Origin of the sequence: Yersinia enterocolitica subsp. enterocolitica (assembly GCF_901472495.1) — a bacterium.
Lineage (GTDB): Bacteria > Pseudomonadota > Gammaproteobacteria > Enterobacterales > Enterobacteriaceae > Yersinia > Yersinia enterocolitica.
The window spans coordinates 1,841,257-1,956,599 of sequence record NZ_LR590469.1; the positions used below are offsets into that span (position 1 = coordinate 1,841,257).

Sequence of the window (115,343 nt, forward strand, 5' to 3'; positions counted from 1 at the left end):
TGGTTCGCAAGTCACCTGCTGGTCGACATTAGATGACCAACATGACCTCAATAATTTTGATGCGGTTATCAATCTGGCGGGCGAGCCTATTGCGGAAAAGCGCTGGACGCCGCAACAGAAAGAGATCTTATGCCAAAGTCGCTGGCAAATAACGGAAAGACTGACAACATTAATTAGGGCCAGTAGTCAGCCGCCAGCCGTCTTTATTTCAGGATCAGCCGTCGGGTTTTATGGTGACCAAGGACAAGCCGTGGTCACCGAAGATGAAGCCCCTCATGATGAGTTTACTCATATGTTATGTGAACGCTGGGAGAGCCTCGCCAGAGCTGCTGAAAGTCAGCATACTCGGGTTTGCCTTCTACGCACTGGCATCGTATTGGCTCCGCATGGTGGAGCATTAGCTAAAATGGTACCACTGTTGCGCCTTGGGTTAGGTGGTCCAATCGGGGATGGTCGCCAATACCTGCCGTGGATACATATAGATGATATGGTTCATGGTATTCATTATTTACTGACCACCAACGGCCTTAGCGGCCCATTCAATATGGTTTCCCCTTATCCGGTCCATAATGAGCAATTTATTGCCACTCTGGCCGAGGTATTAGATCGCCCAGCGGTGATACGTACCCCTGCTGCTGCAATACGTTTATTACTGGGGGAATCTGCCGCATTGGTATTAGGTGGACAGCGGGCAATTCCAAAACGGTTGGAAGAAGCCGGTTTTGCATTCCGTTACTTCGAACTGGAAGAAGCACTGCGTAATGTGCTTAACAAGCCAGTTGCATAAATTCAGGGCATTGACCATTTATATGGTTATGTTACTAAGCGGATCATTCATTCTTTATAAAGGGTCTAAACTAGCCCACGGTTGACTCTAATTTCACAATGGATGACCGCATAGGATCTGCATACCAATTATTTGAAGAATTCAACAGAGGTTGTACAGGTTCCCATCGTAAATCGGACGTTGAAGACATAGAGTCTATCAGCAAACTGAGATTATCGCCCGCAAGTTGGTACTCATCTGTTTTAAAGGTAAATAAACGTCCTCTTTGCTCAGACCCAACAACAAAATAATTTTCTATTGTCACAGTTTTATTTGAATTATTAATATTAATAGTTAAATTACTATCTTGTTTTTTAAACTGTAATACACGGTAGTCAATGCCTTTAAAGATAATGCTGTTCCTACCTTTATTATCAAAAATAATGTTATCGCCATGCCCCGGCTCGAAAACGTAACTATCATCGCCCTCGCCGCCAGCAAAAACATTAATCCCATCCCCACTATTTAGAATATCGTCGCCCTGACCACCATATAATAAATCATTGCCATTACCACCGAAAAGCTCATCATGACCATCACCACCTGAAAGCATATTATCACCACCTTTAGCATAAATAATATCATTCCCAACATCACCGTAAATTTTATGTCCACGGCCACTTAAGTCTGAAATAACATCGTCTCCATGCTTTGCATAAAGTCGATTATCCGCCAGCCTATAACTGTCGGGGATAACAATGTGATCGTTGTCCTCCGTGGTAGCATAAAGAGTTGGTTGCATTTCTAAAAGTTCAAAAATTTCAGCCGAGGAATCAATATAAAATAATTTTTCATTTTTATCAATTAATGTAATTAACTGTTTACCATCAACTAAAGTGAGTTTATGAGAATTGCTAATTTCAATGGATACAAAAGCATCTGGATTATCTTTATGTTTAATAACAATATCACCCAAGAGATTTTTATCAACATTAAGATCATAACCAGACACATCATCTAAAACCAAGTGCATCGTGTTATTGCTGTGAGGCCCGCCAGCTAAAACCCTGCAATCCAAACGCAATGTATTATTTTCATTACCAACAGTAAGTAACAAATTTGGTATATGGTATATATTATCACCCCCATTAGCTGTAATAAAATCTCCGCCACCTAAATTTTCAAAGGTACTCCCCAATCCATTGCCGAAAATTGTGTCAATTGTCGCCTTATGTCCATTAAGAGAAGCTTTTATAAATGGTGGAAAATTTATTTCCTCATCATTTATTTTAATTAAATCACCTTTATATAAGTATTTTGTTATAGTGACTCTAGTTCTCTCTACTGATTGAACATCTTCATTTAAATTTTGCTCAATCAATGGATTATAAAATGCAAGCATTTCAAGAGAAGAGTCTAAATTAATGATGTCTTTATCGAGCACCGCAGGCCAATTTGGAACTAAAATCATATTGTCTGATGTATTTAAAATATAGCTGTGGGTTAACTCTTTTTTATCACCATAACTATTTAATTTAAAAGCGCCCTCAAGCACAACCGTGCTATTATAATTATAATCGTCAATGAATTTTATAATCACATCATTATTTTTCAATTCGATTGATTCTATTTTGTCAGATTTTGCTTGTAATTGAATAGTGCTGACTTCATCTAGATCATCTTCATAAATAACAACATGAGCAGCTGAATATGGTGCTGAAGATATAATATAAGTATCAATTCCCTCCCCACCAACAGCTGTTCCTCTTAACAATGTTAGAATATCATTCCCACCACCGCCCTCCAACCGATCTTCTGTATAACCTCCACCACCATTTAAAACATTTACATTATCATCTCCAATTAATAGATCCTTCTTGTTCTTTTGACCATAGGCATTCTCGATACTCAAAAGTGTTGCGAGTCTAAGTTCATTATTTATATATTTTACGTAGCCACGAGCTAAATTTAGCTCATACCCTTCATTGCCAAACCTTAATCCCATTACGATTAAGGTATCACTTCCATCCTGACCGTCCAAAACACTGGCGGGGGAATTAATAGAGGCTTCGACATTATCCATTAAATAGAAAACATCTTCTTTATCTCCACCAATAAAAATTTTCGTCCCCTGTCCGACATCAAAACTGTTTTTGTAATCTTTATAACCAATAGCAAGGTCATCTCCCCAGCCCAGATTAAAATGCGTACTAAAGTCTTCAACATTATCACCCTTAATAGAAAGAACGGAGGTTTCAGTATCCTTATTACGATCATGCCAATAAGATCGCATGCTATTAAGTGCAGGATGTATGTTAAACATATCCATATTTTTAATAATTGCATTATTCTGTGCATTTCTATTGTGCAAATCTATAACATCTTTTTCTATAATGTGAAAATCATCTACATTAACTGTTTTTTCCCAATGGTTCAGTTCGTTTTCAGAGAGTGGTGATCTTGCATCACGCATTAAGGCATATCGGTACACATGTGGAACTTTATAATTACGTTTTCCTGAAAAAACATCTGAAAACTCATAATTATCATCATGCATATATCCTGTTAGATTTTTCTCTCTAATTATGTTGTTTATATCATATTCAGAATAATTTTCGGCATGATCAATTTTGTAGACAAACACATATTTTTTCACTGGCGATAAATCTATTCCCTCATTTACATATAGGTAGTTATTATATCCCATGGGTTTTATTCGTTGCTCAAAAGCATTTTCAAGAAGATCTTTAATATGTTTTTCTAATTTTTCCTTATCTTTATCTTTTAATCTTTGCACAATATATTTTTCTGGTTCTGCACCAAAAGCCAAACGAATGCCTGTTTTGAAGATTTCCCACCCACTGAGATCTATTTCACGCTTAATATACTCAACCTGACGTATCGCATTGTATGTCATCCCCCCCAACATTATAGCGGCCCCAGTTAATATCCCAATAGGGCCGGCCGTACTTATCCCAATAGCTAATGCTACCGCAGTTGCTATACTGACTGCTGCACCAATGGTTGAAAAGCTGCTATTAATAAAATAATCATTTCGTAATTCAGGGTTGGTTTCTTTAATTGCTTTAGACAAATTATCAATAGCATCATAAATATCAAAAGCAGCAGAAGCCATATTTAATGATGAACCTGCATATTTAGCTGATTTAGCACCCGCCTGATAGCCAAGACGAGCAGCACCATATCGAGAACCTGATGATAATTTTTTGTTAAAATAGTAATGTAATTTATTAAATGTCGGCTGCATAACATCAGTGCCGAAATCAACTACAGTAGAACTCCAGCCCAGAGCCAACTGTTTAATTATTTCCTGACGTTCTTCATCGCTGATATTAGGGTCTTGTAACCTTTTAGACATACTGACACTAGAAACAGACAATCTGGCAATACTGAACAACTGAGTTGCCTTTCCTGTGTAAGCACCAATAGATTGTAAGCGACTGGATGTCGCAGTAACTGTAGCGAACCCCCGCCATAAATAAGGACTAATTTTTCCGTCGGTATTGACGAAATGCTTTATGGTATCAAGTCGCTTTTGTGCTTCGTTGACGACTACCGGGTCATGATGCGGTAGTAATAGGCTACTGGCACTATCATCATTAATAAATAATTTTCTCACAACTTTCAAAGAGAGCTGGAGCTCAGGATTAGTCGGGTCAGTAGCAGTATAAAAATCATTTAATTTTGAAGGATCGAAATGCAAATGATTGCGCCAATTAGCGTTAGCTGAAATAGCAGCAGTAGTAATAATTTTGCCATCAATTGCCATTCCCATATCATATAATGTACTGTAAGAAATGGTGTCGCCATTAAGGTATGTTATGCCCAACTTGACTAATTTATCTCTCTCACTGACTATGTTTTGTTGATATAAATTCCCCAGGGGAACCTGTGCGTAAAAATCCGAGGAAACGGGAAATTCTAAGTGATATAAGTGATATTCAATTTGGAGTAATTCGCGACCATCATTCAAATCAGAGAGATAATTATTCAATATTAAGGAAAGTTTTTTATTGGCGTTCTCTTGATTATTAGCGCTAAAAGAATATTCCCATCCTTCGGTATTATAAACAGAGTAAATATACCCACCCCTACTTTTGTGACAAAATAAATTAAACACCTTTTTATTGACCATTAATTGATACCCACCGGAATCGTCAATTTTTATACCGTTCTCTATTTTTTCAGTTAATACTTTCTTATGAATATCAATGTATTTTATTTCATCTAAAGCGTAAAAGTTCTGTCTGAACTTATCTAATTGTTCTAATTCATCTTTACTGGCAAAGCCTGAAGCGCTAACATAGTTCAATTCGTTATACTTATTGATCTTGTCTTTAAATTTATTTTTTTTCCCTTTATTTGCATAATAAAGATACAGCACACCTAAATTAATTTGTCTTTTTATAGATAAATTTAAATCCAATGCTAGCGTTAAATTCTGACTACTATGAGAGGCATTATCAATATTATATTTAATTGAATTATTCATTAACCATAATTTATTTTCTACCTTATTTACATACCATTTCTTACTAAATTCCAATGCTTGGTGGGGTTTAATTGTTGTAAATTCAGGATTATTAGCGCTCACATATTGTAGAGTTAATAATTCCTGCCTACTTTTAAGATAATATTTACTATCTGCAATGTTTTTTAATATTTCCCTATTGGTGAGTTCATCACTGCCAGAGTCAAAGAACGTTGTTAATGAGGCCTTAGGATCTGAGCTAATTTCTACAGGTGAAACCCGACCTTGTGATAATAAATCCAATGTTTGGATTGCATTTTTAGCTCGTGCGTTTAATGATTCTAATTCAGGATTGTAGCATGGTATATCTTTATATTTTTCCGGTGGTGTACCTTTCAATAGAGAAAGTGGTGCCCCCTTAAATGGACTAATATAACCCCTATAACTTAGATCTTTAATTACCCCATGTTCAACTTGATATTTTAATATTCTATTAATATCCTTTTTTAACTCTCTAAATACACTATCGATACTATAGTTTTCAATGTGAACATTGAAAACTATAGTATCGGAATTTATTTCCACAACTATGTTTTTCACCTTATTTGAGTTATCATCTAAAGCAAAATCAATAATTCTAGCCGTATTTTTTGAATTATCTATATCAAATATTATTTGATTTTCCTTCATAGATTTTAAGACATAGGCCTCTTCACCATCACGCGCAACTTTCCAGACGCTATCATCATTTTTATGATTTGGATTCTCTTCGAATTTGATATGATCGACCGAAAAGTCAAAATTTGCCACGAGGGTGTCTTTAACTGATTGATTAAAGTAGCCTTCCTTAGTTAATAATTTGTCTACATGGCGCTTAAATTCAGCGTAATTATCATAAACTTTAGCACCATTATTAGGATCAAAAAAAGTCCAATAAGTAGAAGTTCTATCTTTAATAACAGAAATTGCCATAGCATGTGTAGGTGATAAAAGTGACACATAAACACTTTTATCTATATTAGCTAAATTTGACATCAGTACGTTATATTCAGCCTCTCTCTCTGTTAAAGAATTAGTCATTACTTGCTGTTTATAATCCTCATTTCCAATACCAAATGGATATAAGCCTCTTTTTAATAAAAAAGCACCATAATTATCATGATATCTTTTCTTTTCAGCCAGAATAGCCTCTCCTAATAATAATGCAAAATCTTTTGATGTTATCATGAAGTTTTCATTTTCCCCCTCATCTCTCCCATCCAATTTTTTATAAAACCCCATCAAAATATTATCTGCTAATGAATCTATTTTATAACTATTTCCTTTTCCATTTATTTTAGTGGAGTTTATTATTTTTTCAAACTCCTCACTATTGTCAGCAACATATTTATTTATAATGCCAACTAATTTTTTACATTTTACTTTCCCATATACCGCACCTTCTTTTATCTCAGAATAAAATTTCAATACATCAACATTTGTTACCATTGATTTTTCTGAATGAAGAAAATTAATTATATTTTTAAAATCAACTCTGAGCTTGACATGATTACCAAGTATATTTTGGCTATATTGCATTTTCTGCAACAATTCCAGCTCGGTGTAAAGAAATTGCCGATGATATTGCATTAATAACTTACGCTTAATATCAGTTGGATCTCTATTCGATATTGCCGCATTTTTTTTATAACTATCTATTGCCTGTTGCAGCCAGTTGAAATATCTCTTTCCACCGCCTACACCATAATTTCTTTCCTCCATAAGAAATTTTGCTGATAAAGCATAGCATATTCCATTGTGAAACTGTTTAGCCGCTTTTTCGTCACCCTGACTAATTGTGTAATATCCTATTTCGAAAATTGACTTTTTTAATTTCACAAGTAAATCATTAGCCTGATTAAAATAGAATGACTCCTCTTTTATATATCCCACATCCACCTCAAATTAATAAATTACCTTATATTAAGCATACATTAGCGCAGATTCTAAAATAAAAATAATTTTATTATAGAATCTATTTAACTTAAATCATAACGCAGGCGTGATATATTACTTAAAATAATAATTAATAATTATTTTAAAAAGCAACATATTATCAATTTAGATATAATTTTATGTTATCTTTAACGTGGCTTATAACCACTATTGGAGAAACAACAAATTATCCAATAAGTGGTTATCGACGATATTACTTCAATGCACCGGAAAGGAACTGCTGCAAGCGAGGGCTTTTAGGATTACCAAATAGCTCGGCGGGCGGGCCTTCTTCTTCGATTAATCCTTTGTGCAAGAAAATAACATGACTGGAAACATGGCGGGCGAACTCCATTTCGTGGGTCACCACTACCATGGTTTTCCCCTCTTCTGCCAGTTTCTGCATAATTCGTAGAACTTCCCCGACCAATTCTGGATCCAGCGCAGAAGTCGGCTCATCAAATAGTAATACATCCGGCTCCATCGCCAATGCTCGCGCAATAGAGACACGTTGCTGTTGACCACCGGAAAGATGTACTGGATATTTGGCTCGCGCACGCTCATCAATACCGACTTTATCCAGATAACGGATAGCACGCTCTTTGGCTACTGATTTACTCAGCCCTAATACCTGCACCGGCGCTTCCATCACATTTTCTAATACTGTCATATGGCTCCATAAATTAAAATGCTGGAATACCATCGTCAGCCGAGTGCGTAGTAATTGCAGCTCTTTTTTATCAAAAACCTTTAATTGTCCGTCTTTATCGCGCACCAGTCGAATATCTTGATTATTGACACTGATCGACCCTTCGCTGGGTTTTTCCAGGAAGTTGATACAACGTAAAAAGGTACTTTTCCCCGATCCAGACGAACCAATAATAGAAATAACGTCCCCCGCTTTGGCTGAGAGTGAAACGCCTTTTAACACCTCATGTTCCCCATAATGCTTATGCAATTCGGTCACCGACAGTTTGGTTTCAGCTATTTTAGGTTTTAGTGTGTCAGTCATAGTTTTTAATGTGTCAGTCATAAGGTTCTCCGTACTTAATGCGATGCCTGAGGTTTTATATGTGCCAGCCAACGTTTCTCTGCCTGGCGGAATAGGCTAATTAGTGTAAAGGAGATAATCAGATAAAGTACGGCAGCAATACCAAAAGCATAAAACGGCTGATATGTCGCAGCGTTAATATCACGCGCTATTTTCAGTATATCTGGCACAGTGGCGGTAAAAGCCAACGCGGTAGAATGCAGCATTAAAATAACTTCATTACTATAGGCGGGTAAAGCAATACGCAATGCGGAAGGTAAAATAATGCAGCGATACATTTTAAAGCGCGAGAAACCATAGGCTCTTGCTGCTTCAATTTCACCGTGTGGTACTGATCGAATAGCACCGGCGAATATCTCGGTGGTGTAAGCACAGGTATTTAGCGTCAATGCCAAAATAGTACAATTCAATCCACTGCGGAAGAAAGCATTAAGTAGATCGTTGCCTCGGACTATCTCCAGGCTGTACATACCGGAATAGAATACCAACAATTGCACGTATAACGGCGTACCGCGAAAGATATAAGTAAATATCCACACTGGTAAGCGAATCCAGCGCCGCTCGGCGACACGCGCTACCGCCAACGGAATAGCAAGCAACCCGCCCATCACAACTGAGGAGATTAATAGCCATAGTGTTACGGCCATGCCGGTAAATCGATAACCGTCACTCCAAAGCAGGGCTTGCCAATATTGATGTAGGATTTCAATCATAGTTCGGCCCTCTTCACTCCGTGGGAATAGCGCCGTTCCAGCCACAGTAAAATACCATTGGATAAGGTGGTAAAAATGAGATAAACCACGCCAGCCACCAATGCGAAGAAAAATGGTTGATAAGTCCCCTTTCCAGCCAACTGAGTTGCTTTAACGACATCATTCAATCCCAAAATAGAGACTAAAGCTGTCGCCTTGAGAATAACTTGCCAATTATTACCAATGCCTGGCAACGCATAACGCATCATGGCAGGAAACATAATTCTGCGGAAAATCTGGCTGGAAGAGAAACCAAATGCTCTGGCGGCTTCAATCTGGCCGGTTGGAACCGCCATATAAGCGCCACGGAATGTTTCAGTGAAATAAGCACCATAGATAAAACCGAGGGTGATAATCCCAGCTGAAAGGGGATCAATATTGATTTGTTCAAAACCAAGGGATTCAGTAATGCTATTTAGGGCTATCTGCAAACCATAAAAGATAAGCAACATCAAAACTAAATCAGGGACACCACGTATCAACGTGGTGTAGCACTCAAATAAGCCAGATAACAGCCGATTTGACGATAATTTCCCACCGGCACCTATTAAGCCGATAATCACTGATAGCAGCACTGAGCACAGTGCTAGCTCCAGTGTCACCAGCGCACCTTCAAATATCAGTTTGGAATATCCATCCAGCATCTGGGTTATCCTATTCTACTGAGTAAGGAGTCTGGTTAATTACTTTGGCTAGTCGCTATAACGGCCCCTGCCTATTTAGGCAGAGGCTGTTACAACAAGCGGGATTAACCGCCGTAAACATCAAAGTCGAAATATTTTTTCGCGAGCTTGTCGTAGGTACCATCTTGGCGCATTTCTGCAAAGGCTTTATCCAGCGCCGCTTTCAGTTCTGCGTCATCTTTACGCAGGCCCATACCCGTACCTACACCAAAGAATTCATCATTTTTAACTGATGGGCCAGCGAAGGCATAACCCTTCCCTGCTTCTTGTTTCAGGAAACCCTCACTGCCAGCGACTTCATCCTGGAAAGCAGCATCAATGCGGCCAGAGCTTAAGTCGGAATAAATCAAATCCTGATTCTGATAGGCGACAACATCAATGCCTTTTGGCTGCCACTCAGCATTAGCAAATGCTTCCTGAGTCGAGCCTTGTAATACACCAACACGTTTGCCTTTCAATGCCACCAATGTTGGCTCAATTTTGCTGTCTTTTGGCGCGATCAAACGAGCATTAGCTGCATAAAGTTTGTCGGTGAAGGCGATTTCTTTTTGGCGTTTTTCAGTAATTGAAAGTGAAGAGATAATGGCATCGATCTTTTTAGCTTTCAGCGATGGAATAAGTGCATCGAAATCACTTTCAACAAAAGTACATTTAGTATCAATACGATTACATAACTCTTTGGCGATATCGATATCAAAACCTACCAACTCACCACTGGCATTTTTTGATTCGAAAGGAGCATAAGTTGGATCTGTACCAATTTTGATATCTTTAGGAATAGCAGCAAAAGCAGTGCTGGCAGCAGCCAATGCTAATACGAGAGGCAGAACCAAAATTTTCTTATTCATACATAACCCTCAAATTGATTTTCGATGCCACAAAGCGCGTTAGTTTTCTGTACAACCCTTAGCGTCCATAAATCTACGTTTCCATAAATCGATGTGCAGTAATCGTGCCAGTAATCATTGGCGGAAAAAGCAAATTCCATTACCGCTTACCTGGCACCACAACCACTAAAAGTGGGCATAGGGTCGTAGGGAGAAGCTGAATACGAAATCTATGCAACAGTACGCAGTCTGAAACAGCATCATTGTGGTGCATAATACGCCCCATTTCAGTGCGATGTTGCACAAATGTATCAATTGAGGGAGAAATGTTAACTAGTGCCTTGCCAACGAATAAATAGATCTTCGGGCAACTCAATATCGAATTGATCGATAACCCGATTAACCGTTTGATCGACCAGGTCTTGGATAGTCTGTGGGCGGTGATAAAACGCTGGCATCGGCGGCATAATGACCGCGCCCAACTCAGCAGCTTGTACCATTAGCCGTAAATGGCCTAAATGCAGCGGCGTTTCACGCACGCACAGCACCAGTGGGCGACGCTCTTTCAATATCACATCAGCGGCGCGAGTCAATAAACCATCGGTATAGCTATGGACAATGCCAGATAGTGTTTTGATTGAACAAGGTAAAATGACCATCCCACAGGTTTTGAATGACCCCGAGGAAACACAAGCTGCAATATCGCGCGAATCGTGCACCACATCCGCTAGCGCCTGCACATCCTTGACGCTGAAATCTGTTTCAAGTGCTAACGTCTGGCGTGCCGCATTACTGAGAATCAAATGGGTTTCTATGCCCTCGACCTGCTTTAGCACCTGTAACAAGCGAACACCATAAATGGCACCGCTGGCACCGCTAATGCCAATAATAAGTCGTTTCATGGGAAAGTCCCTCAAGCTAGCTTTATGCCTTATAAATTAAGCATAACATAAAGAAATATGGCGAGACTTTGCCGTATCCGAGATCAATTAGCAAATATCGCCCGCCAATTTAGCCCTAACATCCTGAGTTCTGTTGGCAACAAAAAAGGTGCACCGCGCCTGCACGCTGGTTGCACCTTTTTGATTCACACTCGCCTTTTCACTAAGTATCCCCAATAGATTTCAAGACACAGGAAGGCGGCAAGCGAAAAAATCCCGATAAGCTTACATAAGTAAGTGATTCGGATGACAAATCGGTCAGGAACCGATTTGAACGCTGCTTGCAGCGGCCTCGCAGAGGTGAGGCCCATGGACGGGCCGAGTAACGAATGTAGCCAACACACCTGCGACTTGAAAGATGATGGGGATTACCCTTCGTTATGCATCTCCAGGTTTTCCGCTTCGTTATGACTACGTAATGCTTGCGCATCGTCGTTACGTAACGATTCCAGATACTCCAGATAGCTTTGATCCACATCTTTAGTCACGTAAACGCCGTTAAAGACTGAGCACTCGAACTGAGTAATATCTGGGTTATCTTCGCGTACCGCCTCGATAAGGTCACTAAGATCCTGGAAAATCAGTGCATCCGCACCAATCAACTGACGAATCTCATCCACTTCACGCCCATGTGCAATTAATTCATTAGCACTTGGCATATCGATGCCATACACATTCGGGAAACGAATTTCAGGAGCGGCAGAGGCGAAATATACTTTCTTCGCTCCAGCTTCACGTGCCATTTCAACGATCTGTTCTGACGTGGTACCGCGCACAATAGAGTCATCCACCAATAACACGTTCTTATCGCGGAATTCTGCACGGTTGGCATTTAGCTTACGGCGCACAGATTTACGGCGTTCCTGCTGGCCCGGCATGATAAAGGTACGGCCAACATAGCGGTTTTTCACAAACCCCTGGCGGTAGGGCTTATCCAGAATACGAGCGATCTCCAGCGCGATATCACAGGAAGTTTCCGGGATAGGAATAACAACATCGATATCCAGGTCTTCCCACTGTTTGGCAATTTTTGCGCCTAACTTCTGGCCCATACGCACACGCGCACTGTAAACAGAAATTTTATCCATAAAGGAGTCGGGGCGAGCAAAATAAACATACTCAAACAAGCATGGATTGTATTTCGGATTTTCAGCACATTGGCGAGTGAATAATTGGCCTTTCTCGGTGATATACACCGCTTCACCCGGTGCAACATCACGCAGGAATTCGAAACCAAGGGTATCTAACGCCACACTTTCAGAAGCGACCATGTATTCATTACGACCATCAGCGAGGGTGCGTTTCCCCATAACCAGCGGACGAATACCGTTAGGGTCACGGAAAGCAACCATACCATGACCTATGATCATCGCGACGCAAGCATAGGCACCACGAATCAATTGATGTGTGGCGGCAACAGCGGCAAAAATGTTGTCAGATTCCAACGGATAATGCTGGAAACGGTCCAATTCGCTGGCAAAAATATTCAGCAGAATTTCTGAGTCAGAAGTGGTGTTCACATGACGGCGAGAAACTTCGAATAATTCCTTTCTCAGCTGGTGAGCGTTAGTCAGATTACCGTTATGGGCCAAAGTGATGCCAAACGGTGAGTTAACGTAGAAAGGTTGAGCCTCGGAAGCACTGGAGCTGCCTGCTGTTGGGTAACGAACATGGCCAATACCCATATTCCCCTGTAAGCGCAGCATATGCCGGGTTTCAAATACATCCTTCACCAAGCCGTTTGCTTTACGCAGCCGGAACCCATTATGGGCATCAATGGTAACGATGCCCGCAGCATCTTGGCCTCGGTGCTGAAGCACCGTCAACGCATCATAAATCGACTGGTTTACCGGTGCAAAACCGGCGATACCGACAATACCGCACATGTTGTCTTTTCCTCATAAGCCGCTCCGAATCGGTAATTGATTCGGTAAGAAACTCGACGTGCTCTGTAGGTAGTCAAAGAACCACCTGATGATATAACTGAACTGCGGGATTAATTGTGACTGCTTCCAGTCAACACTTTGCGAGAAGCCGGTAAACGTATCCAGAAAGAACAACATGGCCGAGACAATCAGAACGCCTCGCAGCGCACCAAAACAGATGCCCAGCACCCTGTCAGTTCCTGATAGCCCCGTACGTTCAACCAGCGAACCTATCACATAGTTAACAATAGCCCCGACGATCAATGTCGCGATGAACAAAATGCCGATGGCAATTCCGTTACGAACCACTTCATCCTCAAAACGGGTGAAGTAGATAGCAAGGTAACTGTAAAAATGGCTGGCAACAAAAAACGCACATCCCCATGTTACAAGTGACAATGCTTCACGGACAAAACCCCGGATTAAGCTGACTAAAGCAGAAAATCCGATAATCCCTATAATGACGTAATCAATCCAGACCATAGCTATTCCAATGACGAAATCGCCGCTGCATCCTGTTCGCGGCGAATTCTAACAGAAAAAGAAAACGTTTGCGTAGAGGAATTATTACCGGCGACAAATTAAAGTGCGGCGATTTTAAAAATAACAATCGCCGCACAAACTTAGTGTTAAAACCCCTATAAACTCTGATGTCTTAACCCTTATTCAAACATTAACGCCCCGTGCCATAGGGCTTAACCTGCCCATTCAGACCACTTAATGAGTTAAGCTCCTGCAAGGCCGATTGCAGTTTCTGTTTTGACGCATCAGGCCCGACATACACACGGGTAATCTGCCCCTGAACCGGCGTCGCAGGCACGGTAAATGCGCGATGACCTGATAAACGCAGCGTCGCAACAATTTCATTCACTTTGGCCGCATTTTTCAGCGCCCCCAGTTGGACGACATAGGCCTGCCCCACTGGCGCTTTTTCTTCAGCGACCGGTTTACTTTCTGGTTGTACTTGCGGTTTAACCTCAGGTTTTGGCTTAACTTCCTGCGGCTTTTTCTCGACTGGTACTGGCTTAACCTCGGCTGGCTTTTTCTCGACAGGTTTCACTTCAACCGGCTTACTTTGTACCGGTGGCGGTGCCACGATAGTCGGTTCAGACGGCAGGTTACCGGCATCATTAGCGGCCTGAGAGGCGGAATCATCTTTAGGGACTGCCACGGCTTGCGCTGCACCTTCCGGCGGCGCAATAGGCAGGGGCTGGCTGACCGGTGGAACCGCATCAATCTCCTGACTATCACCGGGTTTTGGCACTAATGGGATGGCAGCAAACTCATCCTCATAATGCTTCTTTTTACCATCCAGCAGCCCCGGCAGTACAATCACGCCCAACGCCACCAGAATTATGGTCCCGACTAAACGGTTCTGGAACTTACTTGCCACTCGCACTCCCCATTTCAATGTCTTGATAAACTCAAGCTGTTACAAATCCATTGCTGCCATCACATGAGCAACCGTATGGAAAGAGCCACAGACAATGACCACATCCTGTGGTTCTGCATCCTGCATGGCCTGACGCCAGGCAGTTTCGACATCACTAAACTGACGTGATTGCGCCAAATGCTCGGCTAATTGCTCCGCGCTGGCCCCGCGCGGCCCTTCCAGCGGCGCACAGTACCATTCATCGACTTGCTCAGATAAACACGCCAGCGTACCACCAATATCTTTATCCGATAACATTCCAACCACCGCGCGCACTTTTCCCTGTTTTGGCAGTTGAGCCAGTTTATCAGTCAAATAACGCGCTGCATGCGGATTGTGAGCAACATCCAAAATCAACAACGGCTGCTCACTGATTATCTGAAAACGCCCCGGTAAACTGGCGGCCTGTAGCCCCTGCCGAATCACGTCTTCGCTCAATGACAATCCAGAATAATGCAATACTGCCAGAGCCGTCGCAGCATTAGCCAGTGGCACATTCGGTAATGGCAAATCGTTCAGTTGGCGATCACCGCATAGCCAGTTCCAGCCGTTTTTAGGTTGATCAAAGGAGCCATGTTGGCTGAACTGCCAGGCAATATCGCGTTGATACAGGTGCGCACCGAGTGTTGCCGCAACATCTGTAATCGACTGCGGCATATCAGGTTCCCCAACGACTGCCGGTTTACCCGCACGGAAGACACCGGCTTTCTCGCGGCCAATGCTTTCTCTGTCGAAGCCCAACCAGTCAGTATGGTCTATGGCAATACTGGTAATAGCCGCAACATCAGAATCGACTATATTGGTCGCATCCAAACGCCCACCCAACCCCACTTCCAGAATCACCACATCAAGCTTAGCCTGCTTAAATAGTTGCAGGGCAGATAAGGTGCCAAACTCGAAGTAAGTCAGTGAGATATCTTCGCGCCCAGCTTCAATTTTAGCAAAAGAATGGCTGTGCTCCGCTTCAGGCAATTCTTGCCCCTGAATACGAACGCGCTCGGTGTAACGCAAAAGATGAGGTGAGCTGTAAACCCCGACCCGTAGACCCGCCGCCAGTAAAATTGATTCCAGGGTACAACAGGTGGTGCCCTTGCCATTCGTACCGGCAACGGTAAAAACTTTAGGAGCAGGCTTAAGCAAATCCAAACGCTCAGCAACCTGTTTAACACGTTCCAATCCCAGCTCGATTGGCTGAGAATGCAAGCGCTCAAGATAGTAAAGCCACGCGGCCAAAGGCGACGTGGCTTGGGGAGTTTGATGGTTTTTCATAAGTCCCGTCACTGACCTTTATATCCTTCGTACTTGAAGCCGCAGGGTTGTTAGCTACGTTCGTTACTCGGCTCGTCCATGGGACTCGCCTCTGCGAGGCCGCTGCAAGCAGCGTTCAAATCGGTTCCTGACCGATTTGTCACCCGAATCATTGACTAGCGTCAACTCATCGAGATTATGAGCCTCTAATGAGACTCACCCTACGGGCCAGCGCAAGCGATGTTCAACATGGTTTACAACCAAGTTGTCACTCAATTGTCGCCTTCCTGCAACTCGAATTATTTTGGGTAAATATTTTCTTTTTTAAAGCTATAAAGCTTAAGTTGCGACAATACACGATAACCGGGCACCACCCTATCCGGGTGATGCCCGTTAAGATAATCAGGCATCACCCAGATTATCTGCCACAGCCGCATCAGCCTTAACCCCATCCACGCTTGGTTGCGGTTGATGAGTCAGTTTCGACAAAATGCTGGCCAACGTCTGACGCATAACCGGACGGCGAACTATCATGTCGATAGCGCCTTTTTCAATCAAGAATTCGCTGCGCTGGAAGCCCGGCGGCAGTTTTTCACGCACAGTTTGCTCGATAACCCGAGGGCCAGCAAAACCAATCAATGCTTTCGGTTCCGCGATATTGATATCACCCAACATTGCCAGACTGGCGGAAACACCGCCCATAGTCGGGTCAGTCAGCACTGATATATACGGCAAACCACGCTCTTGCATTTTAGCCAGAGCAGCACTGGTTTTTGCCATCTGCATCAGAGACATCAATGCTTCCTGCATACGGGCACCACCACTGGAAGAGAAGCACACCAGTGGACAATTGTCTTCCAGTGCCTGTTCTACCGCGCGAACAAAGCGAGCACCGACCACTGACGCCATTGAACCGCCCATAAAAGCAAATTCAAATGAAGCCGCCACAATAGGCATACCTTGTAAGGTTCCTTTCATGGCAACCAAAGCATCTTTCTCGCCCGTCTCTTTTTGTGCAGCTGAAAGGCGGTCTTTATACTTTTTGGAATCCTTAAATTTCAGGATATCCTTTGGCTCCAGTTCGCTACCCAGTTCAACTTCACTACCTGCATCCAGCAGCATATGTAACCGCGCGCGGGCTGACATACGCATATGGTGATCACACTTAGGACACACTTCCAGATTGCGCTCTAACTCGGCACGATAAAGTACCTGACCGCAGCTGTCGCACTTCGTCCACACCCCTTCAGGAATACTCGCTTTACGGGTTTGTGTGATATTGCTTTTGTTGAGAATTCGTTCAATCCAGCTCATCGATGACCTTTCTGTTTGAACCTGGCTGTTGCCAGTTCGCTGTTCATGCTTTAACCATCTCCCTGAAAACCCCCCAATAAAAAATGCCTAAGATATACGCCAATGCGGCGTAACTAAGGCACTTAACTCGGATTGTCCGCAGGAACAGACCACAAATGTGACTCATTAAACCATATTGGTTCGACAGTGTAGATAAAAAACTGGTCGAACCCACGGCTTAGGTAACATTTTTACTGATTTTTCTGACGCGCTGCTGCCCGCCGATGCCGCCAAACCTCGAATACGCCCGGCAAAATTGACACCACGATAATGGCAACAATCAGCAATTTCAGATTATCCTGAACAAAAGGCATATTACCAAACCAGTAGCCAGCATAAGTGAATAACAGCACCCATACTAACACCCCAATCACGTTATAAGCGGCAAAATGGCGATAGGACATTTTGCCCATACCCGCAACAAACGGCGCAAAAGTACGAATAATCGGAACAAATCGCGCCAAAATAATCGCTTTACCACCATGTTTTTCGTAAAACTGATGGGTTTTATCCAGATAACTACGACGGAAAATTTTGGAATCCGGGTTACTGAATAACTTTTCACCGAATACCCGACCAATGGTGTAGTTAATCGCATCACCCAAAATCGCGGCCGTGACCATCAGAGCAACCATAATGTGCACATTGATGTCATTGGAGGGCAATGAGGCTAATGCACCTGCCACAAACAACAAAGAATCACCCGGCAAGAATGGCGTTACAACCAAACCGGTTTCACAAAATAGAATCAGGAATAAAATGCCATAAACCCAGACGCCATACTGCGCTACCAACTCCGCTAAATGCACATCAATATGCAAAATAAAATCAATAACGAAACGTATAAATTCCATAAATACTCTCGAGTAGTCAACGAGCTTAATCTTTGATTAAGCGAGCTTAGCTGAACTTCCTTAGGTAATCCTTAACCCCAAGTGATCCACTCGCCTAACTCAGGTTGTTGCATGAAAATAAGGCTATAAAATCAGTCGTCCGCTAAGAAAAGCGGCCCCAATGGCGTTTTGGGTAGAGCAAAGTGGTCAGGATAGTCAACCGAGACTAAATATAACCCTTCTGCTTTCGCGGTTGCCGCCGCACGTGCTCTATCTTTCAGCGCCAGTAACTCGGCCATCCAGGTGACACTCTGATTGCCGCAACCAATTTCGATCAGGCTACCGACAATATTGCGCACCATATGATGAACAAATGCGTTAGCCTTGATATCTACCACGATATACGCGCCATGTCGGGTAACTTTGACATGTTTTACATTTCGCCAGGGAGTACGGGACTGGCACTGTATCGCACGAAACGAAGTAAAATCATGCTCACCGAGCAAACATTGCGCAGCCTGTTCCATTTTTTCGGCATCCAGCGGCATATAACAATGGGTGACTCCTTGCGCCAAAACCGCCGGCCGATAGCGATGGTTAAAAATAATATAACGATAGCGTCGAGCCGTGGCACTGAAACGGGCATGAAAACCATCATCAACTGTTTTGACCCAACGAACCGCAATATCAGGCGGTAAATGGCTGTTGACGCCCATCGTCCAGGCGGCATCTTTGCGCTCGGCCGTGGTGATAAAATGGACTACCTGCCCCGTCGCATGCACCCCGGCATCTGTCCGTCCGGCACATAATACGCCGATAGGCTCATTGGCAACTTTTGACAGTGCGGCCTCCAGACAAGCCTGTACGCTGGCAACCTCTTGCTGGCGCTGCCAACCGAAATAACGGCTGCCGTTGTATTCAATACCCAGCGCAATTTTAATCCCCGCAGCCTCAGCCACGGTATTTTCTGGCTGAGTCAACTCAAGTTCGGACATCAGTATAGTTGCTCCTGCAACAGGCGCTCCGCCGTTTCAATTGCCATCAACGCACCGCCGAAACGAATGTTGTCAGTCACCGACCAGAACTGCAACACTTCGGGGATACCATAGTCATTGCGGATACAACCAATACTCAAAACATCACTGCCAGAGGCATCAGTGACTTGTGTTGGGTAATCATCTTCTTCCGATAACTGGATATCGTCGCAACTTTCCAGCTCACTGCGGGCTTCTTCCGCGGCGATTGGGCGTAGCGCTTCCAGATGAACAACTTGTGCCTGACCATAGAATACTGGCGACTGGATACAGCTCACGGAGATAGGTAACCCTTCGTCTTGTAAGACTTTACGTACCTGATCCACTAAACGGCGTTCTTCACGTACGCTACCTTCTTCATCAGCCAGCAGCGGTAAAACGTTAAATGCCAATTGCTTAGCGAAAACACCTGGCTCCGCAGGAATACCATTTAACAGCTTAGCGCTTTGCCCGGCGAGATCATCCACTGCGACTTTACCGTGAGCGGAAGCAGAAATCAGCGCGATAACATGCAAACGGGACAAACCGGCCTGCTCGGTCAGCGGCTTAATTGCTGTCAATAACTGGCTGGTCAGGCTATCGGCAACTGCAATAATATTACGGTTGCGGTACTCCGCCAGCACTTGAGGATTCACACTTGGCACCACCAGCGGGACATCTTGTTCCATGGCAAACAAGCCACTGCTGTCGATAACCAAACAACCGGCGTTGGCCGCTTCTTCAGCATATTGCTGTGAGGCTTCACGGCCAGCGACAAAGAAAGCCAGTTGCGCCTGTGACCAGTCAAATTCTGCGGCATTTTCAACCAGCACACTTTTACCGTTAAAGCGCACAGTCGCACCAGCACTGCGCTCGCTGGCCAGAGGATACAATTCACCAACCGGGAACTGGCGCTCATTTAACAGCTCCAGCAAAGCTTCACCTACTGCGCCCGTTGCTCCTAACAGAGCTATATTCCAGCCGTCAGACATGTTGGTTTTCTCCACTAACGTTCATTAAATTACAAGGATTTATACAAAGACAAAGGCGGTAAAATACTGCCTGAGGTTAATGACAAAGTGCCCGTAGCGGTGAAAACAGGCAGATCGTAAAGACGCCGTAAACCCTTCCCTGGGGGCTCGAGCCGCGCCATCCGTGGCGCGGACGCTTTACTCTTCTACCTGTCTTCACCTTACAATATCGAGTCGTCGAGGTTTGCCACACCGAGACTGGCGGGGCGACTGCACCAATGGGCGCTCCGACGGCTCACGCCGTTACGACCCATTCGGCACATTTCCCCGCTTATCAACTTTATCAACTTTATCAACTTTGTCAGCAGTCTGAGGCAGTAAAATACCGCCTGATATTCCATCATGATTAATCTATAGAGCGGCTTAGAGTAATTGAGTGCTAAACCCTAACTTTTGCAACAACTCAGCGCTGGCAGCATCATCGCACTGCACACACAGTGATGACCATTCGCGCCGCTCTTGATAGTGCTTGCGCAGGCGGTCAAATTCGCCCGACTGATCAGCCACACGCCGTAACGGCGCATCATCGCGGCGCACATCATACACCAAGTGCATCAATCGTTTTAATTTGCCTTCGTCTAACTCACCATTTAGTCGTAACTGGCTGAATTCGGGCTGTGGCAATAAGCTGGCAAGCTCGACGGATTGTGGCTGGCCCAAATATTGACTGAATGCTTCAAACACTTGAGTTGTACCGCGCGCTTTACCCTCCAATGTGTATCCGGCGATATGGGGTGTCCCGATATCAACACGGGCCAATAGCGGCAGAGATAACTCTGGCTCTGGCTCCCACACATCCAGCACCACACTGAGCTTTTTGCCCTTTTCCAGCGCACGGAGCAATGCGCTGTTATCAACCACCGCACCGCGGCAGGCATTAATCAGAATGCGGCCATCGGGTAAAGCAGCCAGCAGCTCATCATCTGCCATGTACAAGCTTTGGTAGGGGCCGTTTTTATTCAGCGGTGTATGGAAGGTGAGAACATCAGCCTCGCGTACCAGCTTTTCCAGTGGCCAGAATCTTTCGTTATCACCGCGATCCGCGCGTGGTGGGTCACACAGAAGAGTCCGCACCCCGAGAGCTTGCAGGCGAGCATTCAGCCGTGAACCCACATTACCCACACCAATGATACCAACTGTTTTATCACGCAGTTGGAAGCCATCGCGTTCGGCCATCATCATCAGCGCAGAAAAAACATATTCCACCACGGCAATAGCATTACAGCCGGGGGCGGCGGAGAAACCGATGCCCTGCTGTTGCAGCCAGTTATCATCGACATGATCAGTGCCCGCAGTCGCTGTGCCGACAAAACGAATTGACGTGCCTTGCAACAGCGCCTCATTCACTTTGGTAACCGAGCGCACCATCAACGCATCTGCACCAGCCAGCGCATCAAGGGGGATTGGCCGCCCCGGCACTGCCTGCACATCACCTAACCGCTGAAATAGCGCATCGGCGTATGGCATATTCTCATCAACAAGAATTTTCACTTTGTTCTCCGGCAGCTTACTGCCCTACAGATGAAAAACAGGGCGCTTAGTATATCCCCAAAATGGTTGGAGTTGCAGGTAGGCGACAAGCGAATAAACCCCGATGAGCTGACTCAAGTCAGTGATTCGAGTGCGTAAGCGTATAGCCAACACCCCTGCGGCTTCAAGGAGGAAGGGGATTGGTGCGACGAAAACGCTCCGGTGTCGTCCCCGAAATTTGCTGGAACATGGTAATAAAAGCTGACGCTGAACTATAGCCCACATCAAGTGCCACACTTTGCACCGTTCTCCCCTGTTCGAGTAGCGAAATTGCATGTAAAAAACGCAAACGTTGCCGCCATTCACTAAAAGCCATGCCTAACTCTTGCTGGCAACGGCGTGATAACGTTCGTTCAGTGGTATAGACCCGTTTGGCCCAAACTGCCAGCGAGGTATTGTCTGATGGACAGCGTTCCAGCGCCGCCAAAATGGGCGACAGCAACTTATCTTGTGAGGTCGGCAAATAGGTACACTGCACCGGTGAGACTCTGAGCTGATCAATCAGCACCAGACTTAAGCGCAAATCTTGTTCACTTTCCGGCATTAATAAACCACGAGCGAAGCAATCCTCCACGATGGTATTAAAAATCGGGCTGACATTAATCAGACAAGCTGACGTGGGTAACTCTTTGCAGTGTTCTAACGCGATATCAATAGCGCGAAAATGCATTGATTTACGGTTATAACTGGAATGCTCGACTCCGGCGGGGATCCAGACACTGAATTCAGGCGGAGCCAGAAAGCGCTGCCCACCAATGCTCATGGCCAGTACACCCGATTTAACACAGATCAATTGCCCATAGGAATGGGTATGGGGCAGAAATTCAGTATTAGCATTGTATATCTCGCAGCGGAAAGAGAGATTCTGCGGCGCGGTGTCGGCAACCATCGGAAGATTAGGTTTTATCATCATTTATACCCTAAATAATTCGAGTTGCAGGGAACCTGCCGCACATGCAACTGCAATATGACGGGTAAATTGTCTTAATCACAGCAACGATTGTCTGATTATCAGTATATAGGATAAATCAGACAGCGTTACACTGCACCGCATTAGTATCTCAATGAGAATTATGTTTATGAATGTGTTATTCCCCTTATTCGCGGTGATTATCTGGTCAATCAATGCCGTGGTCAGCAAGGTCTCCGCCACCGCTATTGATCCGGCTGCCATCTCTTTCTATCGCTGGGTACTGGCATTACTGACCCTAACGCCATTTTTGCTGATGGGCGTTATCCGCAACTGGCAGGCAATCCGCGTTTATTGGTGGAAACTGATGATTCTGGGGTTATTGGGGATGGTGTTGTACCAAAGCCTGGCTTATTACGCCGCCCACAGTGTCAGCGCCCTGTTTATGGGAATACTCAGTTCGTTAATTCCATTATTAACCGTGCTTATTAGCATTGTGGTGCTGCGTGTGGCACCTACCGTCGGGATTGCGCTGGGCAGTGTATTGTCATTAGGGGGTTTGGTGTGGTTGGTCAGCGCGGGTAACCCGGCGCAATTGCTGCAACATGGCATCGGCAAAGGTGAATTAATGATGTTCGGTGCCTCGGCATCCTATGCTCTCTACGGGGTATTAACCAAGCGCTGGGCGATTCAATTACCTAACTGGCAATCCCTATATATACAAATTGTCTTTGGTGTGGTGCTGTTATTACCGAACTTCCTGTTAGCCGCGGATGTTCAATTAACGGCACAGAATATTCCGCTGGTATTATTTGCCGGCATTCCTGCTTCTATTATTGCGCCTTATTTATGGATTCACGGCGTCATGCGACTGGGAGCAAACACCGCGTCGATATTTATGAACCTGACGCCAGTGTTTACCGCCATTATTGCCGTAACTTTCCTGCATGAACAGTTGCACAGCTACCATCTGATTGGCGGCGGAATTACGCTCGCGGGGGTGATATTGGCTCAACGTCTGCGCACACCATTACGTCGAAAAACCGCGCAATAAAGGCTCTCAGGGTGAGATAGCACTATTACTCGGTGTTGCTATCTCACCCTGAGTATTATCTTTTCTATGCAGCATTAATACGCCCAATAAAACCAATGCACTGCCCAGTAATTGCGAAGCCGATAAGATTTCATCCAATAGAAAATAAGCAATTACAGCGGTGAATACCAATTCCAGGGTGAGTATTAAACTGGCGATTGCCAGCGGAAGCGTTTTCAAACTCAGATTAAACAAACCAAAGCCCAGTAATGTCGGGCCAGCGGCCAGAATCAGCAATAGCCACCAGCCAGACCATTGAACACCTTCTGTCCCGATGGATAAAAAGAACAGATTTCCCACCATCTGCTGTAACCCCTGTATCGGGAACCACAACAACAGTTGATTAAATATCAACTGATACACAGCGGAGAGTCCAAACACATATAAAATGGTATTCCACACGGGATAACGGCGATCCGTGGCAATTCGCCCGGCCAGAGTATAAAAGCTGTAACCAATTCCCGACGCCAGTCCAATGAATAAACCCACAAAATTAAAATCTGCCGCCGTGATATTCACCCCATCACTGACCAGAAAACAGCCCACCATGCTAATAACGATAACGAAAAACTCACGCCAGCCCATATATTCGTTATAAAAAACCCAGCCCAGAAAAACGGTAAACCCCACCGAGCAATACACCAAAATGGTGGATATCGATGCGCCGTTTAACGCCACAGATTCTGTCCATAAGCCATTAAATACCGCCAGCAGTAGACCATAAGCCAAATAGAATTTGACCTGATCGCGGCGTAATTTGGCCCACTCAGGCTTGATCACTAATAAAATAGGTAACAGAACGGCTGCGACCAACCCTGCCCGCCAGAAAGCTAAGACTGAAGTCGGCAAATGATAATGCGCAGTGAGAATGCGGATAATAATCCCGGTAAAACCCAATAACATGGCACTGATAAGAGCCAGCACATACCCTTGCCGTTTACCGGTCAAGAAACCGCTTCCCACCAGCGGAGGACGAATTATAGATGGGGGTAATCCTGCCGGCATTGCCATAACAGCCTCATTAGATTGACGACATTGCTTAATTTAAGGCAATTTTACTCCGCCCTTTTTTTGCCACCAGAGCCACTTCCCTCCTGATTGATGCAGGCCACTTTTTCTTGCTTGAAGCCTTGTTAGCATTGGGTATAGTAAAAGTATCATTTCTAGCTTGAGCCACTTTTGGCATTATCACATGCATATTCCTTTAGATCGCCAACAAGACATTCCGCTGTATCTGCAAATTGAAGAAGCACTGCGGCGGGCTATTCTCAGTGGCGTATTTGCTGATGGGGATAAATTGCCGTCAACACGTACTTTGGCAACAGAATTGTCCGTCAGCCGCCTAACGGTAGATAACGCCTACGCCGAGTTGGCAGCTAAAGGTTTTTTGCAACAACGACGCGGCAGCGGTGCCTATGTTCGCCATCTCCCGCCACCACCAAGTCAGCCACAACCGCTGTTACCAGGGGAATTCCCACTCGACCGTTTTACCACCGTGACTTCACGGCTGGACGGTTATGCTGATATTCCCCTCCCCCCAGACACCATCAATTTCGCCGCGGGCATTGGCAGCCCAAAGATTTTTCCACTGGATGAATTCCGTCAGATTTTACAATCGATATTGCGACGCCATGCTGAGGAGGCATTCAGTTACGGCGATTACTGCGGTTATTACCCGCTGCGCGATACCCTGAGCCGCATTCTTTCTGCACAGGGAATCGCGACACGCCCAGAGCAATTGCTAATAACCAATGGTTCGCAACACGCCATCAGTTTGGTGAGCCAATCATTATTGGCCCCAGGTGATACCGTGTTGGTAGAAGAACCTACTTATGCCGAAGCAATTGCCCTGTTTCGCCTACATAAAGTGAATGTTGTTGCGCTTCCCAGTGATCAGCAGGGCATGCAATTAGATACGCTGCCTGCGCTATTGGTTAAGCATCAACCCAAACTTATTTATTGCATCCCTAATTTTAATAACCCAACGGGCCGCTGTCTGAGTGAAAGCCGTCGCCATCAGCTATTACACATCGCACGAGCTGCCGGAGTGCCGATTCTTGAAGATGATTACGTCGGGGATTTGCGCTATAGCGGCCAAAAACTGCCTTCATTGCGCTCACTGGCGGCACCGGGCGAGGTTATTTATGTCAGCACCTTTTCCAAAATGTTGTTGCCCAGCATGCGTATTGGTTATTTGGTTGCCGACCAACCCCACTACACGCAGTTGGCGCGTTTAAAACATGTTGATAGTTTTACCAGCTCGAACCTGATTCAGCGGGCGCTGGATGCCTTCGTTACCGTCGGGCGATATGACAAACAGCTGCGACGGGCCTGCCGTTTATATCGCCAGCATCGTGATGTGATGGTCGAGGCTCTCACCCAGACATTACCGCCGGATTGTCAGTTTGAAATACCTGATGGTGGGTTATTTATCTGGCTGCAACTACCACAGAATGCACCGATTTCGCGTTTGATGCCGCGGGCGTGGCAAGCGGGCGTGACTTTCGCCAAAGGCGGTGGTTTTCACACCCAGGAAGCTTACGGGGAGTTTACCCTGCGCTTGAATTTTGCCGCCAACTCCCCAGAATTGATAACTCAAGGAATAAACCGACTAAGTACCGCTATCAGGGAGTGCGGGGCAGAAAACTAGCCCAGCCTAATGGCACTGGGCTATCTATGAGAAAATATTATGAGGAAAATATTACGTTAGAAGGACGCCAACCACAGGCGCAGTTTCATCCCCCAATAGCTGGTCCAGCCGCTGGTGTGTTGTACCATTTTGCCTTGATAGAGAATAACCACGGTCGGTGTGACATTAATTTGCCACTGGGCTGATAACTCGCCTTGCGGGTCATTTATCACCGGCAACTGGTAACCTTTTTTACGGAGCCAAGTCTCAACTTGTGCTGAGTCTCCTGACCTCAGTGCTACAGTCAGAGCATTTTCACCCTCTTGCACCAACTGATTGACACTGGGAGTGGTGAATTTGCACACACCACACCATGTCGCCCAGAAATAGATAAGCAGCGGTTTTTCCTGACTCATTTCTGATAACGAAACCGCCTTTCCTGCCAGCGTTTGCCGTGGTGTATCTGGCCAATTTGCGGGCGCTTGCGGGCGACGCAACCAATCCATTGCTACTGAAACCACCACCACTAGCAGCAATAGAACCATCAGTTCTTTGCCCCAGCGCTTTAAGCGATTCATTTACCCGCCTGTGCCAGTTGTTGCTTCACTATCTCTTCCAATTCCTGATAAGAAATCGCGCCCGGCACCATCTGGTCGCCAATTAAGGTGGCGGGGGTGCCCTGAATACCCAGTTGGTCGGCCAACTTCAAATTGGAGCGCAGCACATTCAGACTTTGCTCACTTAGCGCCGCCGGTGTCACCCCAGTTTTTTTCTGTGCAGCAGCAATACTGCCCGCATCGTGGAAGCCTTTTTTCGCCATCAAACGCTGATGAAAAGCCATCCATTGTTCCGGGTGCTGTTGCCACAGAGTCAATGCCAATCGCGCACTGGTCACCGAGCTTTCCCCTTTGAATGGCAATGGTTTTATCACCACCGCCACCTGCGGGTACTCTGTGACTAACTTTTCCAACAGGGGGTCAAATGTTTTACAGAATGGACAATTGTAGTCGGTGAAAGAAACCAAGGTCAGTTGCGGTGTGGTCGCGCCAAAACGCGGGCTGCCGGGGTCTTGATACAAGGCTTGTTTATTCGCCGCGATAAACTGACTCAGTTGTTGCCCTTGTGCTTCATTGGCCCGCTGCTGCCAGGCATTAACCGATTGCTCCAGAATATCTGGATTAGATATTAGCGTTTCACGGATCAGTTCTTTAATGCGAACTTCCTGTTCAGGGGTGAAGGGAGCCGCCGCCCATAGAGGGGTCGAAAACATAACAAACAGTAATACAGTCAACATTCTCATTTTTCATTTCCTTTCGCATCGGCCAACACTTTAAGCAGAACATCACGATCCAGCAGCGGAGACAGTACGACTCCCTGCGGTTGCTGCGGCCCATAAATTTGGTTGAACGGAATGGCAACACTGCCACGTTCACGTAAAAAAGCGGTGATATCCGCTGAAGGATGTGTCCAGTCTCCGCGTAACACCACCACATCTGGCGCTTGCAAAGCCTGTTGCACATCATCACGCATCAGCACGTGTATCTTGTTAACTTTGCAAGTCACACACCAATCGGCGGTGACATCGACAAACACACGTTTATGTTCGGCCAATGCCTGTTTAATGGCTGTTTCGGTTAACGGCTGCCACCGGATATCGTCATGCAGCGGTTTGCGCCATAAATCTGCGGTTAATGACCCCACCAGCAGCAATCCCCCAACAATCAGTACGGCGATTAAACTGACTATCGCGGCAATGCGAGCGCCGTAACGTCTGCCAATAGCCAGTAGCAGTGCCAGCACAGCTATTGCGGCGATGATAATGACAGTTTGCAGGCCGATATGACTGACCATCAAGCTAAGTAACCACAAGCTGGACGCCAGCATCAGTGCGCCCATTGCAATCCGCAGGTGGTTCATCCAACGGCCGGGGCGCGGTAGGCACAACGCGAGTTTCGGCCAGGCGGCGACGGCCAACCACGGCAAACTCATCCCTACCCCCAGCGCGGTAAAAATCCCCCACAGCGCAGGCAAAGGGGCTGCCAGCGCAAAAGCGACGGCTGTACCGAGGAAAGGAGCGGAACACGGGGTTGCCAGCAACGTCGCTAAAGCGCCTTGCCCAAAGTGACCAGCCATACCCCGTGCGCCCGGTTTCTCAATGCGTGGGGCGGCTATACGGGTATTCAACGATGAAGAGAGCTGAATCTCGAACAACCCGAACAGGTTGGCGGTAAAGAGGGCAGTGACCAAGACCATAAAACCGATAAACCACGGATTTTGGAACTGAATCCCCCAGCCAAGCGCATGATTGCCCAGACGCAAAGCCGTCATCAGCAAGGCCAGCAACCAGAATGAGGTGATTATCCCAGCAGACGAAGCGAGAAACTGCCAGCGTACCTGACGGCGGGTTTGATGCTCAGTTTGCAGAATTGAACCAAGCTTCATTGCCAATACCGGCAGCACACAGGGCATCATGTTAAGGATTAACCCACCGGCCAGCGCCATCAGAATCCACGACCAAAACGAGGAGGCGGATTGCGGTAACGTCAGCGCTGGCCCGATAGTCACCGTGGCCTCTTGCGCCAGCCCACCATCCGCTATCACCAAGGTCAGAGGCTTGCCACGCAGATCGCCCACGCCCTCTCCCCAACCATCAGTAGCGGGTACCCGCACCGATAATTGATTGCCCTGTACCGTGACGACGGGGTTGCCGAGATCAACATCTTCAAGGGTATCGAAGAACAGTTCTGGCTGCTGCCAGCCGTCATCACGCAGAGCAAGAATTTGTACTTCTCCCTGACTAAAACCCGCTTGAATTTGTTGAGTCAATGCATTGGCAATCGGCACTTGTCCCATCGCTTGGGCAAAATCGTGTTCAAACTGCTGCTGCTTTTCAGCGCTAACTGCCGCAGACATATCCAGGCTAAATGGGTAGTCAGTCAAAATGCAGACATTACTGCATGTCGATAGGGTTAATGTTCCGCTGAGTGTTTTGGGAACTTTACCGGAAATCACGATTGGCAAGACGGCCTGCTCATGATAGCCCTGAGTAGAAATTCCAGACACATCAAAACGTTGCGGTACCGGCCAATACCATTTTACGGTTTCAAGAGGTGGCGACCAGGTAATAGCGGGTGCAATGCCCCCTTCTCCCGGCGAGCGCCAATAGGTTTTCCAGCCTTTTTCCAACTGAACACTCAGTAACATACGTGTTTCATTACCAGCAGAAGGCTCGGCACGGACTCGAACCTTGGCATGGTCATTTTGCCCACTGACCAGCCAGCCGCTATCTGCCGCCCAAAGAGTGGGCATCCATAGCAGCAACAGACAGAACAAAGCTGCCTTGCTTAAATTGAACATTGTCTTTCTCCAGAAATAGATTAATTACAACAACATAGAGAGTTGTTGTGCTATTCCCGGAAAATGCATAATCGCAAATGCACCCTCAAACCGCTGGGTGATATGACTCTGGGCGGAGGGAACCGCATACTGGTTGGAATGATGGGCACCAACAACAGCAACAATAAGCCCAGAGAGAAAATAGCTAATTCAAATAGAACGGGGGGCGATGCCAGCAGGGATTTGGCACTTAATTCACAAGGGGTTGGGGCCTCGTTTTCTTCGGCAACAACCTGTGATGATGATGATGTTAAGAGCAGACTTTTTTCCAACGCGTGCAAGCTGGTAATGCGTTGCGTCATACAAACCAGTATGACCAGGCAAGCCAGGCAGAGGAACCACTTTGCGGCGCGTTGTCGTTTAAACATTATCCCTATTTAACCCTATCCGTACTCAACGATATCCATGATCAACCTTGTATCGAATAAATTATCCTTGGAATTGTTAAATCAATTCCATTCAAGGTTGAGCGCCCATCTTAGCGGCATAATTAAGATTATCAATCGTTGAACCTAAACAATCAGTCAAAGTGACATTTCATTACAAAGCCATTTAGCCAAAAACATAATCTGACGGTATGGGTCGCGCACATTTACAGGTATTATACCTGCAACCCGCGGGTCACCGTAGATCCTCCACACTGTCGCCTCCACTGCGAAGGACTGGTTATATGCAACCGTTGAACGGCCCAGGTGTTCCTATTGCCAATGATCGCAATGTTGCGCCGACCAAATTGCCCTCTGCGGGCCAAGTGGAAGAGCGGGCTTTGACCCCTGCACAGCGCACCACGCTGGAAAAGCTAATAGTGCGGATCATGGCGCTCAGCCCGATAAAATCTGCCGAAATTTGGGCGGGGTTGCGCCATGACTTATCCCTTAGCAGTACCAGTGATTTACTGGCTCGCCACTTCCAACCAGCCGAGCAGTTACTGCAAACTCGCTTGTCTCAGGTTCAGGAAAACCATGCCAATCACCAACTACGCCAACAGCTTACCGAGTTGCTGCCCCAAGGCAATAACCGCCAGGCGGTGAGCGATTTTATCCGTCAGCAGTTTGGTCATACAGTGTTAAGTCAGTTAAGCCATGCTGAGTTGCAACAGGTGTTGGTATTACTACAATCCGGTACGCTGAATATTCCACAGCCTCAGTTAACAACGATAACTGACAGGCCATTGCTGCCTGCGGAACATCAACATATTCAATCATTGGTAGCAAAACTCAGTGCGGCGACCGGCGAGCAGCCAGCCAAAATTTGGCAGGCACTATTTGATATGGTGGGAGTGAAAAGTAATGACCCGCTGCCCGCGCGCCATTTCCAAATACTCAGCCAATTTTTACAGGCCAAAGTGGCGCTCAGCCAGCAGACCGCACCAACATTGATTAATCTACAAACGGCTCTGAAACAGCCCGCCGATGCGCAGGAACAGCAGCTCTTAATTGATTATAGTCAGAATCGTTTCCAGGCTAGCCCAACCACACCGCTAACGCAGGCGCAGTTAAACGACATTATTAATGTCTTGTTTGCCGCCCGATTAGACCGGGCGAATGCCGCCCAGCGCTTAGCCGAAGATCAAAAAACCATTCAACCTTTGATTAACCCACTGATTGCCGCCCTGCCACAGTCATTACAACCTTTGTTGCAAAAACCATCACTGGCCTTTGTCGCGCTGATTATTGTCATGGCTTTTTTACTGGCTATTTTTCTCTAAGCGCATTGAACCACTTTATTGGCTCAGGTTATTTCGCTCTAAGCCAATAAAGTGACGCCCTTATCTCAGAGCACTAATAATAGCCAGCCGACCAACCCACTCCAGAATAAGAATGGCAGTGAATATGCATGGAATTTTAGCCAGATGGCCGGTTCACCCGCCATTCTAAGTGCAATTAAATTGGCCATAGACCCCAAAGCGAAGCCAAAGCCGCCAATATTAACTGCATAAGCCACCAACGCACTGGAAGGCAGGTAATTAAGTAATAAAATAGTCGCCGGAACATTACTGATAACCTGGGATAACCCGATGCCCAATATATAAGCCGCAGCCACAGATAAGGTTTTGATTTCACCGAAGAGTGACTGTAAGCCAGGTAATTCAGTCAGTAAGCGCACATCAATAAACATCGCCATAAAGACCACGATCAAGCTCCAGTCTATTGCCAGTAAAACGCGCCGTGCCAGTAACAATAACCCAGCAAAAACAACCAATAGCCCGTAACCCGCCCAGCCAAAATCCACACAAATAATAAAAATTACATACAGCGCCAAACAGCTGAGTAATAAGCGAGATTGATAAGGGTAAACCGGGCTAGAAGTTTGTTTGCTAATTTTACGCGCGGGGAAACGCCACCAGGTCACGGCCAGCAAGGTCAACAAGATTGTTGCCGCCAGCGGAGCCATTTGCAGTGTAAAACCAATAAATGACAGCTCGGAACGGCTCCATAACAGAATATTTTGTGGATTGCCGATCGGCGTTAATAATGACCCTGCATTCACCGCCAGTGCTGAGAAAATAATCAGGCGTGAAACCGGTAAAGCAGATATCTTTTTTAGCGTTAAAATCAGTGGAACAATGATAAACAATGCCACATCATTGGTCAAAAAAGAGGACAACACTGCGGCTGACAAGACTAAAAACAGCGCCAGATGCCGCTCCGTCTGTAATGTATTAATAATCTTCCGACCGATAAAATCGAAGTAACCACTCACCTCGACGCCTTTCGTCAATAGCATTAATCCCAATAAAGTGACAATGGTAGTCCAGTCAATAAACTGTGGGAAGGCCGAAATCTTTGCGGGCATCAATGCGGTCAGGCCGATACCTAAAATCAACAGAATATGCAGCAAGCGATCTTTCAAAAAAGGCCTGAAAACAGTTTTTGCTGCGTGATGGGTAGTCGTGAATAGTGTCATCAGAAGATCTACAAATAGCAGGAGCTGACAAAGAAGGCCACGTTAGCGCAGCCCGTCGTTTTATGCCAGCCCCTATTCTCTACTTCTGGCCAAACTTATCCGCAGTGGCCTCAAGCTAGATTTGGGTATTTTGTTTTATCGCTTTTCTAAAATCATCCATTGAACAGAATCCTTTAGCATCAATCGGACACCCTTTAATTTCCAGTGTGACGCGTTTTGGCGGAGCTTGAAGTGATAGTGGTGTTTTATTACGGATTTGCTCGGTCGACAAATAGATATACTCAATCTTCATCAATTCTTTGTTCTGTTTAATATCTTTCCAACGTTCAAATACTACCTTACCGCTGATGGGTGTTTTCTCATACTGATCTGGCAACTGATATTCTTTCGTTTTGAGTGCGGCTAATAATGACGCAATATTGGAGTCATGCCCAACCAACACCGCCAATTTGGCTTTTTGTGCCGCTAATTCATTTGGCGTTTTCTCACCCACCGGATCAAGGGCTGAACTGATAAAACCAACCAACTTCTCGGCAGCATTATCTGCTATAGCGGGTGAGCCGAATAAAGTTTCATGGTAGAGATTTTTAATATCGATTAATTTACGCCACTCTTCAGAAGAGTGAATGCGTCCCCAGGCAACATCTTTGGCTGGAAAACCTTCATAATATTGCAACATGAAAGCATCCGAAGCACCGGTACCTAATCTTAGTGGGCCGGTAATGCCCGGTTCTTTATTTTGTACTAACACAATATCAGTCGGTTGCGCGCTCCAGTCACATTTTCTATCGATCAAACACGCAGGTGAGTTTTTATAATCCAATACCTTGGACAGCAAATCATAATTAGGTTGTAAGCGCTTATTCAGCCCCTCGACCCCACCTGGCCCGGCGTGTTGATTAATAGAGGCTAATGCCTTCTCTTTAAACTCGGGAGTTATATCCAAGGTAATGATTGGATTAAATACCGGGTCCATTTTGCCAATTTCTTTTTGGTGGACTACGGGCACATTACAACCGGGGAAAGCACCAAATAAGAAATGCTGCGCGGTATCAATGGTTCTGGGTAAACTGTTGGCGTAGGTAAATACCGTCGTAGTTACTGGGCATCCTTTTGATTTTAATAACTTAGTATCTGCCAGCCACTCGCGGAAATACCCGCCCATCATCGCCTCAAGCTCTGCTCCTTTTGGCGTCAGATAGCCGCCAGGTGTCGTCCATTGCGGCCATTTGTCCGGTGTTGCACTGGAAAGCATATCGCCATAATTCACCAGAGGTGCGCGTATACCATGACGGCTCATGACCAAAACCTGTTCAAGCTTATAATTATCGCTTTTATCTTGAGCCATAATATGGGGTGAAGCCGGAAGGAGTATTGCCAATAAGGTCAAGGTATACGCCGTTTTTACTTTTATCATCTCAAGCTCCGTCATCCAGTTGATGGTATATCCCCTTCTCGCTTGACGTTGCGGGGTGGGCTGCAAAGCCAATCACTGCGGGTATAAGAATCGATAGATATGCAATTGCTACAGATTTGTTACAACAGACATAATAGACACAGAAAAGAGGTAAAAGCGGAGTCACATCACAGTTCCACTAATTGTTTTATCCCCGTCATACTTCAAGTTGCAGGTGTGTTGGCTGCTCTCTCGCACCCGAATCATTAACTGGCGTCAACTCAGCGGGATTAATGAGCCTCGCCCCTGAGACTCACCCTACGGGCAGCATAAATGCTGTTCAAATCGGTTCCCGACCGATTTGAACAGCATTTGCCGCCTTTATGCAACTCGAATTATTTAAGGTATTTTTGCGAGTAATCTGGGTGTTAGCGCGGGGGGCGTTTTTATCTCTGCTTAGCGCTGAAATTGCCACAGCGCTATTTTAAATAGAAATTATTTCCTGGCAGGCATATCCGGAATAATTAAATCCCCACGCAATGCGTATGAGCCCAGCACATTTTTGGTTTTCTCATTAAGCCATGCCACTATTTTTGCCGCCATCGCATCCATAGAATATTCAATCGCAGGAATGGTCGGCACCCCCGGATAATGTAATGACCCGGCCAGGCTAAATACCATAATGTCATCAGGAACAGATTTATTAAACGCCTGAAGCTGTGGAATAACGCTTTGAGCTTCCCGCTCATCCGCCACCAGTAAGGCATTAAAATTGAGTGTCGCACTGCTATTAAGTAGCACTTGTAACGCCACTGATGAAGAAGAGGAGTCCATGAAGATGAGGTCACGGTTGAAAGGCAAAAAGTTATTTTCCAATGCTCGTTTATAACCCAACAGCACTTCGTCCACATACCCACTGCTATCCGGATTTATTAAAGCAATCTTTCTTCTACCCTGTTTTATTAAATAATTACAGGCGGTTTCTGCGGCAAAAGCGTGATCAAAATGGATACTATTAGTAGCATCGACATCCATACAATCGACCAGAATAATACTTTCATCCGCGAGATTAAGCGGGAAACGGGCACCAATGATCAGCACGTCATCACACAAGCCACAGGTCAATTCATCCAGTGCCTGCATAACTTCAGCTTTGTTATTGGCAAAACGCAGCAGCAGATGCTTTTGATGCTGACTCAGATGTTTTTCAAGTGCATACAGATAACCGGTGGTTTGGTTTATATTTTCCTGCGCACAGATAACACCAATGCACCCCGTAGACTGGCTCAATAATGATTGTGCGATAACATTTGGCCGATAATTAAGTTCATCGACCGCTTTCAGTACGGCCAGGCGGCTGGCTTCCTTAACGCCACGTGAACCACTCAACACCCGTGAGACTGTGGCTTTAGAAACCCCAGCTAAACGTGATACATCGTTGATTGTAGACATGATTCTCTCCTCGGCAGGCTTTAGTCCTTGCCTGTCATTCCTAAATACAGCTCGGCCCAACTATTGCAGCTTCCTGAGTATAGTCGTTTCCATTTGTCATGGAAACCGAATTTCCATCACGTTTCAAAATAGTTATCCAAACCTCAAAGCTGTGATAGCCATCAAATAAATAATCCCTTTATATACTGGACTTTGATGGCTATCACAGTTCTATCCACTTTGGATGGAAAACGGTTTCCGTATGATATCCAATCATTCGCGAAACAGCCGCATTACCTAATTGGAAAACGGTTTCCATAGAGTGTCAAAATCGTTTTTCATCTCGTTTTTATATTTTGAGGATGGTTGTAGATGTTCAAGATTATGTTGTGTTGCTCTGCCGGGATGTCCACCAGCATGTTAGTTAAGAAAATGCGGGTCGTTGCCGATGAAAGAGGGATTCCTGTTGAGATTGATGCTTTTGGCGTATCTGAATTTGATACCCAGTTTCCGCGCTATCAGGTCGTACTCCTCGGGCCGCAAGTGAAATACATGTTAGGTATGCTCTCAGAAAAGGCCGCTGCTCACGGTATTCCTGTTCAGCCCATCGATATGATGGATTACGGAATGCAGCGTGGCGATAAAGTCCTGGACTATGCACTGTCGCTCATTAACGCGACCCACTAAGAAGGTGTTCAAATGAGTTCTCTTTATCAATCGATGGTTGCTGTTATTGAACAATCTATTACTCCGCTAGCCGGACGTCTCGGACAGCAAAAATATGTTATTGCTATCCGTGATGGCTTTACCGCAGCACTGCCTTTCATGATCATCGGCTCATTTATGCTGGTGTTTATTTTCCCCCCCTTTTCTGCCGATACCACCATAGGATTTGCCCGGGCATGGCTGGACTTTTCTCAGACCTACCGTGCGCAGCTCATGCTGCCATTCAATCTGAGCATGGGGGTCATGACATTTTTCATTTCGGTTGGAGTAGGAGCCAGCCTGGGTCGGCAGTTTAATCTCGATCCGGTCATGACAGGTTTATTGGCATTTATGGCATTCTTGTTAGTTGCAGCCCCCTTTGCCGATGGCAAAATCTCGACTCAGTACCTTTCTGGTCAAGGGATCTTCACTGCACTGATTACCGCTATTTATTCTACCCGCGTTTATGCCGCATTGAAGCAACACAATATTACTATTCGCTTGCCGAAAGAGGTGCCAACCGGTGTTGCGCGCTCTTTTGAAATTCTAATCCCGGTTCTGGTCATTATTGCCACCCTGCATCCACTCAATTTATTCATTGAATCGCAGACTGGCATGATCATTCCAGAAGCTATCATGCATTTACTGGCTCCATTAGTTTCTGCATCAGACTCATTGCCAGCAATGTTACTGTCAGTATTGTTGTGCCAGATTTTCTGGTTCTCCGGTATTCACGGCTCACTGATTGTTACCGGCATCATGAGCCCATTCTGGATGACCAATCTGGCTGCAAACCAGGCCGCATTGGCCGTCGGCGCAACCTTACCGCATATCTATCTGCAAGGTTTTTGGGATCACTACTTACTGATTGGTGGCGTAGGTTCTACATTGCCACTGGCTTTCCTGCTGTTACGCAGCAAAGTCACTCATTTACGTACCATTGGCAAGTTGGGCGTAGTACCAAGTTTCTTCAATATAAATGAGCCTATTTTGTTCGGTGCTCCCATCATTATGAACCCAATAATGTTCATACCTTTCATTTGCGTACCCATGATCAACGCCGTGCTGGCCTACACTGCAACCAAACTAGGATGGCTTGCTCAAGTGGTTTCTCTGACCCCGTGGACAACACCGGCTCCGATTGGTGCATCCTGGGCGGCAAACTGGGCCTTTAGTCCTGTCGTGATGTGCTTGATATGTATGATGGTTTCTGCCCTGATCTATCTGCCATTCCTACGTGCTTATGAGCGATCGCTAGTCAAAACTGAAGGGGAAAAAGTCTCAGGTAACGCACCATCACTTTCAGATACCGTCCGTAGCAACTGATAAAGAGAGCAGATTAATGAAATACCAATTTCCAGATAACTTCTGGTGGGGCAGCGCCAGTTCTGCATTACAAACTGAAGGAGAAAGCCTGCGCGGAGGCAAAAGCCCCACAACCTGGGATGCCTGGTACGCCAGTCAACCGTCGCGCTTTCACCAACAGATTGGCCCGAATGATACCTCTACGTTCTATCGCAATTGGAAACAGGATATTGCTTTACTTAAACAACTGAATCACAACAGCTTCCGCACATCATTGAGTTGGGCGCGATTAATCCCAAATGGCGTTGGGGAAGTGAATCCTGAGGCAGTGACTTTTTATAACCATGTGATAGACGAACTTCTGGCCCAAGGTATCACGCCCTTTATTACCTTATTTCACTTTGATATGCCGATGGCGATGCAAGAAATTGGCGGTTGGGAAAACCGTGAAGTGATTGATGCCTGGCAGCACTACGCCGAAGTGTGCTTTGAACTGTTCGGCGACCGGGTTAAGCATTGGTTTACCTTCAATGAGCCAATTGTTCCTGTTGAAGGTGGCTATCTATATGACTTCCATTATCCCAATGTGGTGGATTTCAGACGTGCGGCGACAGTGGCATATCACACGGTGTTGGCACATGCGACAGCAGTTAGAGCTTATCGCGCTGGTTCGTATGAGGGGGAAATCGGTATCGTGCTGAACCTGACCCCGTCATACCCACGCTCGCAGAACCCTGCTGATCTGCAAGCGGCAGAATGTGCTGATCTCTTGTTTAACCGCAGCTTCCTTGATCCAGCATTGCGCGGTGAATATCCGCAGGAGCTCATTGATTTACTGTGTGATTACGACCAAATGCCGCTACGCCTGCAAGGGGATAAAGCCTTAATTGCTGAGGGTAGAATCGATCTGCTGGGTATTAATTACTATCAACCACGGCGCGTAAAATGCCGTGACAGTGCGGTAAACCCACAAGCACCTTTTATGCCCGAATGGCTGTTTGATGCCTACGAAATGCCTGGCCGTAAAATGAATCCTTATCGCGGTTGGGAGATTTATGAACCTGGTATTTACGATATTTTGACCAATTTACGGCTTAATTATGGTAACCCTCGCTGCTTTATTTCTGAAAATGGTATGGGGGTCGAAAATGAAGAGCGATTTATCCAAGACGGAAAAATTAACGATCAATATCGCATAGACTTTATTTACGAGCATTTGAAATGGCTACATAAAGGAATCAGTGAAGGTTGTCATTGCCTTGGCTACCATATGTGGACATTTATCGATAACTGGTCCTGGTGCAATGGTTATAAAAACCGTTATGGCTTTATTCAATTAGACTTACTCAGCCAGAAACGAACAATTAAAAAAAGCGGGGAATGGTTTACGGCTACCGCGGCAAATAATGGTTTTGATTAATTTAGGAATAAATCATGATTGAATTAGAAGAAGCAGTAATGGAAATTATTGTTAATGCCGGACAATCACGTAGCCTGTGCTTTGAAGCATTACAAGCTGCACGCAAAGGCGACATTGATAAAGCCAAAAGTTTGCTACAGGAAGCTGATGGTTTTGCGCGTCAGGCGCACCATATGCAAACCAAGCTAATTGAACAAGATGCAGGAGAGGCCAGACAACCGATGACGCTTATTATGGTTCACGCGCAGGACCATTTAATGACTTCTTTATTGGCACGTGAATTATCAGAAGAAATTATTCATCTTTATCAGCGTTAATTTTTAAAAATTAAAAATATTAGACCCTAAATAATTCGAGTTGCAAGAAGGCGGCAAACGAGATACAAATCGGTCGGGAACCGATTTGTACAGCATTTATGCTGCCCGCAGGGTGAGCCTCAGGGATGAGGCTCATTAATCCCGATGAGCTTACTATATTGTAAGTGATTTGGGTTATTGAGCGCAGCCAACGCTGCATGCAGCTTGAAGTATAACGGGTATATATTATCCATCTTAAACGGAGAGACTATTACGCCTAAAATTCAAATAAAACTTATTCTAATGAAATTATAGAAACAACCTTACTTTGGTGATAGCACTATTATCCTGTTAAATTCGGGCGGGATAATATCGCCTACTATAATAAAATACTAAATTGAGATAGCGATGACAATATACAAACAACTTCCATTAGCAATGGCGGTTATCGCCGCGCTTTGCCCTATTTCTGTACTGGCACAAGAAACAGTTACCACAATTACCACTGAGCAACTTAATAAAATAGTGGCCGACGCAGTAGAAAAAGCACTGGCAGAACGTAAAGAAAAAATAGAAGCAGCCACTATTCAAAAACCAAGCGTAGATATCGTTGAGAAAGCCTCTATTCCGCCAAGCCCGGATATGGCTATCCCTTACGGTCTAAAATTCAATGCTTATGCGCGCTATGGCGCACAGTTCCAAGCAGGTGACCAAAAATACGTAGGTGTTGATGGCTCCTATAATGGCTCTTCAGCGATTGGTCGTTTGGGTAATGAAGGCAACGGCGGGGAGTTCCAGCTTTCTAAAGCCTTTAAAGGCGACAATGGCGCGATATGGGATGTGGTGGTCATGCTTGACCATTGGGGTGATGAAGTTAACCTGAAAAAAGCGTACGCTGGGGTGACTAACTTATTTGAATCTCAGCCGAATGCTTATTTATGGGCTGGTCGCGATTTCCATCAGCGCCCACAACAAGGTATTAACGACTACTTCTGGATGACCCACGACGGACAAGGTGCCGGGATAAAAAACCTGGATCTAGGCGGTGTTCAACTTGATGCCGCGGCTGTTGGTGCAGTGCAATCCTGTAATCCTGAAGTTGTCGCAGACCAATCAAATCCATCACGCATTACCTGTACTGGTGGTTCAGGAACCGGTGATAACGGTCATTATGCTCTGACCTCCAAAATACATGGTGTGAAGTTGGGGCCGATCAATTTTGAATTGCTTACCAACTATGGTTTTGATTCTAAAGCTATTGAAAGCGAAGAAAAGTTGAAAGCTTGGCAGACTGCCGTAGTGCTTAGCCATACCGGTGAAAACATTGAAAATAAATGGGTTACCCGTTATTCAGATAATTCTGACAACAGCGTTTATAACAAAACCGCTGACCTCCGTACTATTTATACCAGTGTTGAGGGAACCTATAAGTTCACACCACAAACTTCCGTGACCTACCTCGCCGCATTCCATGATTATGATAGAAGTAATCATAATGAGGATAACCGTCGTAACTATGGTGTGATTATTCGCCCAATGCATTTCTGGAATGACGTTCATTCGACCTGGCTTGAAGCGGGTTATCAGCGGGTGGATTATGATACCGGCGGCGATAACAAAGGCTGGAAGCTGACACTGTCCCAGAATATTTCTATCGCGATGGGCGCAGACTTCAGACCAATGTTGCGCTTCTATGTCACCGGTGGTGAAGTCGATAACAAACATACTGCCACCACGAGCGACACCGAAGATACACGTCTTGACTCTTTCAACGTCGGGGCGATGTGGGAAGCCTGGTTCTAGTCCATATTCAGGATAGCCGCTGCGGCGGTTATCCTGAGGCCATAGTGCCTTGATAAATGTTGCATTGATAAATGTTGCATTGATAAATATAGTATTAATAAAAATCCTATCTCGCCATCATTACCTCATATTGTCTTACCGTATATCTGCCGTTATCTTGGTATCCATGCGGAATCACACTTTCACCTGCCATAAACAACGGATAGGAATAATAATGATGAAGGTTTTGGGCCTTATTGGCGGTATGAGTTGGGAATCAACTATCCCCTATTACCGGATGATCAACCAATACGTTAAAGAGCAATTAGGCGGATTACACAGCGCCAAGATTATTCTCTACAGTGTGGATTTCCATGAGATTGAGCAGTTACAGGCCAAAGGTGATTGGCAAACTGCGGGCCAGGTGCTATCCGATGCCGCGCTGTCCTTAAAGCGTGCCGGGGCAGAGGTTGTGGTGGTATGCACCAACACCATGCACAAAGTGGCAGATGATATTGAAACGGCCAGTGGATTACCTTTATTGCATATTGCCGACGCCACTGCGGCGCAAATCAAGCAACAAGGGATCAATAAGATCGGTTTACTCGGCACCCGCTATACCATGGAGCAAGAATTCTACCCTGGGCGTTTAACTGAAAAACACGATATTGACGTGATTACGCCAAACAGTGCGGACCGCGAAATCATTAATCGCATTATTTATGAAGAGCTATGTCTTGGCATTACCAGTGAAACGTCACGTCAGGAATATCGCCGTATCATCGGCCATTTAGAGGAGCAAGGCGCACAAGGGATTATCTTTGGTTGTACTGAGATTACCCTACTGGTAAATGCACAAGATGCCAAGGTGCCGGTATTTGATACCACGGCGATACATGCTAAAGCGGCAGCTCAATATGCGCTCCAACCATAGTCATACCGAAAGTCGATAGCATTACGGGGCAAGAATATCAGCCAATAATTATATTCCTGCCCGCCGCTTTTGCACTATAGAGCATTTTATCTGCGCGAATGAGTAATTGCTCCTGCGATTCGTTTTGTTCCAACTCAACCACGCCCAGACTCATTGTGACATGAATATTGCCATCCACCGGCATGATCTCAACCAAATTTCTGATTTTCTCAGCGATGCTTTTAGCCTCAGTTATTTGTGTATTAGGCAAGACAATCATAAATTCATCGCCACCCCAACGGCCTAAAACGTCAATCTCTCTAATGCTATTCCTAATGACATCAACAATATGTGTCAGAGTTAAGTCACCCACCAAATGGCCGTATTTGTCATTAATAGATTTAAAATTATCTAAATCTAGTGAAAGTAATGAGAGTGGCTGGCAAAAACGCTTAGCACGGTTATATTCATGCTTTAGAACCTTTTCTAACAAATAACGATTCGCAGCAGAGGTTAATACATCGGTTTCTGAAAGAATTTTTTTAATATCTAATTGCTGCTGAAGTTGAAAATTACTTTCACGTAACTCCGCGGTTCGTTCTTCGACTAATGCTTCTAACGATTTATTTTTTAATTCCAACTTTTCAAGACGATGCTTTCGGTCATGAATATTGCGGTGAGCACCTATCATTCTGGATACTGTGCCATCACTATTACGTTCAATCACCTTGCCGCGATCCTCTATCCAGATATAGTCACCATCATGAGTTCGGCAACGGTATTCAATCTGATATCTTTCGGCTTGTTGATTTATATAAGCATCGAACTGAAACATAACCCTTTCAAAATCATCTGGATGAATAATTTTCTCCCAGGTATGTACTGTATTCTCAAAAGCATGGGCCGGATATCCCAGCATTTCATACCAGCCGGTATTACGGTAAACAAATCCATTGTTGGCGTTCCAGTCCCAGATACCATCACTTATCACTTCGAGAATTTCATGAACGACGCGCTCATTTAAATCGGCAATCTTAAACTTCTGATCACTTTGATTATGGCTCATTAAACTACCCTGCTGTGTTGGTAAATTAGAAAGCAAAAATAGATTTGTTTAATTATTGTTCTAATATTGTGAATTAACGTTTTTGAGCAGGCAAGGATTTTTTAGCTCTAAATTTGACTTTAAAAGAATATAAACACAGTAAAAACAGACAAGATTAGCGTGAATACTTTACGATTCAATCACCTACTTTTTATAGTGTTATATTTATCAGATCTTGAGTATAAGATATTTTTATGAATAACATGTGATCTACCAGACCTCTTTTATAAGAAACGCCAAAATTAAGCCGAAAAATAGGTGTTTTTGTTAATTGGACTATTTCCGAGAGCTGTGTTTATTTTATAGCGAATAAAAAAGCCTGCGATCTCTCGCAGGCCTAATTATTAACGATCATGTAGCAGAAATATCTGCGATTGATCTTATTTCTGGTATTTACGCATAACCAAGGTAGCGTTGGTGCCACCGAAACCGAAGCTGTTAGACATAACAGTATTCAGCTCACGTTTGGTTGGCTCAGTGACGATATTCATCCCCGCAGCCTGCTCATCCAGATTTTCAATATTAATGCTTGGGGCAATAAAGCCATGCTCAACCATCAGCAGACTAAAGATAGCTTCGTGCACACCGGCAGCACCCAGAGAGTGACCGGTCATGGCTTTGGTTGAGGAGATAGCTGGCGTGTTATCACCAAATACTTCGCGGATCGCACCCAACTCTTTCACATCACCCACAGGAGTAGAAGTGCCGTGTACGTTCATGTAGTCAATTGGTGTATCAACGCCGTCCATTGCCATCTTCATGCAACGTACTGCGCCTTCACCTGATGGGGCCACCATATCAGCGCCATCTGACGTTGCACCGTAACCCACAATCTCAGCATAGATATGTGCGCCACGCGCCAGCGCATGTTCCAACTCTTCCACAACAACCATGCCGCCGCCGCCAGCAATGACGAAGCCATCACGGTCTTTATCATAGGTACGGGATGCTTTAGCCGGAGTTTCATTGTATTTAGTAGACAATGCGCCCATAGCGTCGAACTCGCAGGACATTTCCCAGCACAGTTCTTCACCGCCACCGGCAAACACCACATCCTGTTTGCCCAGTTGGATCAGTTCCAACGCATGGCCAATACAGTGTGCTGAGGTCGCACAAGCGGAACTGATGGAATAGTTTACGCCTTTGATTTTAAAGGGTGTAGCCAGACACGCGGAGACACCGGATGCCATGGCTTTAGTCACCATATAAGGGCCTACGCCACGCAAACCTTTCGCGCGCATGCCATCAGAACCAGCAACCTGGTTACGTGGTGAACCGCCACCAGAGCCGACGACCAACCCACTGCGGAAATTGGAGACTTGTTCTTCCGTCAGACCAGAATCTTCAATGGCCTGTTTCATGGAAAGATAAGCATAAACAGAGGCATCGCTCATAAAGCGCAGCACTTTACGGTCGATATTTTCTGTAATGGTCTCAGGTGCGAGCTTTACGTCACCCCATACATGGCTGCGCATGCCTGCGTCTTTAAATTCCTGAGAGAAAGTAATGCCAGAGCGGCCTTCCTGTAAAGATGCCAGAACTTCCTGCTGGTTATTACCAATGCTGGATACAATACCCAAGCCAGTAATGACTGCACGCTTCATTCAATACCTCTTCCACTTATTTTACATTCGGGATTTTGCAACGCACTTTAGCGTACAGTTGTACGCCGAACAAGTCCGATCAGCGTAATATACCCAGATAATTTTACGATTTGCACGCAGCGGGTCACATAGTTAGAATCGCCCTACCCCTTGAGATATGAGTCTTTCAACGTGAGCCACCCCCCAATCCAAACGGCAACATTAAGCTGGAATGAACAGGGTACACCTGTATCGGAACAGTTTGGTGACATCTATTTTTCTAATGAAGATGGATTAGAAGAGACTCACTACGTTTTTCTCAAGGGAAATGGCTTTCCCGAGCGCTTTGCACTACATCCGCGTGATAACTGTGTTTTTGCCGAAACTGGTTTTGGTACTGGGTTGAATTTCCTGACATTATGGCGTGACTTCGCCCAATTTCGCCAGCTTCATCCCGCAGCTAAACTGCAACGTTTACACTATATTAGTTTCGAAAAATACCCACTTCAGGTTGCTGATTTAGCCGCCGCCCATCAGCGCTGGCCAGAACTGGCCTGTTTTGCCGAACAACTCCGTGCTCAGTGGCCGTTGCCGCTGGCCGGATGCCACCGCATTTTACTGGCTGAGGGAGCTATCACGCTGGATCTGTGGTTTGGTGATGTGAATACCTTGCTGCCCCAGTTGGATTCCAGCTTGAATAATCAAGTGGACGCGTGGTTCCTTGATGGTTTTGCACCGGCTAAAAACCCTGATATGTGGAATGATGTGCTGTTTAATGCCATGGCACGGATGGCGAGGCCCGGCGGCACATTCGCCACTTTTACGGCGGCAGGATTTGTGCGCCGTGGCTTGCAACAAGCAGGGTTTGATGTCGCTAAAATAAAAGGTTTTGGGCAGAAACGTGAGATGCTGACCGGCATACTGCCACAACGCCTTAATACCCAATCTGAGCCTTGGTATCACCGGCCATTGGCCACCCGTTGTGATGATATCGCCATTATCGGCGGAGGAATTGTCAGCGCCTTAACCGCACTAGCGTTGCTGCGCCGTGGCGCCAAAGTGACACTTTATTGCGCCGACGCACTACCCGCCCAAGGTGCATCAGGCAACCGACAAGGCGCACTCTACCCACTGCTTAACGGCAAAAATGATGCACTGGAAATCTTTTTCACCAGTGCTTTTACCTTTGCCCGCCGCCAATACTCTCAATTACTTGAGCAAGGTATCCGCTTTGATCATCAGTGGTGCGGTGTCAGCCAGTTAGCCTTTGATGCTAAAAGCCGTGGCAAGATTGATAAAATGCTGCAAACCGATTGGCCGGCATCACTTGCCGCAGCGATGAGTCGCGAACAACTCAGTGCGCTGGCTGGGTTAGATTGCGCTCACGATGGTATCCACTACCCCGCCGGTGGTTGGCTTTGCCCATCAGACCTCACCACAGAGCTCATGGCGCTGGCGCAACAAAAGGGTATGACCTGCAACTATGAGCATGAACTGCATCAGCTAGAGCGGATTGACGGACAATGGCAGCTCACATTTAAGCAATCGACAGCAAACAAACAACCGCTGGCAAGCAGACAACATGCCACGGTGGTGTTGGCCACCGGCCACCGCTTACCCGAATGGGAGCAAACACGACACCTGCCGCTGTCGGCTGTGCGCGGGCAGGTGTCACACATTCCCACCACGCCGGTACTCAGCCAGTTGCGGCAAGTGCTGTGCTATGACGGTTACCTAACACCAGTGAACCCCGCCAATCAGCATCACTGTATTGGTGCCAGTTATCAGCGCGGTGATGTTACGACTGATTTTCGTGCCGACGAACAGCAAGAAAATCGGGATCGCCTGTTACGCTGCCTGCCTGATGTCAGTTGGCCGCAACAGGTGGATATCAGTGATAATCAGGCGCGCTGTGGCGTGCGTTGTGCTATTCGTGACCATTTGCCGATGGTGGGCGCAGTACCGGATTACAGTGCCACACTGGCGCAATACCAGGATTTGCCGCGTAAAATCCAGCATGGCGAAGACATTCCCCTCGCGCCGGTGTGGCCAGAGCTATTTATGGTAGGTGCTTTGGGGTCACGCGGTTTGTGCAGCGCGCCATTGGTGGCAGAGATTCTGGCCGCACAAATGTTTGGCGAACCGCAGCCATTAGATACAACCACGCTGGCGGCACTGAATCCTAACCGATTCTGGATTCGAAAATTACTGAAAGGCAGGCCGGTACAACAGCGTGTTTCGGTATTATCTTAACCGGAGATCACGTAGCTAACACTCCTGCGGCGTCAAAATCACTAGAATCGCAGAGGTGAGGCCAAGTAACGGACCTGGCTAAACCCCTGCGACTTCAGCAATGGAAGCTATTTGATAGCTTGCTCAAGTAAACGATCCCACAACCCCAATACTAAAGCCTGATCCGGAGGGGAAAGCTCACCGGCTTTGATGGCTTTATCCAGACTGGTTTGGACCCTTGCGTGTAGCTGCTCAGCAGTGTGCTCACCGAACTCTTCAGATTCAGCCACTGCCAATGTCAAATGACCGCGCAGGTAACCGCCAGCAAATAAATCATCATCACTGGCGTGCTCTACCATGTCATCAATCTGCGCCAGGATGTGCGTTTCGAACTCTGCGATCATTAATCTTCCTCAATAACCCGTCATATTTCAAAGCGCAGGTGTGTTGGCTGCATTCGTTAACCCGAATCACTGACTTATGTCAGCTCATCGGGATTATGAGCTTCATCAGAGGCTCACCCTGCGGGCCAGCGCAAGCGCTGTTCAAAATGGTTTACAACCAATTTGTATTTTGCTGCCACCTTCCTACAGCTTGAAATCTATTGGGTTATATTTTTTATCCAAAATAATGGGTGTTACAGCCAGACAGAAACTAAGCTAAATCTTCCGGGTAAGGGAAAAGCTCTGCCGCGAATGATGGCGTATTGTAAAACGATTGTAGCGCCTGAATAAAGCGCGCAGGTCGTGGGGATATTCCGTTTTCCAGATGCCACAATACCTGTTCGCGCACTTTTCGTTGAAATGTGATGCGGTCTGGCTCGCAATCACCTTCCAGATTGTCGCAACTGACATTGAACGGGAAACCGGCTGCCACGCAAAACATCCATTCCAGTGCCTGCGGCTTGATCTCAACCACTTCAAACTGGCTTTGCGTTAATGCATCGCGCCCATCGGGGCAGTACCAATAGCCAAAATCTACTAATTTGCGGCGCTCTTCACCGGCAATACACCAATGGGAGATTTCATGCATACCGCTAGCGTAATAACCATGAGCGAAAATCACCCGATGATAAGAAAACTGTTCATCGGCGGGTAGATAGATGGGTTCATCATCGCCTTTCACCAATTGGGTATTATATTCATCACTAAAACAGCTATTAAAAATATCGATTAATTGTTGATAATCATGAGTCATGCTTGGGTCCGTAAGAGCGGTATCAGCAGCGGCATTCAAGTTCACTGTTCTGTTTGATACTTTCAGTTATGCAAAACAAATTATTAGGCGAAAACGTGTAATCCTAGCCAGGCGGTAATTTCAGCACCGTGGCTGTCATACAGTAGCTTGCAACTCATGACGAATGACACCACGACAATCATTGGGCGAATCAATTTCTGCCCTTTGGTCAATACCATATGGGCCCCCAGACGCGCGCCCAAGACTTGCCCCACCAGCATCACCAACCCGATACTCCACACCACTTTGCCGCCGACAATAAAGAAAATCAGGCTACCGAGATTAGAGGTGAAATTGAGCACTTTGGCGTGAGCAGTGGATTTTGCCAGATTAAAGCCACACAAGGTCACAAAAGCCAGAGCATAGAAAGAACCGGCTCCAGGGCCAAAAAAACCATCATAAAAACCTACCCCACCGCCAGCTATTAGGGCGAAGGGCAGCGCAGATAAACGGCGTTGCTGGTCAACTTCGCCGAGCTTGGGGGTCACCAGAAAATAGACCCCAATGCCGATCACCAGCAGCGGTAGGATTTGGCGCAGAATATCGGCCCGCATATGCTGGACTAAAATAGCACCCAGCATTGACCCCACCACCGTGAGAGCAATGGTCAGCTTTTGTTCCTTCAGATTAACCGCCCCTCGGCGAATAAAATAAAGGCTGGCGGAGAATGATCCACCAACAGATTGCAGCTTGTTGGTCGCCAACACCTGCGCTGGCGGTAAGCCTACAGCCAGCAGTGCCGGAACGGTCAGTAACCCGCCGCCACCGGCGATAGAATCAATAAATCCGGCCAATAAAGCGACTAAAAATAATATCCCTAAAACCGCAGGACCCAGGGTAAACCAATCCATGATTTATTCCGCAGCGAAATGGTTATCCAACAAAGCCTGACAGGAAGGTGGCAATGGTGGTGGTAAGGTTTTGCCCGGTTTAGCACTTGGTTGATGAGGCTGGAACCAACTTTCCAATTCAGCACCACACCCATCACCCGGTGGTGGCGTATCTTGGTCCAGACATTCCAGGCTATCGGCTGGGCAACGCAAACGCACATGCATATGGGCGCGATGCCCAAACCACGGCCGCACCTTATGCAGCCAGGTACGATCCGCACCGGCATCTAAACAAAGCTGCTTTTTAATCGCCGGATTAACAAAAATACGTGTTACTTCATTATCATTAGCAGCCAGTTTAATCAGGTTTTCAACTTGTGGCTGCCACAATGCTGGCACCACGCGTTTACCATCAGCGGCAACCAAATCAATAGGTTGTGGTTTTAATAATTGCTGCTGGCTCCAACGCTGCTTCGGCAGTTGCAGCCAAATATCCACATCCAAGCCAGATTGATGGCTGGCATGACCACTGCTAAAACGCCCACCAGCGGGCATCGCCATATCACCAATCAACACAGTACCAAGCTGATTTTTCTGGGCTTTATCACTCAGGCGATGAATAAAGTTCAACAAATCCGGATGACCAAAATAGCGGCGCTGATCCGGGCGCATCACCTGATAATCGGCTGACTCAAGTGGCAATGGCATCGCACCAATAACGCAGCCATTGGCAAAACCACCAATTGCCTGCGGAGATCCTGCCACCGGGTGAGTAATCTGTTGCCATGGCGTCGCTGCCATCACCGGGCTGATGGCAATCAGTGCCAATAAGCCCGCTATCCATTTTTTCATTGTGCTTACCAGCGCGGAACGTCTGAAACCACATCGCCACACTGTGCACGCTGGCGCAGTAGGTGATCCATTAACACGATAGCCATCATCGCTTCGGCAATCGGCACGGCGCGGATGCCAACACAAGGGTCATGACGGCCACGGGTAATCATCTCAACCGCTTCGCCCTGCCGGTTAATAGTTTGCCCCGGAACCGTGATACTGGAGGTGGGTTTCAACGCGATATGTGCGACCACTGGCTGCCCACTGCTGATGCCACCTAAAATGCCGCCAGCATGGTTACTTTGGAAACCTTGTGGCGTAATTTCATCGCGGTTTTCGCTACCACGTTTGGTCACCACAGCAAAACCATCGCCAATTTCCACCCCTTTCACCGCATTGATACTCATCAGTGCATGAGCTAAATCAGCATCTAAACGGTCAAATACCGGTTCACCCAGCCCGACAGGCACATGTTCTGCCACCACGGTAATTTTGGCACCAATAGAGTCACCGGCCTTTTTCAGCTCGCGCATCAGGGCATCCAGTGATTCCAATTTGCTGGCATCCGGGCAGAAGAAAGGATTTTGTTCAACTTGATCCCAGTCAACCACGTCACAACTGATATCACCGATTTGTGCCAAATAACCACGCACCTGCACGCCAAATTTCTGCGCCAGATATTTTTTCGCAATAGCACCGGCTGCAACACGCATCGCCGTTTCACGGGCAGAAGAGCGACCACCGCCACGATAATCACGCACCCCGTATTTCTGCTCATAGGTGTAGTCGGCATGACCTGGGCGGAACACATCTTTAATTGCGCTGTAATCTTGCGAACGTTGGTCGGTATTTTCAATCATCAAGCCGATACTGGTACCGGTGGTGACCCCCTCAAATATGCCAGACAGAATGCGCACTTGATCCGGTTCACGGCGTTGAGTGGTGTAGCGCGAGGTACCTGGCCGACGTCGGTCGAGATCCAACTGAATATCAGCCTCGGTGATAGGAATGCCCGGTGGAACACCGTCTATAATACATCCCAAGGCGATGCCGTGAGATTCACCAAAAGTGGTGACGCGGAAAAACTGCCCTATACTGTTCCCAGCCATCACGGCTCCTTGAATTCTCGAATAAGCACTTTGTCAGGGCAATACTCGTCACCCTGACAGATTTAAAAGTCAATGATTAATCGCGATACATGCTGAAATGTGGCGCACAATCAATTAGTTGCTGTTTGGTCAGCATAAAGACGCCATCACCGCCATTATCAAACTCCAGCCAAGTGAACGGCACATCTGGATATTCATCCATCAAATGCACCATGCTGTTGCCCACTTCACAAATCAGCACGCCATCATCTTGTAAAAAGTCTGGCGCACAAGCCAGAATGCGGCGGGCCAGTTTCAAGCCATCGCTGCCCGCAGCCAGACCCAGTTCAGGCTCGAAGCGGAACTCCTGTGGTAAATCAGCCATATCTTCAGCATCAACATACGGCGGGTTGGTGACAATCAAGTCATATTTGATAGGCGGTAAATCGCGGAACAAGTCAGAGCGAATCGGCGTGACCTGATGCTCCATGCCGTGCTGCTGAATATTGTGCTCAGTCACTGCTAACACGTCATTGGAGATATCGACAGCATCCACTTCCGCTTCCGGGAAAGCGTAAGCACAAGCAATAGCAATACAGCCGCTGCCGGTACACATATCCAAAATATGCTTAGGTTGATGGCGAATCAGCCCAGAAAAATTGTTATTAATCAACTCGCCAATGGGTGAGCGAGGCACCAATACGCGCTCATCAACATAATATTCCATGCCACAGAACCAGGCTTTATTGGTCAGGTAAGCAACTGGAATACGCTCATTGACCCGGCGAATAACTCGCTCGACAATACGATGGCGCTCACTGGATGTTAGACGCGCACTACGCATATCTTCTGGAATATCTATCGGTAAAAACAGACTTGGAAAAACCAATTGCACCGCTTCGTCCCACGGATTATCAGTACCGTGACCATAAAAAATATTGGCCGCGTTAAAACGGCTGACGGCCCAACGCAACATATCCTGAATGGTGTGCAGCTCATTTACTGCTTCATCGACGAAAATCTTGTCCAAGGTATTCTCCAGCTAGGGCTTAAAATCATTATCTATGCCCCTAGTTTGCCATGAAGCCCGCCACAAATCAGCAGCAATACATCAGTTGAATGATAACCAAATAATGAAATAGACATTAAAGCCATCAATCCTACTGTTACATTTCTTTAGACAGATGAATCTCAACAGGTAAACTGAGGGAATTGCATAAGAACGATGAACAGATAATGAAAAATAAATATCACCTGACAACAGATGAATTACAGCTATTTAAAGAGTCGATAGCCGGAGCAAAGAAGCTAAAACAAGACACGATTGTCCATCGCTCGCCACCCAAACTGGGTAAAAAAATTGCACCGGAGCGGTTGCTGCAAGAACAAGTGGATGCCAGTTATTATTTTTCCGACGAATTCCAACCGCAGTTGGATACCGAAGGCCCCACGCGCTATGTGCGGCCCGGTGTTGACCATTTTGAAGTGAAAAAACTGCGACGAGGCGATTACTCACCCGATATGTTTTTGGATTTACACGGATTAACGCAGAAACAAGCCAAGCAAGAGTTGGGAGCATTAATTGCGGCTTGCAAACGCGAACATGTACATTGTGCCTGTGTGATGCATGGGCATGGCAAGCATGTTCTGAAGCAACAAACACCGCTATGGCTGGCGCAACATCCAGATGTGCTGGCATTTCATCAGGCCCCGAAAGAATGGGGTGGCACGGCGGCATTATTGGTTTTAGTCGAATTAGAACAGTAGCCGAATTGGCTGGTGGGATGCATTTTTGCTAACGCGTGTATACATACAATCTACCCATGACAAAGAGTAGAAATAACAAGAGCGCGACAGTAATGCCGCGCCCATTGATCATTGGCTCAAATGATACTTAGCCGTGACAGGCTTTAGCTAAAAGCTGTGTCGGGCTAACCTGCCAGTCAAAAGTCCCTTTGCCCGTCTCATCATCCAAATCAACACAAGCGATGGCCGACGTCGCAAACATCGGCGGGCATTGCCCCGGACAAAGTTCAGCCACTAAATAGCCGACCAGCGGCAAGTGTGAAATGACTAGCACCGCAGCACAGTCTTCTTTTGCCAATGCTTGTAAATAGCAACTAACAAAAGCAGCATCCCCACCTGGCGTTAATTCTGGCATCACTTCCTGTTCAGCCGGAAGGGTCAGCACTTCACGCACTACTGCCAATGTCTGCCCTGCGCGTAAATAAGGGCTAACTAATACCCTATCAACATCAACGGACTGGTCGTTTAACCAGCTCGCGATCTGACGTGATTCATCTTGACCACACAGAGTCAGAGGCCTTTGCGCATCACTGGCTGCGTCAAGAGCCGCGTCGCCGTGACGCATAATGAAAACTTGCATATTGCACCGTTTTTGTTAACAAAATAACGCTATACAGAAACGCTTTGCGTGCTGTACCGCCGAAACCTTTGCTTGAGAGCAAAGAAACTTCATAACGATAACGCGCCGTCTCTCTATGGCGGCCGGGCATTTTGCCTGAAACTTAAGGTAAAGAAAATGGCTGTTTTTACACCAGTAACACCGACAGCCAACCTTGATTGGTTACAGAGTAACCATATCAACAGCTTAATCCAAACTCTATCACCTATGCAATGAGTGACAATTCATTCATTTTGGCACGAATAGTCACTTTACGTGATTCTATTTAAGGTAGCGCGGGCAGCCCCCGATGTATAGCGACCTTATCCGTTAGAATTGCAGGGGGTGATCTTGTTCACACTCTTAATTATGTGCGGTAATGGCCGCTTCATCCAAACTGTTTTCAGGTGGATAAAACCTTTTTTGCTGCCCAGCCATCGTGACCAATAATGAGCAAGGCTCAAAACGCTCGCCATATTGCTGGGCAAGTAAATTCAGTGTTTTTACCACTTTATCTGCGCCCAGACTGTCCATATAGCGGAAAGGCCCGCCCAAGAACGGAGGGAAACCAATCCCGAACACAGCACCAATATCCCCATCGCGCGGATTACGAATGATGGATTCATCCAGACAACGCGCGGCTTCATTCAGCATCATCATCGTGCAGCGCTGTGCTATCACCGCAGATTCAAGATGCGCCTTCGGTGTGACACCCAGTAAGGTATACACGCTAGTGTCCACTTGCTTGACGGGACTTCTTTTCCACTTAAAACCGCTACTTTTAGCGGGATAAAGGTAGAAACCGCGACCATTTTTACGCCCTTTCCGCCCATCCTTCAAGATGACATCAAAAGAAGGCGGTGCGGCAAAACGTGCCCCTAATTTCTCCACCAGAATAGGTATTATTTTGGTGCCCACATCAATTCCCACTTCATCCAGCAAGGTTATCGGGCCAACCGGGAAGCCAAAATCGACCAGGGCTTTATCAACTGAAGCGATAGGTTCACCGTCTAATAGGCAGCGGGCTGCTTCATTGATATACGGAGCCAAAATACGATTTACATAGAATCCGGCACGATCAGCAACCACGATCGCTGTTTTACCCTGTTTGCGCGCTAAAGCAACCGTGGTTGCAATGGTTTCTTCGCTCGTTTTTGCATGTGGAATAACTTCCACCAGCGGCATTTTATCCACCGGACTAAAGTAATGCAGGCCGATGACCTGCTCCGGCCGCTGTGCCTGTGCCGCGATGTCGCTGATTGGCAGAGATGATGTGTTAGAGGCAAAAATAGTGTGAGGAGCCGCGAAATGCTCAATATCTGCCACCATCTGCTGTTTCAACGATAAATCTTCAAATACCGCTTCAACCACAATATCCACATTGCCAAAACCACAATAATCGGTGCTGCCGGAAATCAGCATCATCTGCCGTTGCCGCTCAGCCGGACGCATCCGTTTACTGCGCACCCGCTTGCCTAAAGTATCCCAGGTATATTTCAGCGCCTGATTAATTCCGGTTGGATTGATATCTTTAATCCGTACCGGCAACCCCGCACGGGTTGCCGTGACATTAGCAATACCGCCCCCCATCAAGCCCCCCCCTAAGACTCCCACACGATGGATCGCACGAGGTTGCGCTTTACCGCCACTCTCTTTTTTCAGCGAGGTGGTTGCAAAAAACAAGCTGCGTAATGCGGCTGACTCAGGGGTCATCGCCAACTCACCAAAAGCCTTGGCTTCGGCTTCATAACCCGCAGGGCCGCCGTGGTCTAACCCTTTACGTACTACATCAATAATACGCTCTGCCGCAGGATAATGACCTTTGGTCTTTGCCTGTGTTTTCTTACGAACGATGTTAAATAACAGTGCCTTACCTAGCGGGCCACTGAGTAAACGTTCCTGCCACGGCAAGGCAGGCTTATCAAGCCAACCGGCTTTTGCCCGCTGAATAGCCACATCAAGCAAGATGTCCTGTGGTACTACATCGTCCACCAGCCCCATTTTAAGTGCCTGTCGCGCACGAACCTGCCTGCCCGTTAATATCATATCCAGCGCCTTACTGACCCCCACCAGACGCGGCAAACGCTGAGTGCCTCCCGAACCAGGCAGCAGCCCCAATTGCACCTCTGGCAAGCCGAGTACGGTTTTATCATCCTGTGAGCAAATTCGGCTATGGCATGCCAGCGCCAGTTCCAAACCACCACCAAGACAAGCACCGTGGATAGCGGCAACTACCGGCACAGGGAATGCCGCGATTTGTGCCAGAATGGATTGACCTTTCTGGGCCAAAATTCGGGCATCCTGCGCAGTGTGACAAGCGGCAATCATAGTGATATCAGCACCAGCGATAAAAGAGTCCGGTTTACCAGAAATAATCACTAATCCCTGTAATTGGCTCAAGGCCTGTGCTTGTTGCAGTATTTCAGCAATTTGTTCTGCGAATTCAGCTTTTAAGGTGTTCACTTTATCACCGACAACATCAACAGTAATGATACCAATATTGTCGGGCCGAACACTGAGGGTGAATACAGAATGGGCCGGAGCGACAGCTTCCGCCAGGATCGTTTCATCACCACTGCTAAGCGTATTTTCCTGACTCATTACTCCACCTCCACAATCATTGCTGCACCCAAACCACCCGCAGCACATGCGGTTGTTAACCCTAATCCCCCACCGCGGCGACGTAATTCATTCAGTGTTTGAGTAATCATACGCGCGCCAGTTGCCGCAAAGGGATGACCATAAGCAATAGAGCCACCTAATACGTTGAATTTACTCATATCAACTTCACCAATCGCCTGACTACGCCCCAGTTTTTCCCGTGCAAAGCTATCACTGGCAAACATTTTCAGATTCGCCAGTGTTTGTGCAGCGAATGCTTCATGCATATCGATAAGGGTTAAGTCTGCCAGGGTGATTCCGGCGCGATCGAGTGCTAATGGTGTGGCGTAAGAAGGGCCTAATAACATGTCTTGCCAGACATCAATGGCCGAAAAGGCAAAGCTGCGCAAGTAACCTAACGGCTGGAGACCCAATTCCTTCGCTTTTGATTCACTCATCATCATGACGGCGGCGGCACCGTCGGTCAGTGGTGTGCTGTTCGCGGCCGTGACACTGCCGTGTTTGTGATCAAATGCCGGACGTAATTTGGCATATTGCTCCATTGTGGAATCTTTGCGGATATTATTATCTTCAGTGATGGCATCACTAAAAGGTGGAATATAAGCCGTCATCACCTCATCGTGTAATAACCCTTGTTGCCAAGCCTGTGCCGCCATTTGGTGAGAACGCAGCGCTAACGCATCCTGATCCTGACGGCTAATTCCATAGGTTTTTGCCATCTGCTCGGCCGTATCCCCCATGCGCAAGCCCGTTGAATACTCGGCAACCGCAGGTGCTACCGGCAGTAAATCGCGCAGTTTTAAGCGGCTAAACAATTTCAATCGTTGGGATAACGTTCGGGCTTTATTGACGTCAACCAAGGTCCGTGCCAGTGCTTTGCTGACACCAATGGGCAAAACAGAAGAGGAATCTGCACCGCCGGCAATCGCTACCATCACGGAGCCAGCAATGATGCTTTCCGCAACATTCGCCACCGCCTGAAAGCTGGTCGCGCATGCACGCGAAACACTGTAAGCGTCGGTATGCACACTCATGCCCGTGCCCAATACTATTTCACGAGCGATATTTGGCGCTTCTGGCATCTGTACTACTTGGCCGAATACCAGTTGATCAATCAATTCAGGAGCAACACCACTTCTGGCTAATAATTCACTGACCACAATTTTGCCTAAATCTACAGCTGGCACACCATGATAAGCAGTAGCCTGCTTGGCAAAGGGGGTTCGCAGGCCGCTGACTATGGCAATCCGATCGCCCTGGCGCGTCACTAGCGGTAATGGCTTACTCATAAATGCTCCTGATAAGTCAAAGTGGCTTTGATTAAAGCATAACAAATAACAGGTCTGACCTGATCTAATTATTGTTAACCAAATATTTACATTTGGTAAACCTATAGAACAGGAAAGTGAGAGCAGGAGCAACTTTTCAGACTAAAAATGGGAAGTGAGGAGAACTGACGGACTAACAACTTACCTGGAAGTAATATATCAAACGAGATGAATTCAGAAGGTAAATCATCCAAAAACAAACGCGAAGCCAAAAGCTCCGCGTTTTTAGGTATTCGGCTGAACTGAGTAAGTGCGGATTAACGCAGACCTAACTGAAAAATCATGGTTTCAGCCTGGCAGGCAAAAGTGAAATCAACGGTTAAACGCACGCCACCATCAGTTTCTTCCAGCTTATGCTCAATTAGGCAAGGCTCAGATTCAACAGCACGCGCTTTTTCAGTTAGCGTTTTCAGCATAGCTTCAGCTTCTACACGATTATCGAATACACAGCTATAAGAAGCGGTGCAATCGGTATTGTCCATGATAGTGCCTACATCTATACAGCAGCAGGCTGCAGTTTCTTCCGCGCTACAGCGGTTGTTTGTTGATCCAACAGTTGCATCTGACATCTTCAATTCTCCTCAACGGACATTTCAAAATAGGTGCAAATTGCCTATCAGATAGCGCAAATAACAATTGGCGCAAACAAATAAGACATAGTGCAAAAAAATATTTTCTCTGACGCTATTTTACTACCGTCAGTCATCTGGCACTAGAACTTACTGTTTATAGGCCTATTAAGTGACGGAAATCACACTCAAATTGTTTGTTCAATCATCAATAATGTAATAATTGCTATGAATTTGTGAGTTTTTTGTTAACTGCGTCTATTTTTTGCAATCAAATTCGGCCAAATGTAAAAACATACTTGCAACACCATCGCTGGTCAGACCTATACTTCAGCCACTGGTCTGCTTTGTCTGACCGATAACGGACCCTACAATCCCGCATTCTCTTGTTACGGTATGTAACATTAATTAAAACAATGAGGTTTTGGTCATGAACCAGAAAAACCTGTTTACCCGATCAGCTCTGGCAGCTGCAGTGGCAATAATTTCTTCAAACGTTTCTGCGGCCGGTTTTCAGCTGAATGAATATTCAGCAGCTGCATTGGGCCGCTCTTTCTCTGGTGAAGGCGCTGTTGCTGACAATGCTTCTGTTGGTAGCCGCAACCCCGCCGCAATGACCTTATTCGACCGCCCTTCTTTCTCTGGCGGCTTTGTGTATGTCGATCCAAACGTTGATATCAGTGGCACATCCCCCCTATCGGGCAGAAGTACCAGCGCCAAAAACATCGCGCCATCCGAGTGGATCCCAAATATCCACTTTATTATGCCGCTGAATGAGCAATGGGCGATAGGGGCTTCCGGTACTTCAAACTACGGTTTGGCCACTGAATTTAATGATGATTATGTTGCCGGTTCTCTGGGGGGGGCAAACTGACCTGAAAACCGCAAACCTCAATTTAAGCGGTGCTTATCGCCTGAATGAAAACTTTAGCTTTGGTCTGGGCTTTAATGCCGTTTATGCCGATGCCAAAATTGTGCGCCATCTGGGTGAAGCTGGTGGTGGACGATTACCTTACAGTACTGAAGTCACCCGAATGGAAGGCACCAAATGGGGCTATGGCTGGAATGCCGGCGTGCTGTATGAAGTGGATAAAGAAAACCGTTACAGCTTCACCTACCGTTCAAAAGTGAAAATCGACTTTGATGGTGACTTCAGTAGCCAATTACCACCGCCAGGTGGTACTGGTGGCGCGGTGATTCCAGGTGCCCTGACTCTGAACTTGCCAGAAGTGTGGGAAGTGTCCGGCTATAATAAAGTGGCACCACAATGGGCAATTCACTACAGCTTGGCCTACACCAGTTGGAGCCAGTTCAAAGAGTTGAAAGCCACCGGAACCAACGGTAACACGCTGTTTGAGAAGCAAGAAGGCTTCCACGATGCTTACCGTATCGCGCTGGGTACCACCTATTATTATGATGATAACTGGACCTTCCGCACCGGTATTGCTTTCGATGACAGCCCGGTTCCGGCCGATAACCGCACTATCTCGATTCCAGACCAAGACCGTTTCTGGATAAGCGCCGGTACCACTTACGCTTTCAACAAAGATGCATCTGTTGATGTCGGTATTTCCTATATGCATGGCCAGAACGTGCATATTACGGAAAAAACACCAACAGCATTGGGTGGAACAACTTATGAGTTTGACTCTAAGGGTACCGCACTGCTGTATGGCGTGAACTTCAACTACGCCTTCTGATAGCCATTATTAGCAACGTTGTTTTCCTAACAATAGCTGCCCACAAAAAAGCGCCTCGCGGCGCTTTCAGACTGCTGACAAACCTCGAGAACTCGATCTTGCAAGGTGAAGGCAGGTAGAAGAGTAAAGCGTCCGCGCCAAGGAGGGGTTTACGGCGTCTTTACGATCTGCCTGTTTTCACCGACACGGGTACTTTGTCATTAAGCTCAGGCGCCTCGCGGCGCTTTTTTATTTATTCAATCCCTGAGAAGAGAGCAGATGTTCACCGCCAATAAGCGGGATAAGTCTCGCTAGCACCTCATTATATAAACCCGATTCTGATTCAATCAGAAATTTAGCCTTATGCTGACGCCAGTCAAAAGTTTGGATTAGGGTCGTTGCCACAACACAAGGCGCATCAAGGTTGGTAACCGGAACTTCGGTAGGTGAGCCACGGACACTGCTACTCACAGGGCAACACATCACCAATCCGGTTAAGCGGTTATATGTTTCATGTGAAAGAATAAGAGCAGGACGATATTTGCCAATCTCTTTCCCTTTCGTTGGTTCAAAATCCAACCAACAAATATCGCCTCGCTTTGGTATATACATTAGTAATCAAGCTCCCTCTCCGTGGGATGTGTAAGTTCATCAGCATGTGCCGTGTAAGCGCTAAGTCCGGCAAGCAGGCTTTCTTCGGTCAATGGCTTTTTGACGACTTTTTGAATCACTAATCCTTGTTCGCTGATATCGATATCAACAGTGTCACCAACCTCAAAATTAGGGATAGTTTTAAGATTACCCGACAACCGCAAGGCAACACTATTGCCCCATTTTTGTAATGTGGCTTGAGCTCGCATAATCACACCCTTCACTTTATGTATCTACAATGAGTATACACCCTTCAGCTACGTAGATACAGCAGCAGCAAAAAAGCGCCTCGCGGCGCTTCAGACTGCTGACAAACCTCGAGAACTCGATCTTACAAGGTGAAGGCAGGTAGAAGAGTAAAGCGTCCGCGCCACGGACGGCGCGGCTCGAGCCCCCAGGGAGGGGTTTACGGCGTCTTTACGATCTGCCTGTTTTCACCGACACGGGCACTTTGCCATTAACCTCAAGCGCCTCGCGGCGCTTTTTTATTTGTCGAGATAGCATATCTATCAGTTAGGTGAATCGATACTTTCCAAATCACCCTCAATAGCCTGAGCATTCGAGTTAGCTTCTGGCTTCAATTGTCCACCGTTCGCCAGGAAATCATTCCGTTGGAAGTATGCTTCGCGCACCATCAGATACGGGTCGGAAGAGTTACGTAGCAAGCCATCTGAATCCAATAGCTGGGCACGGGTTTCAACACCATCCAACATCCATTTGCCGGCCGACATCCAGAAAGTCAGATAACTCAGCACCGGATAAACGTAATCAGCTGCATTGCCACCATCTTCGCGGATCGTGAAGCTGCCATAGCCCGGTAATACAACGTAAGGACCATAGCCGACATTATAGTGCCCCAGCGTGCTACCAAAGCGGTTCGGCACTTTTTTTGCCAGTTTTGGATTCGCCATACCGGCCACATCTATTAACCCCCCCATCCCCAAAATAGTGTTGAGGAAGAAGCGGTTAAAATGCTTCATGGCGTTGTACGGGTCACCGACCAGGAAGCTGTTGACCATGCTGGCTGGCTCTTCAAGGTTACCCAGGAAGTTACTCATCCCATTACGCGCAGGTTGCGGTACATAATCGCGCCAAACAACAGCGACCGGGCGCACCACATAAGGGTCAAGAACCTCATAGTTAAAATTGAACATTGCCCGGTTAAAACCTTCCAGCGGATCTGAGCGGCCCTGCTCCATTTGATCCGGCGAGCTATTGGCGCAGCCTATTAACAATACGGTTGCAAAAGCCAGTCCAATCAGGCGGTAGTTCATATCTTTCTCCATGAAATTCTTTCCAGCCCCTTATATTTAAGGGATCTGTTTGTTTATCTGAACATGAATAGTTTGGGGCTGCCCTTTCGTGCCAAAATCCTGCACACCGCTTTCACCAAACCAATCACCTGGCTGCGAATTAGCAGTGCCATCCAGTGAAATACGCGCACGCACTTTCACCTGTTGCAATGAGGAGAGCAAACGCTCCGGCATCATTGCATTGCTATCATCCAGTGTCACGGATAGCGGGAATCGGCTCAAAGGTAACTGTTTTACCGCAACGGGGATCGGGTTTGCGCCATCCGTTACCGAGATAATCAGCGCCCCTTGCTGGGGTAATTTCTGGGCAGCCTCTGGTGACAACGAGATCTCTATTCCCAGTGTAGCTGTTTCCTGCCCTGCCTGTGATTTCGCTTGCGCAATACTGCGTTTTATCACTTCGACGCGAGAATCACCAGCAGGCAGCAATTTTAGCATAACTTCCCATGCACCAATGGCTTGTTTGAAATCACCCTGCTCAAAAGCATTAAAAGCTAACAAGCTCATGGCACGTAAGTTGGTGTGATCCTGCCCAACCATAGTACGTAACATCTTGGTTGCCAGCTGATTATCTTGCGGATCATTGGAACGAGTCAGCACTTCAGCATAGCCCAGCCTTACGTCATCATTATCGGGCGCTAGTTGGTAAGCTTTAGCAAAAGCTTGCGTGGCGGTGGTAGCATTATTCAGTGCCATGCCCACTCTGCCGAGCATCATCCAATCATTGACGTTGCCGCTATCTTGTTGCAACGAGGTACGCAATCCCAGCCCTAAACGAGCGACTTCCTCCATAGTCAGAGGTTCAGCCCGTTCATTGGCAACTCTGGCGCGTAACTCTGGCATCTGAGCTTCAACCTGATGCCACGCCTGCACTTGTACCAAACCGCCGGTTTTCAAATATAGTCCGACCGACACCACCACCAGAATCACCACGCCCGGCAGTAAAACCCAGCGGTTGATGGGGCTGGCATTTTCAGTGGATTCTTGTGGGATATCGGTCAGCAGATTTTGCTGTAATTCCTGAATTAATTCAGGCCGCTGTTCCACTACGCCCTGGGCTTCATCTGCTGCCAATTCAGATAATCGGTCTTGATAAATCGCCTTATTTAGCTCATCTCGGGTAGTTACCGATGAATTGCTCTCTTGTCGCAGCGCCGGAATGACCAACAAGGCACCCGCGACCGCCAGCAAAATAATCACTATCAGCCAAAAAACCATTATGGTTGTTTCCTGTTCGTCTTTTTGTGTGAAGCCGAAGGTTGTTTTTGTTCAGCCAGCAGAGTGTCTAACCGCTGCTGCTCCTGCGGTGAAAGCGCGGCCTCTTTTTCCACCCGCCGCCGGGCGCGTAACACCACTATCACCGCACCAATCAGAACAAACATGGCCGGGCCGACCCACAAAATCAAAGTTGCTGCCGTCACCGGTGGCTCATAAGTGACGAAATTACCGTATCGGGCCACCATATAATCAATAATTTGTTGTTTAGAATTACCCTGTTGCTGCAATTCGTACACCTTGCCGCGCATATCGGCGGCAATGATGGCATTGGAATCAGCAATGCTGTTGTTTTGACATTTAGGGCAACGCAATTGCTCGGTTAACTCACGATACTGCTGTTCCTGCTCCACTGAGCTAAAGGTGTAAGTATCAATGGCTGCAAAAACATTGGTCGCAAAAATACTCCAGCCCAATATCAGGCCCAGTGCCAGACTGAATAATCTCATGCGCCCCCCTGATACTTTTTATACAGTGGCAGGATTTCCTGCTGCCAGACGCGATCATTAAGATCACCGGCATGGCGATAGCGAATAATGCCCTGACCGTCGATCAAGAAAGTTTCCGGCGCGCCATAAACCCCCAGATCCAGCCCCAACATGCCATCGCCATCATACAAACTCAGCGCATAAGGATTACCCAGCGAATTAAGCCACTGCACCGCTTTGGCGCGATCATCTTTATAGTTCAACCCCACCACACGAATACCCTGCGCCGCCAGCTTATTCAGATATTCATGCTCGGCGCGGCAAGTCGGGCACCAGGTCGCCCACACATTGAGTAACATGGGTTTGCCGTCATGCAATACCGCTTGATCGAAAGTTTTCCCCGGTTGCTCAAGGGATTCCAGTTTAAAAGCCGGTACCGGTTTGCCAATCAGCGCTGACTCCAGCATGGTGGGATCATCGCCATTAGCATTGCGGGTCAATTGCACCAGAAAAGCCAGTACCAGCAGCAAAAACAGCACCAGTGGAATGAACATCAGCTTATTGAATGAAGATTGAGATTTCATTATTTAGCCTCCGTCGCCGCGCTGCGTTTTAACTTTTTGCTCATCCGATAGCGGGGATCAAACATACAGAAAATGCCACCGATAGCCATAAACACGCCGCCATACCAGATCCAACGGACGAATGGCTTGTAATACAAGCGCACCGCCCATGAGCCATCATCCAGCTCTTCACCCAGTGCGGCATACAAATCACGCGTCAGACCACCATCAATGGCGGCTTCCGTCATCATCGAGCGAGCCACACTGTAATAGCGTTTTTCTGCATGTAAAGTCGCTTCAGGTTTGCCGTTTCGGGTGACATCAATAATGCCCACACCGCCGGTATAGTTTGGCCCTTTAACGTCATGAACATCGCGGAATACGAAGTGATAATCGTGGATATCAATGCTATCACCGGCTTTCATGCGGACATCACGTTCGACACTATAATTCTGACTGAAGGCAATACCGATCACGGTCACCGCCACCCCAAGGTGCCCCAGCACCATACCCCAATGACTACGGGAAAGATGGCTCAGACCACGCCAGAAACCATGACGATGAGTAGCGCGCTCGTGCAACTCCATCACGGTCAGGATAATCACCCAGATAGCCATCATCAGACCAACTACGGTCATTCCGGCAATAGTATCTTGCAGTAACCAAGGGACTAATATCGACATTAGCAAAGTGACCACCAGCGCCCCCCCCCCAAACGTTTGTAAAGCTTGCTCGGCTCATCGCGACGCCAGCGAACTAATGGGCCAATCCCCATTAAGAGCGCCATAGGAGCCATCAGCCAGGTAAACATGGTATTAAAGAAGGGTTCGCCGATGGAGATGCTGCCCAATCCAAGCTGTTTGTGGACCAATGGCAGCAATGTGCCGAGCAATACCACCAACATAGCAGCAATTAACAGCACGTTATTACCCAGCAGGAATGTCTCGCGCGAGAACACTTCATGCTGAGTCCGGCTGCGCACTTGTGCGCCTTTAACTGCGTACAGCAGCAAAGAGCCGCCAATAACTATCACTAAATAGGCCAGAATAAACATGCCGCGCGCGGGATCAGAGGCGAAAGAGTGCACCGAGACTAATACACCGGAGCGCACCAGGAATGTCCCCATCAAGCATAAAGAAAATGCGGTAATTGCCAGCAATACTGTCCACGCTTTGAATGTTCCGCGTTTTTCAGTGACGGCCAATGAATGAATCAGCGCCGTCCCTGCCAGCCACGGCATAAATGAAGCATTCTCTACCGGATCCCAGAACCACCAACCGCCCCAACCGAGTTCATAGTAAGCCCAGGCGGAGCCGAGCACGATCCCCATAGTCAGGAACACCCATGCGGCCTGAGTCCACGGGCGTGACCAGCGAGCCCAGGCACTATCGAGCCTTCCGGCCATTAAAGAAGCAATGGCGAAAGCAAATGCCACCGAGAAACCGACGTAACCCATATAAAGCAAAGGTGGATGGAAAATCAGCCCGACATCCTGCAACAGCGGGTTCAAGTCATTGCCATCAATCGGGAAATCCGGCAAAGTGCGGTTGAACGGATTCGAAGTCAGAATAATAAAGAGCAGAAAGCCGCCAGTAATCATGCCCAATACCGACAACACACGGGCGACCGCATCATCCGGCATGGAGCGGCTAAACAGTGCCACCGCCAGTGACCAACAACTGAGTAGCAATACCCACAACAACAGTGACCCTTCGTGCGCGCCCCAAGTTGCCGCAATGCGGTAATAGACCGGCAAATGTGAGTTTGAGTTCGCCGCAACATAAGAGACGGTGAAATCATTTACTACAAACGCATATACAAGGCATATAAATGAAAGCGCGATGGTGGCAAACATACCGTAGGTCAATGGCCTGCCAGTTGCCATCATGCGGGCATCCTGGCGAGCAGCACCCCACTGCGGATACAAACTCAGCAATAGCGAAATAGCCAACGCCAGACATAACAAGAAACTACCAATTTCGGGCATCATGAGGCATTACCTTGCGCAGCGGTGCTGTTGTAGGCCTCTGCCGGACGGGTATGGTTTTCTTTCATCGCCTCTTTGACTTCCGGTGGAGTGTATTTTTCATCATGTTTTGCCAAGACTTCTTTGGCATTGATGGTATTTCCTTCAGCAAATACCCCTTGCGCCACCACCCCCTGCCCCTCGCGGAATAGGTCGGGTAGAATACCGGTATAAGTCACTGTGACGGCACCTCGCGCATCATAAACCTTAAAACTCATTTCCAACGTTTTGTCGTCACGCTTCACTGAACCCGGCATCACCATACCGCCGATACGCAAACGCTGACCGATTTCCGGCTTCTCATGGCGCTCGCCTTTGCCCTGCAAAATTTCGCCCGGCGTATAAAACAAATCAATATTAGAACGCAGCGCATACAGCACCAGAGTGGTGGTCAAACCGATACCGATTAGAACCACAACCGCTAGATAGAGCCGACTTTTTCTACGTGGGTTCACTATTGTTTCTCCTGCGAGCGGGCTGCATTTTTGACTGGGTGATTCTGAGCCTGATTTGCCTGACGAATACGTTGTTCTCTCGCCTCACGGCGTTGAATATCCGCTAATAATTGTTTGTGCTGCCATACCGTGTGTATCCATAGGCCAAGCAGCGATAAGACCGTTGCCGCTATCGCCAGCCAGACATAAAAGGCATAGCCTCCCATGGCAAAAAATGCCGCCCAAGAATTAAAGGCCGGATTCATACACGAGGCTCCTTACGCAACAAAGCGGCGACCCAAGGCCGATGGCGCTCTTGCTGCAAAATCAGATTGCGCAGGCGCATTAATGTCAGGGTGATAAAGAAGAATAGATAACCCAAAATAGCCCAGCGCAGCGGGGATCGCATACTCGGATCAATGCTTTGCTGCATGTTAGTCGAACCTTGATGCAAGGTATTCCACCACGCGACAGAGAAATGAATAATGGGGATATTGACCACGCCGACCAGTACCAAAATACCGGCAGCTCGCCCAGCCAACTTACGGTCTTCAAAGGCGTTATATAGGGCGATCACCCCCAGATAGAGGAATAACAGCACTAACTCGGAGGTCAGCCGCGCATCCCAGATCCACCATGTTCCCCACATGGGTTTACCCCAGGCTGAACCGGTGACCAAGGCAATAAAGGTAAACACCGCGCCCACCGGGGCCATGGCAGCGACCACGTTATCGGACATTTTCATTTGCCATACCAAACCGACAAACGCCGCGATAGCCATTGACATATAAATACCCATCGACCAAATCGCCGCCGGAACATGCAAATACATGATACGGAAACTATTACCTTGCTGGTAATCCGATGGTGCGAAACCAAATCCCCATATCCAGCCGACAATCAGGCAGATAGCTGCCCCCATGCCCAACCACGGAATGAATCGACCGCACAGCTGATAGAGCCGTTCAGGTTTTGCGAATTGATGAAACCATTTCCACATTTTTCATTGCTCACATTAAAATTGGACGGGCAATACCGGTGCAGGATACGGCGCACAATCTGCTCTGACTGGCGTTGGCTACCGCGTTTAAGCTTCTGAAAATCGGTACTCTTTTCTTATTACAAACCTTTGTTACTGATAGTTTGCTGCCATGCCCTGCTAGTGCACACTCACTCTCAATGCAGCGGCGGTAGCAAAAGGCGCCAGTGTCGCGCTCCCTGCCAACATGGCCCCTAAAATCGCCAGATAGCCATCAATGGGCAGCGACATTGAAGCCGCATCAATGGCTGCTGTAGCAAATATCAATACCGGGATATACAGCGGCAGCACCAATAAACTCAGCAAAACTCCGCCTTTGCGTAACCCCACCGTCAGCGCCACACCAATCGCGCCGATGAAACTCAAGGTCGGCGTCCCCAATAGCAGTGTCAGCGCCATTGCAATAGCGGTGTTACTGTCAAGGGAAAGCAATAAAGCCACCAGCGGCGATAAAATCAGTAAAGGCAGCCCGGTAACCACCCAGTGAGCACATACTTTGCCTAACACCGTGAGTGCTAGCGGGCTGGGTAATAACAGCAACTGCTCAAGAGAACCATCATGGAAATCATCACGGAAAAGTCGCTCTAGTGACAATAATGATGCCAGCAGGGCTGCAACCCAAACGATGCCAGGTGCAATGCGCGCCAGTAATTGCGGCTCTGGGCCGATACCCAGCGGAAACAAGGTAATGACAATCAGAAAAAACCAGAGCGGGTTAACGATTTCTGCACCTTTTCTGAAGGCAATTTTTAATTCACGGCGCAACACGCTAATAAACATTAATTCTCCTGCGTGTTGGTTAAACGGATTTTACGTACCTGCTGCCCGACACCATCCAACTCCTGATGAGTGGTGAGCAGCACCATGCCTCCTTTGGCGGCATGTTCCACAAACAGAGCCAACAAGGTGCTAACCCCCTGTTTATCAATGGCGGTTAGTGGTTCATCCAAAATCCATAACGGAGCCTGACTCAACCACAAACGAGCTAAAGCCACCCGCCGTTGTTGACCCGCAGATAACTGCGATACCGGCAAATCTTCATACCCCACCAGTCCGACTTGAGATAATGCCTGCCAAATAGCAGCACTATCAACCAATTGAAATACCGACTGATAAAAGGCCAAATTCTCAAAAGGGGTGAGTACAGATTTGATCCCCGGCTGATGGCCTAAAAAGAGTAAATCCTGATGATAACGGGCGCGGTCACGGCGGATATTCTCACCCAACCAATTCACCTGCCCTTCGTCGGCATCGGCAAGGCCCGCCAGAATGCGCAACAGACTGGTTTTACCGGCTCCGTTTTGCCCCTCAATCTGCACAATTTCCCCCGCAGCCACACAAAAACTGAGCTGTTGAAATAAGCTTCTTTCATCTCGGATGCAGGTCAGATTTTTAGCTTCCAGCATGAAGGGTTGTCTTCCACCGTAGGATTGTCAGTTCAGGAAAACCGAATGATAACATAAAGGCTTAATCCTTACGTAGTATGGCCCCAACGCTATCCCTACCCTTATAGAGGTAATATTCGGGTTAAGATCAATATTCTGTAGAAAAAACCAACAACATAAAAACCAGCTAACCTTTTACTTCCATCTGCATGACCAAAAAGTCGCGAATAAAAATTTGCAACTATGCTTATGGCTTGGCTATTGCCTTTTCCCTCTACTAATCAGGAGTCCCTTATGAGTAATGAAAAACGGTCTCAAGATAAGGGCGAATTAGCTGTAGAAAGTGATGAGCCACATGAAGAGCAAGAAATTGAAGTCAATGAAAAGAAGCTCCCCTCCAAAGCGGCGGCCATTCATGAGATTATCCGTGTCGACGGAGAGAAAGAGTTAGAGCGCGACAGCTTTGCACTATTATGGTCGGCGGTTGCGGCGGGGCTTTCAATGGGAGCATCCCTGATTGCCAAAGGTATTTTTCATGCAAAATTGCCTGAAACTCCGGCCAGTTTTCTCCTGGAAAATATCGGTTATACCTTTGGTTTTATTATTGTCATTATGGCCCGCCAACAGCTATTTACCGAAAATACCGTCACACCCGTATTGCCAATAATGCAAAAACCGAGCCGCCAAAACTTCATTCTATTATTTCGCCTCTGGGGGCTGGTGCTATTGGGCAACCTGATCGGCACGGGGATTGCAGCCTATTCCTTTATTCATATGCCAGTATTTGATAATGCAACACGCGCGGCGTTTGTCACTATTGCCCAAGGAGTGATGGAGAGTTCAGCGGGAGAAATGTTTGCTAAAGGCATATTTTCCGGTTGGATTATTGCCACTATGGTATGGATGATGCCCTCGGCAGGTGGGGCCAAGATATGGGTAATTTTCCTGATGACTTATTTAGTCGCTTTGTGCGATTTGACCCATATTGTAGTCGGCTCAGTAGAAATCTTCTATTTAGTATTTAACGGCTCAATACCCTGGCAGCAATTTATTTACCCGTTCGCGATCCCGACGCTGGCAGGTAATATTATTGGTGGCACCTTTATTTTTGCCCTGATAAGCCATGCACAGATTCGTAGTGATATGGCCCATCAACCTAAAAAAAGCGAAAAAGTGGACAGTGATTCACCGCCCCCACAGCCGTAGCGGCTCGTATTTTACGGCTATGTCTGATGTTTTTTGCCAACAAATACTCATTATTCACCACCAGTTGGTGACAGAGTAACCAAACAGACAGCTAACTGCTTATTATCTGGGTCAAAATGCGTATAATACACCGGCAGTACACTTCATCGGCAGTCACCCTGCTGATGAACAGGTCCCCGTAGTTAAACGGATATAACAAGCCCCTCCTAAGGGCTAGTTACTGGTTCGATTCCAGTCGGGGACACCATTAGTACTTCTCAAGATGTTCAATAAAGTCTAAAAAACCTTTAAAAACAACTGCTTTATAAAAATACACGTCCAAAGAAATCCCAAAAACACCCGTAACAGCTAAGCAAAACTTGTATAGAATGTTGTATAACGCTAGGTTCGATCTTATGGTTATACAAAAATGCTGCTAAATGACTTCAAAATCCGCTCCGCCAAGCCTACAGACAAGGCTTATACACTCAATGATGGCAAAGGCTTATCACTCATCATTTCCCCTAATGGAGTGAAAGGTTGGCGTTTCCGTTATCAATTTGGCGGCAAGGCTCATATGATTTCATTTGGTGTCTATGGCCCCGTATCACTGGCTGATGCTCGCCGCCAACGTGAAGAAACAAAATCAGCTTTAGCCAATGGCACCAACCCCAGTGATGCCCGTAAAGCGGAAAAGATTGCCTTAAAGTATCCGGCTAAAAATACCTTTGAAGATATTGCCCGCGAATGGCATACCTCCAAACTTGCGACATGGACACCAGAATATGCGGATACCGTCATGCGTGGCTTCGATAACAACGTATTTCCTTATATCGGCAAGCGCCCAATTGACCAGATAGCACCGTTAGAACTACTGGCCGTTCTACAACGCATCGAAAAACGTGGCGCACTGGAACTCACCGGGAAAATCAGGCGGCGCTGTGGTGAAGTCTTCCGCTATGCCGTAGTGACCGGGCGGGCCACTTATAACCCAGCCCCGGATCTGGCCAGCGCACTAAACCGCCCCAAGAATGGCCATTACCCTTTCCTGACTGAAAGTGAGTTACCCGAATTTATTCAGGCATTGGATAGTTATAAAGGTAGCAAACTGACCAAATACGCCACCCAGTTGTTAATGCTCACGGGTGTAAGAACTATAGAACTACGGGCCGCTGAATGGTCTGAATTTGATCTGGATAATGCTTTGTGGGAGGTTCCTAAAGAACGGATGAAGAAGCGCCGCCCTCACCTTGTGCCACTTTCTACACAAGCCTTGGCGATCCTTGAAAAACTCAAGGTGCTGACAGGGAATTATAAGTTAGTGTTCCCCGGCCGTAATGATGCCGGTAAGCCAATGAGTGAGGCGAGTATCAATAAAGTAATTAAGATGCTGGGTTATCACGGTAGGGCCACCGGTCACGGCTTCCGGCACACCATGAGCACTATCTTGCATGAGAAAGGCTATAACAGTGCGTGGATTGAAACCCAGCTTGCTCATGTTGATAAAAATTCAATCAGAGGAACTTATAACCACGCGCAATATCTTGAAGGACGTAGGGAAATGTTGCAGTGGTATGCTACTCACATCTTCTTTAATTCAGATAATTATTAGTATCCTGCATCTTTAACATCAGTCTCAAGATCTTTAACTTGTCTAGATATTCTTTTTTTAAAATGATACTCAATCTCTTTATTTGTCAATTTTTCAGTGTTCTTTTTAAAAAAATAACTTAAAACATGAGATTTCTCTTCTATTGTATAGTTATCAAAATTCGGTATATATTTTGTTTCTCGCCTATTATTTTGTATCTGATAATATGATCTCACGAAAGATTTTAAACTAATTGGCGTGTTAAATCTTTTACATAACCCCTTCAAAAAATTATCTAACTGATGCAATAAAATTTCATCAGTTATTTCTGAAAAGAAATACATCCATCCCTTGGATTTGCTTTGAAAAATACACCCTGTCACTCTTAAATTAATTCGCCACTCTAAAAACTCTAAGCTTTTCAATCTAGAGTGTTTATAGCCTGTAAAGATTGCAAGCAATGATTCTCTTAATCTTTCAACAGAACCTATCCTTGCAGATACGACCTCATTTGAAAAATAGTACCCCAAATAACTGAAATTATCTTTCAACAAAGATCCAGATGATGATTTCTCAGGATATTTAATCGGATCATAAACTTTCAGCCCTAATTCTCTAAAGTTTTTAACCAATGACTGTGATATTTGTGTTACTTCTTCACTTTTGCAAAGAATAAGAACATCATCAACATAGCGATAATATTTAATGCCTTCTCTATTTTTTATTCGTTTATCCAGATTAGACAAAAAAATAGCCGCTAAAATATTAGATATCGAGAGTCCTTGCGGTACACCTCGTTCAGAATGCATATCATGCTTACTTGGTTTGCTCACTGTTGGCGCTTTTATAGCATTAGTTACCAAGGTAATAATCCTATCATCTCGTAGACGTGCACGCAGACGACTAATCAATTTATCATGCTTGATTGATGGATAAAAATTTGCAACATCAAGTTTTATAAAAGCTGTATATTCTGTACTTAAAAGATCATCTTTTACCTGTCTTACTATACTTTGGGGCAATTGAAAATCCAGAACATCTTCATATTTAAATTTAAGGAAGTCACATAACGCACGTAAGGTTATTTTATCTCTAATAGTTGGTATTGATATTTCCCTTGGTGATTTCCCTCGCCCTTTACTAATTAACTTCAGTTTGTATTTACTAAAAGTATAAGTTGAAGTCATTACTTTTCTGTTGATAATATTTAATTGCTCATCTAATATTTTCCATAAAAGTTCATGGGTCATATTATCAACACCAGTAGCAGAAGATAGAATTATATGTTCTGAATAAACTTTACTTAAATATTCTTTAGTGAAAAAAGAATCAAACTGTTGGGCTAATTTCACTTGAGAAAACCCTCAAAATTATTACTACTATAATTGGGAATAAGGCAGAAAATATAACAATCGCACGATTTATATACGTCATGTTTTGACGTTGAGATATTTGGTTAGCAGTTGGTGTCTTACTTAGTTTTGTTTTATCAATCGTATTATTATATTCATCAACAAGTGCACTGCAATAATCTTGCTCTGAGTGATTTTCAGATATAGATAAGATACGTTGATATTCAATATCAAGTTCAGCAAAGTCCGTAGTAACCATTGATTTTGTGTAAATGACACTTAGTTGTTCGTAACATTGCTTCATGAGCATCGCTCGCCCTTTAAAGTTCATGTTACTAATAAATAGTGTCATAGCTAACACCAATACGGAAAGCGCAATCATAACCGCCGACTCTGCATTTCCAGACGCGGGATTTACCAATGAAAATATTGAATATCCCACTAAAAAAATAGAATACCATAGCAATAAAGATTGCGAGTAAAAATCTAAATTTAATAATCTTCTTTCTGCTTTTATTCTAGATTTCTTGGTCCACCAAATTTTATTCGCGAAATCACTCATAATACATTCCTTTAAAAGTCGAGGCGCCTTACGTAGTACATTGAGTAACGCCTGCATGAACAGACTAGCGTAGCTAGAGGCAAAGCCTCCCAGAATTAGTTGCACCCATTACTGGATGATCGCAAAGCGATACGCCTCGACATATGACATTCTACACACAACACTTAAGTTAACAAATGATAAATAACACAAATACAGTACCAAGAGACAGCTACCTCATCCACACTCCACGTAAGCTAAAAATCATGCTCTCACAGCCCTAAATCTTTTAAATCAACCTTACCCCTCCTATACCGTAGAATCCCTATGAAAGAAACCTCCCCCCCACGGAAACGGCACTACACCGCACCCGCCTGCACACTTTGCTTTATAAACTTATTTCAGTTTTAAATTCCTACAAAACAACTCGCCAGCCCGCGCCGTGGCTGGGGCTTTGCAGTATTTTACCAACTGAAAAGATTGAAAAGAATTTCAGTAAATTTCAGTAAATTTCAGTTTCGCTTTTACCAATCTTGCCGCTAAAAGTTTTAATTATATGATTTAAAACAAGTATTCTATTTTACGTGGTGAGAGTAGAAAAATTAGGTGAGAGAATAGCGTGAGTAAAATGTTGAAACCCTTGCCGGGCGTGGCTTCGCGGGGCAAGGTCATTTTGGGCTAACTGAAAAACACAGTACAGGGCCGGGAAGAAAATCTAGCGCCAGCGTGGTAACACAGGGCTAACGGTTGGCCACGTAATCCTTGCTCACCCTGCGCGTAATTTGCGGCTTTGCGTCACTGATTGCCTGCTGTTGTTCCTCATCTTTATGAGCCACTTGCAACAACCGGATAGCCTCTTGCCGTTCCTGCGGTGATATATGGTCTACCAAGTCCTTAATTAACCGACTATGCGTTAACGCGCTGGGGCTAAGGGTATGGGAAAAGGTCGCATTCATCACAAAGGTATGGCCACATTCAAGATTAGTACAAGCACAATAGAGATCCGCTATATGGCTATGCTTGCGGTTAGTTTTACGAATATGAGCGGGTGTACCACAATCTGGACAAATAACTTTAAAAACTCGCATATTGATATGGCCCTCTGTTTAAAGCCAGAACCGCCAGCCAGAAAATAAGCCTCGAACTGACTCGTTTTTATATTGTCTCTTACGCCTGTGACTGGTATCAGTGGTAACGCTGGTAACACCTTTGATTTATATAGATAAACTGAGTTACCACTGAGCATTATCAACTGGTAACCGGTGGTAACAGGCTGATTTCTGTTACCAGTGTTACCAATAGCCCTCTACTACTGGTAACAGCCCTGCCCCTTGCGGCTTATGGTTGTTACCTCTGTTACCAGTGTTACCAGTTCTCAATAAGACTCGCGTGAGTGTATTAACCTAAAACCGTGCTGTTGAACTGATAGACCCGTTTAAGCCCCATTTCTGGCAGGCGAATGTTTTTCTGTGTCCGGGCATCCTCTGGCACATCGAGATAACCGGCCTTTACACAGAGTTGAGCCACTTTCTTGGCATCAAAGCCCTTGCAGATTTCTTTCCAGCCGGTGGCTAAAATAAAGAACGTCGTCACCGCATCTTCTTTGTTATTGCCTTTATCCACTCGCCGGAAGCCCACCATGTTAGCCGGGCGGCTGCGCTCGTCATGCCAGTCAGCAAAGCGGCTGAACTGATTACGGGTAATGAACTCTTTTACCTGTTCCAGTGCGGCGGCGTCTTCCTGATTGGCGGTGTGGCCACGATCCCCCATCCACGCATTAAGGCAGGTTTGTGCTGCCCGGAACGCCTCGCCCTCTGGCCAGCCGGTGATCCCAACCTGTGTGGCCAACTCTCCGGCCATTGCCACCAGTGCAAAACGGGTAACTGCGCGGCCCACCTGATTACCGGCGTTCTCCGGGGTAAGCAGCCGGGTGTATTCTTTTAGCAGTATCTTGGCCTTGCTGGTCATGCCGGTCAGGTCTGCGGTTAACAGCCGCAACCAAGCACGGAACGGTTCGCCATAGCAGGAAGCAACCGCCTGTTCTAAGTGCTCCGACAGGGCTTTACCTCCGGCAAAGCCGTGCAACTCTTCAAATACACCATGCTTACCGGAATCACTGGGGATCTGCACCATCCGCACTTCCACACCGGCATAAGTACGCTCTCCGGCGTTGGCCGCATGTTCGACTAACGACAATTCACCGGTAGACAGAAACAACAGACACCAACGGTTAGCCTCGCGTAAGCTGCCGTCAGTACGCGCACGCGCTTTCCCTTGGCCATTCGCCAGCATATAGGCGATATTCCCGGCCTCTCTGCCATCCACTTCCCGTATTTCGTCTAACATTAGGGTGGCATCATTGCGACGGCTGGCGGTGCCCTCCAGCGCGTTACCGGTTGAGCGCCACGTATGCCAGAAGTCAGTGCCACCACAGACTGAAGCCGCTACTTTCATGGTGGTGGTTTTACCGTCCGTTGATTCCCCTTTCAGGTGATAACCACCGCCGCCCACACCGACCAGTTTTAACAGTGGTGAGGCAAAAGAGAGACTGACCGAAAACGCCACCCGGCCATTACCGACGCAATAACGGGAAACCTGATCGCGCCATTCGTCCAGTGTTCCGGCAGTCCTGAAATCCCGCCCCAGTACGCTGGCGGTTTGTAAGATTACCGACTCAGCCCCAACGCCGATCACTTCGTCTTGCAGCACATAAACCGAACCATGCCAGCCGGTTTTATTAACACAAGTTACCTTGCGCTCTGGCTTGCACAGGGAAAGGTATTCCATCAAATGCGCCCGCGCCTGCCCGGTGGTACTGATATAAGACAGGCCATTGCTCAACAGAATGCGCCGCAGCTCTTCCCCGCTGCTACTGAGCATCTCCATCGGCATGGCCCACTTACGGCTAATACCGTTGGTGTCTTCCCATTCCAGCAAGCGGCCATAGTTGCCGCCGTCAGAATCGCAGGTAATCGCCGTGACTCTTACCGGGCTGCACAGTTTGATATTGCGGATCTCGGTATCACCATCAGACTTATTCACCAGCTTGTCATACCAAAGATATTCCTGCGTTAAGCGGAACCCCTGCGGCAGTTTGGTTTTGCCTTTACCAAACAGGATCATTTCTTCCCGAAAGGCTTCTTTAGCCCGTTCCAGCCCATTATCACGGCGGTAATCGTCCCAATCCGCTTTATGACGGGTAGGAGGTAGTGATACCCAACCATCTACTGCTTTAGCGGCTTTCTCGGCCCACTGTTTGCCGGTGTTCTCTTTACCATCATCAAAATCGTTATCCCCGGCGATAATCAACCGCGCATCGGGCCATTTATGGCGCAGGTGTTGCGCCACGTTCGGCAGATTGTTAGCCGCGACTGCCGCCACAACCAGCCCATCAGTTAACATATCCAGCGTTAAAGCCGTGGCATAACCCTCAGTGATAACTACCAGCTCTGGGTTATCCCCTGCCTCTAATGGGTGAACCGCAATAAACGCCCCTTTAAGCACCGTATTGGGCAATAACCGCTTGTCACCTAACGGGCTGATAAGCTGGCCACCGGTTAACCTGCCGTCGATATCAGTTAGCGGTAACAACAAAGAGCCTGCCGGGAAGTCCATCCCTCCCGTTTTATGAACATCCTGCGTAATAGATTGGCTATGACCAGACAACCCCTTATCAGCCAGATAACTGCTTTCTCCGCTGCTGCAATGGGCTAGCAAAGCGTGGTAAGCCTTGGCCACCATCGCCTTTTTGCGCTCTTCGGGAATTTCATTTCTGGCAGGCTTAATCGCTTCCTGCGGTGCATTCGGTAAGGCTAGCGCCTTGGCCACCTCAGTTGCCGCCTGAAATGCCCCGTTGCCAGATACCAAACGAATGAGATCCAACCCATCACCATGACTGCACTGGCTACAAATCCATGTGCCACGGCCCCCTTGATCATCAAAGCGAAAACGATCACTACCGCCACACTTCGGGCAAGCGCCGTGTTTACCATTCTCTGGCACGGTAATACCCAACGCTGGCAAAATATGCGGCCAACGCCCACGGGCCGCTTGCAGCGTTTCAGAGACAAATTGACTGCTCATCGCGGCGTCTCCATTGTAAATATGAAAAGAAATAACAATGACGGGAATAAATTAACGGCTTTCATTCTTTCCCCTGTCAAATTCGTTATCCAATACAGAATCTAAATCTTCATAAATACAATCAAAGACAGCCGCTATATTGACTGAATTAACATGAGGCTGTGGGGTTTCATTTTTTGAGTACAATAACTCTCTCATTAATTCTGAAACCAGCATGGCCCGTAGAACTTTATCTACACTTCCCTGCGCTAAATTATATTTAGTCGTCATGTTATGCCTCCTGCACAGGCAAACGCCCGGCAAAAAGCAGTATGTAATCTGCGGCATAACGGCGGCGGGCTGTCTTCTCATTCTCTGCGGTGATATGCAGCATGACAGGGCTAATTTTCTGTTGGGTGCGGTTGATCGCAGCAAAGATGTAGGTACACTTTGACGTAGCCATTGCGTTAGTTCCTCTAACATGATGGTCAGGCCCGGCTTGGTGTTGGTAGCACCTTGACGGGCCGCTGTATTTTGTCGGTACGTCGTGTTAACGTACGTACCTAACGAAAGACAGCTTATGAGGTTATGTACGTACGTGTCAACTATAAAACGAGATAAAAGCCCGAAAGGTGACGGTCTATCGCCAACATTCCAAATTCGTATCGCGCCAGAACTGCGTGAACAACTTAATGCGGAAGCGGCTAAAGATGGCGTGAGCCTTGGCAATTGGTTTAAAGAGCTGGCCCGGCAGGAATTAAAACGCCGTGGCATAGAACCTAAAGCATAAATACTTTTGTCAGTAATATAACCGTATATATCCGAACCTATTTTATTGACGGAAATAACGGTGAATGAGATAGTCAAATCAGCATTAATTGAATTATTTTTCATTGTTGTTTTCCGATAGAAGAGAACCATACCCGGCCCAGCAGCCGGGTATTTCTTATCTGTAATATAAGAATTAACTTAGCGCTATTGCGGAAACCCAGCCTTTACCAGCCATAATAGTGGCGTCTGATAAACTAAATTCCCTCGGCTTACTTATTTTTGCTTTAACACCACGCTTAGAAAAATAAGAACGGTTAGCACTAAAACGTAACCGGTCAGTGCCAATGCTGGCGGGGCTATCAGTAACCGCCAAACCACTTAAATAAAAATGACCTTTGTCCTGAAAATCTTCTTCCACTTCGATGGAGCAAAACAGTTTTTGCCCCAGTTCGTTATAACTCATCAATTTAGCCGTGTGCCGGATACGGGCATACAAATGAACAATGCCACTTTGCTTATCACTGCGTAGCGCCAGCACCTCACCTAAATTATCCCGGTCACGTTTGTGTTCTTCCCAAATCAACGCGGTGTAAGTGCGTACATCATAGGTTTCAGCCATATCAAGCAGCCACTGTGATTCAATTTTGCGGCTATCAATGGTGGTTCCCTCGGTAGCAATACATATCCAACCGGTAGTTAATTGCGAATCAGTCATTTGCTACCTCACTTCTTAACCAGAGTAATAGCGGCTTCATCTGCGGCGGCATACAAGAAACCATTACCTAAGGCATAACCCTCATTGCGCAGGTAGCTATGTTCGTAGGCGCTACGGTCTTCAACAAATTCAGCCCGAAAACGGCGGCTTCCTTTCTGTGTATAAATATGCAGATTGCTCAATGTAGTTACCGCCAAGCGTTTACCGGGCATAAATGGCGGGACAAAGGCAAAACGACCAGCAACTGAACCCATTAGCATTTGTGCCGCTGCTGTATCTGCCGGGCGGTCTGCGGCATTAAATAAACGTAGCCTTTCCGCTGCCGCCAGTTCTGCCCCCACCATGACCACTAAGCGGGGATCTTCCCGGTAGGCTTCGGGGATTTTTTCCGTAATTAAATGGTTAGCCAGGGCATCTAAATGTGGAAATTCGCCCCCTTCACCAAGGGTTAATTCATCAGTTATAACCTGAGATCCGTTATTAAAGTCTTTGGCTATGGTGTGCCAACCAATATTAACGTCCTCCCCTTTTGGATTAGCTATAGGATCTGTTGGATAAGCAATTCGCTGACCATTAAGACCCACCCGTAACATATCCAATGAAATTGCCATACCGAAGAAATCAGAAACTGTCTGAGTAAAGTGCTCAATACCACCAATATTGGCAATCGTGCCCATTCGCTCATAAGATAGCGAAGCACAAGAATCCGTATCAGCCAACGAATAATCAGTACCTGCAACTTTTAATTCGCGATTAAAACGCCCATTAATAGAGCGCCCGGTATATAAAGTGGATTCACCTATTTCAATACATTGCCCTTGCAACTCCTCCACATCCAGTAACGTAATATTATTCATCATCCAGCCTGATTCCAGCATAGACATACGTAACTGATTTTCAGCCGGTTCAGATATTGAAAAACTCTTTTCATTATCGAATGCTTGACTAATACCGCCAATAAAATTGGCATGAAACTGTCCTGCCATAGCAGGAGGATTGACTCTGGCCATTAGTATTACCTTATGTTATATAATTTCAGTTTATTTATTATTAAAGTGAGTTTTTTATTATTCGTATTTTATCTGTGAGCCAACTAGATTTATTTTTCATCAGCCCAACAAAATCATCCAGCGACATTTTACTTCTCATACTTTCAGACTCGATTTGATAATACTGTTTACTTAATAAAGCAATTTCTTTCCCTCCGTTATTTAGTGAGTATTTATCTTTAGGTACAGTACATTTTTCTAATATATTTTTAAGTGCATGTTCTAATTTATTTAGCTCTTTCCAAGCATACTTGTGTGACGTTAGTCCGCTGCTAAACCTATCCCCCTGATAGGTTTCCGATGGAAGAGAATCCATTGGTAATAGCTCCATGACTTTACCTTTAAAACCTTTACTCCCCTCACTCAGCATCTGCTCAACCTGTCCTCGCAGTAGCCCTAACAATCCTTTACGTGCTGAAACTGAGGCTTTAGTATTTTCTAACCTTAGCTTTGCATTCTCCACACGATCATTAAGATTAGACATTAACCCTCGGATATTACCATTATAACTGGACAGGCTACTCACTCCCCGCTGAACATTATTTAGCTCAATATTGAGTTGTGAGATTTCATGCTCTACCGCTTTCACTTTTATTTCTTCTTGCTTACAAATTTGTTGCCCACGTTCAATTAGTGTATTTATTTCACAAGGTGTACAATTTGAACGAGAGGTTGCATAACCCGTTAATAATTCGAACTGTTCCAATAAGTGAGCCATCTTCTTTAATCGATATATTTCGATTACCCGGATTGCATAGCCAGCATCACCCTGTTCAGGGGTAAATGGTATTGGCTGATATGTCACAATAGTATTGATATCATCATCATACTTTGTCAGTTGTAATTCTTTTAGCATCTCATTTCTCTCTTTGAAATATTTCCATCAATCCAATTAATTACTTCCCCCTCTACCCATGCAACGGATCTTTCTCCGATAGGGATATTGTTAGGGAAATTCCCTTCTTTCATCTTAAAATAAATAGTAGAACGCTTTAACCCGGTAATAGACATCACATCGGGTAACCGTATTAACCTTTTTGCCATATTATTTATGGCAATAGAATCCCGCTCCATAAAGTTATCCTTTAATAGACTTGTATAAATGTGTGAAGACGCTATTAGACTTACATTTCCCCTAACCGATGTAAATATAGAGTTAGAGAACCATGCCAAGTCACACATTAGTTTATGGTCATTTTTTGCACTGCCAAGAACGAATATTGGTGAATATAGGTGAATATGGGTGAGCAGCCTCATTCGTAAAGAAACGTAAATAACTATAATCTGAGAGCGATACAGCTAAATCCCCTCGGATGCCTATAGACTTACACGCAATATGCTTTCTGTAAAGTTCATGACTTGGCACTCCCAACAAAATCAATTCTTGTATTTTTACTTTTTAATAACAATATCCAATGTTTTTTATCATTAAGTTAGTATTACTTAGTATCAGTTAGTTTTTATTCGTATCTAGTTAATATGAGTTAATATAAATTTCGGTTAATTAAGCTGAAATTTATTGAACAAACAAATGTAACATTTTGTAAAATTAATAATATTTCACTGCATACCCCATTAGTTTGCTTAAGAGTCCATCGGATGCCCTTAGATTACTCGACTTTGGGAGGAATAAAACAGGTGATTTTAGTATGAAAAACCGGCAATGAATTTATCTTGTGTGAGTGATTTTTTGGGGGTGATTTTAAAGAGTGATGAGTACTAATAAAGGATGGGGAAAGATAGTAAGAAAAAATCAAGAAATTCGTAAAGATTCTATCGATTAGAATTAGTCATATGAAAATTGATTATCAGTCATATCGCTATAAGCCTCAAAATAAATGTATAGCGATATGTATAAATGATTAACTACAAATTAAAAATAAGCATTAAATACAATTAATTAAATAAATAATTCGATTCCAGTCGGGGACACCATTAGCACTTCTCAGCACTTCCTATCAAGTCCATAAAACCCTGTTAAAACAACGATAGATAGGCATTTTGTGTCTAAAGAGATTCCATAATGTTTAGTGAAATCTAAGCACATATGTGTATAGGATTGCGTATAACACTAGGTTCGATCTTTAGGGCTATACACATGCTACTCACAGATATTCAAATTCGCCGGGCTAAAGCCCAAGATAAAGTCTATACCTTGAATGATGGCAATAGCCTATCCCTATTGATTAAACCCAATAGCTCCAAGGGCTGGCACTTCCGCTATCGTTTTGCCGGGAAGCCTAAAATGATATCTTTCGGCCTGTATAGTGATGTTTCATTAGCCGATGCTCGCAAAGCTGAAAAGATAGCCCTACAGCGTTTCTATGCACAGCATCCATTGATAAACCAAAAAAATGAGAAACAAAGCTAAGCATATAACCTAATACCAAGATAATCCTCCCTCCCCTTTACTGACCTCAATCATAGTCTGACTATCCTTTAATGTGATAAAAAGTGTAAAATAGGTGAATATCGATACAGTAATCTGTAATTTGTCAATTTTTTATATTTATTAATATTAATTTCAAGAGGTTAGCGAGATGGGTTTGCCAAACTGTCCAAAATGCAATTCTGAGTATACATGGCAGGAAGGGGAAAAACTGAATTGCCCAGAATGTGGTAATGAGTGGTCAGAAAATAGCGATTCTGCAACTACCGATGAGGGTCTGGTAGTACGTGATGCCAATGGCAATTTGCTGGCCGACGGTGACGCGGTGACAGTTGTTAAAGATCTGAAAGTAAAAGGTAGCTCTTCAACCCTGAAAATTGGGACTAAAGTGAAAAGCATCCGCTTGGTTGAAGGTGACCACAACATCGATTGCAAAATTGATGGCTTTGGTCCGATGAAACTAAAATCTGAGTTTGTGAAGAAAAGCTGATAGCTCGACTCCCCTTGATCACCATCGTGCTACGGTGCAAGGGGATTATTTATCTCTCCTATCCCTAAAAATATCCTATCACTCCCTCTGGTCGCTCAGAAATCACTGCCATTGTAAATTTCCTCCTCTAGCTTTCCATCCGCCACTCTGGCGAAAAAAACTTATTTAGATGAGGTTAATGACAAAGTGCCCGTAACGGTGAAAACAGGCAGATCGTAAGGACGCCGTAAACCCTTCCCTGGCGCGGACACTTTACTCTTCTACCTGCCTTCACCTTGCAAGATCGAGTTATCGAGGTTTGTCAGTAGTCTGATTTAGATATATCTTTTTCACATCATCTCTTGCTAATTTCGATATATCGATCTAGATTAGATATATCGAAACGTTTTCGATATATCTAAAGGAGATTCATTATGTTTGGTTTTTCAAAACGTGGTCATCGTTGTGGTGAAGAACACCACGAAGGGCAACGCCGTTGTGGTGACAGAATGCATCGCGGCGGTCGCCATCATATGGCAACTGAAGCAATCGAAGCCGCAAGAGGCGGTAGACGTGGGCGCGGTGAAAAAATGCAGCGCTTGTTTGAACATGGCGATTTGCGGGTTGTTCTGCTGGCGCTGCTTGATAAAAAGCCCAGCCATGGCTATGAACTGATTAAAGCTATCGAAGAGGCATCTTCAGGCTTATATGTACCTAGCCCAGGTGTTATCTATCCAACACTGACATTGCTAGAAGAGCAGGATTTTGTTACTCCAGTAGCCACTGGTAATGGCCGTAAAAGCTACCAAATTACCGATGCTGGTAAAGCTGAATTACAACAAAATCAACAAATGGTTGATGCTATTTTTGCACGACTGGCGCAAGTAAATCGCCGCCCTGAAGGCAATATGGCTGAAGGTATTTCTGATGCAATGCACCGTTTACGCCATATTCTACGTAGCAGCATGATGCGTTCGGATGTCACACCAGAGCAGGTTGAGCATATTAATGCAGCATTACTGACCGCAGTAGAAACCATTGAAAAAGCGTTAGAACCCAAGGCGACAGAGACGAATGAACCGGAGAACAGCTAATGTCGGGATATCGTTATCGAATCACCATTGAACCATTGACGGATCGCAAAGGCGAGCCTCTGGATAAAGCGCCAGTGACATTCGAAGCCGAGAATCATGATGAGATCCTCGGCATCATCGAACGGCTACAGGCGCGTGAAGATCTGGATTTTGGTAAAGAAAAAACAGCAGCATTTGCACTAGGTCTGAAACTGTTTTCAGAAACTATGATGGAGAATCGCAAGCATCCGGTATTTGCCCCATTACGAACTGCATTTATGGATTTTATGACTAACTTGAAGAAAGGCTCGACACGCGATCGTAGTGAGTGAAACATCATAAATTTAAAATAAAAATACAGCGGTACCCGAATACTATTCGTCGCCGGGAACATCAGCCATAGCCACCATTCCCGGCGAATTATTTAACTCAAATCAGCACCATTACTGGCAATGACTTTTTTATACCAATAGAAAGATTTCTTTTTCTTGCGTGCTAAAGAACCCTTGCCCAAATCGTCACGATCAACATAAACAAATCCATAGCGTTTGCTCATTTCTCCAGTTGAGGCAGAAACTAAATCGATACATCCCCATGAGGTATATCCGATGACCGGAATGCCATCGTCGATAGCTTCCGCCATAGCTTTAATATGTTCACGTAGATAACTAATACGGTAATCGTCTTCAATTTCGCCCAGCGGATTAATTTCATCCTTAGCACCTAATCCATTTTCAACCAGAAATAGTGGCTTCTGGTAACGGTCATACATCATATTCATGGTGACGCGTAAACCTAAAGGATCAATGCCCCAGCCCCATTCACTGGCTTGAATATGTGGATTTTTCAAAGATTTCACAATATTAGCTGCGCTGCTGTTATGCTCATTCATATCCGCCGAAGCACAACGCGAAGCGTAATAACTGAAAGAGACGAAATCCACCTCATGTTTAAGAATATCGTCATCACCCACTTGGGTGGCAATTGAAATTCCCTTCTCTCTGAAAAGGCGTTTTGTATAAGCGGGATAAGCCCCACGGGCCTGCACATCAATAAAAAATAGATTTTCCCTATCTTTTTCCAGCGCGGCCCAAACATCTTCGGGTTTACAGGTTCGCGGATAAAAATTCCCTCCCGCCAGCATGCAACCTACCTGATTCTCAGGATTGACCTCATGAGCAATTTTAGTCGCTAATGCACTGGCGAGCAGTTCGTGATGAGCAGCTTGGTATTTTACCTGTTCCTGATTTTCATTCGGCTCAAAGACCAAACCAGCACCTGAAAATGGGCTATGAAGCAGGATATTAATTTCGTTAAATGTGAGCCAATATTTCACCAAACCATCGAAGGCCTCAAAACATGTTCGGGCATAACGCGTAAAAAACTCAACCATTTTTCGGTTACGCCACGAGCCATATTCCGTGACCAGATGCATGGGTACATCAAAGTGACACAGTGTTACCAGCGGCTCAATATTGTGCTTCTTGCATTCATTAAAGAGGTCGCGATAAAAGGCAATGCCCTCGGCATTCGGTGTCAATTCATCGCCATTAGGGTAAATCCGGCTCCATGCAATTGATGTACGGAATACGGTAAACCCCATTTCTGCCATTAACGCGATATCATCTTTATAGCGATGATAAAAATCAATGGCCTGATGACTAGGGTAAAACTCATCATCTCTTAAGGTAAAACGCTTTTCCTGCCCTAATTTCACTGCCAAACGGTGTTCCCCATGAGGGATCATATCCACCGTTGCCAGCCCTTTTCCACCTTCAAAACAAGCACCTTCGGCCTGGTTTGCGGCTAATGCGCCGCCCCATAAAAAACCGTCGGGAAATGTTGATACTGACATTCAATACCTCTTTATTTAGTTAATTTTCACTGCGCTGTGTGAAACAGTTGAAGCAGGAGAATCGGCACGGCTATCCGCACTATCTTCGACAGGGATATCTTCAAATCCCAGTAAGAGTGTTGTGACGAAAGAAATGACTATTGCCAGAATCATGACGCCAAACACCCATACAATGCTCATTGGATTGGCCGGCTCGAAGAACTGAACACTGGTGAATAACCCAGGCGAGGCCATGGAATGGCTGGCTAACCCACCGATTCCCGCCACGGCACCACAGATAAACCCACTGATAAGGCTGGCGATTAACGGGCGTTTAAGCCGCAATGCTACCCCATAAAGTGCCGGTTCAGAGATGCCCGCTACAATAGCGGAAGCCGCAGCAGCCAACGCCGTTTGGCGTAATTCAGGGTTTTTGGTGCGCCAGGCAACCGCCAGAGATGAACCGCCCAATGAAAGGTTGGCACCAATTTCTGATGGCATCACCATGCCCTCCTTGCCCGTTTCGGCAATGGTCTGGATGATGGTTGGCGTAAAGACTCGGTGCATACCCGTCATAACCAATAATGGCCAAAGCGCTCCCATAATTGCCACGGAGAGCCAGCCCAGATAATCATGAACGGTATACACCAAAGAGGAAATACCGCTGCCAATCCAGATTCCCAGTGGCCCAATAAACATGATGGCAATAGGGGCAGAAATCAGCACGATCAGCATCGGTTTAAGGAAGTTTTTAGTCACCGCCGGTGTAATACGGTCAACCCAGCGCTCAATATAAGACAGCAGCCAGGTCATACAGAGTGCCGGGATCACCGTATAGGTGTACTTCACCGCCGTAACGGATACGCCCATAAATTCAACATGTTGGCCTTGCGCAGCTTTGGCCATTAAATCAATAAACGCCGGATGAACCAACACCCCGGCAATGGCGATAGCCAGCGACATATTGGTTTTGAATTTTATCGCCGCAGAAGCCGCCACCATTACTGGCAGGAAGAAGAAAGCACCGTCGCCAATCACATTAAGGATGATGAGAGTTGATGAGCCTTTCTCAAAAATGCCGGTCATATCCAGTATCATCGCCAGCAGTTTTACCATCGAACCACCGATGATGGCAGGGATCAACGGTGACATGGTGCCAATCAATGCATCCAGTATCCCAGCCCCAATCCGCTTTAAGGTGATTTTGCTTTTCTGGGGTAATGCGTTTGCCGGCAATGCGCCTTCAGGCAACAATTTGAGTACTTCAGCAAAGGCATAACTCACATTATTCCCAATGATAACCTGGCACTGATTTTCACTGTGTACCACACCCAACACTCCGGTGATGGCTTTTAATTTTGCCAAATCGACCACAGTCTTATCATTGAGTACAAAGCGTAAGCGTGTCATGCAGTGGGTCACAGCCCCAATATTATTGGCCCCACCAATGGCATCGACTATCTGTTGAGATACTGCGGCATAATTTTTTGACATGAGTAACAACTCCCCGTAATGGCGCGCGCTGAGCTAAGTGTCCCTTCTGCACTGAGGGAATTCCCTCATCGCCACGAACTCACAATTAGCCATCAAATTCATATAGTTATAAATTATTCACTGACCGAAAATATCTTATCTATAAACATTCCCATATAGATAGGTAACCGGTTCCACATGAGAGTCTTAAAATATGAGGTAGAATTCAATAGATAGATTTATTCAATTTTCATTCTGTGATGATGATCGACATCGAGAGGGAATTTATTCTGCTCAGCAACCTGCTTCTCGGCGGCGCTAACGTGTAGAATAGTAATAATTTTCAACGTGTCAGGAAGAGCCTATGTCTACAATGCAAGAAGTGGCAAAGAAAGCCGGTGTTTCAAAAGCCACTGTTTCGCGTGTTTTGTCGGGCAAAGGCTATGTCAGTGATGCAACTAAAGAAAGTGTCTTTAAAGCCATTGAAGAGACGGGATATCGGCCAAATTTACTGGCGAGGAATCTGGCGACCAATAAATCTGAATGCATCGGATTGGTGGTCACCAATACCCTGTATAACGGCAGCTACTTTAATGAAATCCTGTCTCAAGCGGCGCAAAAATTAGAAAAAAATGGTCGTCAGTTAGTTCTGGTTGATGGGAAACACAGTGCTGAAGAGGAACAAGAGGCTATTCAGTTCCTGCTAGACTTACGCTGTGATGCAATAATAATTTATCCCCGGTTTTTAACTGTTGATGCCATGGATCTTATTATTGATCAATATAAGCAGCCGATTATGGTGGTTAACAGAAAGCTGCGTAAAAATCATAGCCATTGTATTTTCTGCGATCATAAAGGTTCCAGCTATAATGCGACTAAATATCTTATTGATCAGGGCCATCGCGATATTGCCTTTATTACCGGCTCACTTGATTCACCTACCGCGATTGAGCGACTTTCTGGATATAAGACAGCATTAGCGGCATTTTCACTACCCATTCCGGACAAACTTATTGCGCAAGGTAAATGGACGCCTGCAAGTGGAGCCACTGCAGTTGAGTCTTTATTAGCCAGCCAGTTACCTTTTAGCGCAATTATCGCCAGTAACGATGATATGGCCATTGGGGCGATGAAAAAATTAAACGAAGCCGGATTAAAAGTCCCAGAAGATGTTTCCATCATCGGGTTTGATAATATTCCGATCGCGCCTTTCCTGTTACCGCCATTATCCAGTATCAAAGATCCCGTCAGTGGCATGATAAATGAAGTTATTAACAGGTTGATATCTATGTTAGATGGCGGCTATCTATCAAATGAAAATATATTTCAATCTGAATTGTTCATTAGAGATTCTGTCGGCAAAGGGCCTTTCTTTACAGAAAATAAGGTCAAATAGCCTTATTTTTTATAATTTCGATATTAAAAAAGGAGCCAAGGCTCCTTTCAGACAGATGCCAAAGTCAAATGAAGGGGAAGCGTGCCGTTGGGGTCGTAACGGCGTAAGCCGTCGAAGTGCCCCTAGGTGCGATAAACCCTTCACTCACTAAGCAACAGCTTTGCCATTAACCTTAAAGGAGCCTAGGCTCCTTTAAGGTAGAACAACGCAGATTATTTAGTTCGAACACCTTCGACGGACAGAATCAATTCAACTTCTTGTGATGCCGGGCCTAAATCAGTGGTGATATTAAAGTCTTTCAGCTTAATATTACCATTAGCTTCAAAACCGGCACGATAACCGCCCCACGGGTCATTACCCTGGCCAGTCAGCTTACTTTCCAAGGTCACTGGCTTAGTCACACCATTTAATGTCAGGTTACCGACTACAGTATAACCTTCAGCATTTTTCTTCACTTCAGTCGACGTAAATGTCGCTTGTGGGAATTTACCGACGTTCAGGAATTCTTTGCTGCGCAGATGTTTATCACGTTCAGCATGATTGGTATCAACACTGTTAGTGTTAATCACCACATTCACTTTATCAGCTGCGGGATTCTTTTCATCAAAAGTGAAAGAACCATCGAAATCATTAAAACTGCCATATAACCAGCTATAGCCTAAGTGTTTAATCCGGAATTCGATAAAGGCGTGTTGACCTTCTTTATCAATTTTATATTCGGCGGCTACGGCACTACCAGCGGTAAACATCAGTGCGCCTACAGTCAGGCCCAATAGGGTCTTATTAAACATACTTAATTCTCCATAATACAGTTGGTTAATCGGTGCTACGTCCCAGCATCCGTTTAAGGGTAATATCACCATCAATAAAATGGTGTTTAATTGCGGCCAGCCCATGTAATAGTGAAAGCACCACTACGGCCCAAGCCAGATAAAGATGCACAGTACCCGCGGTATCAGCCTGATCAGGTAAACTTGTTAATGTTGCAGGAACAGCAAACCAACCAAATACAGAGATCGGTTGCCCATCAGCCGTCGAGATCAAATAACCGCTGAACATAAGACAAAATAAAACAATATATAAAAACAGATGTGCCAATACCGCACTGATGCGAGTGAACCGACTATAACTGGATAAAGGCCTTGGTGGCGGAGAAATAAAGCGCCAAATAACCCGAAATAACATCACAACAAAAAGTATACAACCGATGCTTTTATGTATTTCAGGTGCCTGATGATACCAGCCATCATAGTAGCCTAAAGTCACCATCCATAAACCCAGAGCAAACAGTGCATATACTGTCAATGCCACCAGCCAGTGGATACTAATAGTGATACGGCCAAACTGTTCCCTGGTATTTTTCCAAAGCATAATGATTCCCTTTTGCTCAACTTATAGAACAATAGTCAAACATTATGAAACATAAAATCAACTCTTATTTGATATAAGATATATTTCCGCAACAGCAATCAGATATTTTGCAGAAGTTTATAATTTCTCGGTCAATATAACTGTCGGACTTTACTTAACCTGACATAACCTCCCTGCCGTCACAGTTCTTCCAGTGCTGACTATCATCCTTCATATCGAGATATTGACATTAGAGTAGCTCGAAGCCATATATTTACTGTTCACGATCAAAAGCTGATTCAAGGACACATTAACATGTACAAATTGCCGTATAAAAAAGCGCTGCTTACCTTGGTCTGTCTCAGTATATTTCCACTATTCGGTGCCAATGCCGATATAAAAATGCCCTCCGATTGGCATGGCAAAAAGATTGAAGGCCCACCACAAGGTGCCAATGGCTGCGGTGAAGCACCAGATATATCGCGTATCACCCATAAATATTTGGATGTTCCTTACGCCTCGGTCTCCAATGCGCAAAAAATGGATATCTTCCTACCCGAACAATGGCAGCTAAAGTACCCCGTTATCATCAATGTACACGGTGGTGCATTCTTTGGTTGTGACAAAATGGATAATCAGCTTGTCCCGGCACTTTACGGGCTGGAAAAAGGGTATGCGGTGGTTAATATCAATTACCGACTCAGCCCAGAAGCTGCATGGCCAGCACAGATAAATGACGTCAAAGCAGCCATCAAATTCGTCCGCGCTAACGCTAAAAAATACAATTTCGACCCCGATAATATTGTTTTAATGGGCGGTTCGGCAGGCGGAAACCTGGTGGCATTAGCCGGAGTCTCAGCAGATGTGAAATCTTTAGAAGATCCGGCATTGGGCTACCCTGATGTTTCGACTAAAGTTCAGGCGGTTATTGCCTGGTATCCCCCAATTAATTTCCTGAAGATGGATGAGCAATGGAAGCAAATCGGTATCGATGGACAAAAACATTCAACCGCAGATTCTTTTGAATCTTTCCTGATGAGAAAACAAATCTCGCAGGTGCCACAAGATATTATGGACACCACGAATCCTGAAAAATATATTACCAAAGATGCACCGCCATTTTTGATTCAGCATGGTTATAAAGATTCAGTTATTCCACGACTGCAAAGCCAAGAGTTTGCCGATAAGTTGGCTCAAGCAATTGGGAGCGATAATGTGGAATACAACCTATTAATGGAATCTGATCATGCTGAAGATAAGTATTTCCATACACAGAATAATCTTGAGCGAAACTATGAGTTTCTGTCTCGTCATTTAAATCTTAAATAACAATAATTCTGAGGCTCTTATTGCAAATAAGAGCCTATTAAGAAATACCTTTTGCGATTATCATTAATCGTTGATAAAAAGGAGATACTAATGAATTACACCATAAAAAAGTTTCAAGAGATAACGCGTATCTCTTCTCATAATCTACGGTATTTCGATAAAATTGGCCTATTGGTCCCCAAAAGGGATGCTAATGGATACAGATTATATTCACATGCTCAGATATCCCAAGCTCATATGATCGAAATCTTGCAGGAAGCCAGGATGCCTAATGCCGAGATCAAGGCAGTTTTATCCGATTACTCGTCGTCTGAAAGCATAGATAAAATAAAAAAGGCGCATTCTAAGCTCCTGGTATACCAAGAAAAACTTGCTCAGGTGAGCCACTTTTTACAAAAGCATATTCAGTGCTTAGATGCCATATCAACTACCAAGGAAAATATAAATAACCCATTTATTGAAGATCGTGACAAAGTTGAAGTCGGTATATTGCAACTTCAAACAAGTAATATTTTAGATTTCTTTAAAAAAATAGGTGATATGACCGAAGACTATTCGTGGTATCTGACATCCAATTATGGTTTTCTATTAAAAAGTAGTGACGTTAAATCAGATAACTATCCACTTTCCACCCTATTTTGCGATCACCCAGCCATTATTCATCAATTACCTTATACCCTGCGGTCGGGGAAGTTTGTCAGCATGTGTTGTGCCGGAAGTCTTGAGAACAACGTGAATGTGATGAAATTAAAGCAATATGCCCTGGATTGCGGTTACCGACTCACTGGCGATATTATTATCGAGAATATCAGCGGCCCGGTAATAGAAAAGAAAAAGAGTGATTTTCTCATCAAAATAATGGTGGCTATTCAGTCAGATAAATAGCCACCACTCTTACGCAAGTGATTGTTTGCTAAGATAACTGTTTACTGAGGAGACTGTTGCAGTGTCCAGTTCAGTACCTGTGAGGCCAACTGATTACTCGCCAAGCCAAAAGCATCTACCACTTCATTCATCTGTGCGCCCTTAATAGGTTGCCGAACTTCAAAATGTCGCGTCGCCATAATTCTACGATCTGAAATCCGCACCAGTCGGGCATCAAAACGGATCAGCACTTCACTGTTACCCGCTTGATATACCCCCTGAAATGCTGATAAATCGCCGCTCAGCTCAACATCAGCCTGAAGGCTATCATCGTCACTGCTGACCGCAGGAATACGGCCATCAGTGCGAAACTCCTGAATCAGGCGATTACGCACTAAAATAGGGGCCGGATCAGTCCAACGCGAATTTTTATAGACCGCTATTTCCTGCCCTTCTGGCTGCACAGCAATACGCGAGCTGTTGATAAACTGATTGGTAGCCGGTTGTGACACTCGCAACGACCAATTTACTGCCTGTGCGCGCGGCGCATTGGCTGCGGGCGGCACGGGCAGTAAGTAAACCTGTGATACCGGCGCACTGGGTAAAATGGTACAAGCTGACAGTAACATCGCCAGTCCGGATAACATCAACAGCCGCGCACCACGACCGGTAGAATGCATTATCTTCAGAGATATCATCGAGGCGTAAACTCCTGTGTTCTTTCACGGCCACGCAGCAGAGCCGCAGGGTTTTCTTCCAAACGGGAAACTGCCGCACGCAATGTGGCTAATGTTCTGCGCAACTCATCAACAGCTGGCCCCAATTCATTCATTCCTTGCATGCCATTATTGAGAGAAGTTTGATTTTCACTGACCAATTTATTGAGAATGATGCTGGTATTTTGTAACGATGCCATAGTCTTAGCAGCATCATTAACCAGTTGCTTACCCTGCCCGTCCATCAATCCATTGGCGTTGCGCAGCAAGCGATTGGTTTGCGCCAGTGTCTCATTAGCTTGTTTGCTGGCCTGCGCCAACTGCTGCAACATGGTGCGAATATCCTGACGTTGATCGGCGACAGTTTGGGTGACCAGTGCGAGATTATCCAGTGTGGTGATGAGCCGCTGTTGATTATCAGGTGCCAATAGCTGGTTTAAGCGCATCAGCACTTCATTGGCGTTACTCATGAAATTCTCGCCATTGGCCAGCAATTGGCTCATCGGTGATGGAGTGGCGATAATAATAGGAATTTCGCCATCTTTACCCTCTAACAACGGGCTTGACGGGGTGCTGCTGCTAAATTGAATATTTGAGGTGCCGGTAATACCAGCAACCGTCAGACGGGCTTGGGTATCCTGGCGGATAGGTGTCGAAGCAGAAACGCGAATACGTGCCCAAACCTTATTAGGGTTCTCACTGTCCAAACGCAGTTGAGTCACTTCGCCGACCCGAATACCACTGTACTGCACGATACTCCCTTGAGACAGACCACTCACCGGTTCATTAAAAACAATATCGTAGAGCTTAAACTGGCGATTAGAGCCGGCGTTGGTCAGCCACAGGCAGAATAACAGCGCGGCGCTGACCACAATGAGAGTGAACAAACCAATGACAACATGGTGAGCACGGGTTTCCATCTACAACCTCTCTTCGCTATTAATCGCTGCCGCCGCCTGATAAGCAGCCCGCCCACGTGGGCCATGAAAATACGCCTGAATCCAGTCATCATCAGTGGCAGCCACATTATCTAATGTATCTACCACCAGCACTTTCTTTTGTGACAACACGGCCACACGATCACACAAGGTATAGAGTGTGTCCAGATCGTGTGTCACCAGAAATACCGTAAGATTCAGTGCATCACGCAAGGTGCGGATCAAACTATCAAACGCCGCCGCACCAATAGGATCAAGACCCGCAGTCGGCTCATCGAGAAACAAAATATCCGGGTCTAATGCCAACGCACGGGCCAGAGCAACACGTTTAACCATCCCCCCCGATAGCGATGCCGGATATTTACTGCCCGCTCCCGGCGGTAACCCCGCCAATGCCAGCTTAACTTGCGCTAGCCGCTCGGCCTCGCCACGTGGCAAGCCCGCATTTTCGATTAATGGCAAGGCGACGTTTTCTGTCACCGTCAGAGAACTGAATAATGCGCCACGTTGAAACAATACCCCAAATCGGCGTTCGACCTGGGAACGCGCCTGGCCCGATAAGGTGATTAAATCCTGACCAAATACATGAATCTGCCCAGCGGTTGGACGGCGTAACCCGACAATACTGCGCAACAACACCGACTTACCGGTGCCTGATCCCCCTACCACACCAAGTACTTCACCGCGCTGCACATCAAGATTGAGGTCTTGATGCACGCACTGTTTGCCAAAACAGTTCACCAGATTGCGAATTTGAATGATAGGTTCTTGCGTCATTTGGCTCACCATCCCATTTCCATGAAAAATAGTGCTGCGACGGCATCAAGCAGGATAACCACAAAGATAGAATGCACCACACTGGTGGTGGTGTGTACCCCGACAGACTCGGCGCTGCCGGTGACTTTGAACCCTTCCAGACAACCAATGATGGCTATCAGGAAAGCGAAAATCGGCGCTTTGCTTATCCCCACCAGAAAATGCTGTAATCCATTGCTGTTTTGCATGATGGATAAAAACATGGTGGGCGAAATATCGAGGGCTAAAGCACAGACCACCATCCCACCGAAAATGCCGCAAACCATACCGATAAAGGTCAACATCGGTAATGAGATTAACAACGCCAGCACCCGTGGCAGCACCAACAATTCAACCGGATTTAACCCCAGAGTTTGGATGGCATCGATTTCCTCATTGGCTTTCATCAGGCCGATTTCAGCGGTAAAGGCACTGGCGGTGCGCCCCGCCATTAAAATAGCGGTCAGCAGCACGGCAAACTCGCGTAGGAAAGAAAACACCACCAAATCGACGGTAAAAATACCCGCACCAAAAGTGGTTAATACTGTCGCGCCGAGAAAAGCAATCACCGCTCCGACCAGAAACGTCAGTAGCATAATAATAGGAACAGCATTGAGGCCGATTTGCTGAATATTGGCAATCAAGGAGGTCATTCGCCAACGCGATGGGCGGAAAATCGTGCTGAATAGCGCTTCAAGAGTCAGGCCGACAAAACCCAGTAACGATTTGATGTCTTGCCATAAATTGTCCACCGACCGGCCGGTGTTCGCCAAGAATTCAAGCCAAAATGAAGGTGGTTTCTCTGACGACTCGGAGGCTAAATCAGGTAAAACACGGCTAACGGTTTCCAATAAAGTGCGGCGTTCTTCGGGCAGTTTAGGCGCAAGTTCGCGCAGATGATTAATGCGTTCATCCCCCAGAAGCAGGGCTAACAACGTCGCACCAGCGGTATCTAAAGCCCCTAATTGCGTAAGATCAAAGACCACTGACTGAGGCTGGCTCGCACGAAATTGTGTGACGACCGGCTCCAAGACGCGGTAATGCGCCAGCACCCAATCTCCTTTGATAGAGACCCGGACAGGTTGAGTTGAACTGTCGATATCAAGTTGTGCTGCGAACGGCCGCGCGGTCATAGAGAAAGCCTTACTCTTTATGGGAATACGGTTTTGACATCATTTATCAATCAAAACCCAAATCGCTACCGTAAATAGGTATATCACACACTTAACTAAGAGCAATGGCTAATGAATAAAGAGAGTTGGCAGACTCTCAACTGTTAATAAACAGTTGAGGTTAATGACAAAGTGCCCGTAACGGTGAAAACAGGCAGATCGTAAAGACGCCGTAAAATCGTCCCTGATGGCTCGACCCGCGCCATCCTTGGCGCGGACGCTTTACTCTTCTACCTGCCTTCACCTTGCAAGATCGAGTTGTCGAGGTTTGTCAGCAGTCTGAGGGGCCAGTAGCCCCCCTCAGTCAATGTGCAAATTGCCGTATTTTTTTCCCCGGCATCGCAAACCATACCACGGTCGCCAGCAGGATCAGCAAACCGCTGGCGGTACCTAACACTAAGCTGTGCGAGGCTGAAAAAGCGAGTTTGGCGCTATTGAGCAGCGCGTCATATCCACCAAGATTATTTACTACCTGAATGGTTTCGCTGATAGAAGCACTGGCCTGTTCCGTTAAGCTGGCGGGCAAATCCTCCGGTAATACAATCGAGGATGTATAGGCCCGCGATAGCATCAAACCAAAGATTGCCACCCCCAAACCTGCGCCCAACTCATAAGCCATACCCTCGACGGCCCCCGCTGCACCGGCTTTTTCTGGTGGAGCGGCGCTCATGATTGCCGCCGTGGAGGCCAGCAGTGAGGCTTCAATACTGAAACCGAGTAATATCATCCATCCCCACGCCAGATATACCTGCGTGGCAAAATCTGTCCAGGCCAACCCGAGAAAACTCAATGAACTTAAGGCGATACCGGCACTGGCGACAGTACGTAATCCTAGCCTGGCCACTAACCACCCCGATAGCGGCCCGCTCACTCCGCTGGCAATCATTAAAGGCAGCAGAAATATGCCCGCTTCAAGTGGACTTTTGCCCAACACAAACTGCAATTCTTGCGTCAGGAGTAATTCAAACCCCACCAGCGTTATCATCGCCGTCATTGCCATTGTTATACCAACGGCAATAACTCGCTGACTTATCAGACGAAAATCGATCATCGGGGCAGAGGTAGACAATTGATGGCGCACAAAAGCAAATAGCATCACACCACCAAACAAAGCCGTCAGCGACGTCGTCACCGGGTCGCCATTGCCGCGCAACCCAGTTTTAGCGGCATAGACCAACATCAGGATGGCGGTGATCAATACCAATGCCGGAGCCAATTTCCATGTCTGTTCAGTGCGCATCGGCTGAGTAGGAATAACCACCAATGTGGCAATAACCACCGCGATAATAATAGGAATATTGATTAAGAACACCGATCCCCAGTAGAAGTATTCCATTAATAGCCCACCGACCAACGGCCCCATCGCCGCGCCCATGGTGCCAATAGCTACCCAAATTCCTAATGCTAAAGCCCGCTCGCGTTCATCGGTAAAAATATGGCGCACTGCGGATAAAGTGGCAGGCAGAATCATCGCCGCGCCAATCGCCAGACAGGCACGTGCAGCAATCAACGCGGCAACCGACGGTGCCAAAGCAGCCCCAAGAGAGGCCATACCAAACAGTACCGCCCCCAATAAAGCCAGCCGTTTAAAACCGATGCGATCGCCCAGTGCCCCCATTGGGAGCAATAAACAGGCCATCACCAACGAGTAAATATCGATGATCCACAGTAACTCGCTGCCCGTAGCCGACAAGGCGATCCCCAGCCGTGGTGCAGCCACATGAAGTACGGTTGCATCAATAGAAACGGGGAGATACATCAGAATAATAACGTAGAAAATCATCCACTTTTTAGACATACAAAACGCTCGAATTAGGTATAAATCAGTGTTGAACGCCTGTTCAATTTCGCAATAATAGCGGAAAGTTGAACTAACGTCCAATTCATCACATAATGATGAAAACATTAATGCGTCAGATAAAGGAGTCTCTTTGGCCTATTTGAATCGTGAAGAGCGACATGACACCATTTTGCACGCTGCGATGCGGGTCGCTATAACCGAGGGGATGAACGCTACCACCGTGCGCCGTGTTGCCAGTGAGGCGGGAGTGGCTGTTGGACAAGTACATCATCACTTTACGTCGGTTTCACAACTGCGAGCCGATGCTTTTCTATTATTAGTGAAGCAATCTTTAGCGGCTTTCGCGATAAACAGCCAAAACTTACCGGCCCACGAGCGGGTGCTTCTTGTTCTGGGTTATCCACAAGATGAAGCGGGTAAACGAGAAACTCGCTTATGGAATGAAGTCTCGGTCATGGCCGAGCGCGATGACTTGATTAAAGAGGCATGTGCCATCTCAATGTCGGATTGGCATCAGGCCACCGTCGAGGTGATTGATGCCGGAATAGCCAATAATGAATTCCGTTCAGATATAAGCGCCAGTGATATCGCGTGGCGCTTGATTGGGCTGGTCTGTGGTCTGGATGGATTGACACAATTAACCGAATTAGGTTTTTCGGAAACAGAAATACTGCGCCATCTGACTGCCACGATGAAAGCCGAATTACTAAAAAACCCTTAAGCTAACACCAGCCTCAGTTGGTATCTCACTCGGCGTTTTACCGGAGATACAGGCTATAATGGCTATTTGACCCACCTATTCCCAAAATCATTGGCGTTGTGGCAAGCATCTGAAAACGGCTGCAACATCAAGGAAGAACGGGATTTTTGAGAGCCTACTATGACTCAACAATCTACTGTCGCCGATGTTATCTATTACAACGGCATCATTTACACCGCAGATGCCAATAACCGGGTGTGCAGCACCATAGCACTGGGCCAGGGCTATATTCTGGCGACGGGCAATGATGAGCTTATCCCACAGTTTTCCGGCCCGAAAACCCAACTTATCGATCTGGCTGGCAAGTTTATGATGCCCGGCCTTATTGACAGCCATATGCACCCGTTTTGGGGTGGCAAACAGCTGATCGGTTGTAATCTCAATTATGCCGCGCTGAGTGTTGAGCAGACGCTGGATATTATCCAAAAGCATCTCGATAGTGATCCCTTTAAAGGTGAAAATGACTGGTTGACAGTGCGTGCCTGGCAGCGGCAAGCCATGACACCGGTAGGTGCAGATATGAGCCGTGCCGCCCTCGACTCACTTAATACTCGTCGCCCGGTGGCGTTGTTCTCGAATGACTGCCACACGCTGGCGGCCAATAGTCGCGCGCTTGAGTTGCTGGGGATTGATGAAAATACACCTGTCCCACCCGATGGCAAAATTGCTCGCGACGCGAACGGCAAACTTACCGGCATTTTGGAAGATGCACCGGCCATGCGCGCCTTTGATAGCATCCCTTCCGCCACGCCAGAAAAGAATGTGCAAATTGCCGCTCATGTGCAGCAAGTCTTAAATGCTCAGGGCGTCACTACGGTGATGGATACCCGTGTATTTGCCGAACAATTGGTGGCTTTTCGCCAATTATATGAGCGCAATGAGCTGACTTTACGCGTTTTGGGTGCCAAAGAAGTGACACCAGACAGCCTGCAAGGGCCGGAAGATGCGGCACGCGTGGTACAAGAAGTGGTGGAATTTGGTCGCCTGTGGGGAAATAAAGAGTGGACACCCGCGCCGGGGTTTGCTGTTGATCACTTGAAACTGTTTATCGACGGTGTATTACAGCCGCCGACCATGACCGCCGCCCTGCTCGAACCTTATCGTGCCAACCACGGCACGGCAGAAAACCCAGACTGGCAGCCAACTAAACACTATGGCGACCTCTATTTTACTGCGCCAGTGGTCAATGCCGTCATTTTGGAGTGTGCTCGCGCCGGTCTGCATCCACACACTCACACCGTAGGTGATGGCGCGATCGAAATGGTGTTGGATGCAGTGGAACAGATGCGAGCAGCCTTCCCAGGCAAAGATATTCGGCCGGGGCTGGCGCACAATGAACTGGTGGCAGCTCACCAATATGACCGCTTTGCCAAACTGGGGGCAACTGCCGTGCTCTCTTTCCAATGGGGCGGTTTGCCGGGTGTATTGATTGATGAAGAGCGTGAAATGCTGGGTGAAGCCCGTTTCCAACATATGGAACCCGCGGCGCGTTTCCTCGATGCAGGGGCACGTATTGCTTATGGGAGTGACTGGCCGATTGACCGTTTGGATGAATGGTACAACCTGCAAGTGGGGATGACCCGCCGCGCATGGCATCTTGACGGCAGCCCCGCTGGCCCGCGGCTGGATAATGATCGTGACCTGACGCTGATTGAAACATTACGCTCCGCGACTATTGACGCAGCGTATATGATTGCTAAAGAGCAGTATATTGGCTCACTGGAAGCGGGTAAATTTGCCGACCTTATCATTTTGAATAATAACCTGTTTGAGCAGTCGCCAGAGACAATTTATCAAACTCAAGTGGAATCTACATTGATTGGCGGTAAAGTGGTTTATCAGGCCGGATAAACCGGTGTTTATACCCACCCGAGCCACTGATGTAAGTCAGTGATTCGGGTGATAAATATGTCGAAATCAAAGGCCATTTATCTGGATGACCCAAGTCATCAATCTGGCAAATAACGCGGCAATACCAAGTCGGAAAGGTATTGGCTTTCAAACCTTCCCCCCTTGTGTCAAAATCCGCTCCTTTATCTTTCTATACCCTAAATAATTCACCCTAAATAATTCGAGTTGCAGGAAGGCGGTAACTGAGTAACAAATCGGTCGGGAAGCGATTTGAACCGCATTTATGCTAGCCCGCAGGGTGAGCCTCATGGATGGGCCGAGTAACGAGGGCAGCCAACGCACATGCAGCTTGAAGTATGACGGGTATGCGCTGCATAAAAATGCAGCTTAGCGGTGCTTGTACACACCAGGAGATGATACGGTAATGCCACAAAATATTCAGTTGCGCAGAGTGCTTAAAACCCCCGCGCTGGTCGCTTTCGGGCTGGCCTATATGGTGCCTCTGGGCGTATTTACCACCTACGGACAGGTGACTGTATTAAGTCAGGGGCATCTACCTATTGCCTATCTGGTCACCGTAGCTACCATTTTATTTACCGCCCTCAGTTATTGCCGGATGACTAACGCTATGCCGTTATCAGGTTCTGCCTATTCTTACGTTCAGCGTAGTTTTGGTGGAAAAACCGGTTTTCTGGTGGGTTGGGCGCAAATTTTGGATTACCTGTTCCTGCCAATCCTTAATTATTTAGTTTTAGGCATTTTCTTGCACGAGGCATTTCCGGCGATCCCCGCACCGCTATTTATTATTGCGTCTATTGTCAGTGTCAGCCTATTGAATATTCTCGGTGTGCGCCTGCTCACTTCGGTGAATTTCTCGCTGATAGCGGCGCAAATGGTCTTTATCGTATTATTTATTGCTCTTTCTTTCAGTCAGGCAGATTTAAGCCCGGCTGCGTTAATGAAGCCACTGCTGGTCAATGCCGGTGATATGTCTGGCTTATTATCTGGTGCCGCGGTGCTTTGTCTGGCATTCCTCGGTTTTGATGCCATCGCGACTATGGCAGAAGAAGCTCACGACGCGAAACGCACTCTGCCACGCGCTATTCTGTTTACCGTGATAAGCGCCGGTGCCATCTTTATTGCTGTGTCTTATGCAGCGCACTTGGCTTATCCAGACTGGAAATCATTAATCCCTTATCAGGACACCGCCAGCTTGATTATCTCCGAGCATGTCGGCGGTAAGTGGATGTATAACTTCTTTATGGCCACTTACCTGACCGGTGTTTATGCCTCGGCGATGACCGCACAGACCAGTGTGTCGCGCATCTTCTATGCCATGGGCCGTGAAGGGGTACTGCCGCGCAAAGTGTTCTTCCATCTGCACCGCAAGTTCCATACGCCATGGCGCGCTATTTTGTTCGTGGCGACCATCTCGCTGCTGGCGCTGTTCCTTGACCTGAATTTAGTGGTGTCGATGATAAGCTTCGGCGCACTCGGCGCGTTCACCTTTGTGAATTTAAGCGTTATAAAACACTTTATTTTCAATGAGAAACGTCGTGGTGTTTCAGCCATGTTTAAATACGGGCTGTTGCCAATGATGGGGTTTGTGATGTCGGTGTGGTTGTGGGTTCATCTTGAACAGCGCGCGCTGGAGGTGGGCTTGCTGTGGTTACTGGCAGGTTTTATTTACCTGCTGTGGCTAACGCGCGGTTGGCGTCAATCTCCACCATCGGTTCATCCGGATGATATTTCTCATCTGCTGTGATGTCTTTGGTTTAACTTTGTTAGCAAGATATACCCTATAGATTTCATGGTGCCGGAAGGCGGCAGCAAGATACAAATTGGTTGTAAACCATTTTGAACAGCGCTTGCGCTGGCCCGCAGGGTGAGCCTCTGATGAAGCTCATAATCCCGATGAGCTTACATCAGTAAGTGATTCGGGTTATCGAGAGCAGCCAACACACCTGCAACGTGAAAGATGACGGGTATCTAATTAACTCCGACGCGCCCGGCCAACCGCCTCACCCAACTGCCACACCGCCATCGCGTAATGGGTACTGTGGTTGTAACGGGTAATAGTGTAGAAATTTGGCAAACCATACCAATATTGATAGCCGGTACCGACATCAAGGCGCAACAAGCTGGCTTCCTGATAGTCGCCCAGCGAGCCGGTCGGGCTTAGCCCTACGGCAGATAATGTCGAAATGGGATATTTGGTCTTAAAGCCATTATCGAGATTCGGCGCTTGCCCATTGGCAGGAATAGCCACCGCCGCCCCTTTGGTCCAGCCGTGGGCTTTGAAGTAATTCGCCACACTGCCGATGGCATCCTCCGGATCCCACAAATTGATATGGCCATTGCCGTTAAAATCAACAGCATAATCTTTAAATGACGATGGCATAAATTGACCATAACCCATAGCTCCGGCGTAAGAACCGCGCAGACTAAGTGGGTCATTGCCCTCAGCGCGCGCCATCAGCAAGAAGGTTTCCAGCTCACCAGAAAAATACTCGGCGCGGCGCGGATAAGCAAAGGAGAGTGTTGCCAGCGCATCAATGATACGAGTCTTACCCATCACTCTGCCCCAGCGTGTTTCAACGCCAATGATGCCAACGATAATTTCGGGTGGAACCCCGTAGACCTCATAAGCACGTTGCAGGGCTTTTTCATGTTGATTCCAGAAATTCACCCCATTTTGCACGTTATCTGGCGTAATAAATTGGTTGCGATAGCGGTTCCAGGCACCATTTGGCCCGGATGGACGGCCAGAGGTCGGCGCTTGCTTATCCATCAAGCGGATAACAAAATCCAGTTTTTTAGTTTGCGCTAATACATCATGCAGTTGCTGACGCTCAAAACCATGCTCACGCACCATTTTGTCAACAAAACGGGCGGTATCCGCATTATAGGCAAAATCACCGTCTGGCACGTGACCCACATGTTGCGGTTCAAGTAAAAAACCACTTTGTGTCAGGCTATCTGACGGCGTCGCAACAACAGGAGGCGTCGGCTTGCTGCTACAGGCAGAAAGCAAAATGAGTGAGGGAAGAATGACAGCTAAGTGACGCATCGTATATCCATAAACCATGCCAAAAAGTAATAGCTATGTTAAGTCATTGCCTATAAGGAACAAACAGGAAAATGCAGGATTATACTGGGTTATTTACAATAGGAATCGTACAGTAGCCGGTGTCTGCGCCAGAGGAAAACAGAATAAACCCTTTGAAGAATAATGAATTACAGCAACATCAATGAAACATTTAGTATCAAATAATACGAATGATTTTCACTATCATTACTGATTTCTTTCTATACAATCGACATGTTTCTCCGTTGACTCACTCTCTCGTTTCCTTCTTCGACCTGTTAAAGGATCTCTTTATGAAGTTACGTTTATCCTCTCTTGGCCCTGTTGCTCTGCTAGCTTCCTCAATGATGCTGGCTTTTTCCGCCAATGCGGAATCCAATGACGAAGGTATTGTGGTGTATAATGCCCAACACGAAAATCTGGTGAAATCCTGGGTCGACGGCTTTACCAAAGATACTGGTATTAAGGTGACCCTGCGCAATGGCGGGGACAGCGAGTTAGGTAATCAGCTGGTTCAGGAAGGCAGCGCATCACCCGCAGACGTTTTTCTGACGGAAAACTCCCCAGCAATGGTGCTGGTCGATAATGCAAAATTGTTCGCCCCATTGGATGCAGCAACACAAGCTCAGGTGGCGAAAGAGTATCGCCCTGAACATGGCCGCTGGACCGGCATTGCTGCCCGCAGTACCGTTTTTGTCTATAATCCGGAAAAAATTAGCGAAGCCGAGTTACCTAAGTCGATCATGGATTTAGCTAAACCTGAGTGGAAAGGCCGTTGGGCTGCATCACCTTCTGGGGCTGATTTCCAGGCCATTGTTAGCGCCATGCTGGAACTGAAAGGCGAAAAAGCCACGTTGGAGTGGTTAAAGGCCATGAAAACCAACTTTACCGCTTATAAAGGTAATAGCACGGTGATGAAAGCGGTGAATGCTGGCCAAATTGATGGTGGGGTTATCTATCACTATTACCGCTTTGTTGATCAAGCCAAAACCGGTGAGAACAGCGGTAAAACTCAACTGCATTACTTCAAACATCAAGATCCAGGTGCCTTTGTGAGTATCTCTGGTGGCGGTGTATTGGCGTCGAGCAAGCATCCAAAAGAAGCACAGGAATTCGTGAAATGGATAACCGGCAAATCAGGTCAGGATATCTTGCGCACCAATAATGCTTTTGAATACGCCGTGGGTGTCGATGCTGCGTCTAACCCTAAATTGGTGCCGCTGAAAGATCTGGATGCACCAAAAGTAGAACCGTCTAAACTGAACAGCAAGAAAGTGGTTGAGTTAATGACAGAAGCTGGCCTGCTGTAATACAGTCAACCTGCTGATAATATGTATTTTTAGCCCGTCGCGTCCCTGGCCCGACGGGCGTTAACACGCCGAGTGCCTTGACGATTATGGCCAATGTAAACCCCGATGTTATCCCGATGCCACTGAGTCAGACCACTCAACGCCAATATAGCCGCCGCCCTGGTTCTGGTATTGTGGTTATTGCGGTGATGCTTTCTCTACTGTCCCTGCTGCCACTGGGGTTTGTTATTGGCATTGCCATTGATACCGGTTGGTCAACGGTCAAGGCTCTCGTTTTCCGCCCTCGCGTGGGGGAATTACTGCTTAACACGGCATTACTGGTGGCGTTCACTTTGCCGCTATGCGCCATTATTGGTGTAGCGTTGGCATGGCTCACCGAACGCACCACGCTACCCGGCAGGCGAATTTGGTCACTGCTGGCTATTGCCCCACTGGCAGTGCCTGCTTTTGTGCAAAGTTACGCCTGGATAAGCCTGGTACCCTCAATGCACGGGCTTAGCGCGGGGGTGTTTATCTCTGTCATTGCCTATTTCCCTTTTATTTATCTGCCCGCCTCAGCAGTATTGCGCCGCCTTGATCCCGGTCTGGAAGATGCAGCAGCGTCTTTAGGTAGCACGCCCAGCGCAGTATTTTTTCACGTGGTACTACCACAATTAAAACTCGCTGTTTGGGGTGGTTCGATATTGATTGCACTGCATTTATTAGCAGAATATGGCCTGTACGCCATGATCCGTTTTGATACCTTTACCACGGCTATTTTTGATCAATTCCAATCCACCTTTAATGGCCCAGCAGCCAATATGTTAGCGGGTGTTCTGGCGTTATGTTGTCTGGGATTATTGTTAATCGAAGCCACCAGCCGCGGCTATAACCGCTATGCCCGAGTCGGTTCGGGTAGCGCGCGCAGACAAACTGCTTATTCAATGGGAACCGCCCTCACCCTGTTGTGTCTGCTGCTACCACTGGTGATGACCACCCTCTCGCTCGGTGTACCTTTTATTACCCTCACCCGCTGGCTCTACATCGGCGGCATTGATGTGTGGTTGAATGTTGAGCTGTTTCCAGCCTTGAAACAAACGCTGGCTCTGGCGCTGAGTGGTGCCGTAATTATCACCCTGTGCGCCATACCAATGGCTTGGTTATCCGTGCGCTATCCAGGGCGCTTACATCGGGTCATGGAGGGGTGTAACTATGTCACCAGTTCGCTGCCCGGTATTGTGGTCGCATTGGCACTGGTGACCATCACCATCCGCATTGCACCGCCGCTGTATCAAACTGAATTCACTCTTTTATTGGCCTATTTATTGATGTTTACGCCACGCGCATTAATCAGTTTACGGGCCGGTATTGCGACTGCGCCGGTTGAGCTGGAAAACGTGGCACGCAGTTTGGGTAAAACACCCACTCAGGCCATCTGGAGCACCACCATGCGGCTGGCGGCCCCCGGTGCGGCGGCGGGTGCGGCCTTGGTATTTCTGGCGATATCCAATGAACTGACCGCCACCTTATTATTAGCACCCAATGGTACCCGAACACTGGCCACCGGATTCTGGGCATTAACCAGTGAAATAGATTATGTTGCTGCATCACCTTATGCCCTGCTTATGGTGGCACTCTCCCTGCCACTCACCTGGCTTCTTTATTCTCAATCTCAACGTACGGCAGGATTATGAGCACGCTTGAACTTCAACAAATCGGTAAATCTTACCAATCGGTCAGGGTATTAGAGGGCATTGATTTACAGGTGACAGCGGGCAGCCGCACTGCGATTGTCGGGCCATCGGGTTCGGGTAAAACCACATTGCTGCGTATTATTGCCGGTTTCGAAACGCCGGATAGTGGCAAGGTGATTTTGCAAGGAAATCCGCTATTTGACCAATCAACTCACGTGCCAGCACATAAGCGCGGGATTGGGTTTGTCCCGCAAGATGGCGCACTGTTCCCACATTTTACCGTGGCGGGTAACATTGCTTATGGGCTAAAAGGCAGCAAGCAAGATAAAGCCCGACGGATTGATAAATTGATGGAAATGGTGGCACTAGACCGGCGATTAGCGCAACTTTGGCCCCATGAAATATCCGGTGGCCAACAACAACGTGTCGCACTCGCCAGAGCATTGGCGCAAAGCCCGGTATTGATGTTATTGGATGAACCCTTTTCAGCACTGGATACCGCCTTGCGTGCATCTACTCGCAAAGCGGTAGCTGAACTGCTGTCGCAAGCCAATATCGCCTCCATATTAGTCACGCACGATCAAAGCGAAGCATTATCTTTTGCCGATCAGGTCGCGGTAATGCGCGCGGGCAAGCTGGCTCATGTGGGCGCACCGCAAGAGCTTTATCTCAGGCCGATTGATGAGCCGACCGCGACATTCCTGGGTGAAACACTGATTCTTTCCGCGAATATTGAGGCCGGATGGGCCGACTGTGCGCTAGGCCGGGTAAAGGTTGACGATGCAACGCGCCAGGGGCAAACACGCATTATGCTGCGCCCCGAGCAAGTGACTATCACACCACTGCCCTCCGCTCACCATTATCCGACTCACTGCTTGGCTAAGATTGTCAGTATTGATTTTGCCGGTTTTATTTCAACGCTCACGTTATCTATTATTGAGCACAACGAAATCGTCGCCATCAAAACCATCAGCCGCGAAGGTATCCATGTTGGCTTAATGGTTGATTTGACGATTATGGGTCAGGCCCATATTTTTGTTGAGTGACAGACAACACATTTCTATTAACACATGTCGACTAAAACATGGCAATAAGCACAAGTTATGCTCTGCACGCTCCCGTAGATTGGATTATGCTACTGAAATCATGAATATCGGAGCCGTACCAAATGGATGAAATCCACGTCATCATATTGACCATCGGGCTATTTGTACTCACATTTATTAATCCCGGCGCTAATTTACTTGTTGTGGTTCAAACCAGTCTCAGCTCTGGTAAGAATGCAGGTTTACTCACCGGCTTGGGTGTGGCCTTAGGGGATGCGATTTACTCAGGATTGGGGTTATTTGGTATGGCAGCGCTGATTGCTGAAGGGGGAGCACTGTTCTCGGCAATTAAGATCGGCGGCGGTTTGTATCTGGTTTGGTATGCCTACAATATGGTGCGCCATCGTCAAGAGCTGCACATGGGCATGGGTGCTGTCGCTACTTCGTCAATTACGCCTTGGTATGTGTTCTTCCGCCGTGGGCTGTTAACTGATTTATCCAACCCGCAAACTGTGCTGTTTTTTATCAGTATTTTCTCGGTAACCCTCACCCCGACCACACCAGCATGGGCCAAAATGGTCGCCTGGCTCGGCATTGTTGTGGCCTCAATCCTCTGGCGGTCATTGCTGAGTATGGCATTCTCCCGCCCGGCAGTACGCCGCGCGTATGGCAAGGTTCAGCACTTGTTAAGCGGTATTATCGGAGTCGCTGTTGGAGCCTTTGGGCTACGCTTAATTTATGAAGGGATAACCCGCCGCTGATAGCAAAATATGATTGTTATCAGCATCACAAAGGCTTCGCTTGGAGCCTTTTTTGTTCCTGTCGCAATTGCCGATACTCCAGCACTGTCAATACGATAACCACCAAGTCAAGAATAGTGATTAAAATCAGCATAATAGAATGAGTAAAGGTATAACGATAAAGTTGATAGATAATAAATATGCTAAAAATGACTATTGCTGCTGGGTAATACCCCAGTTTTTTGCGCCACAATCCAATAATGACCCATAACTTAACAATGCCATGAATTAATAAATAAAACGCGGCGAAATGCAGACTGCTGATGGAAAGGCTTTGCGCTGCATGCAGCAAATAATTGGCAATTACATCGCCACGATCTTCGATAAATTCAACTTGAGTAATGCGATGCAATATATTCAATAAAAGCTGGGGGGTAACAAAAAAAGTTAAAATACCCGCCACAATCTCCATGATAGCCAATATCGCTTTTAGCAGCAGGCTAACTTCAAAAACAGCATGAACATTCTTCTCCCCGAAGAGGTTATTACGCTCAAAACGGTTTCTCATATTCAACATCGCACTCATTCCCTGCGTGATAAAGCTTTGAAGAGTATTGATATAGAATAGCAGTTTACGCGGTGCCGGTTAATGCACCGCTATTGAAATAGGCCAACATTAGCGTTTTAGTGTTGCGCCATTACTCTGAATGACATCCCGATACCAATAGAAACTTTTCTTACGGCGACGTTCCAAGCTGCCATGACCACTATCATCACGATCAACATAAATAAAACCGTAGCGTTTAGATAATTCAGCTTTCGAAGCACTCACCAGGTCAATCGGCCCCCAACTGGGGTATCTCATTACTTCTAAGCTATCTTCAACAATAAACAGTGGCTTTTGATAACGATCCCACCTTAGTGGATAAATTGTGTGATGGGTGCGGTGAATGTGCTGTTAGATGCCCAGCCATGGCACTTGAAATGACATTATCGAATAGGAACGTGAGAGGCTGAATCAGAGACTGCTGGGGAAATAAACTCATGCCCCGAGAACTTCAGGGCATGAGTATTAAAGAGGTTTATATGCCATCTTTACCATATTGCGGGGAGCGGGGGCCGTACAAAATACCGTTTGGTGTCCCGGCAGACAGCATTCTGGCGCTGGTGATAGCAGCAATATCATGACTTTTGTCGGTCATGGTATTGGCAATCTGAGAGACCGCAGCCTGAACTAACATACCGATAATGCCACCGGAAGAATTATTCCCTTCATCGCTGGATGCAGTAGCACTGCCACTCCACAGCAGCTTACCGGTTTTCAAATCAACCAGTTTTGCATTTGCCGTTACGCGTGTATCGCTGGTCAGTATCTGATATGACGTACCATATTGGACAATGGTAATGTACAGTGCGGCATCAGCACCAAAGATCTTGTGAAGTTTGGCCGGGCTTACAGCACTGATATCAGCGGCGTTAGTCATACCATTTTGTTTGAAGGTCTCTTCAACGACGGCTACTGGCAATACGTAGTAACCCGCTTCAGATAAAGGGTAAGTGACCTGAGACAGCATCCCATGGCTGGCTTCCACTTCAGGTGACTGATTTTGTGGCAACAGAACCAAAATGCTCTTTGGCTTACTTTGCTTAAAAGCTGAATAATCCTGGCTGACTGGCTTGGCACAACCGGTCAATAGCAGCGCCATCATGACCGCACATACTGCAAAAATAGCTTTCATTTAAATGCCCCTTTATCCTTGCTCATCAAGAAATCCATAAACGGAGCGGACTCAGGGAATGCCGATTTCTCCGTATTAAACTCAGTCATTGCCAGGTCGGTATGACCGGTATTGCCATACAGCATGCCCAGATGTGCATGTAAACCTGGAGGGACGGGCAAACCTTGCGCGCGAGACTTTTCAATGCTCTCTTTTAAGGCTGCAATTTGCTGTTCAGGGCTGGCATCGGATTTATAATATTCATAAACCGTAGATTGATAATTATCCCAGTGGTAAATAGGTTTCGGTGCCGTAGCACAACCAGCCAACACGCTGGCTGCTAATAGCAGAGATATCTTTTGTGTCAGTTTCATCTTGCAGTATCCATACTCGTTATTAAGTTTTATTTCGCAGGCTGCCATGCGCCTGATTCAATACCCGCGACCAAATTATTGACGGCTTCACGGATAGCTAAATCCAGCACTTTGCCGTTCAAGGTTGAGTCATAACTTGCCGTGCCACCAAAGCCAATGACTTCACGGTTGGACAGTTCATACTCGCCAGCACCTTGTGAAGAAAACACCACTTCTGAGGTATTAACATTGACGATATTCAGATTAACTTTGGCGTAAGCCACCTGAGATTTGCCCCGACCTAAAATGCCAAAGAGCTGACGGTCTCCGGTTTCTTTGCGGCCAAACTCGGTCACATCACCAGTAACAACGTAGGTCGCCCCTTTCAACTGCTGACTTTTCCCGGAAATTGCCGCTTCGTTTTTTAACTCTTCCATATTGGTACGCTCTAATACATTAAAGCGGCCAGTTTGTTGTAAGTGCGTCACCAGAATGGTTTTTGACTGATTCCCTAAACGGTCCACACCATCGGAGAAGATTCCGCTCATATAGCTTGAACGATTGTCAAATTTTCCAACGGAAATAGGACTGCGGGGGCCATTATATTGCGTACCATAAGACGTAACTTTTGCTACCTCTAACGAACGTGAAGATTCGGTTGCACAACCGCTTAATAAAACGGTGGTTATTAACGTGGTAGCCAGAAATATTTTTTTCATCATAAACTTCATATTCTCAATAAAAGATTGAATGCCATAATTTGAAGAAATAAATAATGGAAATTTAACTTAAGTTAAAACAAATCGCCTTTGAAAATACAAACAAATAATAACCAACAGTTACTATTGATAAGCGAAGGTGTATTTATTGTTGATTTACAAGGTTTTTTGCTCGTGCAAGAATAGTAACAGATATGAAATGTTATTAAAAATATTTAAATCTAAAAAACGCGGAGAAATTTAACTTAACACCTGAAGATATTTATATTTTAAATAACGTTTATTTTATCACTTATTATATCTACTTATATAACATTGAGATGTTTGTAGTTTGTTATATATTGTTGTAGATTCGTTACGGGCCTATTCAGGGGGAAGTGTTATCTGAGACAAGACAAGAAGGCTCCATCCTTGATTCTAAATATCTCTCATTTTAGCGAATGCACTAAATAAGTAACCCCGTATTGCTGATACCAGTACAATGTCTGCATCTTGAAGTACCTTGTTGCCACAGGAGTTACACCGTGCACCATTACCCAGCCAGCTATACCTATGATGAAGCCAGCGGCGAATACCATATCCATTACCGCGACTTTCCAGAATCGGGTTCTGTGACTTACTCGGCCGATGACATAGAGTTAGAAGCACAAGATGGCATTAAAAATGGCATCGCCGCACAAATAGAAGAACAGCGCCCTGTCCCTGCACCATCGGCAATGCAACCGGATGATATTGCTATTCACGTACCGATTCTGGTGCGCCTGAAAGCAGAATTGCACAATGCCATGCTCACCACTCAAACCCGCAAAGCCGATATGGCCCGTAAGTTAGGTTTGAATGCAGCTCAAATGGATCGTCTGCTGGATGTGTATTACGCCTCCAAGGTTGAAGCTCTGGAACAAGCCCTTTATTTACTGGGTTTTGAAGCTGAAGTGGCGGTAAGAAAAGTCGGATAATTAAGCTACCCCAATCGTTATCGCTTAAATTTAAGCCAAGAGAGTAACAAATTGTTATTAAGCGATAATTTAAAAAAACGTTAATAGCTTCACACTTCAATACATTGACTAACATTAATTACTGTTTCTGTATAAAAGTGTGATCTAATGCATAAAATTACAGTATTGAAAATCGCTCTCTATTGGGATTACATTAGCGCCATCGACTCGTAGACAGTGACTGAGTGACTCAGGCTGGCGAGGTGCTCCAAGGGGGAGTGGTTAAATGAAGTATTTCTTTATGGGTATCTCAATTATGTTGGTGGTTTGGGTTGGCACCTTCATGATGATGGTCGAATAGTACTCGACTGAGATATTTACTACCTGACATCGTATAAAGGGCGCATTTGCGCCCTTTATCATTTTAAACTCTATATCATTTACCCGGCATCATTCTACGCAAAGTATCATCGCGACGAATATAGTGATGATAAAGCGCCGCCAATGCATGAGCACCAATCACGAAATATCCTAAATTAGCAATTAATTCATGTGCTTGTTTTAGATAAGCCCGCGCTTCATCATTCGGTGTCACCCATTGCGGGACTTGCCAGCCGAGCAAGAACCAGGTTTTCCCACCATAGGCCTGCGCCAAAACCCCCAAAATTGGCAACGATAAAAACATCAGATACAGGCACCAATGTAAAATATGTGCCCCTAATAGCTGCCAGTCAGGCAATCTTGGTGTGATAGGAGGGATTGTATTTTTGTGACGCAACCAGAGTCGCACCAGCATAAGCAACCAAACAGAAATACCAAAGTTGAAATGCAGGTTTTTTACCAGGGTTCGGTCTTCATCAGGCACAGTGTCACTGAGCAGCATGGCTGCATAAGTCAAAATGACCATCAATAACGTCAGCCAATGTAAGGTTATCTGGGGTAATGAATAACGATTTCTCATAGCCGCACGCTCCACTTAAATAACTCAATTAATCATAAGTATGATGTAAATAGATGAAGAGAACATGAAGAAGGATGGGTAATGTAGTGAAGACGTGTTTTTATTCTGACTGAAGATCGAAACCACCAGCCAGAATAAGTGTATACGGCGCTAAAAATCGCGAGCAAGTTAAGCCGTTTCGCTCGGAGTCGATTTCCCCGGTTTCAGCAAACCATCCGCACGGAACATACTTTTAATCCCGCGCACCGCCTGGCGGATCCGGTCCTGATTCTCAATCAGAGCGAAACGGACGTGGGTATCACCATAATCTCCAAAGCCAATCCCCGGCGAGACACAGACTTTCGCATCAGACAGCAAACGTTTAGCAAACTCTAATGATCCTAAATGCGCATAAGGTTCGGGAATTTTAGCCCAGACGTACATGGCTGCTTTCGGGTTTTCAACCATCCAGCCCGCTTCGTGCAGCCCACGAACCAAGGCATTACGGCGTTGGCGGTATTGTTCGGCGATATCACGCACACACTGTTGATCCCCTTCCAGCGCAGCAATAGCTGCAACCTGTAATGGGGTAAAGGTGCCGTAGTCGTGATAGCTCTTAATCCGCGCCAATGCATTGACCAACTCGGGGTTGCCGACCATAAAACCAATACGCCAGCCCGCCATATTGTAGCTTTTAGATAAGGTAAAGAATTCAACTGCAATATCTTTTGCACCCGGTACTTGCATGATTGATGGGGCTTTCCAGCCATCATACACAATGTCGGCATAAGCCAAATCATGCACCACCAGCACATCATATTGCTTCGCCAGCGCCACAACGCGCTCGAAAAAGTCCAGCTCGACACATTGCGCCGTCGGATTAGACGGGAAACCGAGGATCATCATTTTCGGTTTCGGAATAGTTTCGCGGATGGCTCTTTCCAATTCACCAAAGAAATCAATACCTTCGGTCAATGGAACCGAACGCACTTGTGCGCCAGCAATTACCGCACCGTAGATATGAATAGGATAACTGGGATTAGGCACCAGCACGGTATCACCGTGATCCAATGTCGCCAGCATCAAATGCGCCAACCCCTCTTTCGAGCCGATGGTGACAATGGCTTCACTTTCAGGGTCAATATCTACCTGATAACGATCCGCATACCAACGCGAAATCGCCCTGCGCAAGCGAGGTATCCCGCGCGAGGTTGAATAGCCGTGAGTGTCTTCACGTTGTGCGACGCTGCACATTTTCTCAACAATATGCGGCGGCGTCGGGCCATCCGGATTACCCATACTAAAATCAATGATGTCTTCACCACGGCGACGCGCGGCCATCTTCAACTCAGCAGTGATATTGAAAACATAAGGGGGAAGACGATCAATTCGGGTAAAACGACGTTTGGAAGGGGATTCAGCCATAATTTCCTCAGGGATACGTTAGCGCCCGGACCGTCCGAGCGACGCTGACCAATAAATGGTCTATTGATGAACATATCCCAGCGCTGATTAACTGTCGATAGGCTGATAACAAATATCCAACTCATCGGAGTTCAATGCGATAGCTCAAATTCACTATCCAACAGCCCCAATACCCAGTCATCACACCATTGCCCATCCAACTGGAAATTATCACGCAAGGTGCCTTCCAACTGAAAGCCGCAGCTCTCCAACGTCCGCCGCGAAGCAGTGTTCCCTACGGTGACTGTGGCTTTCATTTTATGGAATTGGCATTGTTGAAAGCCAAATTCCAGCACTGCCATCAGTGATTCTTTCGCAAAACCCTTGCCGTGATAAGACGGCAATATGGCATATCCCACCTCAGCTTGTTGCAGCGGCAGCCACTCAGCTAAAAAACCAGTCAACCCTATCGCCTGCCCACTTTCTCTTTCGCGGATAACCAAACATAACCAGTGATTGGAGGTTTTTTCCCACGGCATTAAACGTGATTCAAAGCGAACGCGTATTTCGGCCATTCCCTGCGGATCAGCAATATAGCGCTGAACATCCGGGTCTTGATGCAATTGTAAAAACAGCGGCCAATCCTGCTCGACAAGACTGTCCAGCATCAACCGGGGTGTTCTCACAGAAATGGAAGAGCAACTAAACATGGGGATCACTGGCACTATTTTTCCCTCGATTTGAAAATGTTAGCCGTAAAAAGAGGAGAAAAATTAAAGAGGAAATTTTATGAAAACCTCATCCCTTTATTCTTCTCTATTTTACTTAAATAATGTTCACCTGAAGATAACAAAAAACAAACAAATGGTCAGCAAAACGCAACCATGACTCTGGCCTCAACCTACAGCTATTGGAGAATCAACATTATGTCTTCATTACAAATAGACGATATTCCCTCAGCAATCAAAGCAGTGAAACAACAGTTACGTCAAGCGCTACCCAATTATCAGCAGGTCTTCCAAGAGGTAGAAGAGAATATCCGTCAACAAGTTAGTGAGATCCGCCGTAGTCTGGCTCAGGGTGAGAACCCGGTTCCACGTATTCATGCTGATGATATTATCAATGGCAAAGTCACTGACGAGCAAAAAGCACAAATAAAACAACGGGGCTGCTGCGCTATTCTCGGGGTATTCCCGACAGAGAAAGCCGCAGCATGGAACCGCGAAATCGGTGATTATCTGGATCGCAATAATTTTGTCGAGCGCCTAAAAAATGCAGCGGAA

106 protein-coding genes, 1 tRNA gene and 4 pseudogenes (2 of these 111 only partly in view) are annotated in these 115,343 nt (G+C 46.4%); 35 read left to right on the forward strand and 76 right to left on the reverse strand.

The features are described 5' to 3' along the window. Positions 1-787 carry the 3' portion of a TIGR01777 family oxidoreductase gene (locus FGL26_RS08675; protein WP_005171781.1) on the forward strand. The gene continues 122 nt to the left of window position 1, outside the view, so the window shows 787 of its 909 coding nt (coding positions 123-909); the start codon falls outside the window, past its left edge; the stop codon is at positions 785-787. 70 nt (positions 788-857) lie between these two features. Here FGL26_RS08675 and FGL26_RS08680 read toward each other — a convergent pair whose 3' ends face one another. The 16 genes from FGL26_RS08680 to FGL26_RS08765 all read right to left on the reverse strand — a co-directional run bounded on the left by FGL26_RS08680 (position 858) and on the right by FGL26_RS08765 (position 22,761). Next, on the reverse strand, positions 858-7,190 hold the full coding sequence (locus FGL26_RS08680) for a hypothetical protein (protein ID WP_005171785.1): 6,333 nt from the start codon (positions 7,188-7,190) through the stop codon (positions 858-860). A gap of 256 nt (positions 7,191-7,446) precedes the next feature. Then, on the reverse strand, positions 7,447-8,244 hold the full coding sequence (hisP, locus tag FGL26_RS08685; protein ID WP_005171791.1) for a histidine ABC transporter ATP-binding protein HisP: 798 nt from the start codon (positions 8,242-8,244) through the stop codon (positions 7,447-7,449). A 35-nt stretch (positions 8,245-8,279) separates the two neighbouring features. Beyond that, positions 8,280-8,996, reverse strand: coding sequence for an ABC transporter permease (locus FGL26_RS08690; protein WP_005171793.1), 717 nt, complete (start codon positions 8,994-8,996; stop codon positions 8,280-8,282). Then, positions 8,993-9,679, reverse strand: coding sequence for a histidine ABC transporter permease HisQ (locus FGL26_RS08695; protein ID WP_005171796.1), 687 nt, complete (start codon positions 9,677-9,679; stop codon positions 8,993-8,995). Before FGL26_RS08695 ends, FGL26_RS08690 begins: the two co-directional genes overlap by 4 nt. 104 nt (positions 9,680-9,783) lie before the next feature. Next, positions 9,784-10,566 (reverse strand): histidine ABC transporter substrate-binding protein HisJ, encoded by a 783-nt coding sequence (hisJ, locus tag FGL26_RS08700; protein ID WP_005171799.1) that lies wholly within the window; start codon positions 10,564-10,566, stop codon positions 9,784-9,786. Between the two features lie 308 nt (positions 10,567-10,874). Further along, complete coding sequence (locus FGL26_RS08710) at positions 10,875-11,447, reverse strand: UbiX family flavin prenyltransferase (RefSeq protein ID WP_005171802.1); 573 nt, start codon at positions 11,445-11,447, stop codon at positions 10,875-10,877. Between the two features lie 407 nt (positions 11,448-11,854). Then, a complete protein-coding gene (gene purF, locus FGL26_RS08715) occupies positions 11,855-13,372 on the reverse strand; it encodes an amidophosphoribosyltransferase (protein WP_005158469.1) in 1,518 nt (505 codons plus the stop codon). Between the two features lie 12 nt (positions 13,373-13,384). Further along, positions 13,385-13,894, reverse strand: a complete 510-nt coding sequence (gene cvpA, locus FGL26_RS08720; RefSeq protein WP_005158480.1) for a colicin V production protein — start codon at positions 13,892-13,894, stop codon at positions 13,385-13,387. A gap of 190 nt (positions 13,895-14,084) precedes the next feature. Beyond that, the gene (dedD, locus tag FGL26_RS08725; RefSeq protein WP_005171804.1) at positions 14,085-14,804 is read right to left on the reverse strand and encodes a cell division protein DedD; all 720 of its coding nucleotides are present in this window, start codon (positions 14,802-14,804) and stop codon (positions 14,085-14,087) included. Between the two features lie 39 nt (positions 14,805-14,843). Beyond that, on the reverse strand, positions 14,844-16,112 hold the full coding sequence (gene folC, locus FGL26_RS08730) for a bifunctional tetrahydrofolate synthase/dihydrofolate synthase (protein WP_032912776.1): 1,269 nt from the start codon (positions 16,110-16,112) through the stop codon (positions 14,844-14,846). A 381-nt stretch (positions 16,113-16,493) separates the two neighbouring features. After that, positions 16,494-17,405, reverse strand: a complete 912-nt coding sequence (gene accD / locus FGL26_RS08735) for an acetyl-CoA carboxylase, carboxyltransferase subunit beta (RefSeq protein WP_005171827.1) — start codon at positions 17,403-17,405, stop codon at positions 16,494-16,496. A 230-nt stretch (positions 17,406-17,635) separates the two neighbouring features. Then, the gene (locus tag FGL26_RS08740) at positions 17,636-18,298 is read right to left on the reverse strand and encodes a DedA family protein (protein ID WP_138060230.1); all 663 of its coding nucleotides are present in this window, start codon (positions 18,296-18,298) and stop codon (positions 17,636-17,638) included. A gap of 131 nt (positions 18,299-18,429) precedes the next feature. Beyond that, positions 18,430-19,272 (reverse strand): tRNA pseudouridine(38-40) synthase TruA, encoded by an 843-nt coding sequence (gene truA, locus FGL26_RS08745; protein ID WP_005171833.1) that lies wholly within the window; start codon positions 19,270-19,272, stop codon positions 18,430-18,432. After that, positions 19,272-20,282 (reverse strand): aspartate-semialdehyde dehydrogenase, encoded by a 1,011-nt coding sequence (locus tag FGL26_RS08750; protein ID WP_011815923.1) that lies wholly within the window; start codon positions 20,280-20,282, stop codon positions 19,272-19,274. Before FGL26_RS08750 ends, truA begins: the two co-directional genes overlap by 1 nt. A gap of 402 nt (positions 20,283-20,684) precedes the next feature. Further along, positions 20,685-21,812, reverse strand: coding sequence for a 4-phosphoerythronate dehydrogenase PdxB (gene pdxB / locus FGL26_RS08755; RefSeq protein ID WP_005171839.1), 1,128 nt, complete (start codon positions 21,810-21,812; stop codon positions 20,685-20,687). A 163-nt stretch (positions 21,813-21,975) separates the two neighbouring features. Next, the gene (locus tag FGL26_RS08765; RefSeq protein WP_005171842.1) at positions 21,976-22,761 is read right to left on the reverse strand and encodes an AraC family transcriptional regulator; all 786 of its coding nucleotides are present in this window, start codon (positions 22,759-22,761) and stop codon (positions 21,976-21,978) included. Positions 22,762-22,930: 169 nt separating this feature from the next. Here FGL26_RS08765 and FGL26_RS08770 point away from each other — a divergent pair, with 169 nt between their 5' ends. Continuing rightward, positions 22,931-23,815 carry a DMT family transporter gene (locus FGL26_RS08770; RefSeq protein ID WP_005171845.1) on the forward strand — a complete coding sequence of 295 codons (885 nt, stop codon included), beginning with the start codon at positions 22,931-22,933 and terminating at the stop codon, positions 23,813-23,815. A 6-nt stretch (positions 23,816-23,821) separates the two neighbouring features. Here the strand turns inward: FGL26_RS08770 and FGL26_RS08775 are convergent, their stop codons facing one another. Next, positions 23,822-24,865: a DMT family transporter gene (locus FGL26_RS08775; RefSeq protein ID WP_032912780.1), complete on the reverse strand. Its 1,044-nt coding sequence runs from the start codon at positions 24,863-24,865 to the stop codon at positions 23,822-23,824. A 181-nt stretch (positions 24,866-25,046) separates the two neighbouring features. Between FGL26_RS08775 and pdxR the strand changes: the two genes are divergently transcribed. Next, a complete protein-coding gene (gene pdxR, locus FGL26_RS08780; RefSeq protein WP_032912782.1) occupies positions 25,047-26,504 on the forward strand; it encodes a MocR-like pyridoxine biosynthesis transcription factor PdxR in 1,458 nt (485 codons plus the stop codon). A 56-nt stretch (positions 26,505-26,560) separates the two neighbouring features. Here the strand turns inward: pdxR and FGL26_RS08785 are convergent, their stop codons facing one another. From FGL26_RS08785 to FGL26_RS08800, 4 genes are read right to left on the reverse strand one after another with little or no spacing between them, the layout of a single operon-like run. After that, positions 26,561-27,061, reverse strand: coding sequence for a protein disulfide oxidoreductase (locus tag FGL26_RS08785; RefSeq protein ID WP_005171857.1), 501 nt, complete (start codon positions 27,059-27,061; stop codon positions 26,561-26,563). Continuing rightward, positions 27,058-27,783 (reverse strand): DsbA family protein, encoded by a 726-nt coding sequence (locus FGL26_RS08790; protein WP_005171860.1) that lies wholly within the window; start codon positions 27,781-27,783, stop codon positions 27,058-27,060. Before FGL26_RS08790 ends, FGL26_RS08785 begins: the two co-directional genes overlap by 4 nt. After that, complete coding sequence (locus tag FGL26_RS08795) at positions 27,780-29,840, reverse strand: protein-disulfide reductase DsbD family protein (RefSeq protein WP_005171864.1); 2,061 nt, start codon at positions 29,838-29,840, stop codon at positions 27,780-27,782. The genes FGL26_RS08790 and FGL26_RS08795 overlap by 4 nt, the downstream gene beginning before the upstream one ends. A gap of 50 nt (positions 29,841-29,890) precedes the next feature. Then, on the reverse strand, positions 29,891-30,247 hold the full coding sequence (locus FGL26_RS08800) for a copper resistance protein (protein WP_005171868.1): 357 nt from the start codon (positions 30,245-30,247) through the stop codon (positions 29,891-29,893). 302 nt (positions 30,248-30,549) lie between these two features. On the opposite strand from FGL26_RS08800, the gene flk reads away from it, so the two are divergent. Continuing rightward, positions 30,550-31,587, forward strand: coding sequence for a flagella biosynthesis regulator Flk (gene flk, locus FGL26_RS08805; RefSeq protein WP_005171873.1), 1,038 nt, complete (start codon positions 30,550-30,552; stop codon positions 31,585-31,587). A gap of 65 nt (positions 31,588-31,652) precedes the next feature. Here the strand turns inward: flk and FGL26_RS08810 are convergent, their stop codons facing one another. From FGL26_RS08810 to FGL26_RS08820, 3 genes are all read right to left on the reverse strand, one after another. Continuing rightward, positions 31,653-32,786 carry an SLC13 family permease gene (locus tag FGL26_RS08810; protein ID WP_005171876.1) on the reverse strand — a complete coding sequence of 378 codons (1,134 nt, stop codon included), beginning with the start codon at positions 32,784-32,786 and terminating at the stop codon, positions 31,653-31,655. A gap of 115 nt (positions 32,787-32,901) precedes the next feature. After that, complete coding sequence (agp, locus tag FGL26_RS08815; protein WP_005171880.1) at positions 32,902-34,203, reverse strand: bifunctional glucose-1-phosphatase/inositol phosphatase; 1,302 nt, start codon at positions 34,201-34,203, stop codon at positions 32,902-32,904. A gap of 474 nt (positions 34,204-34,677) precedes the next feature. Continuing rightward, on the reverse strand, positions 34,678-35,634 hold the full coding sequence (locus tag FGL26_RS08820; RefSeq protein ID WP_005171884.1) for a LacI family DNA-binding transcriptional regulator: 957 nt from the start codon (positions 35,632-35,634) through the stop codon (positions 34,678-34,680). 351 nt (positions 35,635-35,985) lie between these two features. Between FGL26_RS08820 and FGL26_RS08825 the strand changes: the two genes are divergently transcribed. The 6 genes from FGL26_RS08825 to FGL26_RS08850 all read left to right on the forward strand — a co-directional run bounded on the left by FGL26_RS08825 (position 35,986) and on the right by FGL26_RS08850 (position 42,055). After that, positions 35,986-36,300 carry a PTS sugar transporter subunit IIB gene (locus FGL26_RS08825; RefSeq protein ID WP_005158553.1) on the forward strand — a complete coding sequence of 105 codons (315 nt, stop codon included), beginning with the start codon at positions 35,986-35,988 and terminating at the stop codon, positions 36,298-36,300. 12 nt (positions 36,301-36,312) lie between these two features. Further along, positions 36,313-37,644, forward strand: coding sequence for a PTS cellobiose transporter subunit IIC (locus FGL26_RS08830; RefSeq protein ID WP_005171888.1), 1,332 nt, complete (start codon positions 36,313-36,315; stop codon positions 37,642-37,644). Positions 37,645-37,660: 16 nt separating this feature from the next. Then, positions 37,661-39,043 carry a glycoside hydrolase family 1 protein gene (locus FGL26_RS08835; RefSeq protein ID WP_005171891.1) on the forward strand — a complete coding sequence of 461 codons (1,383 nt, stop codon included), beginning with the start codon at positions 37,661-37,663 and terminating at the stop codon, positions 39,041-39,043. Positions 39,044-39,057: 14 nt separating this feature from the next. Beyond that, positions 39,058-39,360 carry a PTS lactose/cellobiose transporter subunit IIA gene (locus FGL26_RS08840; RefSeq protein ID WP_005171894.1) on the forward strand — a complete coding sequence of 101 codons (303 nt, stop codon included), beginning with the start codon at positions 39,058-39,060 and terminating at the stop codon, positions 39,358-39,360. A 387-nt stretch (positions 39,361-39,747) separates the two neighbouring features. Further along, the gene (locus FGL26_RS08845; protein ID WP_005171897.1) at positions 39,748-41,142 is read left to right on the forward strand and encodes a carbohydrate porin; all 1,395 of its coding nucleotides are present in this window, start codon (positions 39,748-39,750) and stop codon (positions 41,140-41,142) included. Between the two features lie 217 nt (positions 41,143-41,359). Continuing rightward, positions 41,360-42,055: an aspartate/glutamate racemase family protein gene (locus FGL26_RS08850; protein ID WP_005171904.1), complete on the forward strand. Its 696-nt coding sequence runs from the start codon at positions 41,360-41,362 to the stop codon at positions 42,053-42,055. A gap of 37 nt (positions 42,056-42,092) precedes the next feature. Here FGL26_RS08850 and FGL26_RS08855 read toward each other — a convergent pair whose 3' ends face one another. Further along, positions 42,093-43,100 carry a sensor domain-containing diguanylate cyclase gene (locus tag FGL26_RS08855; RefSeq protein ID WP_011815910.1) on the reverse strand — a complete coding sequence of 336 codons (1,008 nt, stop codon included), beginning with the start codon at positions 43,098-43,100 and terminating at the stop codon, positions 42,093-42,095. Positions 43,101-43,519: 419 nt separating this feature from the next. Further along, the gene (gene fabB, locus FGL26_RS08860) at positions 43,520-44,743 is read right to left on the reverse strand and encodes a beta-ketoacyl-ACP synthase I (protein ID WP_005171920.1); all 1,224 of its coding nucleotides are present in this window, start codon (positions 44,741-44,743) and stop codon (positions 43,520-43,522) included. A gap of 171 nt (positions 44,744-44,914) precedes the next feature. Here fabB and mnmC point away from each other — a divergent pair, with 171 nt between their 5' ends. After that, on the forward strand, positions 44,915-46,975 hold the full coding sequence (mnmC, locus tag FGL26_RS08865; protein WP_032908562.1) for a bifunctional tRNA (5-methylaminomethyl-2-thiouridine)(34)-methyltransferase MnmC2/FAD-dependent 5-carboxymethylaminomethyl-2-thiouridine(34) oxidoreductase MnmC1: 2,061 nt from the start codon (positions 44,915-44,917) through the stop codon (positions 46,973-46,975). A gap of 107 nt (positions 46,976-47,082) precedes the next feature. Here mnmC and FGL26_RS08870 read toward each other — a convergent pair whose 3' ends face one another. The 6 genes from FGL26_RS08870 to prmB form a co-directional block, all read right to left on the reverse strand. Next, positions 47,083-47,358, reverse strand: coding sequence for a YfcL family protein (locus FGL26_RS08870; protein WP_005171926.1), 276 nt, complete (start codon positions 47,356-47,358; stop codon positions 47,083-47,085). Positions 47,359-47,608: 250 nt separating this feature from the next. Then, the gene (locus FGL26_RS08875; RefSeq protein WP_005171927.1) at positions 47,609-48,151 is read right to left on the reverse strand and encodes an elongation factor P hydroxylase; all 543 of its coding nucleotides are present in this window, start codon (positions 48,149-48,151) and stop codon (positions 47,609-47,611) included. Positions 48,152-48,234: 83 nt separating this feature from the next. After that, a complete protein-coding gene (locus tag FGL26_RS08880) occupies positions 48,235-49,041 on the reverse strand; it encodes a sulfite exporter TauE/SafE family protein (RefSeq protein WP_005158580.1) in 807 nt (268 codons plus the stop codon). A 3-nt stretch (positions 49,042-49,044) separates the two neighbouring features. After that, a complete protein-coding gene (gene mepA, locus FGL26_RS08885) occupies positions 49,045-49,872 on the reverse strand; it encodes a penicillin-insensitive murein endopeptidase (RefSeq protein ID WP_005171929.1) in 828 nt (275 codons plus the stop codon). 5 nt (positions 49,873-49,877) lie between these two features. After that, the gene (gene aroC, locus FGL26_RS08890) at positions 49,878-50,963 is read right to left on the reverse strand and encodes a chorismate synthase (protein ID WP_005171931.1); all 1,086 of its coding nucleotides are present in this window, start codon (positions 50,961-50,963) and stop codon (positions 49,878-49,880) included. A gap of 76 nt (positions 50,964-51,039) precedes the next feature. Further along, positions 51,040-51,972, reverse strand: a complete 933-nt coding sequence (gene prmB, locus FGL26_RS08895) for a 50S ribosomal protein L3 N(5)-glutamine methyltransferase (RefSeq protein WP_005171935.1) — start codon at positions 51,970-51,972, stop codon at positions 51,040-51,042. Between the two features lie 206 nt (positions 51,973-52,178). Between prmB and smrB the strand changes: the two genes are divergently transcribed. Further along, complete coding sequence (smrB, locus tag FGL26_RS08900; RefSeq protein WP_005171938.1) at positions 52,179-52,709, forward strand: endonuclease SmrB; 531 nt, start codon at positions 52,179-52,181, stop codon at positions 52,707-52,709. Between the two features lie 127 nt (positions 52,710-52,836). Here smrB and sixA read toward each other — a convergent pair whose 3' ends face one another. The 4 genes from sixA to FGL26_RS08925 all read right to left on the reverse strand — a co-directional run bounded on the left by sixA (position 52,837) and on the right by FGL26_RS08925 (position 57,865). Further along, positions 52,837-53,328, reverse strand: a complete 492-nt coding sequence (gene sixA / locus FGL26_RS08905; protein ID WP_005158598.1) for a phosphohistidine phosphatase SixA — start codon at positions 53,326-53,328, stop codon at positions 52,837-52,839. A gap of 381 nt (positions 53,329-53,709) precedes the next feature. Beyond that, entirely contained in the window at positions 53,710-55,947 is a 2,238-nt protein-coding gene (gene fadJ, locus FGL26_RS08915; protein WP_005171946.1) for a fatty acid oxidation complex subunit alpha FadJ, read from the reverse strand. After that, positions 55,947-57,257, reverse strand: a complete 1,311-nt coding sequence (fadI, locus tag FGL26_RS08920) for an acetyl-CoA C-acyltransferase FadI (RefSeq protein WP_005171948.1) — start codon at positions 57,255-57,257, stop codon at positions 55,947-55,949. The genes fadJ and fadI overlap by 1 nt, the downstream gene beginning before the upstream one ends. 296 nt (positions 57,258-57,553) lie before the next feature. After that, positions 57,554-57,865, reverse strand: a complete 312-nt coding sequence (locus FGL26_RS08925) for a YfcZ/YiiS family protein (RefSeq protein ID WP_005171954.1) — start codon at positions 57,863-57,865, stop codon at positions 57,554-57,556. Positions 57,866-58,295: 430 nt separating this feature from the next. Between FGL26_RS08925 and fadL the strand changes: the two are divergent. After that, a pseudogene (gene fadL, locus FGL26_RS08930) lies at positions 58,296-59,565 on the forward strand (long-chain fatty acid transporter FadL). A 228-nt stretch (positions 59,566-59,793) separates the two neighbouring features. On the opposite strand, the gene FGL26_RS08935 reads toward fadL, so the two are convergent. From FGL26_RS08935 to ccmA, 12 genes and pseudogenes are all read right to left on the reverse strand, one after another. Beyond that, entirely contained in the window at positions 59,794-60,156 is a 363-nt protein-coding gene (locus FGL26_RS08935; RefSeq protein WP_005171958.1) for a type II toxin-antitoxin system PemK/MazF family toxin, read from the reverse strand. Continuing rightward, positions 60,156-60,404: an AbrB/MazE/SpoVT family DNA-binding domain-containing protein gene (locus FGL26_RS08940; RefSeq protein WP_005171960.1), complete on the reverse strand. Its 249-nt coding sequence runs from the start codon at positions 60,402-60,404 to the stop codon at positions 60,156-60,158. The genes FGL26_RS08935 and FGL26_RS08940 overlap by 1 nt, the downstream gene beginning before the upstream one ends. Positions 60,405-60,704: 300 nt before the next feature. Beyond that, complete coding sequence (gene mlaA, locus FGL26_RS08945; protein WP_005171963.1) at positions 60,705-61,469, reverse strand: phospholipid-binding lipoprotein MlaA; 765 nt, start codon at positions 61,467-61,469, stop codon at positions 60,705-60,707. Between the two features lie 36 nt (positions 61,470-61,505). After that, positions 61,506-62,726: a c-type cytochrome biogenesis protein CcmI gene (gene ccmI / locus FGL26_RS08950; protein WP_005171965.1), complete on the reverse strand. Its 1,221-nt coding sequence runs from the start codon at positions 62,724-62,726 to the stop codon at positions 61,506-61,508. Continuing rightward, the gene (locus FGL26_RS08955; RefSeq protein ID WP_005171967.1) at positions 62,726-63,232 is read right to left on the reverse strand and encodes a cytochrome c-type biogenesis protein; all 507 of its coding nucleotides are present in this window, start codon (positions 63,230-63,232) and stop codon (positions 62,726-62,728) included. The genes ccmI and FGL26_RS08955 overlap by 1 nt, the downstream gene beginning before the upstream one ends. Continuing rightward, positions 63,229-63,795, reverse strand: a complete 567-nt coding sequence (locus FGL26_RS08960) for a DsbE family thiol:disulfide interchange protein (protein ID WP_005171969.1) — start codon at positions 63,793-63,795, stop codon at positions 63,229-63,231. Before FGL26_RS08960 ends, FGL26_RS08955 begins: the two co-directional genes overlap by 4 nt. After that, positions 63,795-65,764: pseudogene (locus tag FGL26_RS08965) on the reverse strand (heme lyase CcmF/NrfE family subunit). The gene FGL26_RS08960 and the pseudogene FGL26_RS08965 overlap by 1 nt, the downstream one beginning before the upstream one ends. Then, positions 65,761-66,255, reverse strand: coding sequence for a cytochrome c maturation protein CcmE (gene ccmE, locus FGL26_RS08970; RefSeq protein ID WP_005158631.1), 495 nt, complete (start codon positions 66,253-66,255; stop codon positions 65,761-65,763). The pseudogene FGL26_RS08965 and the gene ccmE overlap by 4 nt, the downstream one beginning before the upstream one ends. Beyond that, on the reverse strand, positions 66,255-66,500 hold the full coding sequence (gene ccmD, locus FGL26_RS08975; protein WP_005171983.1) for a heme exporter protein CcmD: 246 nt from the start codon (positions 66,498-66,500) through the stop codon (positions 66,255-66,257). The genes ccmE and ccmD overlap by 1 nt, the downstream gene beginning before the upstream one ends. Beyond that, positions 66,497-67,234, reverse strand: a complete 738-nt coding sequence (locus FGL26_RS08980; RefSeq protein WP_005171985.1) for a heme ABC transporter permease — start codon at positions 67,232-67,234, stop codon at positions 66,497-66,499. The genes ccmD and FGL26_RS08980 overlap by 4 nt, the downstream gene beginning before the upstream one ends. Positions 67,235-67,393: 159 nt before the next feature. Continuing rightward, entirely contained in the window at positions 67,394-68,053 is a 660-nt protein-coding gene (gene ccmB / locus FGL26_RS08985; RefSeq protein ID WP_005171988.1) for a heme exporter protein CcmB, read from the reverse strand. Next, positions 68,053-68,679: a cytochrome c biogenesis heme-transporting ATPase CcmA gene (ccmA, locus tag FGL26_RS08990; protein ID WP_005171991.1), complete on the reverse strand. Its 627-nt coding sequence runs from the start codon at positions 68,677-68,679 to the stop codon at positions 68,053-68,055. Before ccmA ends, ccmB begins: the two co-directional genes overlap by 1 nt. A 273-nt stretch (positions 68,680-68,952) precedes the next feature. Between ccmA and FGL26_RS08995 the strand changes: the two genes are divergently transcribed. The 3 genes from FGL26_RS08995 to FGL26_RS09005 all read left to right on the forward strand — a co-directional run bounded on the left by FGL26_RS08995 (position 68,953) and on the right by FGL26_RS09005 (position 71,455). Continuing rightward, positions 68,953-69,864: a formate/nitrite transporter family protein gene (locus FGL26_RS08995; protein WP_005171994.1), complete on the forward strand. Its 912-nt coding sequence runs from the start codon at positions 68,953-68,955 to the stop codon at positions 69,862-69,864. 172 nt (positions 69,865-70,036) lie between these two features. Beyond that, positions 70,037-70,111: transfer RNA gene (locus FGL26_RS09000), tRNA-Arg, on the forward strand. Between the two features lie 162 nt (positions 70,112-70,273). Beyond that, the gene (locus FGL26_RS09005) at positions 70,274-71,455 is read left to right on the forward strand and encodes a tyrosine-type recombinase/integrase (protein WP_005171997.1); all 1,182 of its coding nucleotides are present in this window, start codon (positions 70,274-70,276) and stop codon (positions 71,453-71,455) included. Here FGL26_RS09005 and FGL26_RS09010 read toward each other — a convergent pair. The 6 genes from FGL26_RS09010 to FGL26_RS09035 form a co-directional block, all read right to left on the reverse strand. Further along, the gene (locus tag FGL26_RS09010; RefSeq protein ID WP_005172001.1) at positions 71,452-72,786 is read right to left on the reverse strand and encodes a reverse transcriptase domain-containing protein; all 1,335 of its coding nucleotides are present in this window, start codon (positions 72,784-72,786) and stop codon (positions 71,452-71,454) included. The genes FGL26_RS09005 and FGL26_RS09010 overlap by 4 nt on opposite strands. Then, complete coding sequence (locus FGL26_RS09015) at positions 72,764-73,348, reverse strand: SLATT domain-containing protein (RefSeq protein WP_005172004.1); 585 nt, start codon at positions 73,346-73,348, stop codon at positions 72,764-72,766. The genes FGL26_RS09010 and FGL26_RS09015 overlap by 23 nt, the downstream gene beginning before the upstream one ends. A 719-nt stretch (positions 73,349-74,067) precedes the next feature. Beyond that, the gene (locus tag FGL26_RS09020) at positions 74,068-74,415 is read right to left on the reverse strand and encodes an Ogr/Delta-like zinc finger protein (protein ID WP_005172006.1); all 348 of its coding nucleotides are present in this window, start codon (positions 74,413-74,415) and stop codon (positions 74,068-74,070) included. A gap of 310 nt (positions 74,416-74,725) precedes the next feature. Next, entirely contained in the window at positions 74,726-77,410 is a 2,685-nt protein-coding gene (locus FGL26_RS09025) for a DUF927 domain-containing protein (RefSeq protein WP_032912787.1), read from the reverse strand. 51 nt (positions 77,411-77,461) lie between these two features. Continuing rightward, on the reverse strand, positions 77,462-77,680 hold the full coding sequence (locus FGL26_RS09030; protein WP_032912789.1) for a hypothetical protein: 219 nt from the start codon (positions 77,678-77,680) through the stop codon (positions 77,462-77,464). A gap of 1 nt (position 77,681) precedes the next feature. Continuing rightward, positions 77,682-77,852 (reverse strand): host cell division inhibitor Icd-like protein, encoded by a 171-nt coding sequence (locus FGL26_RS09035; protein WP_004703797.1) that lies wholly within the window; start codon positions 77,850-77,852, stop codon positions 77,682-77,684. Positions 77,853-77,987: 135 nt separating this feature from the next. On the opposite strand from FGL26_RS09035, the gene FGL26_RS09040 reads away from it, so the two are divergent. Then, entirely contained in the window at positions 77,988-78,179 is a 192-nt protein-coding gene (locus FGL26_RS09040; protein ID WP_004703800.1) for a toxin-antitoxin system HicB family antitoxin, read from the forward strand. Between the two features lie 174 nt (positions 78,180-78,353). Here FGL26_RS09040 and FGL26_RS09045 read toward each other — a convergent pair whose 3' ends face one another. From FGL26_RS09045 to FGL26_RS09060, 4 genes are read right to left on the reverse strand one after another with little or no spacing between them, the layout of a single operon-like run. After that, positions 78,354-78,875 carry a GPO family capsid scaffolding protein gene (locus FGL26_RS09045; protein ID WP_032912790.1) on the reverse strand — a complete coding sequence of 174 codons (522 nt, stop codon included), beginning with the start codon at positions 78,873-78,875 and terminating at the stop codon, positions 78,354-78,356. An 8-nt stretch (positions 78,876-78,883) separates the two neighbouring features. Then, on the reverse strand, positions 78,884-79,885 hold the full coding sequence (locus FGL26_RS09050) for a P2 family phage major capsid protein (protein WP_050498977.1): 1,002 nt from the start codon (positions 79,883-79,885) through the stop codon (positions 78,884-78,886). A 40-nt stretch (positions 79,886-79,925) separates the two neighbouring features. After that, the gene (locus FGL26_RS09055) at positions 79,926-80,780 is read right to left on the reverse strand and encodes a hypothetical protein (protein ID WP_032912791.1); all 855 of its coding nucleotides are present in this window, start codon (positions 80,778-80,780) and stop codon (positions 79,926-79,928) included. Continuing rightward, on the reverse strand, positions 80,774-80,998 hold the full coding sequence (locus FGL26_RS09060; RefSeq protein ID WP_005172029.1) for an AlpA family transcriptional regulator: 225 nt from the start codon (positions 80,996-80,998) through the stop codon (positions 80,774-80,776). Before FGL26_RS09060 ends, FGL26_RS09055 begins: the two co-directional genes overlap by 7 nt. Before the next feature lie 1,024 nt (positions 80,999-82,022). Here FGL26_RS09060 and FGL26_RS09065 point away from each other — a divergent pair. From FGL26_RS09065 to FGL26_RS09080, 4 genes and pseudogenes are all read left to right on the forward strand, one after another. Beyond that, positions 82,023-82,241: pseudogene (locus tag FGL26_RS09065) on the forward strand (Arm DNA-binding domain-containing protein); the annotation flags it as partial. Between the two features lie 223 nt (positions 82,242-82,464). Continuing rightward, positions 82,465-82,803, forward strand: a complete 339-nt coding sequence (locus FGL26_RS09070; RefSeq protein ID WP_005172035.1) for a zinc ribbon domain-containing protein YjdM — start codon at positions 82,465-82,467, stop codon at positions 82,801-82,803. Between the two features lie 413 nt (positions 82,804-83,216). Beyond that, on the forward strand, positions 83,217-83,876 hold the full coding sequence (locus tag FGL26_RS09075; protein WP_011815893.1) for a PadR family transcriptional regulator: 660 nt from the start codon (positions 83,217-83,219) through the stop codon (positions 83,874-83,876). After that, the gene (locus tag FGL26_RS09080) at positions 83,876-84,187 is read left to right on the forward strand and encodes a DUF3861 domain-containing protein (RefSeq protein ID WP_005158658.1); all 312 of its coding nucleotides are present in this window, start codon (positions 83,876-83,878) and stop codon (positions 84,185-84,187) included. The genes FGL26_RS09075 and FGL26_RS09080 overlap by 1 nt, the downstream gene beginning before the upstream one ends. A 92-nt stretch (positions 84,188-84,279) precedes the next feature. Here FGL26_RS09080 and FGL26_RS09085 read toward each other — a convergent pair whose 3' ends face one another. After that, the gene (locus FGL26_RS09085; RefSeq protein ID WP_032908569.1) at positions 84,280-85,710 is read right to left on the reverse strand and encodes a 6-phospho-beta-glucosidase; all 1,431 of its coding nucleotides are present in this window, start codon (positions 85,708-85,710) and stop codon (positions 84,280-84,282) included. A 15-nt stretch (positions 85,711-85,725) separates the two neighbouring features. After that, positions 85,726-87,183 (reverse strand): PTS cellobiose/arbutin/salicin transporter subunit IIBC, encoded by a 1,458-nt coding sequence (gene ascF / locus FGL26_RS09090; protein ID WP_032912793.1) that lies wholly within the window; start codon positions 87,181-87,183, stop codon positions 85,726-85,728. Positions 87,184-87,526: 343 nt separating this feature from the next. Between ascF and FGL26_RS09095 the strand changes: the two genes are divergently transcribed. Beyond that, positions 87,527-88,558 (forward strand): LacI family DNA-binding transcriptional regulator, encoded by a 1,032-nt coding sequence (locus FGL26_RS09095; protein ID WP_011815890.1) that lies wholly within the window; start codon positions 87,527-87,529, stop codon positions 88,556-88,558. 212 nt (positions 88,559-88,770) lie between these two features. Here FGL26_RS09095 and FGL26_RS09100 read toward each other — a convergent pair whose 3' ends face one another. Both FGL26_RS09100 and FGL26_RS09105 read right to left on the reverse strand, forming a co-directional pair. Beyond that, positions 88,771-89,349: a YceI family protein gene (locus FGL26_RS09100; protein ID WP_032908571.1), complete on the reverse strand. Its 579-nt coding sequence runs from the start codon at positions 89,347-89,349 to the stop codon at positions 88,771-88,773. A gap of 25 nt (positions 89,350-89,374) precedes the next feature. After that, positions 89,375-89,929 carry a cytochrome b gene (locus FGL26_RS09105; RefSeq protein WP_005172055.1) on the reverse strand — a complete coding sequence of 185 codons (555 nt, stop codon included), beginning with the start codon at positions 89,927-89,929 and terminating at the stop codon, positions 89,375-89,377. A 294-nt stretch (positions 89,930-90,223) separates the two neighbouring features. Between FGL26_RS09105 and FGL26_RS09110 the strand changes: the two genes are divergently transcribed. Next, a complete protein-coding gene (locus FGL26_RS09110; protein WP_032912794.1) occupies positions 90,224-91,237 on the forward strand; it encodes an alpha/beta hydrolase in 1,014 nt (337 codons plus the stop codon). A gap of 90 nt (positions 91,238-91,327) precedes the next feature. Continuing rightward, positions 91,328-92,122 (forward strand): MerR family transcriptional regulator, encoded by a 795-nt coding sequence (locus FGL26_RS09115; protein WP_005172059.1) that lies wholly within the window; start codon positions 91,328-91,330, stop codon positions 92,120-92,122. A gap of 41 nt (positions 92,123-92,163) precedes the next feature. On the opposite strand, the gene FGL26_RS09120 is transcribed toward FGL26_RS09115, so the two are convergent. From FGL26_RS09120 to FGL26_RS09140, 5 genes are all read right to left on the reverse strand, one after another. Next, positions 92,164-92,799 carry an ABC-type transport auxiliary lipoprotein family protein gene (locus FGL26_RS09120; protein ID WP_005172061.1) on the reverse strand — a complete coding sequence of 212 codons (636 nt, stop codon included), beginning with the start codon at positions 92,797-92,799 and terminating at the stop codon, positions 92,164-92,166. Further along, positions 92,796-93,737 (reverse strand): MlaD family protein, encoded by a 942-nt coding sequence (locus FGL26_RS09125; RefSeq protein ID WP_005158681.1) that lies wholly within the window; start codon positions 93,735-93,737, stop codon positions 92,796-92,798. Before FGL26_RS09125 ends, FGL26_RS09120 begins: the two co-directional genes overlap by 4 nt. Further along, positions 93,738-94,544, reverse strand: coding sequence for an ABC transporter ATP-binding protein (locus FGL26_RS09130; protein WP_005172064.1), 807 nt, complete (start codon positions 94,542-94,544; stop codon positions 93,738-93,740). Further along, positions 94,538-95,683 (reverse strand): MlaE family ABC transporter permease, encoded by a 1,146-nt coding sequence (locus tag FGL26_RS09135; RefSeq protein WP_032908572.1) that lies wholly within the window; start codon positions 95,681-95,683, stop codon positions 94,538-94,540. Before FGL26_RS09135 ends, FGL26_RS09130 begins: the two co-directional genes overlap by 7 nt. 343 nt (positions 95,684-96,026) lie before the next feature. Continuing rightward, entirely contained in the window at positions 96,027-97,520 is a 1,494-nt protein-coding gene (locus tag FGL26_RS09140) for an MFS transporter (protein ID WP_005172093.1), read from the reverse strand. Between the two features lie 133 nt (positions 97,521-97,653). On the opposite strand from FGL26_RS09140, the gene FGL26_RS09145 reads away from it, so the two are divergent. The 3 genes from FGL26_RS09145 (at position 97,654) to FGL26_RS09155 (ending at position 101,899) form a co-directional block, all read left to right on the forward strand. Further along, a complete protein-coding gene (locus FGL26_RS09145) occupies positions 97,654-98,244 on the forward strand; it encodes a TetR family transcriptional regulator (protein WP_005172097.1) in 591 nt (196 codons plus the stop codon). Positions 98,245-98,403: 159 nt separating this feature from the next. Further along, positions 98,404-100,134, forward strand: a complete 1,731-nt coding sequence (locus tag FGL26_RS09150; protein ID WP_005172101.1) for an amidohydrolase — start codon at positions 98,404-98,406, stop codon at positions 100,132-100,134. Positions 100,135-100,558: 424 nt separating this feature from the next. Beyond that, positions 100,559-101,899 (forward strand): APC family permease, encoded by a 1,341-nt coding sequence (locus tag FGL26_RS09155; protein WP_005172104.1) that lies wholly within the window; start codon positions 100,559-100,561, stop codon positions 101,897-101,899. Positions 101,900-102,127: 228 nt separating this feature from the next. Here the strand turns inward: FGL26_RS09155 and mltB are convergent, their stop codons facing one another. Beyond that, a complete protein-coding gene (gene mltB / locus FGL26_RS09160) occupies positions 102,128-103,204 on the reverse strand; it encodes a lytic murein transglycosylase B (protein ID WP_005172107.1) in 1,077 nt (358 codons plus the stop codon). 311 nt (positions 103,205-103,515) lie between these two features. On the opposite strand from mltB, the gene FGL26_RS09165 reads away from it, so the two are divergent. The 4 genes from FGL26_RS09165 (at position 103,516) to FGL26_RS09180 (ending at position 108,012) form a co-directional block, all read left to right on the forward strand. After that, a complete protein-coding gene (locus FGL26_RS09165) occupies positions 103,516-104,532 on the forward strand; it encodes an iron ABC transporter substrate-binding protein (RefSeq protein WP_032908574.1) in 1,017 nt (338 codons plus the stop codon). 86 nt (positions 104,533-104,618) lie between these two features. Beyond that, on the forward strand, positions 104,619-106,205 hold the full coding sequence (locus tag FGL26_RS09170) for an ABC transporter permease (protein WP_032908575.1): 1,587 nt from the start codon (positions 104,619-104,621) through the stop codon (positions 106,203-106,205). Next, positions 106,202-107,251, forward strand: coding sequence for an ABC transporter ATP-binding protein (locus FGL26_RS09175; RefSeq protein WP_032908576.1), 1,050 nt, complete (start codon positions 106,202-106,204; stop codon positions 107,249-107,251). The genes FGL26_RS09170 and FGL26_RS09175 overlap by 4 nt, the downstream gene beginning before the upstream one ends. Positions 107,252-107,373: 122 nt before the next feature. Then, a complete protein-coding gene (locus FGL26_RS09180) occupies positions 107,374-108,012 on the forward strand; it encodes a LysE family transporter (RefSeq protein ID WP_005172122.1) in 639 nt (212 codons plus the stop codon). Between the two features lie 25 nt (positions 108,013-108,037). On the opposite strand, the gene FGL26_RS09185 is transcribed toward FGL26_RS09180, so the two are convergent. After that, positions 108,038-108,568, reverse strand: coding sequence for a DUF2127 domain-containing protein (locus FGL26_RS09185; protein WP_032908577.1), 531 nt, complete (start codon positions 108,566-108,568; stop codon positions 108,038-108,040). A 99-nt stretch (positions 108,569-108,667) separates the two neighbouring features. After that, a pseudogene (locus FGL26_RS09190) lies at positions 108,668-108,907 on the reverse strand (family 1 glycosylhydrolase); the annotation flags it as partial. Between the two features lie 5 nt (positions 108,908-108,912). Between FGL26_RS09190 and FGL26_RS09195 the strand changes: the two are divergent. Beyond that, positions 108,913-109,008: a 4Fe-4S binding protein gene (locus tag FGL26_RS09195; protein ID WP_223300570.1), complete on the forward strand. Its 96-nt coding sequence runs from the start codon at positions 108,913-108,915 to the stop codon at positions 109,006-109,008. Between the two features lie 65 nt (positions 109,009-109,073). On the opposite strand, the gene FGL26_RS09200 is transcribed toward FGL26_RS09195, so the two are convergent. The 3 genes from FGL26_RS09200 to FGL26_RS09210 are packed head-to-tail and all read right to left on the reverse strand — an operon-like array spanning position 109,074 to position 110,784. After that, the gene (locus tag FGL26_RS09200) at positions 109,074-109,730 is read right to left on the reverse strand and encodes a DUF799 domain-containing protein (protein WP_005172128.1); all 657 of its coding nucleotides are present in this window, start codon (positions 109,728-109,730) and stop codon (positions 109,074-109,076) included. Further along, entirely contained in the window at positions 109,727-110,083 is a 357-nt protein-coding gene (locus FGL26_RS09205) for a DUF4810 domain-containing protein (protein WP_005172131.1), read from the reverse strand. Before FGL26_RS09205 ends, FGL26_RS09200 begins: the two co-directional genes overlap by 4 nt. A 29-nt stretch (positions 110,084-110,112) precedes the next feature. Continuing rightward, positions 110,113-110,784, reverse strand: a complete 672-nt coding sequence (locus FGL26_RS09210; protein ID WP_005172134.1) for a CsgG/HfaB family protein — start codon at positions 110,782-110,784, stop codon at positions 110,113-110,115. A gap of 521 nt (positions 110,785-111,305) precedes the next feature. On the opposite strand from FGL26_RS09210, the gene FGL26_RS09215 reads away from it, so the two are divergent. Together FGL26_RS09215 and ypdK are read left to right on the forward strand one after the other, a co-directional pair. Further along, the gene (locus FGL26_RS09215; RefSeq protein ID WP_005172139.1) at positions 111,306-111,737 is read left to right on the forward strand and encodes a type II toxin-antitoxin system HicB family antitoxin; all 432 of its coding nucleotides are present in this window, start codon (positions 111,306-111,308) and stop codon (positions 111,735-111,737) included. A 265-nt stretch (positions 111,738-112,002) separates the two neighbouring features. Then, the gene (gene ypdK / locus FGL26_RS09220) at positions 112,003-112,077 is read left to right on the forward strand and encodes a membrane protein YpdK (RefSeq protein ID WP_098057507.1); all 75 of its coding nucleotides are present in this window, start codon (positions 112,003-112,005) and stop codon (positions 112,075-112,077) included. Positions 112,078-112,152: 75 nt separating this feature from the next. Here ypdK and FGL26_RS09225 read toward each other — a convergent pair whose 3' ends face one another. The 3 genes from FGL26_RS09225 to FGL26_RS09235 all read right to left on the reverse strand — a co-directional run bounded on the left by FGL26_RS09225 (position 112,153) and on the right by FGL26_RS09235 (position 114,728). After that, the gene (locus FGL26_RS09225; protein WP_005172143.1) at positions 112,153-112,677 is read right to left on the reverse strand and encodes a cytochrome b; all 525 of its coding nucleotides are present in this window, start codon (positions 112,675-112,677) and stop codon (positions 112,153-112,155) included. 168 nt (positions 112,678-112,845) lie between these two features. Then, on the reverse strand, positions 112,846-114,081 hold the full coding sequence (alaC, locus tag FGL26_RS09230; protein WP_005172146.1) for an alanine transaminase: 1,236 nt from the start codon (positions 114,079-114,081) through the stop codon (positions 112,846-112,848). Between the two features lie 131 nt (positions 114,082-114,212). Further along, a complete protein-coding gene (locus FGL26_RS09235) occupies positions 114,213-114,728 on the reverse strand; it encodes a GNAT family N-acetyltransferase (protein WP_005172152.1) in 516 nt (171 codons plus the stop codon). A gap of 258 nt (positions 114,729-114,986) precedes the next feature. On the opposite strand from FGL26_RS09235, the gene FGL26_RS09240 reads away from it, so the two are divergent. Continuing rightward, positions 114,987-115,343 carry the 5' portion of a DUF1479 domain-containing protein gene (locus FGL26_RS09240; RefSeq protein ID WP_005172156.1) on the forward strand. Its footprint extends 891 nt past the window's final position, so only the first 357 of its 1,248 coding nucleotides appear in the window; its start codon is at positions 114,987-114,989; its stop codon lies off the right edge, out of view.

Coding starts and splice junctions, on each gene's coding strand:
- hisP (WP_005171791.1), bottom strand. CDS start 8,244: ATGACTGACACACTAAAACCTAAAATAGCTGAAACCAAACTGTCGGTG.
- FGL26_RS08690 (WP_005171793.1), bottom strand. CDS start 8,996: ATGATTGAAATCCTACATCAATATTGGCAAGCCCTGCTTTGGAGTGAC.
- FGL26_RS08695 (WP_005171796.1), bottom strand. CDS start 9,679: ATGCTGGATGGATATTCCAAACTGATATTTGAAGGTGCGCTGGTGACA.
- hisJ (WP_005171799.1), bottom strand. CDS start 10,566: ATGAATAAGAAAATTTTGGTTCTGCCTCTCGTATTAGCATTGGCTGCT.
- FGL26_RS08710 (WP_005171802.1), bottom strand. CDS start 11,447: ATGAAACGACTTATTATTGGCATTAGCGGTGCCAGCGGTGCCATTTAT.
- purF (WP_005158469.1), bottom strand. CDS start 13,372: ATGTGCGGTATTGTCGGTATCGCCGGTTTTGCACCGGTAAACCAGTCG.
- cvpA (WP_005158480.1), bottom strand. CDS start 13,894: ATGGTCTGGATTGATTACGTCATTATAGGGATTATCGGATTTTCTGCT.
- folC (WP_032912776.1), bottom strand. CDS start 16,112: ATGAAAAACCATCAAACTCCCCAAGCCACGTCGCCTTTGGCCGCGTGG.
- accD (WP_005171827.1), bottom strand. CDS start 17,405: ATGAGCTGGATTGAACGAATTCTCAACAAAAGCAATATCACACAAACC.
- FGL26_RS08740 (WP_138060230.1), bottom strand. CDS start 18,298: ATGGAATTTATACGTTTCGTTATTGATTTTATTTTGCATATTGATGTG.
- truA (WP_005171833.1), bottom strand. CDS start 19,272: ATGTCCGAACTTGAGTTGACTCAGCCAGAAAATACCGTGGCTGAGGCT.
- FGL26_RS08750 (WP_011815923.1), bottom strand. CDS start 20,282: ATGTCTGACGGCTGGAATATAGCTCTGTTAGGAGCAACGGGCGCAGTA.
- FGL26_RS08765 (WP_005171842.1), bottom strand. CDS start 22,761: ATGATAAAACCTAATCTTCCGATGGTTGCCGACACCGCGCCGCAGAAT.
- FGL26_RS08770 (WP_005171845.1), top strand. CDS start 22,931: ATGAATGTGTTATTCCCCTTATTCGCGGTGATTATCTGGTCAATCAAT.
- FGL26_RS08775 (WP_032912780.1), bottom strand. CDS start 24,865: ATGGCAATGCCGGCAGGATTACCCCCATCTATAATTCGTCCTCCGCTG.
- pdxR (WP_032912782.1), top strand. CDS start 25,047: ATGCATATTCCTTTAGATCGCCAACAAGACATTCCGCTGTATCTGCAA.
- FGL26_RS08785 (WP_005171857.1), bottom strand. CDS start 27,061: ATGAATCGCTTAAAGCGCTGGGGCAAAGAACTGATGGTTCTATTGCTG.
- FGL26_RS08790 (WP_005171860.1), bottom strand. CDS start 27,783: ATGAGAATGTTGACTGTATTACTGTTTGTTATGTTTTCGACCCCTCTA.
- FGL26_RS08795 (WP_005171864.1), bottom strand. CDS start 29,840: ATGTTCAATTTAAGCAAGGCAGCTTTGTTCTGTCTGTTGCTGCTATGG.
- FGL26_RS08800 (WP_005171868.1), bottom strand. CDS start 30,247: ATGTTTAAACGACAACGCGCCGCAAAGTGGTTCCTCTGCCTGGCTTGC.
- flk (WP_005171873.1), top strand. CDS start 30,550: ATGCAACCGTTGAACGGCCCAGGTGTTCCTATTGCCAATGATCGCAAT.
- FGL26_RS08810 (WP_005171876.1), bottom strand. CDS start 32,786: ATGACACTATTCACGACTACCCATCACGCAGCAAAAACTGTTTTCAGG.
- agp (WP_005171880.1), bottom strand. CDS start 34,203: ATGATAAAAGTAAAAACGGCGTATACCTTGACCTTATTGGCAATACTC.
- FGL26_RS08820 (WP_005171884.1), bottom strand. CDS start 35,634: ATGTCTACAATCAACGATGTATCACGTTTAGCTGGGGTTTCTAAAGCC.
- FGL26_RS08825 (WP_005158553.1), top strand. CDS start 35,986: ATGTTCAAGATTATGTTGTGTTGCTCTGCCGGGATGTCCACCAGCATG.
- FGL26_RS08830 (WP_005171888.1), top strand. CDS start 36,313: ATGAGTTCTCTTTATCAATCGATGGTTGCTGTTATTGAACAATCTATT.
- FGL26_RS08835 (WP_005171891.1), top strand. CDS start 37,661: ATGAAATACCAATTTCCAGATAACTTCTGGTGGGGCAGCGCCAGTTCT.
- FGL26_RS08840 (WP_005171894.1), top strand. CDS start 39,058: ATGATTGAATTAGAAGAAGCAGTAATGGAAATTATTGTTAATGCCGGA.
- FGL26_RS08845 (WP_005171897.1), top strand. CDS start 39,748: ATGACAATATACAAACAACTTCCATTAGCAATGGCGGTTATCGCCGCG.
- FGL26_RS08850 (WP_005171904.1), top strand. CDS start 41,360: ATGAAGGTTTTGGGCCTTATTGGCGGTATGAGTTGGGAATCAACTATC.
- FGL26_RS08855 (WP_011815910.1), bottom strand. CDS start 43,100: ATGAGCCATAATCAAAGTGATCAGAAGTTTAAGATTGCCGATTTAAAT.
- fabB (WP_005171920.1), bottom strand. CDS start 44,743: ATGAAGCGTGCAGTCATTACTGGCTTGGGTATTGTATCCAGCATTGGT.
- FGL26_RS08870 (WP_005171926.1), bottom strand. CDS start 47,358: ATGATCGCAGAGTTCGAAACGCACATCCTGGCGCAGATTGATGACATG.
- FGL26_RS08875 (WP_005171927.1), bottom strand. CDS start 48,151: ATGACTCATGATTATCAACAATTAATCGATATTTTTAATAGCTGTTTT.
- FGL26_RS08880 (WP_005158580.1), bottom strand. CDS start 49,041: ATGGATTGGTTTACCCTGGGTCCTGCGGTTTTAGGGATATTATTTTTA.
- mepA (WP_005171929.1), bottom strand. CDS start 49,872: ATGAAAAAATGGATAGCGGGCTTATTGGCACTGATTGCCATCAGCCCG.
- aroC (WP_005171931.1), bottom strand. CDS start 50,963: ATGGCTGGGAACAGTATAGGGCAGTTTTTCCGCGTCACCACTTTTGGT.
- smrB (WP_005171938.1), top strand. CDS start 52,179: ATGAAAAATAAATATCACCTGACAACAGATGAATTACAGCTATTTAAA.
- sixA (WP_005158598.1), bottom strand. CDS start 53,328: ATGCAAGTTTTCATTATGCGTCACGGCGACGCGGCTCTTGACGCAGCC.
- fadJ (WP_005171946.1), bottom strand. CDS start 55,947: ATGAGTCAGGAAAATACGCTTAGCAGTGGTGATGAAACGATCCTGGCG.
- fadI (WP_005171948.1), bottom strand. CDS start 57,257: ATGAGTAAGCCATTACCGCTAGTGACGCGCCAGGGCGATCGGATTGCC.
- FGL26_RS08925 (WP_005171954.1), bottom strand. CDS start 57,865: ATGTCAGATGCAACTGTTGGATCAACAAACAACCGCTGTAGCGCGGAA.
- FGL26_RS08935 (WP_005171958.1), bottom strand. CDS start 60,156: ATGTATATACCAAAGCGAGGCGATATTTGTTGGTTGGATTTTGAACCA.
- FGL26_RS08940 (WP_005171960.1), bottom strand. CDS start 60,404: ATGCGAGCTCAAGCCACATTACAAAAATGGGGCAATAGTGTTGCCTTG.
- mlaA (WP_005171963.1), bottom strand. CDS start 61,469: ATGAACTACCGCCTGATTGGACTGGCTTTTGCAACCGTATTGTTAATA.
- ccmI (WP_005171965.1), bottom strand. CDS start 62,726: ATGGTTTTTTGGCTGATAGTGATTATTTTGCTGGCGGTCGCGGGTGCC.
- FGL26_RS08955 (WP_005171967.1), bottom strand. CDS start 63,232: ATGAGATTATTCAGTCTGGCACTGGGCCTGATATTGGGCTGGAGTATT.
- FGL26_RS08960 (WP_005171969.1), bottom strand. CDS start 63,795: ATGAAATCTCAATCTTCATTCAATAAGCTGATGTTCATTCCACTGGTG.
- ccmD (WP_005171983.1), bottom strand. CDS start 66,500: ATGAATCCGGCCTTTAATTCTTGGGCGGCATTTTTTGCCATGGGAGGC.
- FGL26_RS08980 (WP_005171985.1), bottom strand. CDS start 67,234: ATGTGGAAATGGTTTCATCAATTCGCAAAACCTGAACGGCTCTATCAG.
- ccmB (WP_005171988.1), bottom strand. CDS start 68,053: ATGTTTATTAGCGTGTTGCGCCGTGAATTAAAAATTGCCTTCAGAAAA.
- ccmA (WP_005171991.1), bottom strand. CDS start 68,679: ATGCTGGAAGCTAAAAATCTGACCTGCATCCGAGATGAAAGAAGCTTA.
- FGL26_RS08995 (WP_005171994.1), top strand. CDS start 68,953: ATGAGTAATGAAAAACGGTCTCAAGATAAGGGCGAATTAGCTGTAGAA.
- FGL26_RS09005 (WP_005171997.1), top strand. CDS start 70,274: ATGCTGCTAAATGACTTCAAAATCCGCTCCGCCAAGCCTACAGACAAG.
- FGL26_RS09015 (WP_005172004.1), bottom strand. CDS start 73,348: ATGAGTGATTTCGCGAATAAAATTTGGTGGACCAAGAAATCTAGAATA.
- FGL26_RS09020 (WP_005172006.1), bottom strand. CDS start 74,415: ATGCGAGTTTTTAAAGTTATTTGTCCAGATTGTGGTACACCCGCTCAT.
- FGL26_RS09025 (WP_032912787.1), bottom strand. CDS start 77,410: ATGAGCAGTCAATTTGTCTCTGAAACGCTGCAAGCGGCCCGTGGGCGT.
- FGL26_RS09030 (WP_032912789.1), bottom strand. CDS start 77,680: ATGACGACTAAATATAATTTAGCGCAGGGAAGTGTAGATAAAGTTCTA.
- FGL26_RS09035 (WP_004703797.1), bottom strand. CDS start 77,852: ATGGCTACGTCAAAGTGTACCTACATCTTTGCTGCGATCAACCGCACC.
- FGL26_RS09045 (WP_032912790.1), bottom strand. CDS start 78,875: ATGACTGATTCGCAATTAACTACCGGTTGGATATGTATTGCTACCGAG.
- FGL26_RS09050 (WP_050498977.1), bottom strand. CDS start 79,885: ATGGCCAGAGTCAATCCTCCTGCTATGGCAGGACAGTTTCATGCCAAT.
- FGL26_RS09055 (WP_032912791.1), bottom strand. CDS start 80,780: ATGCTAAAAGAATTACAACTGACAAAGTATGATGATGATATCAATACT.
- FGL26_RS09060 (WP_005172029.1), bottom strand. CDS start 80,998: ATGGAGCGGGATTCTATTGCCATAAATAATATGGCAAAAAGGTTAATA.
- FGL26_RS09070 (WP_005172035.1), top strand. CDS start 82,465: ATGGGTTTGCCAAACTGTCCAAAATGCAATTCTGAGTATACATGGCAG.
- FGL26_RS09075 (WP_011815893.1), top strand. CDS start 83,217: ATGTTTGGTTTTTCAAAACGTGGTCATCGTTGTGGTGAAGAACACCAC.
- FGL26_RS09080 (WP_005158658.1), top strand. CDS start 83,876: ATGTCGGGATATCGTTATCGAATCACCATTGAACCATTGACGGATCGC.
- FGL26_RS09085 (WP_032908569.1), bottom strand. CDS start 85,710: ATGTCAGTATCAACATTTCCCGACGGTTTTTTATGGGGCGGCGCATTA.
- ascF (WP_032912793.1), bottom strand. CDS start 87,183: ATGTCAAAAAATTATGCCGCAGTATCTCAACAGATAGTCGATGCCATT.
- FGL26_RS09095 (WP_011815890.1), top strand. CDS start 87,527: ATGTCTACAATGCAAGAAGTGGCAAAGAAAGCCGGTGTTTCAAAAGCC.
- FGL26_RS09100 (WP_032908571.1), bottom strand. CDS start 89,349: ATGTTTAATAAGACCCTATTGGGCCTGACTGTAGGCGCACTGATGTTT.
- FGL26_RS09105 (WP_005172055.1), bottom strand. CDS start 89,929: ATGCTTTGGAAAAATACCAGGGAACAGTTTGGCCGTATCACTATTAGT.
- FGL26_RS09110 (WP_032912794.1), top strand. CDS start 90,224: ATGTACAAATTGCCGTATAAAAAAGCGCTGCTTACCTTGGTCTGTCTC.
- FGL26_RS09115 (WP_005172059.1), top strand. CDS start 91,328: ATGAATTACACCATAAAAAAGTTTCAAGAGATAACGCGTATCTCTTCT.
- FGL26_RS09120 (WP_005172061.1), bottom strand. CDS start 92,799: ATGATATCTCTGAAGATAATGCATTCTACCGGTCGTGGTGCGCGGCTG.
- FGL26_RS09125 (WP_005158681.1), bottom strand. CDS start 93,737: ATGGAAACCCGTGCTCACCATGTTGTCATTGGTTTGTTCACTCTCATT.
- FGL26_RS09130 (WP_005172064.1), bottom strand. CDS start 94,544: ATGGTGAGCCAAATGACGCAAGAACCTATCATTCAAATTCGCAATCTG.
- FGL26_RS09135 (WP_032908572.1), bottom strand. CDS start 95,683: ATGACCGCGCGGCCGTTCGCAGCACAACTTGATATCGACAGTTCAACT.
- FGL26_RS09140 (WP_005172093.1), bottom strand. CDS start 97,520: ATGTCTAAAAAGTGGATGATTTTCTACGTTATTATTCTGATGTATCTC.
- FGL26_RS09150 (WP_005172101.1), top strand. CDS start 98,404: ATGACTCAACAATCTACTGTCGCCGATGTTATCTATTACAACGGCATC.
- FGL26_RS09155 (WP_005172104.1), top strand. CDS start 100,559: ATGCCACAAAATATTCAGTTGCGCAGAGTGCTTAAAACCCCCGCGCTG.
- mltB (WP_005172107.1), bottom strand. CDS start 103,204: ATGCGTCACTTAGCTGTCATTCTTCCCTCACTCATTTTGCTTTCTGCC.
- FGL26_RS09165 (WP_032908574.1), top strand. CDS start 103,516: ATGAAGTTACGTTTATCCTCTCTTGGCCCTGTTGCTCTGCTAGCTTCC.
- FGL26_RS09170 (WP_032908575.1), top strand. CDS start 104,619: ATGGCCAATGTAAACCCCGATGTTATCCCGATGCCACTGAGTCAGACC.
- FGL26_RS09175 (WP_032908576.1), top strand. CDS start 106,202: ATGAGCACGCTTGAACTTCAACAAATCGGTAAATCTTACCAATCGGTC.
- FGL26_RS09180 (WP_005172122.1), top strand. CDS start 107,374: ATGGATGAAATCCACGTCATCATATTGACCATCGGGCTATTTGTACTC.
- FGL26_RS09185 (WP_032908577.1), bottom strand. CDS start 108,568: ATGTTGAATATGAGAAACCGTTTTGAGCGTAATAACCTCTTCGGGGAG.
- FGL26_RS09200 (WP_005172128.1), bottom strand. CDS start 109,730: ATGAAAGCTATTTTTGCAGTATGTGCGGTCATGATGGCGCTGCTATTG.
- FGL26_RS09205 (WP_005172131.1), bottom strand. CDS start 110,083: ATGAAACTGACACAAAAGATATCTCTGCTATTAGCAGCCAGCGTGTTG.
- FGL26_RS09210 (WP_005172134.1), bottom strand. CDS start 110,784: ATGATGAAAAAAATATTTCTGGCTACCACGTTAATAACCACCGTTTTA.
- FGL26_RS09225 (WP_005172143.1), bottom strand. CDS start 112,677: ATGAGAAATCGTTATTCATTACCCCAGATAACCTTACATTGGCTGACG.
- alaC (WP_005172146.1), bottom strand. CDS start 114,081: ATGGCTGAATCCCCTTCCAAACGTCGTTTTACCCGAATTGATCGTCTT.
- FGL26_RS09235 (WP_005172152.1), bottom strand. CDS start 114,728: ATGCTGGACAGTCTTGTCGAGCAGGATTGGCCGCTGTTTTTACAATTG.